We start from the raw sequence: 114632 nt of genomic DNA on the forward strand, positions 1-114632 counted from the left end.
CAATCCATGTTCCGACAGGAGAAACCTGGCAGCGCGCCGGAGAATATCTGGTGCGCAGCCTCGCCGGCGAGCAGACCATCATGCACCGCGAGATCGACTTCTCGCTAGTGGTCCGGGAATCGACGGCGCCGCCCCCTCAATCCTGACGTGAGACCTATCGATGAGTTCCAGTTTTTCCCTTGCCCCCGACTTTCATGCCGTTGTGATCGGCGGCGCCGGCGATATTGGCGCCGCGATCAGCAATCAGTTCTGCGATCTCGGCGCGACCGTGACCGCAACGGCTGCCGACGAGGCCGATCTGGCGCGCACCCTGCTTAAGCCGCGCACCGGGCTCTCGCTTGCGACCCTCGACATCACCAGCGATGAAGCTGTCGCGTCATTCGCGCGGCCGCATAAGCGAGTCGATGCGCTGATCAATTGCGCCGGGATTCTCGCGCGCGACAAGGAATTCGAGATCGAGACCTTCATGAAGGTGATCGACGTCAATCTCACCGGCACGTTCCGGACCTGCATGGCGTTCCATCCGCTGCTCGCGGAAACCAAGGGTTCGATCGTCAACATCGCCTCGATGAATGCGACGCTGGCGCTGCCGCGGATCCCCGCTTATTGCGCCAGCAAGGGCGGCGTCGTGATGCTGACCAAGGCGCTGGCTTTGAAGTGGGCCGAGAACGGGATCCGCGTCAATGCCGTTGCGCCAGGCTACATCGAGACCGCGATCAACGCCGCAGGCCGGACCGATCGCGCGCACTACCAGCGCATTGCCGACCGGACCGCGGTCAAGCGATGGGGGCAGCCGGAAGAGATTGCGGGCGCCGTCGCGTTCCTCTGCATGCCCGCTTCGCAATATGCGACCGGCACGGTGGTTGCGGTGGATGGCGGCTTCCTGGCGGGGTAGCGCGATTCTAGACGCCCAGCGCCTTGCGATTGAACGTGCGCAGGAATCGCAGCGACAGCGTGCGCACATTGGCGACGTTGAGCAGCCACGTCATGGCGACGTAAGCGAGGCCGCCCGTGGCACTGACGATGATGAGCGAGACGAGACCAGTGCCGCTCACCTCCGCGCGTGCGACGAGGATCGCGCCCGCCATCGCCGCGGCAGAGGCCGCAACGCCGGCGAGCCGGTTGACGTCGAACGGCACGGGATGGGCGCGGTACATCAAGACGACGGCGACGACGAAGCCGATCGCCTCGGTCGCGAGCGTCGCCAGCGCCGCGCCGGTGAGGCCGTAGCCTGCGACCAGCGCGAACATCAGCGCCACGCTCACGAGCAACGTCAGGAACGACTGCGCCGCCAGCATGAACGGCCGCTCGGCGAGCTGGAAGCTGATCTGCACGTAGAACTGGTTGGCGATCCCGAAGAGGCGGGCGAGCACCAGCGTCGGCAGCAGCGCCGATACGCCGGCGCGGAAATCGATCCCGACGAGCGTGCCTGCGACCTGGTCGGCCGCGAGCGCCAGCCAGACCGCCACGGGCGCGACCACGACCAGCAGCAATTCGAGACTCTCGGTCAGCCGCTCCCGCGTCGTCTCCCTGTTCTTCTCCGACAGCGTCCGAAACACCAGCGGCACTGTCGCCGCGGCAACACTGGATGCAATCATGACCATGAACTGGCGCGGCAGGTCGGCGGCGACGCCGAAGATGCCGGCGGCGTCCTTGCCGAGGAGATAAGCGACGATGAGGCGGTCGCAGGTCGAGTAGAGTGCGACTGAAAGCCCGGCCAGCGTCAGTGGCAGGCCGTAGCGCGACAGCTGCATGAACTGGCTGGGCTGAAAGCGCGCGATCCTGGTGCGGTCACCGGCGAGATTGAGGATGATACCCGTCAGCGAGCCCAGGCCGAACGCCGCGAGCAGGCCCATGCCACCCCAGCCGAGCCAGATGCCCAGCAGACCGAAGCCGACGCTGGACACGCTCCGCACGATCGAGATCGCGGCGAAGCGATAGGGGCGCAATTTGGCGCGCTCGAACTCCTGGCCGACATCGACCGCGTTCGACATGATCGCGACGAACATGCTGGCAAGCACCAGCTCGACACTGACGTCGCTGCGGAACAGGAACACCAGCGGGGTCGCGGCGCAGAGCGCGACGGCAGTGAGCGCGAAGGCGACGATCGCCGTGCCGCGAAAATCCACCTCCGCCGACATCGCCTGGTAGCGTGACACCGACAGCTTGATCCAGGCGAAGAAGATCGCGCCCAGAATGCCGGCAATGCTGATGCCGACGACATAGACGCCGTATTCCGCCGGCGTCAGCAGGCGCGTGTAGGCGGTGACGGCGAAGAACCCCACCGCCGCAGGCAGAATGTAGGCAACGAGATAAATCGAGAAATGGCGATTCAGCATGCGTGCACGAGACCGGCGGCCTTGAAATCGAGCGGCCGTTAATCAGTTGGACCTTGGCTTGACGATCAAAGGCTTGGCGATCGGACTGCGCCGCAGCATCCCCCAAGAGTGTCACATAAGTCTGCAAATCGGCTGCCGAATGGGGCGGGCCCGCGGGTTTCGCGCGTTAGCGTTAAATTTGCCCTGTCCTTGAACCGGATGGCGCGATCACACAAAAGAAACCATGTTTTCAGGACGTCGCCCGACCCCCTCCAATGCTTGGACGTGACTGACATGGACGTTGCCGAACGTATTAGGGCGAATCCGGCCTCCCTGCCCCATGGCGGCAGCGATGCGTCCCTGGTTCCGACGGCTCCCGCGGACGGGCGCGAGCGGATGACACTCAACCTGTTCTTCGAAGAGCGGGACGACCGCTGGCTTCCGGGCGACCGCCACATCCGACCGCTGCTGCGGCGGATGCTGCTCGGCAAATCCTGGATCAGCGGCCAGCGCCGTGTGTTCCTCAACCTCTGCGCCGGCCTCGACAGGGTGGGTATCCGCTATCGCGTGAACGATTACGGCTATATCCGGAAGCATCCGGACGAGCTCGCCTGCATCATCGGGCGTCCCTTCGTGCTCGATTGGTTCGAATGGAAGAACCCGCTGCTGCTGGGCGTCGCCATGTACAACCATCCGGTGGAAGCACCGGACCGCCTGAAACTGCAAACCAAGACCGTTCTGGTGCCTTGCACCTGGTACGCCGACATGTGCCGGCCCTACTGGCCGCATGTCGAGGTCTGGCCGGTCGGCATAGAGACCGATTTGTGGACGCCGACGCCTGCCGCGCAGAAGAGCGTCGACGTGCTGCTCTATGACAAGGTGCGCTGGGAGCACGACCGCTATCAGACGGAGCTGATCGAACCGATCCGCAAGCATCTCGAAGCAGCCGGTCCCTCCGTCGAAGTGATCCGTTATGGCCATTACAAGGAAGACGACTACAAGGCGGCGCTGGCGCGCTGCCGCAGTATGATCTTCCTCTGCGAGCACGAGAGCCAGGGCATCGCCTGCCAGCAGGCATTGTCGAGCGATGTTCCCGTATTCGCCTGGGATCGCGGCGGCCCGTGGCAGGATCCGGAATATTTCCCGCACAAGGTGACATACGAAGGCGGCGTGTCCTCGGTGCCCTATTTCGACGCACGCTGCGGCAGCTCGTTCACCGGTGCGGACGGTTTCGTCTCCGGCTGGAGCGACTTCTGGTCGCATGTCAGCGCCGGCGATTTCGCACCTCGCGACTATGTGATGGAGAATCTGACGCTCGAGAAGGGCGCACTTCACTATTGCGACATTGCAGAAGCGGCCATACAGCGCCAAAGCCGCTGACGACGTCCGGCAACGGTTAACCCAACACCAGGAAACCCCGACGTCGCCAAGCGACGCTTGGTACGATGGTGCGTTGGTTCCGAAAGGACGCCCCCCACGTGACCAAGCTCGACAGACGCGAATTTCTCCTCGGCAGCGCCGCGACGCTCGCGGCCGGCGCAACGGCGTCCGCGTTGCCTGCGTCAAAACTCGCCCAGCGCCGTCCGGGCTATGGGGCCGCCGCCACGCTGTGGGATCTGCAAGCCGACCCGCGGCTTGGCGAGGCCATCAGCACCTATTGCACGCAGGTCGTGCCGGTGCTCGAGCTGAAATGGCCGATGCTGCGGCCGGACGCGCACACCTTCGCCTTCGAACGCGCCGATGCCATTTTTGATTTCGCCCAGAAGAACGACCTGACGATGCGCGGCCACGCGCTCGCCTGGTACCATGACATTCCGGACTGGACCAAGCAGATCAAGGATTCGAAGGGCGTCGAGCGCGCCTTCGTCGATCACATCTCGACCGTGGTCGCTTATTACAAAGAGAAGCTGACATCGTGGGATGTCGTCAACGAGCCGATCCCTGACAATCCGAAGGGCATCACCGACCGCCGCGACACCTTCTGGACACAACATCTCGGCGATCGCTGGATTCCGCTGGCCTTCCGCACGGCGGCCGCGGCCGACCCCTACGTCAAGCTCGCAATCAACGAATACGACATCGAGTCGGCGAAAGATTCGTTCATCGCCAAGCGCGCCGCCTACCGCAATCTGATCATGGACCTGCTCGACCAGGGTGTCCCGCTTCACGCGGTGGGGCTTCAGTCACATCTACATGCCGAGCTCGATATCGACACCCATGGGCTGGCCGAGTTCGTCACCGAACTGCGGTCGTGGGGCCTGGAGGTGTTCGTCACTGAGCTCGACGTCGACGATCAGAAGCTGACGGGAAGTCCTTCGGAGCGCGATGCCATCGTCGCCAAGCGTGTCGATGATCTCCTGACCGCGATCTCGACCAGCGGCCCGGTGCGTTCGATCCTGACCTGGGGCATCTCGGACCGCTACAGCTGGATCAACGGCACCTTTGCCCGCAAGGACAAGCAGCCGAACCGGCCGCTGCCGCTCGACGGCGAGTTCAAGCCAAAGCCGTTCATGGACGTCATCAGCAAATTCACGAAGGACGTTTGACGGCTAGCGCGTCTTCGGCACTTCGAATGCGGTGGCATCGCCCATATCATCAGGCGACAGGCTCGGCCCGCGCCGGTCGCGCGAGCTCAGCCGGAACACATCGCGGATGTCGTCGATCGAGGTCGACGAATAGGACTGGATGCAGAGCGCGACCTGCTCGGGCGAGGCGGCAGCCATCATCGCTTCGATCGCCTGGCGATCGAGACGGGTGTCGTCCCAGTGCGAGACGGCAATGCTGTCTTCGGTAACCCGATGTCTCGCCAGATATTCCGGCGCGTTCGCGACGAAGTTTCCGTAAAGCAGATACTCGGAGAATTTTTTCTTCCGGCACAACGCCAGCGCCCAGCTCAGGCCTGTCGCCGCGCTGATGGCGTCAGTCATCGCGCGCGCGGTGTCCTTGTCCCAGACCAGCGCGTTTCCGACATAGTCGTCCGCCGGGAACGAGCGCTGCTTGATACCGAGAAGCTGGTCGACGGTGCGGAGCCACAGGCCATGCAAGGGGTGGTCAGCGTCGATCGCCTTGCGCGTGACGAACAGCGGCGTCTTGTCACCGCCGGCATATTGGCCGACGTCGAATTCGCGGAAGAACAGATTGTCCGAGTCCAGGATGCAGACGCGCTGTTCCGGCGCGTTGAGGACGCCGGCGATCTTGAGGATCTGCTGGATGTGCCAGCCGTGCACCGGCGAGGACAACAGCGACAGCCAGACCCGGCGGCGGCTGACGAACTGGAGCGCCGGCGGCAGCGCCCAGAGCCATTTCGGCAGGTAACGCGAGGCTGGCACAATCACGCGCTTGTCGGACCTGAACCGCTCGAACAGCGGCACGTCCTCATCGTTAACGAGAACATAATGCCGCGTGTATCCCGTCAGCCAGGTGTCGATGCTCTCGCCAAGCAGCGAAAAGCGCTCGATATCCTTGGCATAGCTGGCAGTCAGCAGTGCGACGGAATGCATAATGCGTGCTCAAATGGCCATCAGGACGCAGTTTTAGCCGTGCCGGGAGAGGCTGGAAACTCACAATATGAATCAAGGTAAAGCGAAACGATGCCTAACCATCCGCCGGCAGCCCCTGTTCGATCTCGCGAAACCGCAGCGGCGCCAGCGCCGCGGCACGCTGCCACCACTCGGCCACGCGGTCGTCGAGGGTGGTCACGCCGCGGCCCTGGCCGGGAAAGATCCGGATCTGCTGGACCGCCTCGGCCTCGAACCCTTTGCCTTTGCGCGTGATCTTGATGATTGCGCCTTCGCGGTCACGTTGCGTCAGCGGCACCAGCAGGCGGCCGCACGGGCGGAGCGCGTCGAGCCAGAGCGGATGCGGATGCGAGAAGCCGGCATGCACGATGATGACATCGGCCGGCTCGCCGATCTCCGCGCATCCGTCGCCATTGATGACCTCGACATTGCGGTAGGCGCGAAGATAGTTCGTGGCGCGCACCGCAAGCCGCTCGTCGCATTCGATGGCAAGCACGCCGCCCTTGGGGCCAACGATTGTCGACAGGATTGCCGAGAAATAGCCGAGCCCGCAGCCGATCTGCACGACGCGCTGCTTCGGCTTGACGTCGAGCACGTCGATGACATGCGCCCACAGGCTCGGCAGCCCGGTGTCGAGCTTGCGGCGCGCGTCGATTGCGACCAGCACATTGTCATAGAGATGGACGGGATCGGCATCTGGCGTCAGCCGGTAGCCGCGCGCAGCCTCGCTCTTGATGCGCCAGGGGCCTTTGGCAAGAAAATCTTCGCGCGGGACGTCGGCAAGGGCTGCGAGCAGGCGCAGCGACGAGATCCGCTCGCGCTTGGCAATCAGCTCCACATAGCGCGCACGCGCGGCGGCGAGATCGCTCATCTCACGGGATCGGCCTGCGGACGCGCCGGCGCGTCGCCACCGAGCTCGTTGACGAGCTGCATGGCCTGCTTCAGATCCGGCGTCAGGAACCCCTCGTTGAACTTGCCGACGATCGGCAGCAGCAGCAGGCTTGCATGCTCGCGCTTGCCGCTTTCATGCGACAGGCGCGCGAGGCTGACGGCGGTTCTGAGCTCCCAGGACAGCGCACCCTGCTTGCGCGCGGTCTCGAGCGACTGGCCGAACAGATCCTCGGCCTCCTGAACGGAGGCCGGATTGCCGTCCGACAGCGTGATCTCGCCTTGCAGGCGATAGACTTCGGCGAGGTAGGAATGATCGCCGGTGCGCCTTGCGGTCGCGAGCGCACCGTCCAGCGCGCGCAAGGCGGCGTCGCGCATGCCGACCTTGGCATAGGCCTCCGCGAGCAGGCAGCGGAACCAGCAGCCGGCGAGCCAGGAATCCATCGCCTCATATTCATCGAGGCCGAAGCGCATCTGGCTGATGCCCTCGTCGGCCTCGCCGAGCTGGCTCAGCGCCCAGCCGCGCAAGATCGCGGCCTGCTGCTTCCAGTGCAGGAAGTTGTGCTCGGTCGCGATGATCATGGCGCGATTGGCATGGTCGCGCGTGCCCTCGATATCGCGCAAGTGCTGGCAGAGATAGGCGCCGAACACCAGAGCGAAGGCGAGCGAGAATGGATGGCGGATCTTCTCCGCAAGCGCGATCGCCTGCTCGCTGTGCTGGCGCGCCGCATCGGGCCGGCCGAGGAACCACAGGAGATAACCAAGATAGGACAGCGAGACCACGCCGGGATCGGTGCCGTGGCGCTCCATCAGGTCGGAGTGGAGATCGGGGCTGTACAGATTGATACAGCGGTGCAGATGATGCTGCGAGGCGGCGAAGCGCCCGCGATAGAGCATGGTCATCGCGATCGAGCGATGCGCCTCGATCAGATAGCCGGTCTGCTGCGCCGGCTGCGTCCGCTCGTTCAGCCGCTCGCGCTTGGCGAACTTCAACAGCTCGACGCTGAGATCGTGCGCACGGGTCAGATCGGCGCGGATGAAATGGCAGACCCAGAGCCCGCGCGTGGCGGCAAAGGCCTTCTCGTCGTCGTCGAGCTGCTGGCCGAGCTCGAGCGCGCGAATGTAGTTCTCCTCGACCTCCTGCACCGCGTAGCCCTTGGCGGCGATCAGCGCATTGCCGAGCGCGATGCGGATCTCGAGCTCGATCTCGTCGGCGCCCTGCATCCGCGCATTGGCCTGCACGACGCTCAAGCCGCGGCGAAGATGGCCGATCGCCTCCAGATTGGCGCCGCTCTTGGCCGCCTGCTTGCCGGCCTTGAGCCAGAAGCTCGCCGCGCCCTCGCTCTGGCCGGACTCGGTCAGATGGTGGGCGAGAAGCTCCGGCTCACGCTCGGTCTTCTCCGGATACATCTCGGCGAGCACCTGGGCGATGCTGGCATGCAGCTTGCGCCGCTCGCTGTGCAGCAGGCTCGCATGCGCGGCGTTCTGGATCATCACATGCTTGAAGGAATAGAGCGCGTCGGGCGGATGGCCGCGGCGCATCACCAGCCCGGCCTCCTCCAGATGATTGAGCGCTGCCTCGATCTGCTCGGCCGGCGTGTTGGCAACTGCATGCAGGGTCTCATAGGAGAATTCACGGCCGATGGTGGCGCCGATCTGCGCGATCCGCTTGAACGGACCCATCCGGTCCAGGCGAGCCATCAGCGAGTCCGTCAGCGTCGCCGGAATCGCGAGCTGCCGCCACGGGCCCGACAGCACGTAGCGCCCATGCCGCTCGGTCAAGAGATTGGATTCGAGAACCGTCTTGGTCAGCTCCTCCAGGAACAGAGGCACGCCGTCGGTCTTGACGATGATCTCCTCGACCACCTCCTTGGGCAGCTCTCTGCCCGCGACACGCTCGACCAGCGTCGCGCGCAACGGCCGGCTCAGGCGGTTCAGCACCAAAGTTGTGATGTGCGAATGCGCATTCCAGCTTGGCTGGAATTCGGAGCGCGCGGTGATGATGGCGAGGACCGGTCGGTTCTGCACCCGATCGACCAGCAGGTCGACCACTTCCCGGGAGGTCGGATCGATCCAGTGCAGATCCTCGAAGGCCATCACCAGCGGCATCTCGCGCGCGAGGCCCAGGAAGTGGTTGACCAGCGCCGCAACGGTCGCGTCCTTTTGCTGTTGCGGCGACAGGTCGAGCGGCGGATAGCGCTCTCCGGTCGGGATCGACAGCAGCGCGGCAAACAGCGGCGTGACCTGCTCGATGTCGCCATGGGCGGCAGCGATCGCGGTCTCCAGGCTCGCCAACGACTGCGCGGATGGATCTTCGCGGTCGAGGCCGAGGGAGAATTTGAGTTGCTCGGAGAACGGATAGAACGCCGTGGACGTGTAATAGGGTGAGCACTGGAACGAGACCTGTCCGTGGCGATCGCCCGCGACACGTTCGAAGATTTCCTGGATGATGCGCGACTTGCCGATGCCGGGCTCGCCGAACTTGACCACGACCTGGCCGTCGCCGTCCTTGGCCTGCTGCCAGCGCCCCGTCAGGAGCGCGATCTCCTCCTCGCGGTTGACGAGCGGGGTCAGCCGCGTGCCCATCGCCGCGGCAAAGCGGGTTTCCACCCGCGAGGCGCGCACCACGTGCCAGGCCTGCGCCTTTTCCGAGATGCCCTTCAGCGCATGGGCGCCGAGATTGCGGTAATCGAATTTCCCCTTCAGCAGCGATTGCGTCGAGGCGGAGATCACGACGCCGTTGGGCGGCGCCAGCGCTTGCAGGCGCGCCGCGAGATTGACGGTTTCGCCGACCGCGGAGTCGCGCTCCTCGGTGCCCTGGCCGACGAGGTCGCCGACCACGACGAGGCCGGTCGCGATCCCGATGCGGACGGCGGGCGCATGGCTGAGCGCACCGCGCGGCTCGATCGCACGCGCGGTGGACAGCACCCGTACGATCTCGAGCCCGGCGCGCACCGCACGTTCGGCGTCGTCCTCATGCGCGGTCGGATAGCCGAAATAGACCAGAATGCCGTCGCCGACGAAGCGGGCGGCAAAACCTTCGTAGTGCTTGACCACGCGGACGCAGGTCTCGCGGAAGCTCGCGATCATGTCGCGCACGTCTTCGGGGTCGAACTGCGCCGACAACGAGGTGGAATCCACCATGTCGCAAAACATGGTGGTGAGCTGGCGCCGTTCGGCGCCGACCTCAGCCCGGGTTTGCGGGCGCACCGACGCGACCGGCGCCTCCGCCGTTTCAGCCTTAAACAGCGCGGCCATCGCCCGCTGGAGTCGTTTCCGATCGCCGAGCGGCAGTCCGAGCTCGGTCAGGTCAGCCTCGGTCAGGTCCGCCATGACGTCGAGATCGAGGCGGTGCTGCGCGAACAGAGCGGTGTAGTGGCCGAGACCAATGCCTTCGAGCCAGTGCTTCAGCCCGCCTTCCGTCTCCGGCTCTTTCTCCAGCATGGTGATTCTGCCCGACTCTCACTCCGTCGAAGGGCTCTGGGGCCCCTCAACCACAGATTTTGGGGCCCAAACTTCACCTCAGACTGGACGCATTCCCTAACTTCTTGGAAGAATAGCTCAATCAGATCAAAAGGGAATGGCGTTGTCGGAACTTGCATCCGGAGCGGGAGAGGAAAAGGCCGGCTCGGGTCCGGAGACGAAAGTCTTCGCACATATCGGCGGCCTTCTCGACCTCTATGCACAAAAGACGCCGACGGCGCCAGCTTTGCTCGCCCCCGGCCGTCCGCCCCTGAGCTATGCCGGGCTCGGCGCCAGAACCGTGCATCTGGTCCGTACGCTACGCGGGCTCGGCATCGGGCCCACCGACCGGATTGCGGTTGCGCTGCCGCGCGGCGCCGACAGCGCGCTGGCGCTGATCGCGGTCGCCTCGGCCTGCGCCTGCATCCCCGTCAATCCCGACCTGACGGCCGACGAGCTGCAACGCTATTTCAGCGAATTGAAGCTGACGGCGCTCGTCACCCGGGCCGACCTGAACTCGCCGAGCCGCGATGTCGCGAGAGCGCTGGATATCGCGGTGATCGACTTCGTGCCGGGACCGGAGAGCGATCTCGGCGGGTGCGAATTCAAGGGGCCGACGATCGGGCTGGCCTGTACGAGCGGCGTCGCGCGCGGCGAGGATGACGCCTTCATCCTCCTGACGTCGGGCACGGCGGCACGGCCGAAAATGGTGCCGTTGACGCACCGCAATGTATGCCTCTCCGCCTACAACGCCGGCCACGTGCTGTCGCTCAATTCGCACGACCGTCTCCTCAATGCACTGCCACTGTTTCATGCCCATGGGCTGATCTCCGGCCTGTTGACGGCGCTGGCAGCCGGCTCCAGCGTGATCGTGACCGATGGTTTCGACGCGCCGTCCTTCTTCTCCTGGATGCGGGAGCTGCAACCGACCTGGTACACGGCCGTGCCGACCATTCATCGTGCGCTGCTGACGGCTGCGGAAGCCAACCCGGACCGCATCCGCTCGTCATCGCTGCGTGTGATCCGCTCGGCCTCGGCCTCGCTCGCGCCGGCGATCCTCAGCGGGCTGGAGACGACCTTCGGCGTTCCCGTGCTCGAGACCTATGGCATGACGGAAGCGGCCTCGCAGATCGCAGCCAATCCGTTCGAGCTGCGCAAGATCGGCTCGGTCGGCCGCGCCGCGGGCCCCGAGATCGCGATCATGGACGAGACAGGCCGCGAGCTGGCGCCGGGCGATCACGGCGAGATCATGCTGCGCGGACCGAACATGAGCCGCGGATATTATAATGACGAGGCGGCGACGCAGTCCGCATTCCGGAACGGCTGGTTCCGGACCGGCGATCTCGGCTATCTCGATGCCGACGGCTATCTCTTCATCGTCGGCCGCATCAAGGACGTCATCAACCGCGGCGGACAGAAGGTGTCGCCGCTGGAGGTGGAAGAGGTCCTGTTGAGCCATCCGGCGGTATTGGAGGCCGGCGTCTTTGCCGTTCCGCACCCAAAACTCGGCGAGAACGTCGCCGCCGTCGTGGTGCTGCGAGCGAGTTCCGAGGCGGGCTCGGACCAGTTGCGCCAGTTCGCGCGCAAGCGGCTTGCCGCCTATAAGGTGCCGAGCCTGATCCGCAGCGTCGCGGCATTGCCGAAAGGCGCAAGCGGCAAGGTGAAGCGCAACGCGCTGGCCGGGCTGATTGCGGCAACAGATGATGGCGCCGACGCCCAGTTGCCGCGCACGACGCTGGAAACCCAGCTCGCGGAGATCTGGGCCAATCTGCTGGAGCTGCCGCAGGTCGGCGTCGATCAGGACGTCTTTGCGCTCGGTGCGGACTCGCTCGCCGCAACACAGATGCGCTCCCGTCTGCGCGAGCGCTTCAATGTCGATTTCTCGTTCGAGGACATCTTTGATTGCGCCACGGTCGCCGCGCTCGCGGCGCGGCTGGAGACCGCTGCGGCCTATCGTGCGGCGGCGCTGCCGACGTGGCGTCAGGCGACCTCCGAGGGTGATGCGCCGCTGTCGTTCCAGCAGCAGCGGATGTATCTGCTCTCGCGGCTCGATCCGACCCGCTACAACTATAATGTCGTCGAAGTCGCGCTGCTCAGGGGCCTGGTCGACGTCGCCGCGCTTCAGTCAAGCTTGGCTGCAATCTGCGCGCGCCATGAGGCGCTGCGCTCGGTCTTCGTCGAAAGTGCGGGCGAACCGATCCAACAGGTCCTTCTGCCGCCGCCGCGGCTGGCGCGGGTCAAGCTCAAGCCTTGTCCTGCGGACAAGCGGGCCGCGATCGTCAGGCGCGAAGCGCTCAAGCTCGCGCAATACCCGTTCGACCTGGCCAGCGAAGTGCCGGTGAAAGTCACCCTGTTCTCGTTCGACAAATCGAATCATGCACTGGTGGTCAACGTCCATCACCTCGTCACCGATGGCTGGTCGCAGCGGCTGTTCTGGGAGGAGCTGGCAGCCGAATATTCCGCTGCGCGCAAGGCAAACGCCAAAGCGCTGCCGTCGTCCACTTTCCAATATCGCGATTTCGCCCGCTGGCAGCAGAGCTGGGCGCAGACACCAGCGGCCAACGAGCAGCTCGGCTACTGGCGGACGCAGCTCGACGGCGTCACCACGCTGCCGCTGCGGACCGACCGGCCGAGGCCGGAGATCTGGAGCGGCCAGGGCGCCCGTCACTATTTCGAGTTCTCCAAGACCCTGTCGGCCGATGTGAGGGTGCTGAGCCAGGACCAGGGCGTCACCCCGTTCATGACACTGCTTGCGCTGTTCCAGTGCCTACTGTTCCGCCACACCGGGCATGAGGATGTCGCAACCGGCTCGCTGATTGCGAACCGCAACCAGATCGAGAGCGAGCGCCTGATCGGGCTGTTCGCCAACACGCTGGTCCTGCGCAACGATTTCGGCGGCGACCCGACCTTCGGCGAAATGCTGCGGCGGGTGCGCCAAGTCACGCTCGATGCCTATCGCAATCAGGATCTTCCGATCGAGGAGGTTTTGCGTGCATTGCAGATCGTGCGACGGAGCGACGGCAATCCGCTGTTCCGGATCATGTTCATCCTCCAGAACGCATCGATCGAGGCGGCGCGCTTTCCCGGCCTGTCGACGCGCCGGCTGGAGATCGACCCGAAGGTCGCACGTTTCGATATCACGCTCGAGCTGGTCGAGGCCGAGGGCCGCTTCACCGGCTTCTTCGAATACGCCACCGATTTGTTCGACGCGGTGACGATCGCTGGCATGGCGGATCAGTTCAAGACCCTGCTCAAGGCGGTCATCGCCAATCCGGAGCAGCGCATCTCGCGCCTGCCGCTCCTGACCGCGGCCGAGCGCCGGCAGTTGCTGGCGTGCGGCCAGGGACGATCCGCCAATTTCGCGAGCCGCGGCAATCTATGCGAAAGGTTCGAACGCCAGGCGAAGAAGACGCCGAACGCGATCGCGGTGTCGGACGGGGCCGGATCGCTGAGCTATCGCGAGCTGGCGCGACGCAGCCAGGCGATCGCGCGATGGCTCGCGCGCGAGGATGTCGGTACGGAAACGGTGGTCGCGCTGCTTGCGGATCGCGGAACCGATTTGCTCGCGGCAATGATCGCAGTGCAGCGTGTCGGTGCGGCGTTCCTGAACGTCGACCCCGAGCAGCCGCCGGCACGGCTCGCGACCATCCTCGGATCAAGCTGCGCCCGCGTGCTGCTGACGGCGCGTGCGCAGTCGGCCATGGTCGATGCGCTGCTTGAGCCGCTGGTTGAGCGTATCCTGGTGGCCGAGCTCGATGACACGATTGCGCCCGGATCGACCAAGCCCGTCCGCGCGGCGCGGCGCGCGGCCTCAAGCCTTGCCTATCTCATCTACACGTCCGGCTCTTCCGGCGCGCCGAAGGGCGTCATGATCGAGCAACGCGGGCTGTCGAACCATCTGGCGTCGCTCGTCGCCGAGCTCGGCCTCACGCACAATGACGTGGTCGCGCAAACGGCGCCTCAGAGCTTTGTCATCTCGGTCTGGCAGTTCCTCGCCGGACCGATGGTCGGCGCGCGCGTCCATGTCTGTGCCAATGCGATCGCGCAGGATCCGATCCTGCTTGCTCGGGAGATCGAGCGCGAGGGCATCACCGTGCTCGAAATCGTCCCCTCGCTGCTCCGCGTGATCCTCGAACGGATCGACGAGGCGCCGATGCTGCGCGCCTTCTCCACACTGCGCGTGCTGATCTCGACCGGCGAGCCGCTGCCGGTCGACCTCTGCCGCGCCTGGTTCGCCCGTTGTCCAAAAGTACCGCTGATCAATGCCTATGGCGCCTCGGAATGTTCCGACGATGTTTCCCTGCACCGGCTGACCAAGGCGCCGGCCGAGACGACGAACAACGTTCCGGTCGGCGCGGCGCTGCCCAACACCCAGCTCTACGTGCTCGATCCCAATCTGGAACCGCAGCCGGTCGGCGTGGTCGGCGAGCTCTGCATCGGCGGCGCCGGAATCGGCCGCGGCTATGTCAACGATCCCGCACAGAGCCGGCAGCGCTTCATCCCCGATCCCTTCGCGCGCCAGGCAGGCAGCCGGCTGTACCGCACCGGGGACCTCGCCCGCCGCCGCGCCGACGGGACGATCGAATGCCTCGGCCGCGCCGATCACCAGGTCAAGGTCCGCGGCTACCGTGTCGAGCTGAAGGAGATCGAGACTGCGCTGACCGATCACGCGAGCGTGCGAGCCGGCATCGTCGAGCCGCGCCGCGACGCCAATGGCGATGTCCGGCTGATCGCGCATGTCGTCGCCAGGACCGGCAGTCAGACCAGCGCCAGCGAACTGCGCGACTTCCTCAAGGGCCGGTTGCCGGGTTACGCAATTCCGTCGGCGTTCCTGTTCCTGGACCAGCTCCCGCTCAATGCCCACGGCAAGATCGATCGCTCCGCGCTGCTGGCGCCTGCGCAACAGGAAGCCGCCGGAGCGGAGCCTGCCGTGCCGGCACGCCGCTTCACCGAAAAGGTCCTGTCCGATATCTGGACCGACCTGCTGAAGGTCGAGAGCCTCGGTGTCACCGACAATTTCTTCGATCTCGGCGGCCATTCGCTGCTGGCGGGCCAGGCCATGGCGCGCGTCGCCCGCGCGCTCGGCGTGTCGCTGCCGATCAAGACCATCTTCGAGGCGCCGACGGTCGAAGAGCTTGCCCGAAGGGTCGATGAGGCCGTGGTAGCGCAACCGCGCAGGCCGCCGACAAGCATGCCGCGGCTGGCCGATAGCGGGCCTGCCACGCTCTCGATCGCGCAGGACCAGATGATGCGGATCGAGCAGAGCCTGCCCGACCTGCCGCTGTTCAACCTGCCCTTCGCCTTCCAACTCCATGGCCCAATTGATCCACGCACGCTGGCGCAGGCCACCGACGACGTCGTACGCCGCCACGAATCGTTGCGGACGGCGTTCGGCTGGAGCGGTGGCGAGCCGGTCAGCCGGATCGCCGCGCCCAGCACGCTCGGCCCGGTCCTGACCGTCGAGACCATTGGCGACGGACGGCCCCACAACAACAAGCGGCGCAAAGTGCTCGAACTCAGGAAGATCGAGCTCCTGATCAAGCAGGAGACCTATACACCGGTCGACTCGACCCGGGCACCGTTGCTGCGGGCACGGCTGCTGCGGCTTCACGCCGAGGATCACATCCTGCTGCTGACGCTGCATCATGCCATTGCCGACGGCTGGTCGATCGGCGTTTTGTTCGAGGAATTGTCCAACCGTTATGCCGCGTTGGCCGGGCGCCCGTCCGTGCCGCTGCCCAAAATGCCGCTCGCCTTCTCCGACGTCGCCCGCTGGCAGCGCTGGTGGTGCGGCACCGATTCGGCGCGGCGGCAGGCCGCCGAGTGGACGGATGCCTTGCGTGACGCAACGCCTGTGTTCGACGGCCAAGCGAGCCCCGGCGCCTCCACCGGCCATCATCCGGTGAACCTGGAGCGTGAGCTGATCGCGCGGCTCACCGCTTTTGCCAGCCACCACAACGGCACGCCGTTCATGTGTCTTCTCACCGGCCTGAAGGCGCTGCTGCTGGCACGGACCGGACGCACGGACATTTCCGTCGCAACCGCCATGGCCAATCGCAGCCAGCCGGACACCGAGCGGATCGTCGGCCCGTTCGAGAACACGGTGATCGTCCGCAGCCGAATCACGCCGGAGCTGTCGTTCGCGCAAGCCTTGGGCCGGGTGCGCCAGAGCGTGCTCGACGCGCATGCGCGGCAGGAGCTGCCGTTCAACATCCTGGCCGACCATCTGGAACAGGAAGGTATCGATCCTGCCTCGCTGCTCCAGGTCTATTTCACGCTGCAAAATCCGCTGCGCCAGCCACTCGATCTGCCTGACGTCGCGGTGCGATCGGTCGGCAATGTCGCGCGCGAGGGCCAGCCGGTGCTGCCGATCGACCAGACCTGGCTGTCCCTGATGCTGAAGGAGCGCCCGACCGGGATCACCGGTTCCTGCAACTACAAGGGTGAGCTGCTGGACGGTGACATGGTCGGCGCGTGGATGGAGGACCTCGTTGCGCTGCTGGCGGCGGCCGTTGCCCAGCCCCACACGCCGCTCGGCCGGTTGCTGGATCGCAGAGCGGCATGACCGGCCGTTGGTCCGGGCCGAACACGGGTTCACCCGCCAAAGCTGTGAATGATCAAGTTGCATCTTGATTATTTGGCGCTTGCCGCGCAAGATTATTCCCGCGTTTTGATTTGGACGATTATTTTCAACCGGGGGAGTGTTATGGGTTTCATCAAATTTGCTAAGGGCACCTCGCTGAGCGACAAGGACCGCAAGGCCCTGCAAAAGCTGCTCACCGACGAGAAGAAGAAGCTTCAGGCCGCGCTGAAAGAGGTCGACGCCACGCTTATGATCGTGGGCGGCTCGAAGAAGAAGGCCAAGAAGAAAAAGTAAGACTCGTCGGCCGGGACGCCGCACGAATCTTCCGACTTGGTTTTTCGGACCGGGGTTTTTCGACTTGGTTTTTCGAAACTGGGCCGCTCGCTTGTCGAGTTGGGGTCTCGCACAAGCTTGCGCCTGTAAACCGGCCAGCAATCGACAAGAATTTGCCCGGGTGGACCGCTAGAAGCGGTCCGCTCAGTTGCTTTCTGGTCGGTTGATTCTTCCGTCAGCGCCGGATTTGGCCTCCGCCTGACGCCATGGGCCCAATTGATGGCAGACGACGGAATTGAACTGTTTGTCGGACTGATCGAGAGCATCGACACGCCGGGCGCAATCGATGCATGCCGGCGCTTGCTCTCGACCGACGAACGCGCGCGCGCCGATCGCTTCATGTTCGAGCGGCATCAGCGACAGTATATCTTCGCGCATGCCATGTTGCGCCTCGCGCTCTCGCACGCAGCCCCCGATGTCGCGCCCGCCGACTGGTCGTTTTCGGCCGGCCGTCACGGGCGGCCCTTTATCGCGGCGCCCGCAACCGCGACAATGCTGCATTTCAGCCTGTCCCATGCCGACGGCTGCGTGGCCTGCGTTATATCCCGGCACGAGGCCGTCGGCGTCGACGTCGAGACCGTGTCGCGGCGTGTCGCGCCGCTGTCCACCGCGCTTCGCTTCTTTGCGCCGGAAGAGGTCGAGACCTTGCGCGCACTGCCGGATCCGGCTGCGATCGAGCGCTTCTTCGACTATTGGACGCTCAAGGAAGCCTATCTGAAGGCCAGGGGTTTTGGGCTCAATCTGCCGCTCGACGCATTTGCGATGCAGGTGTCGCGGGAGGCGATCGAGATCAGCTTCAAGCCAGATATCGCCGACGATCCGGCCGGATGGCGCTTCTCGCTGTGCTCGCCGTCGCCGTCACACCGGCTGGCGATCGCCGACGGCTCCCGCGCGGCCGGCGGGCTTCCCATCATTCGCAACGCTTGGCCGCTCCAGGAAGCAGCCGAATGACGCCGGCGCGGCTGCGCGTCTTTCCCGCGGTTTCGCGCAACCGCGATCCCAAGACATATGTCGGCGAGCTGATGCGGGTGGCAGAGTTCGCCGACCGCAACGGCTTCGAGGGCATTTTGCTGTTCGAGGGCAATGACGTGTTCGTCGAGCCCTGGGCGATGGCCCAGCACATCATGGCGGAGACGACGCGATCCTCACCGTTGATCGCCGTCAACCCGGTCTACATGCATCCGTTCACGGCGGCGAAGTTCGTCTCCTCCTTTGCGCAGCTCTACGGCCGCAAGGTCTATCTCAACATGATCACGGGGACCGCGGTCAGCGACTTGCAGGGGTTGGGCGACAATCAGTCGCATGCGGACCGCTACGTTCGACTGGGCGAGTTTGTTGCGCTCGTGCGCCAGCTGCTCTCAAGCCCGCGGCCGGTGAATTTTGCGGGCCAATTCTATCGCGCAAGCAATTTGCAGCTGCGGCCGCGCCTTGCGGCCGAAGTGATGCCGGAGTTTTTGATCGCCGGACAGTCGGAGGCGGCGCAGCGGGTGGCGGAGGAGACCGGCTGCATCAAGATGCAGATGCTGCCGCCCGATCTCGATCGCGGCCTCAATGCGCCCGGAATGAATTTTGGCATCTTCGCGCGCGAAAGCGCCGTTGAGGCGCGGCAGGCGGCAAAGGCGCGCTTCCGCGACAATCCCGACGATCGCGAGCTGCTTGCGCTCACCGTGGAGAACTCGGACTCCGTCTGGAAGCGGCGGCTGTATGAAGGGCAAAGCGGCGAGCTTGCGGACAACGGCTACTGGCTGTTGCCATACCTCACCTTCCAGGCCGACTGCCCCTATCTCGTCGGCGGCTATGCCGAGATCGGCGCGAGGCTGAGGGATTTTGCGGCGAAAGGCCTCACCACGATCATGCTCGACGTGGTCGCCGATGAAACCGAGATGCAGCACGTCTGCAAGGCGCTCAAGGCGAGCGGGATGTTTTGAATCTTTGCGAGCGGTGCTCTCTCCGCGTCATGGCCGGGCTTGTCCCGGCCATCCACGCCTTACCACATCGAAGAACGTGGATGCCCGGGACAAGCCCGGGCATGACGACCCTCCCTAGACGCGAATCTCACCGCGCCTCTTCAAATCCCGCGAGCACCGAGGTCAGGTTCGCGCCCAAAATATCCGAGAGATAGCCGCCTTCCTGCACGAACATGGTCGGCAGGCCCATCTTCGCGATCGCTTGGCCGATGCGGCGGAAGCCGGGCGTGGTGACGGCGAGGCCTTTCAGCGGATCGTGCTCGGATGCGTCGAGGCCGAGCGCGATCACGAGCGCGCCGGGCGCAAAGGACTCGATCGCCTTGCGCGCGACGTCCATCGCCTGGATGTAGCCGTCATCGCCGGTGCCGATGGCGAGGGGAATGTTGAGATTGGTGCCGAGGCCAGCGCCCTCGCCGCGCTCATGGGCGTAGCCCCACACGAAGGGATAGTACGCAGCCGGATCGGCGTGGATCGAGATCGTGTAGACATCGGGCCGTGCGTAGAAAATGCCCTGCGTGCCGTTGCCGTGATGGACGTCAACATCGAGGATCACCACGCGCTCGTGCTTGAGCCGCAGATGCGCCGCCGCGATCGCGCTGTTGTTGAGGAAGCAGAAGCCGCCGGCCATGTCGCGATAGGCGTGATGGCCGGGCGGACGGCAGAGCGCGTAGACCGCGTCCTCGCCGTCCATCGCCATCTGCGCCGCGGTAACTGCAACGTCCGTTGCCGCGCAAGCCGCGGCCCAGGTGCCCGGACCGATCGGTGCTGCGGTGTCGGCCGTGTGCCAGCCGAGCTTTCCGACGATATGCGTCGGATAGGTCGCGGCATGACGCACGGGATGGATGTTGCCGATCATCTCCGGACCGGAATCGCCGAGCGCGGTCCAAGCGTCCCAGGCCTCGCTGAGGAACGCGAGATATTCGGGGCTGTGAATCCGCGCTCGCGGGCCCTGCCCGAATTTGATCGGCTCGACCAGTTGATGCTTGCCGTCCTTCAAGCCCTTGAGCAGGCGGTCGGCGCGCTCGGGCTGCTCAGTCGTGCGCTTGACGACACCGCGAACCAGGAAGAATTGCGGATCATGGCTGCGGTGCAGTTCGGTATGGACGGCCTTCACTCAAACACTCCGTGGTCGCATGCTGTCTGGACAGTGCCACAGCTGTCTTGATCGCTGCAGCGGCGAGATGCAAGCAAGAAGAATGCCGCCTTCGCGCCACGGCTCTGCGCCACGAGCAGACCGCCTTTGATGTGCCTAGCAGCGTCCGCGCTGGAGGCAGTGCTCGCGGCCCGGCTGATCGGTGCGGAAGGCCTCGATGAAGCCGCCCTGGCGCTGGGTGACGAAGACGGTCTTGCCGTCGCTGCCGCCGAAGGCGAGGTTGGTCGGCTCCTTCGCCTTCAGCGCGATCTCGCGCTCGACCGCACCACTGGGCTTCATCAGCGCGATCGTGCCCTTGAGAATGCGTGCGATGTAGAGACGGCCGCTGACGTCGGTGCGCAGGCCGTCGATCGTATCGGGCTGGAATGATTTCACGAGCTTTGCATCGGTGAGCGCGTTGCCGTTGACGGCGTAAGACCACACCTGGCCATTGCTGGATTCGCCGACATAGAGCGTCTTGCCGTCGGGGCTGAGATCGATGCCGTTGGTGGTGCCCATCGCGCGCGGCGCCGTCATCACCTGCCCCTGCACCGAGCCATCAGCGGCCTTTGCAACGCGCCAGATGTGGCCTTCGCGGCCCTTCCAGTTCGGATCGCTCGCATAGATCGTGCCGTCGCGGGCAATCGTGATGTCGTTCGGCTGGTTCATCTCGTCCGAGTGAAACCAGACGGCGGGCTCGATCGCGCCTTTCGCGATCGCGAAAATGTTGTGCTTCTTGTAATCAGCGATGAACATGGTGCCGTTGCGATCGAACCGAATCGCGTTACCGACGCTTCCCTCGGGGAGTGCCATGAAGAGCTCCGACGCCGCACCGCCCGCAGGCAGCCTGCCGATGGTGCCGGGCCTGCCGAGATTGACCACGAACAAATTGCCGTCGAGATCTGCCGCGGGCCCCTCGATACCGAACGTATATTCGCTGGCAGGTGTCACCTGCACGCTGTCGAACAGCTTCGTCTCGGTTGCGGCCAGCGGCGTCGCGATGGCGAGCAAAATGCTACTGCACAGGCACCAGAAATTCCTGCCGGATGTAATAGCCATCGTCGTCGCTGCACTCGCCATTCAGATAGGGATCGGCCGGCCGGAAGAATCGGCTGAAGCCGGATTTGTCTACAGCGTTCCTTTGTGTCACGACGACGACCTTGGCGGCCGGTATTTCGCCGCATTCCTTATTCGTCTTGCCAAAAAACTTGCGCTGCGGCGGCCCGGGCTTGATGCGCATCCGCGTTCCCGGAACCATCTTTGCGACGAGCAGGTCCGCGGTATCAAGCAGGCCTTTGTAACCGGGCTCCGTCTTCGGCAGATTTTCGCCGCCAGGCGGCATCAGCTTCTCTGCGCCGATGCCGCGCAGGCGCGTGCGCAGCTTGCCGGAGTCGGGATCGCCCGGATAGATCCAGCCGTCCTGCGACAGCATGAAGCGCAGCGCGGTTGCGTCCTTGTCCGCATCCGATTGTCCCGTCTTCAAGCCGAAATCCGAGTGGCAGCCGAGGCAGTGCTTTTCGACGAGACCTTTGCGCAAGCTGGTGAGCCGGACGCGGTTCTGCGCATCTTTTGCAACGAAGGCCGCAAGCTGGTCGATCAATGCCTGGCTGCGGGTGTCGCAGGGCAAGGGCGGCGATGGATCGCCCGCGGCACGATCGATGCGGATCACCGTCTGGTTCTTGTCCTCGACCAGCCAGATCGCGCCGTCCTCCGCAACCGTCATGCCGACGGGCGCGCCTTGCGGTCGTGCGCCGTTGACGCGGTGCCAGCCGGCGATCAGCTCGTCGAACGGCGCAGCGGGTACCTCGCCGGCATCGGTTTGAAAACTGCGGGTCGAGTCGGCGGTGCAGCTCACATGGTAGCGCACCGGCGCTGGCGTAGGTTTTGGAAAACCGTGGTCGTCGACATCATAGACGAGGACACGGCTGCCGGTCGGACGATAACCATGCAGGCCGACCAGCAGCTTGCCTTCGAGCTCCGGGAATTTGGCGCCGTGATAATAGAGCATCGCGAGCGGCGCGCCGTGCGGCGGCATCAGCGCGAACGGCGGCTTGTAGAGCGCGTTCGCCGTGCAGAGCGATTTGTAGACGCCCGACTGCAGCACGCTTTTGAACTCGGGGCTCGGCGTCGACAGATCAAAGCAATAGGGCCAGCCATAATGCCTGCCCTGTTCGATCGCGTTGATCTCCTCGTTCGGCTTGAAGATGTCGGGCAGATCGCGGCCATTCTCGCCCTGAAGAAAGGCGTAGCCGGCATCGGGGAAATTCGCGTGCAATGCCAGCGCCATCGAATTGCGCAAGCCGCGCGCATACACCGTGTGCGGTGGATCGGGATCGTTCGGCTTCAGCGCCGGGAGGACACCGCCTGAGGGCGGGGTGAACAGCCAGATCGCGGCCATGGCGGAGGCGCCTTCCGCAGGCGCGCAGGGTTTCGTGATCGGCGCGGGCGTGATGCAGTCGTCGCTGTGGGCGCCGACATTGACGAACAGCCGGCCATTTTTGTCGAACACGAATTGCTTGAGCGGATGCGCGCTCTCGCCGAGCTTCGTCCCATCCGGCAGGGTAATCCGACGGCCCGGCATGTGGCGGATGACGGTCTCGACCGTGCTGCGTGGATTGTCCGCGAGCGGATCAAAGCGGAAGATCGTCTCCGCGCTCGAGGCATAGAGCTTCTTGTCAGGGCCGATCACGAGGCCGAACGGATATTCGACCCCGGTCAAAAGCTCCTTGAACCGCTGGCCTTGCGGAGCATGCGGATCGAGCAACAACAGCCGGCCGTCGGTGTGGCCCCAGCCGCCCATGTCGGCGACCACAAACAGGTCACGACCGGGCACCTGGATGATCGAACGCGGAAATTTCAGACGATCCTCCTCGCTGGCGACGAGGCCGGCGCAATATCCCGCCTTCATGTCGATCTGGAGTCTGGGAAACGCGAGATCGCCGCTGCCGCAGCTGTCTGCCCCGATCGCATAGCCGCTTTTCCTGACCGGCTCGGACGATGCCGGCGCGAAGCCCAGCAGCGCTCCGACCAAAACCGCTGCAAAGAAGCGCAGATTTCGGCGTTCGCTCCCGAATGTGAACTGGTTCACGGCGGCCCCCGGACGTCCCGCGAAACTTGTTCCATGCCGCCTGAGCGTCGTCCAGCCATCACCCGCCTGTGATTAAACCTGTAACGACCTTGGCGCCGACCAATCTCCGTAAATTCCCTTACCGGGCTCGACCCGAATGTTTCGCGAAGGCTTCAGGTGGTATCGATTTGCCGTCCCGGTCGCTTTCTACAGGAGGCGCTTATGGTCCAGGTCTATTTCCACTGCTCCAATCCCGAGGGCACGCTGATCGACCGCTACGGTTCCGCCGTGGCCAGCCTGACCGAAGCGCGCGACCGTGCCGCCCAGATCATGCACTCGATGATCCAGACGCCCGGCTCTGAAGATTGGCGCGATTGGGTGATCCATGTCAGCGACGACGACGGCGAGGAGATTTTCGATCTCCCCTTCACCGCCATGCTCGGCAAGCCGCATTGAGGTGATGCCGTGCTGTTCGTTTCATTATTTCGCCAGCCTCTGAACTTCGTCGCCAGCAAATGGCAGAAGCTGGTCCGGATCGCGGGTAACCCCTACCGGCCCGAGCTGCACTACATGCGTGGCCCTGGCCCGAAATGGCACGCCAAGTATCAGGCCAGCCGGTCGAACCGCGGGCTCTGAGCGCAGGCTGCGCCGCCTCCCCTACTTGCCGGTGAACTTCGCCTTGCGCTTCTCGACGAAGGCATTGCGGCCCTCGATGGCGTCGGCACCCTTGCGGACCACGGCCTGAAGCTCGATCTCGCGGCGGAACTGCGCCTCATAGGTCGCATGCTCGCTCTCCTCGACCAGGGCACGGGTCGCGACCAGGGCGCGGGTCGGCCCCTCGGCCAGGCGGCGGGCCAGCGTCAACGCCTCCTCCATCAGCTTCGCATCGTCGACGACCTGCCGGACCAGACCGGTCTCATGGGCGCGTTCGGCCGTGAGCGGCTCGTTCAGCAGCATCAATTCGAGCGCACGCTGCCGGCCGATCAGGCGCGGCAACAGCCAGGTCGAGCCGAGATCCGGCACCAGTGCGATGCGGCTGAACACTTGAATAAAACTTGCCGATCGCGCCGCGACGATCATGTCGCCCGCCATTGCGAGACTGAAGCCGCCGCCGGCCGCGACGCCGTTGACGGCGACGACGACAGGCACGCGGCATTCGCGCAACGCCTTGAACGCCGGCCAATAGAGCCGCATGACGCCGGTCGCAATGTCCTCGCCGAGCGCCTCTGAGGCTTTCAGATTTTGGCCCGAGCAGAAGCCGCGCCCCTCCCCGGTCAGGATCAGCGCGCGAACGTCTTCGTCGCGCGTCATCTCGGCAATCGCGGCGGCGAGCGCGCCGAGCAGGTCGGGCGTCATCGCGTTCAGGCTTGCCGGCTCGTCGAGCGTCAGGATCCCAACGGCGCCATCCCGCGCCTGTTTCACACCTGCCATGCCGCATCTCCCTTTCGATGTTCTGGTTGGACGCAATGTGCCATTGTCCGCAGGCTTCGCCAATCGGGAAGCAGCCACGATCGAGATCTAGACGACATCATGCCTCATCAGTTCAGCCACACCCAGATCATCCGCAAGCCAGCCGTCAAGTCCAAGGGCGGAATTGTCGCAGCGCAGTCGCGGCGCGCGGCCGAGGTGGGGACGGAGGTGCTGGCGGCGGGCGGTGACTGCGTCGACGCGATCGTTGCCACCACATTTGCCCTGAACGTGCTGGAGCCCTGGAACAGCGGCATCGGCGGCGGCGGCGCGATGGTGCTCTACCGCGCCAAGGAAAATCGCTACGAGGTGATCGACTACGGCATGAGCGCGCCGCAAAGCCTGCGCGCCGCCGATTATCCGATCACCGGAGACCGCGTCGCTTCCGACCTGTTCCCGTGGCCCCGGGTGAAGGACGATCGCAACGTTCACGGTCCCGCCGCGATCGCCGTGCCCGGTGTCGTCGCGGGCATGGAGGAGGTGCATCGCCGCCACGCCAGGATGCCGTGGAAAGATCTGGTCGCGCCGGCCGCCGCACTCGCCGGTGAGGGCTTGCTGGTCGACTGGTGGACCACGTCGACGATCGCGGGCTCGGCGGCTGACCTTCGGCGCTATCCCGCGAGCGCGGCAATGTTTTTGAAGGACGGCCTGCCCCCGAGCCCGCCCTGGAGCGTCGAGGCGGAGACGCGGCTGCCGCAGGGCGCGTTGAAGGCGACGCTGTTGCACCTTGCCGAAGCAGGGCCGCGCGACTTCTATCAGGGCGATCTCGCCAAGAGCATCGCCTCCGACATCAGGGCCGATGGCGGCTCGCTGTCGGTCGAGGATCTGGCAGCGTTCCGCAGCCATTTGCGCGAGCCGCTGGCGATCCCCTATCGCGGCGGCAAGGTGCTTGCGACGCCGGAGCTGACAGCCGGGCCGACGCTGGCGCATGCGCTGCGCCTGTTGCAGCAGAATTTGAAGCCGGCAGGTGCGCCGGATGCAGCCGCCTATGCCGAATATGCCGCTGCCCTGCAAGCAGCCTATCGCGAACGGCTCAAGGACATGGGCGATGCCGACGGCAAGCGCTCGCTCGGCGCCGAGTATCTGGCGCCGGCCTGCACCACGCATTTCTCCGTCGTCGACCGCCACGGCAATACCGCCGCGGTGACCCAGACGCTGCTGTCATCCTTTGGCTCGAAATATGTGACGCCGCACACCGGCATTCCCATGAACAACGGCATCATGTGGTTCGACCCGACGCCGGGCACCACAAACTCGCTCGCCCCCGGCAAGCGCTGCCTCACCAACTACACACCGGTCATCGCCGAGACCAAGGACGGCAAGCGCCTCGCGGTCGGCGCCTCCGGTGGCCGCCGCATCCTGCCTTCGGTGATGCAACTCCTGTCCTTTGCGATGGATTTCGGCATGGACCTCGATGCCGCCATCCACCAGCCGCGCATCGACGCCAGCGAAGGCGCGCTCGTGCTCGGCGACACGCGCCTGCCGGCGGACGTTCGCAAGGCGCTCGCCGCGCGCTTCGATTATAAGGAGGCGCCAGTGCAGACCCTGCCGATGAAGTTCGCCTGCCCGAGCGCGGTGATGCGCGACGGCGACGTCAATTCCGGCGCGGTCGAGATTTTTCAGCCTTGGGCCGAGGCCGTGGCGGAGGGCTAGATCCCTAGCCGGTCCCGCACCCGGCCCGCGATCACCGCGCTCGTCACACCCACCGGCCAGAGCGCATGCATCGGGATCGGCTTGATGCCGGTGATGGGCATATCGATCTCTGCCTTGGCGCCGCCGAGCAACCGGCGTGCGAGCTGCGCACCCATCGCAGTTGAGAGCGCGACGCCGCGTCCGTTGCAGCCGAGCGAGATGAGGATACTCTCCGCCGGCTCGTGCACGTGCGGGTAATGGTCCTTGGTGATGGCGAGCCGGCTGTTCCAGCCATGGGTCCAGGCAACGCCCTTGAGCTGCGGCCATAGCCGCTCGGCGTAGCGCATGAGATAGGCGACGTCGGTCGGCGAGCTGATCCAGCGCATCGGGCCGCGGCCGCCCATCAGGAGGCGGTTGTGCTGGTCGATGCGGTAGTAGACGGTGATGTGGCCGCTTTCGTAGAGGACGGGGCGCGTCGGCATGATCGAACGGGCGACCTCGTCGGAGAGCGGCGCAGTCGCGGCAATCGACGAAAATACCGGCACGATGGTGCGGCGGAGCGCGGGCCAGAGATCGTCGGTAAAACCGTTGGTCGCGAGCAATACCTTGTCGGCATGGACCACCGCGCGCGGCGTCTCGATGCGCCAGCGGCGGCCGTCGCTACGCAGTGAGAGCGCCGGCGTTTCACCGTAGACTTTCGCCCCCGCCGAGATCGCGGCGCGCGCGAGGCCGCGGGCGTAGCTGAGCGGATGCAGATCGCCACCGCGCGCATCAAGCATGGCGCCGATATAGCGGTCGGTGCCGGTCATCTCTCGCAACTGCTGGCGGTTCAGGTAGGTGACCGGCATACCGCGGCGGATGCACTGCTGCGCCGTCTTCTCGATCGCGGCGGCGCTGGCCTCATTATAGGCTGCGCGCAGCGTTCCGTTCTGCCTGGCCTCGCACGGGATCTGGTAGCGGCGGATCAAATCGTGCGTGAAATTCGGCGCGCCGTAGGAGAATTCGATCATGCGGCGGCCGAGCTCAGCACCGAAATCGGCCTCGATCTGATCGGGATCGTGCTTCAGGCCGGGATTGGTGTGGCCGCCATTGTTGCCGGATGCGCCCCAGCCGGGCTCCTGCGCCTCCAGCACGAGCGCCTCAACGCCCTGTTCGGCGAGATGCAGCGCGGTAGATAGACCGGTGTAACCGCCGCCGATGATGGCGACGGAAACGATCTTGTCCGTATCGAGCGGAGGCGTTGCGATCGGAGTAACCGCAGTGTCGGCATAGAGGGACGGAGGCAGAGGCAGGCGCGCGTTCATGGCGAAGACCGATCAGAGCGGATGCAGCACGCGGCGCAGAAAATCCTGCGTCCGCGCGTGCTGCGGTTGATTGAGGACCGACTTGGCCGGCCCCTGCTCGACGATGACGCCGCCATCGATGAACAGCACGCGGTCGGCGACATCGCGGGCAAAGCTCATCTCGTGGGTGACGACGACCATGGTCATGCCATCGTCGGCAAGCTTGCGCATCACGCCGAGGACGTCGCCAACGAGCTCGGGATCGAGCGCCGAGGTCGGCTCGTCGAACAGGATCGCCTTGGGCTGCATCGCGAGCGCACGCGCGATCGCGACGCGCTGCTGCTGGCCGCCCGAGAGCTGCGGCGGATGCGCATCGGCCTTCTCGGCAAGGCCCACCTGGGCGAGCAGCATGCGGCCGCGCTCGAGCGCCTGCGCGCGGGGCTCTTTCTTCACAAAGAGCGGTCCTTCCACGACGTTTTCCAGCGCCGTGCGGTGGGGGAACAGATTGAAGCGCTGAAACACCATCGAGACCTGGGTCCGGATCTTCACGATCGAGGGCGCGTCGCGGTCGACTTTCAGTCCTTCGACGCTGATCTCGCCGCGGTCGTAGCTTTCGAGGCCGTTGATACAGCGCAGGATGGTGGACTTGCCGGAGCCGGAGGGGCCGACGATACAGACCACCTCGCCCTTCTCGACGGAGGCCGTGATGCCTTTGAGGACCTCGTTCCGGCCAAAGCTCTTGTGGACGTCGTTGAGCTCGATCATCGCTTGCCGGCCCGCTTTTCGAAGTGACGGACCAGCAGGATCAGCGGAATGCTCATGGTGAGGTACATCAGCGCCACCAACGTGAACACGTTGGTGTTCTTGAAGGTCGAGGACGCGATCAGCTTGCCTTGAAGCGCGAGCTCGGCGACCGTGATGGTCGAGGCCTGCGAGGAATCCTTCAACATCATGATCATCACGTTGCCGTAGGGCGGCAACACGATGCGCACGGCCTGCGGCAGCACCACGCGGCGCATGGTGAGCCACCAGCCCATACCGATGGATTGAGCCGCCTCGATCTGCCCCTTGTCGATCGCCTCGATGCCGGCGCGGAAATTTTCGGCCTGGTAGGCCGAGTAGGCGATACCGAGCCCGAGAATCGCGGCCTGCAGGGCGGAGAGCGTGACACCGAGATCGGGCATCACGAAGTAGAGGTAGAACAACAGCACGATGATCGGGATGCCGCGGATGACGTTGATCAGGCTGCCGCTGAGCATCGACAGCGCCTTGATGCCGGAGACCCGCATCATCGCCCAGACCAGGCCCAGCACCGTCGAGAGCAGCAGCGAGCCGATGGTGACGACGATCGTCAGCGCGACGCCGTTCATCAGGATCGGGAAGAACTCGACGGCGTCGTGCCAGAAGCCTTTCATCGGGCAACCTTCGATCAGCCTCTATTGGTCAGCCCTGCGCCTTCTGACCCCACTTCTCGAGAATCTTGTCGATGGTGCCGTTGGCCTTGAGCTTCGCCAGCGACGCGTTGATCTTGCCGAGCAGCTCGGTCTCGCCCTTGCGCACGCCGATGCCGACCGAGCCGACGGTGACGGGCTTGTAGCTGTCGACGAGCCGCACATCGGCAAAGCCGCCCTGCTTCAGATTGTAGGCAAGGATCGGATAGTCGGCGAAGCCGGCCTTGAGGCGGCCGGTGTTCACGTCGCGCATGATGTCGGGGATGGTGTCATAGGCCTTGACGTCGGCGAACAGGCCGGACTTCTTCAGTGCGTCGACGAAAGCGGTGCCGACCTGGGCGCCGACCGTCTCACCCTTCAGATCCTCCTGCGTGGAGTAAGCCTTGGTGTCGGTCTTCGGCACGACGAGGCCTTCACCATAGGTGTAGATCGGGTCGGAGAAGTCGACGACTTCCTTGCGCGGGGCGGTGATGAACATCGCAGCCGCGATGATGTCGATCTTGCTCGAGGTCAGCGAGGGAATCAGCGCCGAGAACGACATCGGCTCGATCTGCACATTGAGGCCGGCGTCCTTGCCGATCTCGGTGATGAGATCGACCATGATGCCCTGGATGGTGTTGGTCTTGGTGTCGAGGAAGGTGAAGGGAATGCCCGTCGGCGTCGAACCGACTTTCAGCACCTGCTGCGCCGAGGCCGGCGCCACGGTGGCAATCGCGAGCGCCGCGACCGCGGCCTGAACAATACGCTTCAGCGGCATCGTATTCCCCTTTGGGTCCGACCGGTGGCGGCGCTCGCAGATGTCGTTATCACAGACGCTGATCGCAGACATTGCGGGGCAAGCCGTTTCGGCCTATTTTCACCAATATGAAAATTTGGTCACACTTTCGCGGACGTTGCAAGCGGTTTTCATGCACATGAAGAGAGCGGTTTGACGTGAGCGGTGGCAAAAGAATGCGCAAACCGGCCGCCGCAAAGCCGGTCAGGAAGGTGAAGGCCAAAGCGAAGGCTATCACCAACAAGGCCATCATCAAGCCGGCCGAGCCTGCAATGGACGTCGCGGTCGGCCGCCGCATCCGCGATCTCAGGCGTGTCAGGCAGTTCTCGCTCGAAACCGTCGCCGCACGCACGGGGCTTTCGATCGGCTTCCTCAGCCAGATCGAGCGCGGCCTGTCGTCGCCCTCGCTGCGCGTGCTGGCAACGCTCGCTGACGTGCTTGGCGTCGGCATCGCGGCGCTGTTCGGGGCAAGCCCGAGCAGCGATGGCGCATCCGATCAGGTGGTGACGCGCGGATTGCAACGACCCGAGCTCAAACTTTGGCGCACCGGCGTCTCGAAACAATTGCTGAGTCCGGCGAGCGCCGACAACAAGCTGAACCTGTTCCTGGTGCATCTGGAGCCCGGCGGCTCGACGGGCGACGAGCTCTACACCCATGACGGCGAAGAGGCCGGCCTGGTGCTCGAGGGCGAGATGATGCTGACGGTGGACAGCGAGACCTGGTCGCTGAAAACCGGCGACAGCTTTCGCTTTGCGAGCCGAAGGCCGCACCGGTTTTCAAATCCGGCGGATGATTCGAAGGCCGTGGTGCTGTGGGTGAATTGCGTGACGGGGGCGGGGTAGCTTTCCGGCCTCACACCACGAGCACAACTCCAACCCCGTCATTGCGAGCGGGTGGATTCTCACCCGAACCGGTGTTGATACCGATCCACCGTCAGCGCGCCGACATCGATGTCCGGCTTCTTGCCCGACAGCATGTCCGCGAGCACGCGCCCCGAACCGCAGGACATGGTCCAGCCGAGCGTGCCGTGCCCGGTATTGAGGTGGAGGTTGGCGTACCTGGTCGGGCCGATCACGGGCGGGCCGTCCGGCGTCATCGGGCGCAGGCCGCTCCAGAACGTCGCCTCGGCAAGATCGCCGCCGCGCGGGAACAGATCCGTCAGGGAATGATCGAGCGTGGCGCGGCGGGCGTCGTAGAGCTTGGTCGAGAAGCCTGAAATCTCGGCGGTGCCGCCGACGCGGATGCGATTGCCCAGGCGCGTGATCGCGACCTTGTAGCTCTCGTCCATCACGGTGGATTCCGGCGCGCCGGAGGCGTCCTTGATCGGCACCGTGATCGAATAGCCCTTCACGGGATAGACCGGCAGTGAAATGCCGAGCGGCGCGACCAGCCGCGACGACCAGCTTCCGAGCGCAAGCACGTAGCTGTCGGCCTGCAACAGGCCGGCACTGGTCGCCACACCAGTGACACGCGACGCATCCGTCACGATGCCGTTAATGCCGGTGTTGAACATGAAGCGCACACCGAGCGCTTCGGCATGCTTGGCCAGCGCCTGGGTGAACATGTGGCAGTCGCCGGTCTCGTCCTGCGGCAGCCGAAGGCCGCCGACGAATTTCTCCTTCACGCCGGCGAGCGCCGGCTCGACCGCGATGCAGCCCTCGCGGGTCAGCGTCTCGTAAGGCACGCCGTATTGCTTGAGCACGGCGATGTCTTCGCCGGTGCCGTCGAGCTGGGCCTGGTAGCGGAACAGCTGAAGCGTGCCCTGCGAGCGTTCGTCATACTGAATGCCGATGTCGCGGCGCAGATCGCGCAGGCAATCGCGGCTGTATTCCGCGATCGGGATCATGCGGCTCTTGTTGACCGCGTAGCGCGCACTGGTGCAGTTGCGCAGCATTTTTGTGAGCCAGACCCACATCACCGGATCGAGCTTCGGCCGGATCACCAGCGGGCCGTGCTTCATCAGAAGCCATTTGATCGCCTTGACCGGCACGCCGGGGCCGGCCCAGGGCGACGAATAGCCGGGCGATACCTCGCCGGCATTGGCAAAAGACGTCTCCAGCGCCGGCGCAGGCTGACGGTCGACGACCGTCACCTCGTGACCGGCGCGGGCGAGGTAGTAGGCAGTGGTGACACCAATGACACCGCTGCCGAGGATCAGAACTTTCACGCTACCTCAAACTCCCGCGGCATCACGCCCGCCGCTGCAAGAAACACTTTCGCAACGGCGAGAGCAATTATCAGGCCACCCGCTTGATGGCGTCGCCCAGGATCGACACGATGTCGTCGATGTGGCTCTTCTCGACGATGAGCGGCGGCGACAGCGCGAAGCTGTCGCCGCTCATGCGGAAGTACAGCCCGCGACTGAAGCAGTCGACCATGACGTCGTAGCCGCGCGCACCGACCGTGCCGTCGCGCGGCGACAGCTCGACCGCGCCCATCAGGCCGCAATTGCGGATGTCGACGACGTTGGGCAGACCTTTCAACGAGTGCAGCGCATCGCGCCAGTATTCGGCGATCGACGCGCCGCGCGTGAGCAGGCCTTCGTCCTTGTAGATGTCGAGCGTCGCGATACCGGCAGCGCAGGCGGTCGGATGCGCCGAATAGGTGTAACCGTGGAACAGCTCCATCTGATTCTCGGGGCCAACCATCATGCCGTCGTGAATCTTGCGGCTCGCGAACACCGCGCCGCAGGGAATGGTGCCGTTGGTGATGCCCTTGGCGGTCGTCATCAGGTCGGGCGTGACGCCGAAGAAGTCGGCGGCGAACGGCGTGCCGAGGCGGCCGAAGCCGGTGATGACCTCGTCGAAGATCAGCAGGATGCCATGCTTGTCGCAGATCTCGCGCAGGCGGTTGAGATAGCCCTTCGGCGGCGGCAGCACCGCGGTCGAGCCCGGCACCGGCTCGACGATCACGGCGGCGATCGTCTCGGCGCCGTGCAGGGCCACCAGACGCTCGAGATCGTCGGCGAGCTCGGCGCCATGCTCGGGCTGATCCTTGGCGAAGGCGTTGCGGGTGAGATCATGTGTGTGGCGGATGTGATCGACGCCCGGCAGCAGGGTGGCGAAGGCACGGCGGTTGGCGACCATGCCGCCGACCGAGGTACCGCCAAAGCCGACGCCATGATAACCGCGCTCGCGGCCGATCAGGCGGGTGCGGCTCGCCTGGCCGTTGGCGCGGTGATAGGCGAGCGCGATCTTCAGCGCGGTGTCGACCGATTCAGAGCCGGAGTTGGTGAAGAAGATGCGATCGAGGCCCTTCGGCGCGATCTCGGCAAGACGCTCGGCAAAGTCGAAAGCCAGCGGGTGGCCCATCTGGAACGAGGGCGCGAAGTCCAGCGTCATCAGCTGCCGCTCGACCGCAGCCGCGATCTGCTTGCGGCCGTGACCGGCGTTGACGCACCAGAGACCGGCGGAGCCGTCGATTACCTTGCGGCCGTCGACGGTGGTGTAGTGCATGCCCTCGGCCGAGGAGAACAGGCGTGGCGCCTTCTTGAACTGACGGTTGGCTGTGAACGGCATCCAGAACGAATCGGTCTTGATAGTGTTCGGAATCTGATGAAGGGTCACGGGCCACGCTCCTTTGCTGACCGCATAGCAGAGCCACGGCTTCAGAGGCGCAACAAGTCCTTTTCTGGTGATCTGCAAGCCATTGATTCGACTGGGGCTGCTGGTCCATATTTGCGCGATCCGCAACACCTGCAACACGGACTTTGGGCATGAGCGTCGACATCGGTGGACGGCTGCGATTCATCCGGGCCCGCCACAAGCTGTCGCAGCGCGAGCTCGCCAAGCGCGCCGGCGTCACCAATTCGACGATTTCGCTGATCGAATCCAACCAGATGAACCCGTCGGTGGGCGCACTCAAGCGCATCCTCGACGGCATCCCGATGGGGCTCGCCGAATTCTTCGCGCTGGAGCCGGAGAGCCGGCGCAAGATCTTCTACCGCGCGGAGGAGCTGACCGAGGTCGGCAAGAAGCCGATCTCGTACCGCCAGATCGGCGACAATCTGTTCGGTCGCAGCCTGCAGATCCTCAAGGAACGTTACGAACCCGGCAGCGACACCGGACGCGTTCACCTGGTCCATGACGGCGAGGAAGGCGGCATCGTGATCTCCGGCAAGCTCGAAGTCACCGTCGAGGACGAGCGGCGCATCCTCAATCCCGGCGATGCCTATTATTTCGAGAGCCGCCGGCCGCATCGCTTTCGCTGTGTCGGCGGCAAGCCGTGCGAGGTGATCTCGGCGTGTACGCCGCCGACGTTTTGAAGCGCATAGAGGACATCCGGACTCTTACGGAGCCCCGGTGTCTTACGGAGCTTGAGCCATCTCAATTTCCGCGAGCCAGGCCGCTATAGGTTGCGAGCCGCAGCCGAGAGACATTCCGGCGCCGCTTCATAACTGGGCTCGCAGATGAAGATCACGCTCGCCAATGCAGAGGCTGCGCTCGATGAAGTGCAGCGCGACACCGATAAGCTCCATTCGCAGGAGCTGCGAAAGGCTATTTGCGAATACATCGAGACGCAGCGGCAAGCGCTCAAGGCGCTCCGCAGGAAGCTGCATTAGCAGTACACGGCGGAGCGAGAAGACCCGCCCCGCCTTTACCTCAGAGCCCCGTCAGCAGCTCCTCGATCCGGATCGGGAAACGTCGGACGCGCACGCCGGTCGCATGCCAGACGGCATTGGCGACCGCGCCGGCGCTCCCGGTGATGCCGATCTCGCCGACGCCCTTGATGCCGAGCGCATTGACATGCGGGTCGTGCTCCTCGACCGTGATCACGTCGAGCGGCGGCACGTCGGCATTCACCGGGATATGGTACTCGCCGAGATTGGCATTCATGATCCGGCCACTGCGCCGGTCGGTGATGGCCTCCTCGTGCAGCGCAAAGGACAGGCCCCAGATCATGCCGCCGAACAGCTGGCTCTTCACCAGATGCGGATTGACGATGCGCCCGGCCGCGAAGGCACCGACCATGCGAGTGGCCCGGATCTGGCCGAGCTCGGGATCGACCTTCACTTCCGCGAACACCACGCCATGGGCGTGCATCGCGTATTCTTCCATCGCCGCAGGGTTCGGCGCGCCGGTTCCGCTCGCCTCGACCTCGGCGACGCCGGCGCGCGCGAGGATCTCGGCGTAGCTCTCGCCGCGGCTCTCGTCGTCGCGCCGGATCAACCTGCCATCGCGCGCGATCACGCCGGCATTGCCGGCGCCGAACAGCGGCGAACGCTCGTCGTTGGTAGCGAGATCGGCGAGCTTTGCGACCACAGCTGCGCCGGCGCTGTGGATCGCGGCGCCAGCCGTGGCCGTATGCGCCGAGCCGCCGGCGATGCCGGCATCGGGCAGATCGGAGCTGCCGGCTTTGAATTCGACGCGGTCGATATCGAGGCCGAGTTCGTCAGCCGCGATCTGGGCGAGCGCGGTCCAGGCGCCCTGCCCCATGTCATGTGCACCGATTTCCATCGCGCCGGAGCCATCGCGGCGTATCACCGCGCGCGCCTGCGCCTGGAACATCAGCGCCGGGAAGGTCGCAGTACCCACGCCCCAGCCGACCAGCAAACCATTATCGTCGCGCATCTGCCGCGGCTGAAGCGAACGTTTTGACCAGCCAAAGCGGGCCGCGCCCTGCTCGTAACAGGCGCGCAGCGCCTTCGACGAGAACGGTTTTCCCGTGATCGGCTCGACCTCGGCGTAGTTCTTCAGCCGAAAGGCGAGCGGGTCGATGCCGCAGACCCACGCCATCTCGTCGATCGCGCTCTCCAGCGCAATCGAACCGGTCGCTTCGCCCGGAGCGCGCATGAACAGCGGCGTGCCGGTGTTGACCCGCACGGCATCGTGCGAGGTGCGGATCGCCGGGCTCGCATAGAGCGTGTGCGAAGCGTCCGCGGCGGGTTCGTAGAAATCGTCGAACGTGCTCGACACGGTTCTGGCGTGGTGATCGAGCGCGGTCAGACGCCCCTCACCGTCGGCACCGATGCGCAAGCGCTGACGCGTCGGCGCGCGATGGCCGACCGGGCCGTACATCTGCTCACGCCGCAGCACCAGCTTGACCGGCTTGCCGACCAGCTTTGCGGCCATCAGGCCGAGCACGGGAGGACCGGCCATCAGTCCCTTCGAGCCAAAGCCGCCGCCAAGGAACGGGCTGCGAATGTGGATCTTGTCGGGCGCGATGCCGAACAGCTCGGCGATGCGGCCAAGCGAGAGCATCAAGCCCTGGGTCGGCATGTCGACCGAGAGGTTGTCGCCGTCCCAGCTGGCCACGATCGCGTGCGGCTCCATCGCGTTGTGATATTGCGGGGGCGTCTCATAGATCGCGTCGATCTGCTTCTCGGCAGACGCAAGGCCCGCCTCGACATCACCGCGGTGATTTTCCGTGGGATTGCCGACGCCGACGACCGGCGGCACGAAACTGTCGCCGGCATCGAGTCCGATGAGCGCAGGCAACGTCTCATAGCGCGGCGCCAGCAGCACCGCGCCCTCCGTCGCCGCCTCGAGCGTCTCGGCGATTACGACCGCGATCGGCTGGTTGGCGTAGCGGACCTCGTTGCTCTGCAACACCTCCATCCGGAACACGAAGGGATTGGTCTTGATTTCGGGGTCGATCGCGAGTTGAGGCTTGTGATCCGGCGTCATGACATCGACCACGCCGGGATGGCGCTTGGCGGCAGCGACATCGAGCGAGGTGACGCGGCCATGTGCGATGCTGGACACAGCCATCACCGCAAACAGCATGCCGGGTGGATGATTGTCGGCGGCGTAAGTCGCCTGCCCCTTGACCTTGAGCACGCCGTCGCGGCGGGTCAGCGGTTGGCCGATGTTCGAGCCATGACGCAGATGGGCGGGAGCGCTGGTGAGATTGAGCTCAGGCATGGATGGCTCCGGATGTGGAGGCAAAGGGTGAAGCCGGCAGCGCCGGCAGGCGCGCAGGCGTACCGGCTGCGGCCAGCGTCAGCGCGCGCACGACGATGCGGCGCGCGAGCTCGATCTTGAAGGCATTGTCACCGGACGGTTTTGCGTCGGTGAGTGCGCGCCAGGCGGCTTCCTGAAAAGCGTCCGCCGTCGGCGCGGCACCCCTGAGAACGTCTTCCGCTGCGCGGGCGCGCCATGGTTTTGCGGCGACGCCGCCGAGTGCAAGCCGGGCCTCGCTGATCTTGCCGTTCTCAATGCGCAACGCGGCTGCGGCCGCGGCCACCGCAAATGCATAGGAGGTGCGCTCGCGAACCTTGAGATAGCGCGCATGCGCGGCGAAGCCACTGGCCGCGGGAGGCAGACGCACCGCGACGACGAGGTCACCGGCTTCGAGCGCAGACTCGCGCCCGGGCGTGTCACCCGGCAGCCGGTGCAGATCATCGAGCGCGATCTCGCGCCGGCCGCTCTTGCCCTCGATCTCGACGACGGCATCGAGCGCGACCAGCGGCACGCAGAAGTCGGACGGATGCGTCGCGATGCAGCTCTCGCTCCAGCCGAGCACGGCGTGGGTGCGGTTCTCGCCGCCACGGGCGTCGCAGCCGCTGCCGGTCTCGCGCTTGTTGCAGCGGCTCGCGGTGTCGTAGAAATACGCACAGCGCGTCCGTTGCAGGAGATTGCCGCCGACGGTCGCGGCATTGCGCAGTTGCGCGGAGGCACCAGAAAGCAGCGCCTCGGCCACGGCAGGATAGGATTTGGCAAACTCGGCGTCGTGCGCGAGATCGGCATTACTCACGAGCGCGCCGATGCGAACGCTCCCGTCGGCAAGAGTCTCGATTCCGTCGAGACCATCGAGATGCGTGAGATCGACCAGGCGATCCGGCCGGCTGGCGCCGCCCTTCATCAGATCGAGCAGATTGGTGCCGGCGGCGAGATAGACCGCACCCGGCTGGGCTGCGGCAGCGACGGCCTCGGCGACAGTCGCGGGCCTGACATAGTCGAACTGTTTCATGCGGAGCGCCTCTGGCTGGCTTCGTCGGCACCGGCTTGCGCCTCGAGCACGGCATCGACGATGCCGGCATAGGCGCCGCAGCGGCAGAGATTGCCGCTCATGCATTCGCGGATGCGCTCGGGGTCATTGCCGGCCTGACCTTCGCGCATCATGCCGATCGCGCTCATGATCTGGCCGGGCGTGCAGAAGCCGCACTGGAAGCCGTCATGGGCGATGAAGGCAGCCTGGACAGGATGAAGCTGATCGCCGCGCGCGACGCCTTCGATGGTGAGGATGTCGGCGCCGTCATGGCTGATGGCGAGCGCGAGGCAGGAATTGATGCGCTTGCCGTCGACGAGAATGGTGCAGGCCCCGCATTGGCCGCGGTCGCATCCCTTCTTGGTTCCGGTGAGATGGAGGCGCTCACGCAGGAGATCGAGCAGCGTGACGCGCGGATCGTCGAGGACGAAGTCGCGCCGCTCACCGTTCACGGTGAGGCTGATGGAGTGGTTCATACAAGGCTCCGATCAGATATGGACATGAGTCATCGCGCAGCGCGCCATCGCCATGGCCGCCGTCGACATGCGCTGACCAGGCGGAACCGGGCCAACGTCTCAACGAAGATACGGAGGTACCCTCCGCTTAACAAGGGCCGCCGAAAAATATTTGGAATTCGTCAAAAGCCCGTGCGCAGACAACGCGGTGCAGCCAGCCAAGGGTTCAGTGCAAGGGTTCAATCTAACCAATTCGTGATCTACATTGCCGGGATGGACGACCACACCGACCAGATCCGAAAGCCCCGCGCCGATGCCGTGCGCAATCGCGAGCGCGTGCTCGAAGCAGCCAGGGCCGTGTTCAACGCGGGTGGCCCGGAGGCGAGCCTGGAAGCCGTGGCAAAACGCGCCGGTGTCGGCATCGGAACGCTCTATCGACATTTTCCCGCGCGCGAGGACCTCTATGAGGCGGTGTACCGGCGCGAGGTCGAGCAGCTCAGCGTGCTTGCCGAGCAACTGAAGACCGCCAAGGATCCGGTCGACGCGCTGCGGCGCTGGCTACGATCCGCGGTCGAATTCGTTGCCACGAAAAAGGGCATGTCGGCCGCACTGGCGCTGACATTCCAGAGCTCGTCGGAACTCGCGGCGTTCTCGATGGATCGGCTGACCAAGGCGATCGGGACACTGCTCGATCGCGCGGTCGCGGCCGGTCAGATGCGCGCCGATGTCAGTCCGGATGATCTGCTCAGGGCGCTGATCGGCATGTGCTACATGCACGACCAGCCGGGCTGGCAACGCTCGGTGCTGCGCATGCTCGACGTGTTCGTCGACGGTTTGCGCGTTCAGCCTGACGTCAAGGCCAAGGCGCGCACGGCCAAGCCGGCGAAGCCAGCGGTGAAACAAAAGCGATAGTGCGTCCGTATTTCACAGCGGCGTGCTAGGATCAGCATCGCCGGGATCTCAACGCGGAGCCTGACATGCGCATCGCCGCCTTTCTCGTCGCTTTCAGTATCGCTTTCGTCGCGGCCCCGGCACGCGCCGATGATGTCACATCAGCGCAAGGCGTGATCCGCTCCCAGGAGCAGGCCTTCAGCCACGACGATGCGGCAGCCGCCTATTCCTACGCCGCACCGGCGATCAAGCAGATCTTCCCCGCGCCCGACATCTTCATGTCCATGGTGCAGAACGGCTACGCGCCGGTCTATCGCCACAAGAGCTTTGAGTTCGGCGACAGCAAGACCGAAGGCACATCGATCGCGCAGCGTGTCCATATCATCGACGCCAATGGCGAGGCCTGGGAGGCGCTCTACACGCTCGAGCAGCAGGCCGACGGCAGCTACAAGATCACCGGCTGCTCGCTGCTGAAGGCGGGACAGGCGGTTTAGCCTATGCTCCCGCCTCAGGCCACCATCGCCGTGACGGCGCGCAGGACCTCCCCGTCGGCTTCTGCGATACGGTCAAGCACCGAGAAGTGATTGCTGCCGGGGATCTCGCAATAATCGGCGGTCCCGCCGCGCTTGCGCCAGCCGGAGACGAGGTCCGAGGTCCAGTGCTTGAAGCCCTCAGTCTCGTCGCCGCCGACGACGCCGAGTAGCGGCACCAGCTTCGCATCGTTTGGCAAATTCTGAAGGCGCAGGAACGGGCTCACATCTGCTGCCTCATCGACCGACAGCGTGAGATCGCGGTTGATCGAGGTCCTGAGCAGCGGACGCAGATCGAAGGCACCACTGACGCCGACAAGTCCGACGATGCGCCCATGCCCCCGCACGGCCTGATCCAGCACGAGCATTGCCGCCAGTTGGCCGCCGGCGGAGTGACCGGAGACGACGACGCGCGCGGGCCTCAGATGGGCAAGCGACCAGGCGAAAGCGAGGCGGACCTGCTCGACGATTTCATGAACGCGCACCGCCGGCACCAGATCGTAGCTCGGCATCACCACGGTCATGCCAGCGTTTCGATAGTGCTCCGCAATGAAGGAGACGTAGGACTTGTCTAGGGCGCGCCAATAGCCGCCATGGATGAAGAAGAACACCGGCGCGCCGTCACCCGCCGGAAAGACGTCGAGGACGCAGCGCGGTCCGGCGGCATAGCGATTGTCGAGCCGGCAATTGCCCGCCGCACGCAATGCAGCGCTGCGCTGCTGGTGATCGCGATAGATGTCCTCGCGCTCGGGATGGCGCTTGCGAAGCGCGTACTGCGCTTCGAGACCGTCGTCGATCGCTTGCAGGGTTCTGTGCATGATCAAAGTCCGAGATAGGCCGTACGTACGATCGGGTCACGCGCGAGCATCGTGCTTTCCGCCTCGCGCACGATCTCGCCTTCGGCGATGACGTAGCCCCGAGCGGCGCTTTGCAGCGCCATATTGGCGTTCTGCTCGCCAAGCAGGATCGAAATGCCCTGCTGGTTGAGTTTGCGGATGGTGGCGAAGATGTCCTGCACGACGCGCGGCGCCAACCCCATGGACGGCTCGTCGAGCAGCAACAGCCGCGGTCGCGACATTAGGGCACGCCCGATCGCCAGCATCTGCTGCTCGCCGCCGGACAACAGCCCCGCAGGCTGACCTTGCCGCTCGCCAAGCCGCGGAAACATGTCGAAAACCGCGTCCATGTCGGCCCCGACTTGACGGTCACGCCGTGGCCAGAGGCGGCGGAAAGCGCCCATCTCCAGATTCTCGCGCACGGTCATCGGCGCGAAGACGCGACGGCCTTCCGGCACCAGCGTCACGCCGAAATCGAGCCGCGTGGACGCCGGCCGCCCCGCGATATCGTTGCCTTCGACCAGGATACGCCCGCCGCTTGGGCGCAAGAGCCCGGCGATGCAGCGCAATAGCGTCGTCTTGCCGGCGCCGTTCGCCCCGATCAGGCAGACCGACTGGCCCTGTTCGACGCGCAGCGAGATCCTGTGCAGCACGGCGACGTGGCCGTAGCCTGCCGAGAGCGCTTCGACCTCAAGCATGCTCAGTCCCCCCGAGATAGGCCGCCAGCACGTCGGGATGGCGGCGCACGCTGTCGGCATCACCTTCGGCGATCCGCATGCCGTTGTTGAGCACGAGGATGTCGTGCGAGAGCGACATCACCATGCGCATGTTGTGCTCGACCAGCAGCACCGTCATGCCGTCGCGGTTGAGGGTGGAGATTATCTTGCCGATATGCACGGCCTCGGCCTGCGGCAGGCCGGCGGCGGGTTCATCGAGCAGCAGCAGCCGCGGCTCGCTTGCCAGCGCACGCGCGAGCTCCAACACCTTCATCTGTCCGAAGCTGAGATCGCCGGCCAGCACATCGGCCTTGTCGTCGAGTTCGAAGCGCGCCAGCAGCTCCATCGCGACATCCGCCATCGCCCGGTTTTCGGCGCGGAGCGACGGGACGTGCAGCAGCGCACCGATCACCCCGGCACGGCCTTGCATGTGGCGCCCAGTAATGACGTTCTCGAGCACGGTCATGTCGCGGAAGATCTGAAGGTTCTGGAAGGTGCGGGCGATGCCGAGTCGAGCGCGGCGAAAGGTCGGCATTGCGTCGATGCGGATGCCGTCGAAGAAAATCCGACCCGCGGCCGGCCGGGTCACCCCGGCGATCATATTGAACAGCGTGCTCTTGCCGGCGCCGTTCGGGCCGATGACTGCCTTGATCTCGCCGGGGCGGACCTCGAAGCTCAGGTCCGCAACGGCACGCAGGCCCGCGAAGTAGCAATTCAGCGCTTCGGTACGGAGCAGAGGGGCGGTCATGGTCGCCTCCTTGCGAGCCTGCGGCGCAGGGTGGCAGGCAATCCGGCGATTCCAGTCGGCGAAGCGATCAGCACGACGAGCATCGCGAGGCCAAACAGCATCAGCTCGGCGTCTTCGTAGTCGAGCAGGAGCTGCGGCACCGCCGTATAGACCAACGCGCCGAACACCGGTCCCCAGAACAGGCCGCTGCCGCCGATTGCAACCATCACCACCAGCAGAATCGAATTGGAGACGCTGAAAGTCTCCGGCGAAGCGAACTGGTTGACGTGGACGTAGAGGCTTCCGGCGATGCCCGCCATGCCCGCGGAGAGGACGAAGACCAGAAGCTTGGTGTGGAAACTGTCGATACCGACGGCATCCGCACCAAGCTCGTTGGTCGCGACCGCCCGCAAGGCGCGCCCGATCCGCGAGCGCAGCAGGTTGAGGATCGCGAACATGACCAGCAGCGACACAAGCCAGATCAGCGGGAACTGCCGCACATCACTGTTGAGCGCGAAACGGCCGAACGCAAAGGGACGGACGCCGAGCAGACCGTTGGGGCCGCCGGTCACGTCAATCAGCCGGTTGAACATCACGACGAGAATGGCGTTCCATCCGAGCGTCGCCATCGCCAGATAAAGCCCGCGCAGGCGCAACGCCGGAATGCCGATGATCAGCGCGGCGAGCCCGGTGAACAGCGCCGCTGCCGGCAAGCCGATCCACGCGTCGACACCGAGTTTTGCGCTGAGCACGCCGCTCGCATAGGCGCCGAGGCCGAAGAAGCCGGCATGACCGAGTGAGATCTGCCCACCATAACCCATCAGCAGGTTCAAGCTGGCGATCAGAATCAAGTTGATCAGCAGCATGTTGGCGAGCGAGACCAAATACGCATTCGGCGCGACGAACGGCACCGCCAGCAGCGCAAGCCATACGATCGGCAGGAGACGGTGATCTGACAGGCGCGAAACCGTCCCACGCGCGCCACCCGCGAGCGGACGTGGCGCCGCCTCGGCCGGCGCCGGGGCTGCGGATTTTGCGCGCGCCATCGCCATCTTGTCAGACCTTCACGACATCGGCGCGGCCGAGCAGGCCGGAGGGACGCACGAACAGGATCAGGAGCAGCACCGTGAACGCGATCGCATCCTTGAAATCGGACGAGATGTAGAAGCTGCCGAATGCTTCCAGCAGCCCGAGCGCCAACCCGCCAACCACGGCGCCCGACAGGACGCCGACGCCGCCAAGCATTGCCGCGCTAAATCCCTTGAAGCCGAACATGGCGCCCTGATCGTAGGAGGAGAGCGTCAGCGGCGTAATGATGGCGCCGGCCAGTGCGCCCGCGAGCGCGGCAATTGCGAACGAAAGCATCACGGTGGTCTCAACGCGCACCCCGACGATGGCCGCTGCCTCGCGATCGGCAGCCGCCGCGCGCAGCGCCTTGCCCAGCATGCTGCGCTCGAAGAAGAAATGCATGGCAATCAGGAAGAGGATCGTGAGACCGATGATCCACAGCGTCTGTGTCTGCACCGCGATGCCGCCCACGACTAGCGTCGATACCTGGGAGAATCCGGGATAGCCGACCGGCTTCTTGCCAAGAACCAGCATGATGAGGCTACGCGTGCAGATCGCAAGCCCTATGCTGACCAGCGTGATCAGCAGCGTGTTGGGCCGCCGCAGCGGCCAGATCACCAGCCGCTCCGACACGATACCGACAAGGACCGCGAGCACCATTGCGGCGACGCAGGCGAGCCCAATATTGCTGGTCGCGGCGAACAGCAGGGCCGAGATCATGCCGCCCATCACCACCCACTCACCTTGCGCGAAATTCATCGCCCCCGTGCTCTTGAACACGACATTGAAGCCGAGGGCGATCAGCGCATAGATGCTGCCGGTCCCGATGCCGGCGACGAGCAGTTGAAGGACGGAGGTCGACATAACGTCAAAAAGTCCGCATGCGGTTGGATTCGAACATGGGCAGCACGATCCCGAACTCGGCCAGCTTCGCCCGCGTGTTCGCGGCATAGTTCACCAGCGCATCCTCTTCGGCCGCGCGCGGCGCGCCACCGAGCCCAGCGCAGGCGATCAGCGCATCGGCTTCGGCCTCTGCGGCGGCATGTTCCGGCGCGAGCCAAGGGCAGTGATAACCCTTCAGTTCGGTCTCGCGTACATGCGCGACAAGCTCGTCGGCAATCAGCGTCCGATCCTTCGCACTCCAGTACGGCGCGCGCGAGGCGAGATAGAGCCAGCCGAAGGCGGCGTGACGCTCCTTGTCGGCGACGACGCGATCGAGCACGGCGATCACGGTCGGATCGATGGTATTGGCCCGCCAGGTGCGGCAGAGCTCGAGTTCGAGGCCATCCTCGAAGGCCGCAAAGGACGCCACGTAACTGTCGAGATTCTGGCTCGCATCCATCGCGCGCCGGTGTAAATTGCGGTTGAAGGTCGCCTCATAGGCGCGATCGGCCGGCGCCGCGATCCGCCCGCCGAAGGCCTCGGCGAGTCTGTCGAAGCACTCGACATGCCAGGCCTCCTCGGTGTTGCGGACCGTGAGATAGAATTTTGGATCGATCTCGCGGCCGACTTCCATGCAGAAGCGCATCAGGAGCGCCGGGGTCTCGGTGAGGCCTGTGGCCTCGACCCAGAGCCGGCGGCTCCAGGAGCGCCGCGCGGCCTGCCGCGTCGGCTCGTCGTATTGCGCCGGGTCGAGCGCCTTCCAGTCGACGTCGCGCTGCGGATTCCAGCGTCCGGCCTTGCCGGTGTCGTAGAGTTCCCGAATATCCGGAAGCGTGACATTCATCTCGAGCGGAAAACGACGCTCGATCAGAAGTCGCGAAGACGGCAGGCTCGGCTTGACCTCGTGCATCACCCTCTGCACGTCAGATCGTCCCGAGCTTATCGTGATGGAACGGCGGCAGGTTGATGCCGAGCGGCTTCATCTGGTCACGAATGCGTTGCACGGTCGCGACGAACACCGGCTTCTCGACCTCTTCCACCGTGGAGCCGAGCCCGGCCTCGTAAGTGATGCGATCGGCCTCGACCTCGGCGCACGAGGCGGGGTTCTCCGGCGCAAGCCAGCTCGAATGGTAACCGTTGAGCTCGACCTTCTCCATCATGGTGATGACCGAGTTCTCGATCATCTTCTTCTGCTCCGGCGTCAGTGTCTCGCAGATCGCCTCTAGGAAATACCAGCCGAAGGCGCAGTGGCGCGATTCATCGCGCATGATGAAGCGCACGACCTGCCTGGCGACCGGGTCGCGTGTCACGTCGTCCAGATGCTTGAACACGTCGAAGGCAATCTCCTCTGCGGTGCAGACCAACGCTGCGATGATGCCTTCGAGCGGAACGTCGGCGTTGAGCGTCGCGCGGCGTACGCCGTGGGTCGAGACCGACCCCTCGAACAATTGCTGCACCGGTTTCTCGATATAGCCGCCGAGCTTCTCCGCCATGGTGTGGCAGACCTCGGCATGTCGCGCCTCCTCCTGGGAACGGATGGTGAAGAACAGCTGCATATCGGAGGGGCGGTTCTCGACGCCGAAGCGGAGCTGGAGCGACGGGCTCTCCGAGATCGCACCATACTCGCTCCAAGCGCGGCGGCTCCAGTAGAGCCGCGCCGCATAGCGCTGCTCCTCGGTATAGCTCTCCGGCTTGAGCTGATCCCAGGCCACGTCCGTCTTCGGATCCCACTGGTTGCGGGTCGCGGCATGAAACAGCTCGCGAATCCGTGGCAGGTCCGAATTGAAGGTCAGCGGAAAGCGGCTTTCGGGGGCATCGAGCAGGGTCTGCACCATCTCGAAAGCTTGATCTTGCGACATATCGCGCGAGAGCGCCATGGCAGTCTCCTTCCTGTTCAGTCCTATTCGTAATCGGCGAGATTGAAGCGGCCGTCGCGCCAGTTGATCAGCACAATGTCCTTCTTCGACAGGCCCGAATGGCGTTCCGGCGAGAAGTTGAAAACGCCGCTCATGCCCGCGAAATTCTTGATCTGCTCCATGCCCTGCGGCAGCTTGGTGACGTCGCCGCCCACCTTGTTCAGCGCCTCCTTGGCCAGCATCGCCGCGTCGTAGGATTCCGCCGCATAGAGGCTGGCCGCGTGGTTGAAGCGCTCCTGGTAGGAGCGGAACAGGCGGAGAATGCCGACCTTAAGCGGATCGCTGTCGGGCAACTGCTCGCCGACCGGGAATTTCAGGCTCGCAAGCAGCACGGATTTGGCCGCGTCGCCGGCCAGATTCATGTAGTGCGACGAGACGAAGCCGTAGCTGTGGATCAGCGTGCGGCTGTCGAGACCGAGCTGCTGCGCCTGTTTCAGGAACACCACGCCAGCGGGCGTCACGGTCCAGCAGATGATCGCCTCGGCGCCGCTGTCGCGGATGCGGGTGAGCTGCGGCATCATATCGGTGTCGGCCGGGTCGAACGATTCATAGATAAGGTCGAGGTTGCGGCGCGGACCGACCTTCTTCATCTGCGTGACCGCGCCCTGGCCGAAGCCACTGGTGTCGGCGATCAGCGCCACCTTCTTGATGTTCTTCTTGGCGAAATAGTCGGCAATGCGCTCGAGTACGTCTTCGTCGTCGACCGTGCTCTTGAACACGAATTTGCGCTCGGCAACCGGGGTGACGATCGCAAGCGCGCCCTCGCTCGAGATAAAGGGAATGCTGGCGGATTCCGCCATCGGCGCCATCGCAAGCGCAATGCCGCTCATGTTGCCGCCGCTAAGGATAAGCTCGACCTTGTCCTGACTGATCAGACGCCGCGTCGCCGAGATCGCCTTCTGGGTCTGGCTCTCGGCGTCGTAGAAGGTCCAGGCGACCTTGCGGCCGCCGATGCCGCCCGCGGCATTGATCTCGTCGACGGCGAGCTGGAGACCGGCCTTCATGTCCTCGCCGAGAAACGCGGCGGGGCCGGTGACCGAGAGGATCGAGCCGACGCGCAGCGGTTCGTCCGCCGCCCAGCCCGTTCGCGCGCCCGTTGCGGCCAATGCGGTGCCGCCCATGAGTTGCAGGAAATTGCGCCGGTCAAAATTCACGATACCCCTCCACTCAAATTGGGCGCCTCGCGGCTGCCCGTTGCCCGTCGTTCAATCGTCATGCACGCCGCTTTTGTCGATCTCGCTGGCTGGTGCCTTGCCGTCCCGCGACAACGGCACGCTCAGCGAATAACGCACGAGGTCGCCGCGATGGACTGTGTGTCCGGCCAACACCAGACGTCCGCTCGCGTCGCGATAGCGCAGCGTGCGTGTGAGCACCGGTGCGCCGGCGGCAAGATGCAGGTATTCGACCTCCTCGGGACCGGCGATGCCGGCCTCGATGCCGAAGTCGCCACTGCGCAGCTCGACCCGCTGCCAGAGCAGATGCAGCGGAGACGCGAGCGCCGCGCTCTCGTCCCAGTCGGCGACGAGATCAGCCGGCAGATAGCGATAGTCGAGCGCGACCGGAACGCGCGCGGCGGCGCGGGTCCGCTTGATGAAGAGAACGCGCGCGCCGACCTCGACTTCGAGCGCGGCCGCGATCTGATCATCGGCGCCGCATCGTTCGAACATGAGCAGCGTGGGCTGGATCGGTGTGCCGGCGGCTTCCCACTGGCGCATGAAGTCCATGCCGGGCCCGAACCGCTCTTCGAGCTTGCGGACCGCGACAAAGGTGCCGAGCCCGCGGCTTCGGGTGAGCATGCCTTCGCGGACCAGCTCCGAGAGCGCCTGACGCACGGTGTCCCGACTGACGTAGAACATCTCGCACAATTGCTCGTCCGAGAAGAAGCGCCGGTCGGGCTGCTCCCAGCGCAATATTATACCAATAAGCCTTTGTTTTATCTGGGCATATAGCGGGAGAGGCGAAGTGCGGTCGAGCGGCGGATTGGCCCAATCCGCCTCCAGCACCGGCAAGCTGTCGCTCACGTCCTGCATCACACCAACCGTATCGTCGGCTTCATATTGGATGATTGTCTGCCTAAGCAGACATTTAAGCAAGCGTAAATTTAGGCCGATGTCCGCCCAGCGCTGCGTCATTCTGTGGGGGCATGAGAGCGGCGTTATAAGAGAGACTTGGCTTGTTGTGGCTAGTTTTCAGTTCGCATGCGCAACATGTATGCGCGGCGAGTCGTTCAGGCGGATGTCATTGCAATTGACGCGATCGATGCGGATGCGGGTGGGGCGGCTTGTCGCTCTCGCCTATCTGTTCTGCGTCCTCGCGCCGGCCGCCGCACTCGCCTGGGGCAATGGTTCCGCACCGTGCCTTGACGAGACGCTGCTCGCCGACCTCGTGCCGGTGCATCACCAAGTGGCGGCAAGCCACATGCATAGCGACTCCACGCATGACCACGCCGGCATCCACGCGCATCACCAGACCGCGGCGCAGGACGCACCCATCCCGCATCATCATGACGGCAAGGGCAAAGTCGGCCCGTGCTGCGCGATGATGTGCGTGAGTGCGCTGCCGGCCGATCTGCCCAGCGTCGCTACGCCGGTCCAGCCGATCTCCGCCTGCGCGCCCGAGATCGTGGTGAGCCTGCACAGCGAGGCGCCGCCCCGGCTCTACCGCCCTCCCATCGCCTGACCTGACCCCACGATTCGAGGCCGCGCGCGTCGAGCGCGCGTAGGCCTTTGGTCATCTGACAGATCAGGGATTACTCATGTTGACGCTTTCCGGGGCGAGTTCCGCCGCTGCATCCGCGGCGCGTGGACGACACGTTCGATTCTATTGGTCTCTGCTGGTTGCGATTGCGCTTGTCGGCCCGCTGCCGGTAACCGCATCAATCGCCGGTGCCGACCCTGCCGATCCCGCTGCAAAGGTCGCGCGCACCGGCTATCGCTCGGTGATCGCGCCCTATTCGCGCCTGCGGCCGGCAACGCCGGCGTCATGGCGCGAGCGCAACGGCGCCGTCACACCGCAGCCCAAGCAGGACAAGTAGGAGCGCGCCATGGCACAGCATTTTGCGCGGAGCCTGCTCTTGCTCACGGCGCTCAGCGCCTCCGGCTGCGCGGCGTTCTCGCCGGACAGCGGCATGAACGCAGTCTCGGAACTGACAAGCCAAACCATCAAGGAAGATGTTGCCTTCGTCCGCACGGCCGAGGGCGCCGAGGCAGTCGACGCCACCGTACGACGCCTGTTGTCGCGCACGCTAAGCACCGAAACAGCGGTGCAGATCGCCTTGCTCAACAACAAGGGGCTGCAAGCCGCCTATAACGAGCTGGCGCTGGCCGAGACCGACCTGGTCGAGCAAAGCCTGCCGCCAAATCCGGTGTTCTCGATCTCCCGCATCAGCGGCAACGGGGCCAGCGAGATCGAGCGCCAGGTCGTCGGCGATATTTTGGCGTTGGCCACATTGCCGTTCCGCTCCGACATCGCGCGCGAGCGCTTCCACCAGGCGCAATTGCGCGCGGCACTGGCGACACTGCGGCTCGCCGCCGACGTGCGCCGAGCCTATGTCCGGGCCGTCGCCGCCAACGAGATGGTGCTGCTGCTGACGGACGCGAAATCGACGGCGGAATCGACCGCGCAGCTTGCTGTGAAGCTCGGCGAGACCGGATCGATCAACAAGCTCGACCAGGCCCGCGAGCAGGTGTTTTACGCCGAGACCACCGCCGATCTTGCCACCGCACGACAGACGGCAACCAGCGCCCGCGAAAAGCTCGCGCGACTGATGGGGCTGTGGGACGACGGTCTCGACTTCCGCCTACCCAACGCGTTGCCATCACTACCGCGCCGACCGCAGGCATCGCCTTCGATCGAGGCCGACGCGGTCGCCCATCGCATCGATCTGCAGATCGCGCGGCTGGAGCTGACAGCGCTGGCGAAGTCGTCGAACCTCACCGAGGCCACGCGTTTCGTCACGCTGCTTGATCTCGCCGGCATTTCCCGCCGCACCCAGGATCCGGACGGCGCGCCGTTCCGCGAGCGCGGATTCGACGTGCAGTTCCAGATCCCGATCTTCGACGGCGGCGAGGTGCGGGTACGACAGGCAACCGAGACCTACAATTTCGCCTTCAATCGCCTGACCGAGCGCGCCGTCAATGTACGCTCGGAGGCACGCGACGCTTATCGCGCGTACCGGTCGACCTATGACATCGCGAGCCACTACCCGCGCGAGATCCTTCCCTTGCGAAAAATCATCACCGAGGAGATGCAGCTGCGCTTCTCCAGCATGCAGGTCGATATCTTCGCACTCCTCACCGAGGCGCGGCAGCGGCTGGCGTCACTGCGCGGCGCAATCGACGCGAAACAAAACTTCTTCCTCGCCCAGTCCGACCTGCAGACCGCCGTCAATGGCGGTGGCGCGCCTGCAGGCGGCGGCGACAATCCCACCACTATCGCCGCGGCAGCGCCTGCCGATGGCGGCCACTGACATGGAGGCCAGCATGTTTTCCCGCCGAGGATTTTTGGGCACCGCCGCGCTTGTGAGCGCATCGACCGTCGGCGGCCGCGTTCAGGCCGCGTCGATTCCGGAGGCGCCCACCATGGACAAGGCGGTGATGCAGCCGCCGCTGCATCCAACCGCCGGCCCCGACTATCGCCCCGTCGTCACGCTCAACGGCTGGACGCTGCCGTTCCGCATGAACGGCGACTGGAAGGAATTCCACCTCGTCGCCGAGCCGGTGGTGCGCGAATTCGCCGAGGGCATGAACGTCAATCTCTGGGGCTATAACGGCCAGTCACCGGGACCGACCATCGAAGCGGTCGAGGGCGACAAGGTTCGCATCTTCGTCACCAACCGCCTGCCCGAATACACCACCGTACATTGGCACGGCATGATCATTCCAAGCGGCATGGATGGCGTCGGCGGGCTGACTCAGCCGCACATCCAGCCCGGCAAAACCTTCGTCTACGAGTTCGAGATGAAGAAAAGCGGGACCTTCATGTACCACCCGCATTCCGACGAGATGGTGCAGATGGCGATGGGCATGATGGGCATGGTCGTCGTGCATCCGCGCGATCCAAACTTCCGTCCCGTCGACCGCGACTTCGTCTTCGTGATGAGCACCTATCGCGTCGATCCCGGCACCTATTTGCCGAGGGTCAACGAGATGACCGATTTCAACATGTGGACCTGGAATTCGCGGGTGTTTCCCGGCATCGATCCCTTGCCGGTGCGGCTCGGCGACAAGGTGCGCGTGCGCATCGGCAATCTCAGCATGACCAATCATCCGATCCATCTGCACGGCCACAGCTTTGCAGTGACCTGCACCGACGGCGGCTGGATTCCGGAGAGTGCGCAATATCCGGAGACGACGACCGACGTGCCGGTCGGCGCGGTGCGCGTGTTCGACGTGCTCGCCGACAATCCCGGCGACTGGGCGTTCCACTGCCACAAATCGCATCACACCATGAATGCGATGGGGCACGAGGTGCGCACTCTCATCGGCGTACCACGCAAGGATCTGGCGAAAGCCGTCGGCAAGCTCGCGCCCGATGCCATGGCGATGGGCTCGACCGGTATGGCGATGGGCAACATGGAGATGCCCGCACCCGACAACACGCTGCCGATGATGACCGGCACCGGCCAGTTCGGCCCGATCGAGATGGGCGGCATGTTCACCGTGATGAAGATCCGCGAGGATCTCGCGCGCGACGATTACCGCGATCCCGGCCCCTACCAATTCCCGAAAGGCACCGTCGCCTACGAGGTCGCTTCACCTGCAGCGGAGCCGGCGCGGCAGCCGGCTAGGCCGATTCAGCAGATGAAGATGTAACGCAAACGTTTCGATCAACAACTGGAGACGACAATGACAAGAACAATCGGCATCGTCCTGGCGCTGGCCACGCTCTCGATCGCGCCAACGCTCGGGCACGAAGGTCACGACCATCGCGGCTTCTCGGCAGGCGAGCCTGGCGATCCCAAGAAGCCGGCGCGCACCATCGAGATCGCGTTGAGCGAGATGTCCTACGAGCCCTCCAAGATCGAGGTCAAGCGCGGCGAGCAGATCCGCTTCGTGCTGCGCAATGTTGGCAAGGAGGACCACGAATTCCTGCTCGCCACGCCCAAGGAGAATCTCGCCCATGCAGAGGTGATGAAGAAGCACCCGCACATGGAGCATGACGATCCGAACGGGGTGCGGCTCGCGCCGAACAAGACCGCCGAGATCGTCTGGAAGTTCACCAGGGCCGGCACTTTCGAGTTTTCCTGCCTGATTCCCGACCATCGCGACTACGGCATGGTCGGCCACGTCACCGTGAAATGAAGACAATGGAGACAACCATGAACAAGATCATCCGCTTCACCGCAGCGCTCGCGCTGATGCCGGGCCTGACCGTGGCTGCGCTGGCGCAAGACGCCTCGATCAGCGGTGAGGTGAAGAAGATCGACCAGGGTGCCGGCAAGATCACGCTGAAGCACGGTCCGGCCAAGGGCCTCGGCATGGATCAGCCCATGACCATGGTCTACCGCGTCAAGGACCCCGCCATGCTCAAGCAGGTGAAGGTCGGCGACAAGGTGACCTTCGAGGCCGAGGAAGCGGCCTCAGGGTACACCGTGACCAAGATGCAGAAGGCGAAATAGGGTCGCCTGCGCCCGCCGTCACCACCGTCATTCCGGGCTCGCGCCTCGCGCGCCCCGGAATGACGGGCTGAAACGACCCGTTTTGCCTCTTCCCCGCCCCCGTTAACCCTTTGCTAACCATACACCCGGCAAGAATTGCCGGGTGAAGTCGAGTGTCGTCAGCCGCGTAGAACGGGAGCCCCCGTGGACGCCAGTGCGGTGCCTCACTTTCGGAACGGCGGCCCATCGGCCGCCGCGCAGACGTTTGGGGCGCGCGGTCGGCAGTCGCGCGGGGAGGCAGCTACCATGGTCGATGTCACCGCGGGACAGGGCGTAGGCGCGGCAAAGCCCGGCCTCCCCTCCGTCTCCGAGATCGTCAACATCCTCAAGCGCGGCGACATCGCGCTCGCGCTCGGCATCCTCACTATCCTGGTGGTGCTGATCCTGCCGCTGCCCGCGATCGTGCTCGACCTGTTCCTGGCGATCTCGATCACGCTGTCGATTTTGATCCTGATGACGTCGCTGTTCATCCAGGCGCCGCTGGAATTCTCCGCCTTCCCGACCATCCTCCTGATCTCGACCATGCTGCGGCTGTCGCTCAACATGGCCTCGACCCGCCTGATCCTGTCGCACGGGCACGAGGGCACGGATGCCGCCGGTCACGTCATCGAGGCCTTCGGCAGCTTCGTGATGGGCGGCAATTTCGTCATCGGCATCATCGTTTTCGCCATCCTGATCATCGTCAATTTCGTCGTCATCACCAAGGGTTCGGGCCGTATCGCTGAAGTCGCCGCCCGTTTCCACCTCGACGCCATGCCCGGCAAGCAGATGGCGATCGACGCCGATCTCTCCGCAGGCCTGATCGACGAGAAGGTCGCCAAGGAGCGGCGCAAGGCTCTGGAGGACGAAAGCGGCTTCTTCGGCGCCATGGACGGTGCCTCCAAATTCGTCCGCGGCGACGCCATCGCCGGCCTCCTGATCGTCTTCATCAATGTGGTCGGCGGCATGATCATCGGCGTGGCGCAGCAGGGCCTGTCCTTTGCCGACGCCGGCCGCAGCTACACGCTGCTGACCGTCGGTGACGGCCTCGTCACCCAGGTGCCGGCGCTGATCGTCTCGACCGCGGCGGGCCTGCTCGTCTCCAAGGCCGGCGTCTCCGGGGCCGCCGACAAGGCACTGATGAAGCAGTTCTCCGGCTATCCGCAGGCGCTGGCGATGTCGTCGGCGGTCATGCTGGTGCTGGCGGCGCTGCCGGGCATTCCGACCATCCCCTTCTTCCTGCTCGGCGCCGGCGCCGGCGCGCTGGCTTGGTCGGCCCGCAACCGCAATCGCGCGACCGCCAAGGCTGACGCAGCCGCCAAGGCCGCGCCGGCGCCGGGAACGCCTGGCGCGCCGGGAGCGGCTGCGGCCGAGGAGCCGATCTCGGCGGCACTGAAGATCGACGATCTCAAGATCGAGCTCGGCTATGCGCTCTTGCCGCTGGTCAACGGCCCCGACGGCACCGACCGTCTCACCGAGCAGATCAAGGCGTTGCGCCGGTCGCTGGCGATCGAGATGGGGTTCGTGATGCCGGCGGTGCGCATCCTCGACAACGTCCAGCTCGAGGCCAACACCTACATCATCAAGATCAAGGAGGTCGACGCCGGCACCGGCAAGATCTGGCCGAACCAGTTCATGGTCATGGATCCCGGCGGCAGCCAGGTGCAGGTGCCCGGCATCCACACCACCGAGCCGACCTTCGGCCTGCCCGCGACCTGGGTCGATGCCAGCCTCAAGGAGGAAGCCTCGCTCAAGGGCTATACCGTCGTCGACGCCGCGACCGTGCTCTCGACGCACCTCACCGAGCTGCTCAAGGCCAACATGTCGGACCTGCTCTCCTATGGCGAGGTGCAGAAGCTGCTCAAGGAGCTGCCGAAGGAGCAGAGCGAGCTGGTCAAGGACATCGTGCCCGGCCAGGTCACGGTCTCCGGCATCCAGCGCGTGCTGCAATTGCTGCTCGCCGAGCGCATCTCGATCCGCGACCTCTCGACCATCCTCGAAGGCATCGCCGACTCGCTCGCCTTCTCGCGCAATCCCTCCACCATGGTCGAGCACGTCCGCGCCCGGCTCGCCCGCCAGATCTGCGCGCAGAACACCTCCTACAACGGCTACCTGCCGCTGATCGCGCTGTCGGCGCGGTGGGAACAGGCCTTCGCCGAATCCATCGTCGGCCAGGGCGAGGAGCGCAGTCTCGCGATGCAGCCGTCGAAACTGTCGGAGTTCATGACCGCCGTGCGCGACGCGTTCGAGCGCGCGGCCCGCGAAGGCGAGGCGCCGGTGCTGGTCACCTCTGCGGCAATTCGTCCTTTCGTGCGCTCTCTCGTCGAACGGTTCCGCGCCCAGACCACGGTCCTGTCGCAGGCCGAAATCCACCCCAGGGCGCGGCTGAAAACCGTCGGAAGCGTCTGATTTGCCTTAAGAAGCCGTGTGTTTTTCGGCCACAGGCAACAGGTTTTTGAGTTCCTGGCGCCTTGTCGACCAAATGCTGAGAGGGCGCCTTACAGGCACATTACATCATTGAAATAATTGGAAAATTGCACGATCGAGGGTCGCTTTTGATCGCGATCTTTCACGTCCTGTCACGCTCTTGTGATCGCCCCTTGGGAACGAATCCCCCCAATACTAGGTTGTTGGGCACCGGAAGCATGAACCTGCCCGAACAGGGTAGCGACTACTTCGGGTAGATGGCGGCAGGAGCCTTCCATGAACCACTCGATTTACAGCGCAGATCGCTCGACCCACCTGAAGATCGTGGTCGTGGCCCTCGTCGCAGGGATCGCGGTGGCAGGCTTCGGCATCACGGCACGCTCGGGTTCGGATGACGGCCTGACCCAGACCGCCCGCGTCATCAAGGCCGGCAAGCCGGTTGTGATCACCAGCTCGAACGCATCGCTGGTCCGTTAAGGATTTGCGCCAAGGAGATCTAACGAGTTTCAGGAATTCACGCGGCTCTTTACCAGCCCCCCAAAGTCGCCACGTGGATATGTAGACGACCCCAACCCCAAGTCGACTACAGAAAGCGCCCGCCCCCCACGGGCGCTTTCTCATGTCTGGGGTAGCTCGTGTCATTCTCTCCCCTCGTGTCCCGGACGCGCTGCAACGCCTCTTTGCGTTGCTGCGCAGAGCCGGGACCCAGCAGGCCACGCAGACCGCTGATGGGCCCCGGCTCTGCAGCGCATCGCTGAAGGAGCGCTGCGCTGCGTCCGGGGCACGAAACCTTCCATTCAATAGACACACCTTCGCGCCCTCGCGGCTGATCTCGCCCGAGCTTTGCTTCATTGCCTCACCCTCAATTGAAAGAGGGCGCAGGGAAGACCGGGCGCCGGCTGGCACCCGCGGTCCACTGTGCGAGGCAACAATCAGAAGATCTGCACAGCGGCATACAGGTGAAGCCAAACGTCCGGCCTTCCCTGCGCAGTGGTTTGACGGCTTATGTCGTGCTCTCCCCGGGGAGCGATGCACTATTGCCCCCGTCGCCTTGCGGATGGCTGATGCGACGGCCCGGTTGGGCCACACGCATCACCGCAACACTTGGCGCACAGACCCCGGGCGCCAGGACCACACGATTTTGCCGTACGCCGATCACACCGGTCGTATGCGCGACGGCTTCGCTCACGGTTGCCCGCCCTGCAAAACCTCATCGCGCCGATGTGACCTACGCCCACCGCCGTCCGGCCCGCGTTCGTGACGATCGCGATACGCCCCTCTTCCTTGGGCCGGGTTGCGCGACACATACGCGGTTTCCGAATTTCGGTAAAGTGGAATATTTTTGACGGCGCGGGTTGCCCCACCGCTTGGATGTTTTGCCCGTCAGGCAACGCAAGGGCTTGTAGGTGGGGTCGCTGGGTCGGATGCTGACGGTCGACGCGCGGTACGCAAGGTCAGCTACGGGCCCATTTCCAGACGTGCCAGTGAATTAGGTCAGAGATTGCGTTGGCCACGAGACGTGGCCTCGTTCTTACCGCCGGGGAAACCTACGTACCCTCCGGCCGCGCATTGATCATTCTTAAAGTTATGCTGCCGAGCCTAACCCAGCATTAACCTACCCATTCCCGTTGCTTGTGGAACCTCGATTGCACAATCAATCTTCACTCTACCTTAGATCATTTGCCGGTAAACGGTTGGCGGAATGGATGACAACCGATGGCAGAAAGCCGTCGAAGGTCTGAGTTGGACGTATTGGAATGAACGACGGGGATTTCCGGATGCTCCAGAACCTTGCTGGGCCATCAGGGGCAACACCGCCATTGACGTTGGGAACCTACGCGTTTCTGATCTCGCTCCTGAGCATATTCTATATTTCCAACGCCTCCCTCATCTTAAGTCACTACGACCTCGGCTGGCATTTGGCCGCTGGTGACCTGATTAGAAGCGAAGCGCACGTTCCGTTCCAGGACCCTTGGTCATTCACGCTCGGGACCAAGCAGTGGTTCAACCTCTCCTGGTTGTGGGATGTTATCGCCAGCGTGGTTTTTAAGTACGCGGGGTACGGTGGTCTTGTCGGCCTGGTCGTCCTGTGCGGTGCGCTGATTGTTGGCTATCTAACGTGCGCCTGCTTGGCGGCTGGGGCTTCCGCGCTCGCAGCCTGCATCGCGATTTTCATGACATGCCTTTTGTATCCAGCATATCAGGCTGCACCCAATATCTACCTGGCAGCATCTCCGAACGTCGCGACAATGCTGTTCAGCGTCATTTTCTACCGGGAATGTCTGCAGTCCAAGAAATTGTTGCTGTTGCCCTTGCTAATGATCCTCTGGGTCAACTTGCACGGAGGATTTGTACTGGGATTCATGATCCTCGCTGTCTTCGGCGGCGGTGCGCTGCTCCGGCGCGACTGGAACAGGCTCAGAACCATAGCGCTGGCGGGGATCAGCTGCTTCGCCGCGACTTTCGTCAATCCGTTGGGCTGGCACATCTACCAAGGTGTAACGGAGACCTTGGGGCACTTCGTTCAAGCAAACATTGGCGAGTGGCTGCCTTATTCCCACAACATCGAAATTCCAGGTAGCATTCCCGGAATGGCCTACATTCTGGCGTTTGTCGCGCTCGAATTGCGCTATGGGGCATCCACCAAGATCCGCCTCGAATCCCGCATGCTTTCTTGGGTCTTTCTTGTGCTCGGGCTCCACCAATTTCGATACATGTCCTTTTTCTTCATTTTCTCAACTATCCCCGTGGCTTTACACCTCGATTGGATTCTTCCCAAGCAGCTGCAGCAGCGACACGTTCAGCAAGCCCTCATGACTGCGGCGATCGTTGGCGTATGTGTACTGCCTCTGACGCTTCTTCAGATCGCGCCGGCTTTGGCGTTGCCCGAGATGCTATCGGAGCAAGACGCCGAATATTTGCAAACACGTCTCTCGCACGCGCGTGTGCTCAATCACTGGAATGTGGGAGGATACCTGATCCTTCTCACCCATGGATCAGTCCCCCTGTTTGTGGACGGGCGGGCCGCGACCGCCTATCCCGACGAGCTATTGCGAGACTATTTTAGGCTCGTTCGCTGGGAGATCGATGAACGCACCTGGGATGAAGTACTTGAAAAATACCACATCGACGCTGTGTTGTGGCTGAAGGGGCATGAGCAACTGAGGCAGTTCCTCGTCGAAAAGCGCGGTTGGAAGGAGGAGCATACCGGCCTTTACGAGAGTGTATATACAAGGCCGGCTATGGGACGTTGACGAGGAATAGCCAGTCCAGGACATTTCCGCCGCGGGTCGGTCATAGGCGGTCATTTTTCTGATCGTTCGCTTTGTGAGGCGAACTGCGTGCGGGACGAAGTCGGCGCCGTAGGTGGATTATCTTAACTTTCACCGGTCTATCTTTCGCGATTTGAACCCTGGCTGTGTTCGAGGGCGTACATGAACCGGATGCTTGTCGGCTTTGCGGTCCTTGCGATCGGTGCTGTTTCGGTCGGAGCCTCGATCGTCAAAAAACAGGCCTTTGCGGAGTCGCATCGTCGAAGCCGGCAAATCATTCTTTATTACACGCTAAGCCGGATCGATAATCCTATCATCGTTCTGGGCGACAGCATTGTCGAAGCGTCTACCCTGCCGCGCGAGCTCTGCGGCCATGCCATCGTCAACGCTGGCCTGGATGGTGCCTCGACGACGAGCGATTTGGGCGACTGGCTGGTGGATGCGCTCGACGGCAAACCCGCCGCCGCTATCGTGATCGCACTCGGGATCAACGACGCGTTGGGGGCCGCGCGGGACTTGCCGCAGTTCGAGGCGAACTACAGCTCGCTCGTGGCGACGCTTTCCAAGGCGGCGGGCCGTGTGATCATGCTGGGGGTTCCGCCGCTCGATGCTTCTCCTCGTCTTCCCGTCGAGACGCGAACGAAAGCGACGCGGCTCATCGACGGCTATAATTCCGCGCTGCCAGCACTCGCGGTCCGCAGCGGCGCCACCTTTGCGGCCTTGCCGCCGCTGCCGACGCCGCACACGATTGACGGGGTACACCTGAGCGCCGCCGGGTATCAGCTTTGGAATGAAGCCGTTCTGAAGGGAGCATCGGTCTCATGCGGCTCGAAATAAAACCAGCGGCTGCCGCTGTCCGATCGAACAAGCTTCTGGGATTGGAGCTGTTGCGCTTCCTGACGGCTTTTGCCATTTTGTTATTCCACTATCGCCAATTCGCCTTCGTCGGCGACAGGGAAGTGGGTCTTATTCAGGATCGGCTGCCGATCTATTGGCTCTTCGGCCCGCTGTACCATAGCGGCCCGTATGCGGTCCGGGTATTCTGGTGCATTAGCGGCTTCATTTTTTTCTGGAAATATCGCGACGCGGTCGCCGGTCGCCTGCTCGACGGATGGAGATTCTTCGTTCTGCGTTTCTCGCGGCTCTATCCGCTGCACGTCGTGACGCTTCTGTTCGTCGCCGCGCTCCAGCCTCTGTACTTCCAGCTCACCGGATACTTCTTTGTGTACCAGCACAATGATGCCCTCCATTTTCTTCTTCAGTTGTTGATGGCGAGCAACGCCACGACCCAGGAAGCCCTGAGTTTCAATGGACCGATTTGGTCGATATCAGTCGAAGTGCTGGTCTATTTCTTTTTCTTCGTGATGTTGCTGGCGACCCGGTCGTGGCTGCTCAATCTGGTGGTCATCGCCATCAGCCTGATGATTCCCGGACAAATCGCAGACTGTTTCGCCTTCTTTTATGCGGGCGGACTGGCGGCGATGGCGCGGCAACTGGTTACGTCTCGGACAATTCATCCTTTGGCGGTCGAAGGCGCAAGCTGGCTCGCTGCCAGCGTGTTGCTGTTATGCGGATACTGGTTCACGAATGGCCATTTGGAATCGATAGGCCTTCCGGTGATGCTGATCTCCACCCCCGTGCTGCTGTACAGCCTTTCTCGAGAGGTGATTTTGCCGGCCCGTCTGCGGCAGGTTGTCGAGACTGTCGGCAACATGACGTATTCAAGCTATCTGCTGCAATTCCCAATTCAGTTGACGATGATGCTGGGCTTTTCGTTGATCCGGGCACCAGTTCCCCTCTATGGCAACGCCTTCTTCGCACTCTTCGTCGGCACGACGCTGCTTGCCTCGTATTTGACTTACCGTTATTTCGAAGAGCCGGCACAGCGGCTGGTCCGCGACGCTTTGTTGCAACCGCGCGCCGCCGGGGCATTTATCGCTTCCCCATGAGAATGAAGCAGCGTGCGTGCGCACGCTGGGCTTCATGAATGGATGATGGCATTCCCCGCCGGTTCACGGGCAACAGGCTCTAATGGCGACGTCCGCTCAGGGTCGCAGGCGGCAATGTATGACAGTCTGGCTGATGTCAGCCGTCCTGCTGAAAGCCGACATCAAGAAGGCTTGAGGTCGTTCGACAATGGGGCCACCTACAGACATCTCATGCTGACATCTCCCGCCAGGAGGCATTTCAGCCCGTTGTGGTGCGCGGTGCTTTCTCCGCACTCTGTCGCATCATGTCGCTTGGTTGATGGATGTCCGGGCCGGGCCCCGCCCTGGACAAAATCCCGGCTCACGCCTCGCGCAGTTCCGACGGCGTCGTGCCAAAACGCTTGCGGAAGGCGCGGTTGAAATAGGACAAATCCGAAAAGCCCGAGGAATGCGCGATGTCGCTGATCTTGCGCGCCCTGGCGCGGGGATCGCCGAGCAGTTTTCGCGCAAGCAACAGACGCTGCTCCAGCACGAATTCGGTGAAGGTCGTGCCGGCCTGCTCGAACAGCCGCTGCGCCTGGCGCGGGCTGAGGCCCGAGCGCGTCGCGACCTCCGACAGGCAGAGATCGTTGCGGCCGAGCGCCGCCATCACGTCGGCGCGTATCAGATCGAGACGTGCGGCCGCATGACCCCGGCCGCGCGCCAGCGCCGCGTGCTCGGCATCGGTGCCGAGCAGAAGGCCGACGAGATCGACCATGTGCTGCGCGGTCAGGCGCTGGCCGACCGCGTCGAGATGCGGCGCATGATTGGCGGCGAGCGCGTGGTAGCGGAAGATGGTCTCGGCGACCGCGCCGTCGCAAAGCACCTGCGACAGCTTCTCCTCGGCACGCGGATTGATGTCGAGCAGCGCGCGGCGCGGCATGCGGATCGTCGTGAAGCGGTCTTCACTGGTGTGACCGACGCTGCCGGTGATGCTCATGTCGGCAAGCACCATCTGCGCTGGCGCCAGTTCGACGCTGTGGCCGTTCTGCCGGATACCGACCAGGCCGGCATGTGCGGCGATCAGGACGAGATCGTCGCTGCCGTCAGCAAGGCTGCTTTGCGTGCGCGAGTATCGCGCCGAAGCCCCTTCGGGAATGGCCAGCACGATATTGTCGACAACGCTGATCTGGAGGCGGCAATCGATGCTGTCGCCGTGGCTCGGCCCGATATCGAGGCCACATGACCCCAGGGCCCTGTCGCGCCAATGTTCGAAGGCCGGCCCCTGCGGAAGGCCCGAATACTGGTGAATGAAGATGCCCGGCGGCCTGGCTGCGTCCATCTGATTTCCTGCCCCTCTCCGGCACCACGATCGGCGGCGCCGACTGCAAATTCCGGGGATTTGACGCGGCAATTTGTGGGGAGGTTCAAATCGGGGGCGGATTTGGCCGGGCTTGTCGGATTGCGACGGCGGAATGGACAATAGCGACAAGGGATGCGCCTTTTGTAACCCGGATGGAGCGAAAGCCTAATCCGGGACCCATGCGCGTGATGGCTGACGGACCCGGATCGCGCTGCGCTCGATCCGGCCTACGGAACTATTTCTTCGCGGGAACCTGCGGCTGCGTCGGCGGCACAGTCTCGATCAGCTTGCCGGAAAACACCGGCGCCGATGTCGGTTGGCCGTTAGGCGAGCCGCCCGCCTGCTCGACGGTGACGGCATAGGTCGCGCCGTTGACGACGTCGGCATCGAAGCCGGCGAGCACCGGGCGCGCGGTGAAGTCGCCACTGCCGATCACGCCAAGCGAGCGCGGGCGCGGCAGCTTGTCGGAGATCAGCCACAGCTCAAAACTCTTGCCGGGCTCCGGCGTCGCGCCGACCTTGCGCACGGTGAAGTTCTTGGTCGCGCCATCGATGGTGAGGATGAAGGCGGGGCCGCCGCTCTGGCCCTGCAACAGCGCGACATATTGCGCCGGCGAGGACAGCGGCGCGGCCGGTGTCTTCACCTCGACGGTCTGGACGCGCGGCGCCGGGCGCAGCGCGCCGGGCAGTGCATCGGGCGAGAATATCTGAAGCGACAGCGTCATCAGCAGCGCGGCCGCGAGCGCACCCACGGCGGCGGCAATGTTGCGCCAGCGCTTCACGCGGCTTTCGAGATAGATCACGTTGGTGTCGTCGACGATCGGCACCTGTTGAATCGTCGCGACACCCGGATCGGGCGCGTGCGTCTGCGGAATGAACTGCGGTGCGATGTCCGGAATGGTATCGGAGTCGGATTGCGGTGGCTCCGGCGGCGGCACGTCCAACGACGGAAGCTCTGGCGATAAAGGCTCCGGCGAGGACGCCACCGGCGGCGGCGGCACGTCCGACGGCGCCGGCGGTTCGTGCATGGCCGGCGGCACCTGCGAATCCTGCGATGACGCCGCCTGCGCGATCTCGCGTCTGATGTTCTCCCATACGATCGGCCGCGGCTCGATCGTGCCGACCATCTGATTGAGGACGCCGAGCTGGAATTCCCAGGCCTGCACGACCGCCGCGAACTCCTGGTCCACCGCCATCATGGTCACGACCTGCGCACGCTCGTCGGCATCGAGTGTACCGAGCGCATATTCCGCGGCGAGCGCGATATGGTCCTCCGTGTAGGCCATCAATTGCAGTCCAAAACCATCCTCATCGTCGAAGCCCTCATAGTCCAAGACACTCCCGGATATCCAACATGCTGCGTCGCAGCCACGTCTTCACCGTGTTGACGGGCGCGGCGAATTTTTCCGCCAATTGCTCGCGGCTCCAGCCGTTGTAATAGGCGAGAAGCACGAGCCTTTGACGGTCCGGCTCGAGCCGACCGATACATTCCAGGAGCCGCTTCAACTCCTCGGACATCTCCCTGCGCGCCAGGGGATCGGGACTGTCTGCGGCGACTTCCATCGCCTGGGGCTCCTCCTCGATGGAAGCCTCCGTTTTCTTTCGCACGATGTCGATCGCGCGATTGCGCGCGATCGACGCCATCCACGTGATCGGCGACGACAGCGTCGGATTGAACTGGCCCGCGCTGTTCCAGATCTTGACGTAGGTCTCCTGAATGACCTCCTCTGCGAGATCCTGTCGGCGCAAGATACGGAGCACGACGCCATAGAGTTTCGCGCGCGTGGCACCATAGAGGCGCTCGAACGCGGCCTGGTCGCGCTTCGCCACCGCCTCAATCAGCCCGACCAGCTCCGCTGGCGTCAGCATTCAGCCCCCCAACACGCAGGCTCCCGTCGCATCCCGCGCGGACCCCGGCACTGCGCTACCATAGCGCGCGGTAAAGCCCGCCACCAAGGGGGCGGCACGCCACACTGTGGACAGGAAACGCAAAAACCCGGACCTTGCGGGTCCGGGCTCGCAAATTCTCAGGCGGTTTGACCCGCTGGCCGCGTCGTCAGGCGACGGCGCCGATGCGGGAGCGCATCAGGCCGATGCTGTCGAGGTCGGCCTGCTCGCGGGCGTTTTCCTCGGCGCGCTCGCGGGCCTGGTCGCGCTCGTCCAGGAGCTCGACCTTCTTCAATTCCTCGAAGGCCTCCCCGAGGGCAGCCTTGGCCTCCTCGAGCTGGCCCTTGAGCTCGTCGGCCGAGCGGGTCAGGTTCTCGCGGCGCTGGATGGCGGCCTTGGCATAGGTCGGATAGGCGAAATGCGAGGGATCGTTGATCCCGGCGCGGTCCTGCTCGGTCTGGATCTCGCGCTCAAGATCGGTCGACATCCGCTGGAAGTCGGCAATCATGGACTCGATCTGGGCGACCCTGCGGCGCTTCTCGTCGACCTGAAACTTCTTCAGGCGAATGAGGGTATCACGTGACTTCATCGACTCGTACTCCCCAGAAGTCCCCTAGCTGCAAGATATACACACATTGGGACGACACCGGTCTCCCCACAGGCCCAACGGGGCCAAGACCGGCTCTGCTACTCTGTGAGATCGGATGATGACGGGACAAAGTTAGCGTTCCGTTTCCAAATTGCCGAGGATTTGCGCCAACTGGCGATAGCCGTCGGCCAGCGACGCACTTTCCTCCTTGCGCTGGCGCAGGAACGCCTCCAGCGGCTCATGCAGGCGGATCGCCTCGTCGACCTCGGGGCTGGAGCCGGCCCGGTAGGCCCCGAGCCGGATCAATTCCTCCATGTCGGCATAGGTCGCCATCACCGCCCGCGCCTTCTGGATGGTCGGCCAGAACTGCGGATCGGCCGATTTCGGCATGGTGCGGGAAACCGATTTGAGGATGTTGATGGCGGGGTAGCGGCCGCGCTCGGCGATCTGACGCTGCATCACGATATGGCCGTCGAGGATGCCGCGGACGGCGTCCGCGATCGGTTCGTTGTGGTCGTCGCCATCGACCAGCACGGTGAAGATCGCGGTGATCGCGCCCTCGCCGAGGCCGGGACCGGCGCGCTCCAGAAGCTTGGGCAGCTCGGTGAAGACGGTCGGCGTGTAGCCCTTGGCTGTCGGCGGCTCGCCGGCGGACAGCCCGATCTCGCGCTGGGCCATGGCAAAGCGCGTCACCGAGTCCATCAGGCAGAGCACGTCCTGGTCCTCGTCGCGAAAATATTCGGCGACCGCGAGCGTCAGATAGGCGGCCTGCCGCCGCATCAGCGCCGGCTCGTCGGAGGTTGCGACCACCACGACGGAGCGTGCCAGCCCCTCCTCGCCGAGATCGTCCTGCAAGAACTCCTGCACCTCGCGGCCGCGTTCGCCGATCAGGCCGATGACGCTGATATCGGCATCGACGTTGCGCGCCAGCATCGAGAGCAGCACCGATTTGCCGACGCCGGAGCCTGCAAAGATGCCCATGCGCTGGCCGCGGCAGCAGGTGAGGAAGGTGTTCATCGCGCGCACGCCGAGATCGAGCGGCGCCCCGACGCGCTTGCGCGAATGCGCCGGCGGCGGCGAATTGCGGAACGGCATCGGGGACGCGCCTTGCGGCAACGGCCCCTTGCCGTCGATCGGCTCGCCCAGCGCATTGACGACACGGCCGAGCCACGCCGCCGACGGCCGCACTTGATTGGCGGCGTTGGCGATGACCGCCTTGCAGCCGCGGCGCACGCCATCGAGCCCGGCGAACGGCATCACGACGGCATTGCTGCCGGAGAAGCCGATCACCTCGCAGGGGATGGAACGGTTGGCACCGGTCTCGATCACGAGCCGCGCGCCGACCGACATCGCGTGGATCGGACCGGCCACCTCGACCATCAGGCCGCGCACGCCGACCACGCGGCCATAAATGTTGACGCCGTCGATATCGCCGATCTGTTCGGCAAGAGCTTTCATACAAGAGCTTTCATACCAGCGCCTTCATAAAGGGGCCTTCATAAGGGGTCGCACCGCGCTGATCCGGGCCTTCACGGGGAAACTCTTAAGTTTCGCCATATTTCTGAACGGAGCTTAACCTCGTGTTTACCCGCATCATTAATCATTGCGTCACTGTCTTTGTGACTGAGCGTGACCCCCCTTCAGAAGAAGGCTGAGTCGCGGGAGTCGGTTAGGCCCGTCTCTTAAAGTGGAACTTGAACGGAAACGGGTAACGAAAGCTGCTTCGCGCGCAAGACCTTAGGGCGATTCGTCAAAAATTGCACCGGGGGGACTTGCGTTCCAGAATCAGAGTTTGTTAACCATCTGTCGTCAGGATCCGAATCAGTTGTTCAAAGGCGTTTTGTTGAGTGCCGCGAATGCGGCCGACCTGACGCCCAGGAGCGGCGACTATGGGGAACTGGCATGCGCGTTTTGCTGATTGAAGATGACAGCGCCGTCGCGCAGTCGATCGAGCTGATGCTGAAGTCTGAGAGCTTCAACGTCTACACGACCGATTTGGGGGAAGAAGGCGTCGATCTCGGTAAATTATACGATTACGACATTATCCTTCTCGACCTCAACCTGCCCGACATGTCCGGCTACGACGTGCTCAAGCAGCTTCGGGTCTCCAAAATCAAGACACCGATCCTGATCCTCTCCGGCCTCGCCGGCATCGAGGACAAGGTCAAGGGTCTCGGCGTCGGCGCCGACGACTACATGACGAAACCCTTCCACAAGGACGAGCTGGTTGCCCGCATCCACGCGATCGTGCGCCGCTCCAAGGGTCACGCCCAGTCGGTCATCCAGACCGGCGACCTCGTCGTCAACCTCGACACCAAGACGGTCGAAGTCGGCGGCCAGCGCGTGCATCTGACCGGCAAGGAATACCAGATGCTGGAGCTGCTCTCGCTCCGCAAGGGTACCACCCTCACCAAGGAAATGTTCCTGAACCACCTCTATGGCGGCATGGACGAGCCCGAGCTGAAGATCATCGACGTCTTCATCTGCAAGCTCCGCAAGAAGCTCGCGAATGCCTCCGAGGGCCGCAACTTCATCGAGACCGTCTGGGGCCGCGGCTACGTGCTGCGCGAGCCGCACGACGCCGAAGAGCGCATCCCCGCCTGATCATGGGTCAAGTCGCGAGCCCAAGGGCTCGCTCCTCCCAGCCTGGACCCCGCCGCAAATGGCGGGGTTTTGTTTTTTGGGGCATCGCCGACCGTGATGTCCGGATCGCTCAGGCGCCGGCGAGCACCGGCGTGGCCAGAACCGGCCGCCTGACCGGGCACCGCGCGGCCGCCTCCCGCAAATGGCCGATCACCGCGTAGCCGATCACGAATCCGAACCCGAAGGTCGGCAGCACGAAAGTGAGCTCGAACATCCACGGCGAGACGCCCTCGACAATCTCCATCACCGGCATATGGATGATTTGGTGGATCGCCATCACCACCCACAGCATCACGGTCATTCCGCCGCCAAAGACAAGGCCGTCCCTCAACCGCCTTGTCAGCCTCGACCGCTTGTCCCAGGTCGAATCCTGCACCAGCAGAGCCGTCATCGTCCCTATGCCCCAGGGAAAGATCAACAACGGCAGCTCGCGCAGCACCACGTCGGCGAAGGGACGGTCCGGAAACTGGCCGAGATCGAACACCGCCTGCACCGGAAAAAAGATCAGCGCACTGACGAGCCCCACCGACAGGATGAATCCGACCGGGAGCCGGCCGAAGATGTTCTCGTTCGCGAACGCGTAATGGCGCTTGAAATAGTAGATCAGCAGGAAGTTGACGATGATCTGAAGCGGGGTCGTGACCAGCGTCCGCAGCGCTGCGGCGGATTGATCTCCGGGCATACGAACGACTGTCCAGGATGCGAGCAGCCACAGCAGGCACCAGCCGGAGGCGAAGGCGGCGACGACCAGCACGAACTTCAGGATGCCGGGCGAGGCCGGATCCAGCGCGAACCCGATCTCTCCCAATCTGCGCTTGCTGCGGGCAAGCGTCCACTCGCCGGCGAGGGCCGCGCGCGCAGCAAACAGCAGAAGGTTGTTGAGCAGCGAATCCATGTCCTTGCGCAGATCCTCCAGCATGCTGCCGGCTGCCGTCTGGGCGGCGAGCTGAAGCTGGCTGACGGTGCTGTGGCGGGTTGAGAGGGAATCGAGGGCCTGCCAGTCGTTCGGCTCGACCTCGCTGTCCTCCATGATCGCGCCGTAGATCTCGCCGCTGCTCTTGAGCACCCGGACCGTGCGGAAGCACAGCGCATCGTAGACGGATTGCAGTTCGGCGTGGACATCGGCGTTGCGTTCCATGAAGCTCTCGCGCCGTTCGGCGCAGCGATCGAGATGCAGCATCAGCGCCGAGATCTTGAGAAATCGCGCCTGGATCGCGGTCGACTGCACGGCGCGGAAGTCGTCGATCTGGTAACCGATCCTGGACAGCTTGCGCTGCAGGATCGGCATGTCGTCGGGACGAACCTGAAACGGCGATGCGGCCAGCGCGTCGCGCAGCGAAAGCGCGCTGACGGGAATGCCGGCCAGTGCCTGGCACAGGCCTCGCCACCACCTCGGAAAGAAGGGAATTTTCCAGGCCAGGACCACGAGCCAGATCGCGGCGAGCGGCGACAGCTTGTGCGAGAGCAGCCAATAGGTGAACAGAAAGGGCGAGGCGAAGGTGGCGATGCCGAACAGGAACAAAGGCCTCGTCGTGAACGAGCGCGTCCCCTTCAACGTGTGAAACCTGAACCAGTAGAACAGGGCGACGAGAAGCGGCCCGCCGAAGGAGCCAAAGACCGTGTTCAAGAATCCGACGACATTTTCGAGCGTCACGATGAATTCCTATCACTAGGGTTCGCTGTCGAAAGTCACACGATCTGGGCGACGATCTTGGCTTTGTGGACCAGGAGGTCGAGGTTGTCGGGCGCCAGCGCAATCGCGCTGTCCATGTCGCTCTGGGCTTTTGCCAGGTCCTTGACCTGCGCCTGGGCGTTGGCCCGCGACACGAAATATTTCGGCTCGTTCTCGTTCAGCGTGATGGCGGTGCCGAACGACTTGATCGCCTCCTCCACATAGCCGCGCTTGTCGTCGGTGCCAGCCGCCGTCATGCTGACGATGCCCTTGTTCCAATAGAACTCGGCGTTGTCAGGCTTGAGCTTGATCGCTTCCGTGATGTCGTTGAGCGCGTTCTCGTAGAGGCCCATGGTCACGTTCAAATTGGCCCTGCGCACGAAATATTCCGGCTTCGTCGGATCAAGCTTGAGCATGTAGGCGAAGCTGGCGGCGGCCCTCGCGAACAGCTTCTGCTTGTGCTGAAGCGTGCCGAGATCGTAATAGACCTTGGCAAGCCGGACCGAGAGCTCGTTGTCGTCGGCGAGCAGGCTGTGCAGTTCCTGTCCCCGCCGGGTCAGATCCTCCAGCGTTTCGATCGTTGCCGGCGCGACGGTGAGCGCGTCCATGAATTCGTCACGCGCACGCAGCAGCGCCTCCCTCGACGGATTGCCGCCGGCGGCGCGACCTGCGATCGGTGGCGACGCCTGGACGACATCGAAGATCTTGCCGTCGGACGAACGCATGTAGAGAACGGGAATTCCCCATTCCACCCGGGATTTCTGCTGGATGAATTTGCGCGCGAGCGTCACCGCGTCATCGATCGGACGGTTGCCGGCCAGCGCGGCGTAAAATCCTTCCGACATCGAGATCGCGGCGCTGTCGGTAATGGGAAACTGCATCGCCACCACGGCAGGCAGCCATCCCGTCTTCATCAGGCCGATCGCCGGATTCCCGAAGCGATCGCCGACATTGATCCTCGCGCTCTCGCAGCAATTGAGGACGATCAGGCGCAGGCTCCTGCGCGCCTCCGTCAGCATGGTCGCGAGGTCGGAGGCGAACTTCTTCACCGGCTTGCCATCCTCGTCGACCATGACGACGAAACCACGTTCGTCGAAGCTGTCGGCTGCGAATCCCGGCAAGGCTTCGTCGACGCCGCCGTGGCCGATGAAATGGAAAATGTGCCACTCGCCTTCGAGCAGCTTCTTCATCAGGTCTTTCCCGGTTCCGCCGGGGACCCATTGGAAGTCGACGCGACCGTCATGCTGGAGCGTGTCGATGCCCTTGTTGATGCGGTCGCGCTCCCTGACGACGTCGAGCTTCGGCCAGTCGCTGGTGGCCGGATCGGCGATCATGCCGAGAATGCGCAACGGTCCCTTGACCCCCATGCGGCCGACGCCGCCCGCGGTGTCGAGGTGCCGCACGACAGGACGCGTCAGGCTGACGAAACCCTGCACGTCGCTCTCGTCGAAGAGATATTCCCACGGCAGCCCGGCGAGCTCCGCCGCCTCGATCCGCAGCTTGATCCTCAGATCCTGTGCCGCGCCCTTGCTGCGGTCGTAGACCTGCTGAATCAATGGAACCTCGGTGAAGACGCTTCGGAACACCCCTCGCCCGAAATCCCGCAACACCTGCTCGCCGCGCGTCTTCGGACCCTGGAAATTCTTCTCGTCGATCTCCAGAACGGCACTTTCCAGCTCGCCTCGCAGCTTGGCCAATTCGCCCGGCGCGCTGAACCAGAACTTCACCTGGCTCCTCGGCGCCTCGCCGCCCGGCGACTTGACCACCCGGCCGTAATATTGCTGAGGCCCGCCGCCCGCCGGCAGATAGGAGCCGATCTCGAGCTCGAAATCTTCGTATTCGGCAAGGGGCATTTTGAGCCTCACTCAACAACATCTCTACCTGAACGAACAATCCTTCAAATTGGCGAGGCCTGCGGCCGCATGGCGCGCGACCGGACGAGACGCATCGCCCCCGGTCAGATCGTCCCCACCTGATCGTGCATGCGCCGGAGAGCTGATCTCATCGAGCGCGCATCTCATGTGCGTGCTCCTCCAGGACGACGGCAACATCAATGCACCAGACTATCACATGCAACCTCGGGGCGCATTTGTGAAGCATGTCTCACGCGACCCGAAAATTTGTGCAGTGCCCGGGCACCATCGTGCGCCGGTTTCCTTTCTGGGGATCGAACCTGCCAGCCCGATGCGGCGACTAAGCGATCGTGCCAGAATTCGCGGCCGCCAACGTCGGACGTCACCATGATCCTGCAATCGCTCGCCGGCCTTCCCGCCTTTCTGGTCTATTTCTGCACCGGACTGATCGCGATAGTAGCGTACCTCTTCGTCTACACGCGGATCACGCCGCACAACGAGTTCCAGCTGATCCGCGATAACGACCCGGCGGCCGCGATTGCGCTCGGCCTCAGCCTGCTCGGCTTCGTGGCGCCGCTGTTCAGCGCGATCGCGCATTCGGTCAATGTGCTGGATTGCCTGATCTGGGCCTTCATCGCCCTGATCGTGCAGGTCGCCGTATTCTACATCGTCAAGATCCCGGTGCCGAACCTGTCGGGTCGGATCGCCGCAGGCGAGCTTGCACCCGCAATCTGGCTCGGCCTGTCCTCGCTCGCCGCAGGCCTCCTGAACGCCGCCTGCATGATCTACTGACATGGCAGCGAAGTGATATGGCCAACAAGCCTCCCACCAAGGATTTCGGCAAGCGCAGGCCGGCGCCGCCGCCGTCGACGCCGCGGGAGCCGGTGAAGCGCTCCGGCCATGTCGCGCTGCTGGTGATGGGCACGATCGCGGTCGGTACCACCGCCTACATGCTGATGCCCCGACGGAATTGCGATCCCCCGCCTCCCGGGGCGGCCGCGACGGCGCAGCAGCCAGGCACCAATTGCGGCAGCAGCGGCTCATCGAGCAGCAGCGGCTCGCATTGGTCGTCGCGATCGAGCTTCTTCAGCAGCGATTCCTCGAGCCATTCCTCGTCGGGGACATCCGATTCAGGCGGCGTCACTCGCGGCGGCTTCGGCTCCTTCGGCCACGGCTTCTCGGGCGGCGAATGAGGCGCGGGTTTGTGAATTCAATGCCGCATGTCGGTCTGCTCTAAGTGACGTCGCGGGAGGAAGCGACATGAAACGTTCGCGAAGGGTCATGCTCACCCTGATGGGCACTGCCGCGGTCAGCGCGGTGTCGACGGGACTTGCGAAGGCCGCACGACCGTGCGGGTCCGGCCTCGAAGCCGTCCCTGGCATCGACGGCAAGCGCTATTGCCGGCCCACCATCGGTGGTTTCGGCGGCACGCTGCATAACATGCACGGTCATGGGCACGGTGGCCATGGCGGCCACGGCGGCGGCTGATCCATGCAACGCATCATCTGTCCCGAGCGCGATGACTGGCAACAGACCGCCGAGCAATGCGGCTTTGCCTTTCATACCATCGACGGCGAGCGCTATTGGGACGAGCGCGCCTATTACGCCTTCACGCTCGACGAGATCGAGCGCGGCATCGAGACGCCGACCGGCGAGATCGACGCGATGTGCATCGAGCTCGCCGGCCGCGTGATCGGCGACGAGCAGCATTTGCGGCGCTTGAAGATCCCGGAAGCGTTCTGGGATCTGATCGCCGAGAGCTGGGAGCACGATGACCGCAGCCTCTATGGCCGGCTCGACCTCAGATTCGACGGCGCGGCGCCCGCAAAGCTGCTCGAGTACAACGCCGACACGCCGACCTCGATCTTCGAGGCCGCGGTGTTTCAATGGACCTGGCTCGAACAGGCGATCGAACGACACATCATCCCGGCTCGCGCCGACCAGTTCAACTCCATCCATGAGCGGCTGATCGAAGCGTGGAAGAGGATTGCCACCGGCCACCACCTGCACCTCACCGGCACCACCGGCAATGACGAGGATGCCGGCACGCTCGCCTACCTCGAGGACACCGCGCGCCAGGCGGGACTATCGACCACGCTGCTCGACATCGAGGAGATCGGCTGGCGCGATGCGGGCGGTTTCGTCGATCTCGACGACCGCGACATGAAGCTCGTCTTCAAGCTCTACCCCTGGGAATGGATGTTCCACGACGCCTTCGGCGCGAAGCTCAAGGAGGCGCCGACGCGCTGGATCGAGCCGCCATGGAAGGCGGTGCTCTCCAACAAGGGCATCCTGCCGCTGCTCTGGGAGATGTTTCCGAATCATCCCAACCTGCTGCCGGCGTTCTTCGAGGACGATCCGCGCGCAGCCGGGCTCGGCACGTCCTATGTGCGCAAGCCGCTGCTGTCACGCGAAGGCGCCAATGTCACGCTGGTTTCGGCCGGCATTTCGCTCGACGAGCACACCGGCCCCTACGGCGCCGAAGGCTTTATTCGCCAGGCGCTCTCGCCGCTGCCGAATTTTTCAGGCTTCTATCCGGTGGTGGGCAGCTGGCTGGTGAATCACGAACCGTGCGGATTGTCCATCCGCGAGGACGAGAGCCCGATCACCGGCAACAGCTCGCGGTTTCTGCCGCATGCGATTTTGTGAGAGGTTTACCGCGCTGCTGCGACCTTCAGCGATTGCGGCATCAGTCCACCCATCGGACGGCCGGAGCGCGCCGGGTTGAGCTGGTAGAGCCCGCGACGGTCGGCGATCGGACGGAATGCATCGGTGATGCCGACGACGGATTCGGCCGCACCCAGCAGCAGCGTGCCATCGGCTTCCAGGCCCTTCGCCATGCGCTCGAAGATCACGGCTTTGGTGTCCTGGTCGAAATAGATCAGCACGTTGCGGCAGAAGATCACGTCGAACGTGCCGAGATGGGAGAAGTCCTGCAACAGATTGAGCTGGCGGAACTGCACCATCGCGCGGACATCGGCATTGAGCTGCCATGTCTCGCCGGATTGCGAGAAGTATTTCATCAAGAGCTGGATCGGCAGGCCGCGCTGCACCTCGAACTGGCTGTAGAGGCCGGCCTTGGATTTCTCCAGGACTTCCTGCGACAGGTCGGTGGCGACGATCTCGATGCGCCAGCCGGCGAGCGAGGCGCCCAACTCCTTCAAGCACATCGCGATCGAATAGGGCTCCTGCCCGGTCGAGGAGGCCGCCGACCAGATCCGCAGCGACTTGCGCGCGGCGCGCGCCTGGATCAGGCCGGGCATGATGGTGCCGCGCAGATGATCGAACGGGATCTTGTCGCGAAAGAAGAAGGTCTCGTTGGTGGTCATGGCCTCGACCACATCGGTCGCAAGCCTTCCATCGCCATTTCTGATCTTCAGGACGAGATCGGGGATGCCCGGCAGGCTCGCCTTGCGGGCGAGCGGCAGCAACCGGCTCTCGACCAGATATTGCTTGTCGGCAGAGAGATCGAGACCGGAGCGCTCTTTCAGGAACTTGCGCAGATACTCATAGTCCACAGGCGTCACGAGCGGTCTCCCGCGAACAGGCGATTGACCTTGGCACCGATCTGGTTGAGCGGCAGGATCGCGGAGCAGATGCCGGCATTGGCAGCGGCGCCGGGCATGCCCCACACCACGCTCGTCGCTTCGTCCTGCGCGATCACACTACCGCCGGCGGCGACGATGTCCTTGCCGCCGCGCATGCCGTCGGAGCCCATGCCGGTCAGGATCACGGAGAGGACGTTGCCGTGCCAGATGTCGATGGCGGAGGTGAAGAGGGGATCGACCGCGGGCTTGCAGAAATTGACGGCGGGGCCGTCGTCGAGCGCAATCGCAACGTCAGCGCCGTTGCGCACGACGCGCATGTGCTTGCCGCCTGGCGCGAGGTAGATGCGTCCCGGCTTGACGAGTTCGCCGTCGACCGCCTCGGCTGCCGGCTTGCGGCTGGAACGTGCGAGATGTTCGGCGAGAATGGTGGTGAAGGTCGGCGGCATGTGCTGGGTGATCAGCACCGGGAAACGGTCGATCACCGGGCCAAGCTCGGTGACGAGCGCCATCAGCGCCTGCGGGCCGCCGGTCGAGGAGCCGATCAAGAGCACCTTCGGAGCCTGGGTCGAGAACGGGCGCGTGGACAGCGCCCCCGCCGACGGCGCATGCACGAGCGGGGCCGTTGCAGCCGCGGTGGGCCGCGCGACAGCCGGTGCACGTGCGGCCGGCGCGGGGCTCGCGGGCGCCAGCGGCGGGCTCGCGATCGCAGGCTTGCGGCGCAGCCGTGCGCCGAGGTGACGAATCTTCTGGATCAAGTCGTGGTGGAAGATGTCAGCGGCGGATGCTTCGCGCGTCGATTCCGGCTTCGGAATGTAGTCGGCGGCACCGAGCGAGAGCGCCTTGAAGCTGATCTCCGCGTTGCGGCGGGTCAGCGTCGAAGCCATGATGATGACGAGGTCGCGCTTCTTCGCCAGCAGTTGTGGCAGCGCCGAGAGGCCGTCGAGCTCGGGCATTTCGATGTCGAGCACGGCGACGTCGGGGTTGATGCGTTCGAGCTGGTTGACCGCCTCGAGCCCGGTGCGCAAGGAGGCAGCGACCTCCATGTCGTGCTCGGCACCGATCCAGCGCGAGATCAGACCGCGAATGACGACGGAGTCGTCGACGATCATCACCCGCAGCGGCCCGGCCTCACGCGACGGGCTCGTGGTCGAATTGCCTGCGAACGCAACACTCATTACTCACCAACTCAGGCTGAAACGGTTCAGTTGAAACAATCGCCGAAGGATCCGTTCCGCCTCCGGGTGTTCGCTCAGATAAGTCCGACTTCCTGGAACTTCGCCGTCACGATGTCCTTGTCGAACGGCTTCATGATGTACTCGTTGGCGCCGGCATGCAGCGCACGCGCGATATGCGCGACGTCGTTCTCGGTGGTGCAGAACACCACCTTGGGCTGGTCACCGCCGGGCATGCGGCGCAGATGGCCGAGGAACTCGTAGCCGTCCATGATCGGCATGTTCCAGTCGAGCAGCACCGCGTCCGGAAGTCCGCGCTTGCAGGCCTCCAACGCCTTCTCACCGTCCTCGGCTTCGAGAATCTGGAAGTCGAGGCCTTCCAGGATCCGGCGCGCAACCTTGCGGATGACGCTGGAATCATCAACGACGAGACAAGTGCGCATGTGAACCTCCTATCCCCTGTCCGGGGACACTTCCAATTGCAGGTACGTCGGCGGCGATGCCGCCGTATCAGGCCGCCATCATCTCGGGCGCGAGTTCGAGGACGCGATCGACGTCGAGGACGACCATGAGCTGTCCGTCGAGGCGGTGGACGCCGCCGGCAAGCTTGGCCATGCGGGGATCGAGGTTGACGGGGTTTTCTTCCTTGCCGTCCTCGGCAAGCCGGAGCACCTCGCCGATCTGGTCGATCAGGAGGCCATAGGATTCACCGCGCAGGTCGACGCCGACCGCCATCGCCGTCTTGCCATCCTCGGGCTTGGGCAGGCCGAGGCGGGCGCGCATGTCGACCACGGTGACGATGCGGCCGCGCAGGTTCAACACGCCGGCGATCTCGCGCGAGGACAGGGGAACGCGGGTGACGCGCTCCGGCATGAACACGTCCTGGACGCGGGAGATCGGCAGGCCGAACAGCTGACCGCCGATCATCGCGGTGACGTATTCGACCATGGCGCCTTCGCCAATTTGCGTCTTCTTGCTCATCTCGTGTCTCCTGATCCCGCCGTTTACGCCGCCGCCCGGCTCAGCTCGGAGGCGCCGGCCGCGCCCGCGGTCTGCTCCTTCAGCGCCGCGATCAGGCCGGGCCGGTCGAACTTGGCGACATAATCGTGGAAGCCGGCCTGCCGGCCGCGCTCGATCGCCGCCGGCGACACCAGCGCGGAGAGGCCGATGATCGGCATCGCGCCGAGATTGCTGTCGGAGCGGATAACTTCCGCGAACTCGAACCCGTTCATGTCGGGCATCTCGATGTCGGTCAGGACCACGTCGAAGGTCTGGGCACGCAAGGCAGCCAGGCCTTCCTGCGCGGTCGGCGCGGTGCGGACCCGGTAGCCGGCGGCCTTGAGCACCGGGGCCAGCATGTTGCGGAAGAACGCGCTGTCGTCGACCAAGAGCACCGACTGCGAGTGCATCGACGGCTTCATCTCCTTGCGGGTGAACCAGTCGGCGAACGCCATCGGCAGGAAGTGACCGACGTCGATCACCTCGGTGGCCTGGCCCTTGATCACGGCCGAGCCCAGAATGCCCTGGCTGGAGCCGCCGACCTCGATGTTGAGCCGTTCCTCGACGATGTCGATGATCTCGTCGACGACGAGGCCCATGGAGCGGCCGTCATCGGCGAACACCAGGATCGGTTGCGCCCCCTGGCTTGCGATGGTGACGCCTTCCATGGCCACCAGCGGCATCAGCTGCTCGCGGTACTGCACCATGTAGCGGCCGTTACTGAACTCGATCTTGTCGGCCGGGAGCTCTTCCAGGCGGGTGACGAGCCCGAGCGGGACCGCCTTGGGCTGGGACGAGCCGGCGCGGAACACCAGGAGCGAGGTGGTCTGCTCGCCCGAGCCGATGTGGTGCGCGCCGTTCTCGTCGGCCATGTCATGGGCGGAAGAGCCGGCGGCGCCGAGCGCCTTGGCAATGCCGTTGGGGTCGATGATCATGATGACCGCGCCATCGCCCAGAATGGTGTTGCCGGAGAACATGTCGATGTGACGCAGCTTGGTCGACATCGGCTTGACCACGATTTCTTCGGTGTGGAACACGCCATCGACGACGATGCCAAAGGTCTGGCTGCCGACTTGCGTCACCACGATGAAGCCGTTCTCGGGATCGGAGGCCGCGCCGTCGTCGATCTTCAGGAGCTTCTTGAGGTGGATCAGCGGCAAGAGCTTGTTGCGCAACCGCAGGACAGCCGTGTCCTTGATGCGCTCGATGCGGTGCTCCGAGTTGGCACGGGCCCGCACCAGCTCGACCACCGAGAGCTGCGGGATGGCAAAGCGGTCGCCGGCGGCTTCCACGATCAGCGCGGAGACGATTGCCAAGGTCAGCGGGATCTTGATGGTGACGGAAGAACCTTCACCGGCCACCGACTTGATGTCGATGGTGCCGCCGATCTGGTCGATATTGGTGCGCACCACGTCCATGCCGACGCCGCGGCCGGAGACCGAGGTGATGGCGGCCGCGGTCGAGAAGCCGGGCGCGAAGATGAACTTGTGGATCTGCGCTTCCGACATCTTCTCGAGCTCGGCCTCGCTGACGAGACCTGAGGAGACTGCCTTGGCCTTGATCTTCTCGGTGTTGAGGCCTCTTCCGTTGTCGGCGATGCAGATGATGATGTGGCCGCCTTCGTGATAGGCGGACAGGCGAATGGTGCCCTGCTCGCCCTTGCCGCCGGCGAGACGCTCGGCGGGGGTCTCCAGGCCATGATCGGCGGAGTTGCGCACCATGTGGGTGAGCGGGTCCTTGATCAGATCGAGCACCTGGCGGTCGAGCTCGGTGTCGGCGCCGTGCATCTCCAGCTCGATCTGCTTGCCGAGTTCGCTCGACAGATCCCGGACGATGCGGGGCAGCTTCTGCCAGGCGTTGCCGATCGGCTGCATGCGCGTCTTCATGACGCCTTCCTGCAGCTCGGCGGTGACGTTGGAGAGGCGCTGCAACGGCACCTTGAACTCGGTGTCCTCGTTGCGGCGGGAGATCTCCAGCAGCTGGTTGCGGGTCAAGACCAGCTCGGAGACCATGGTCATCAGGTGCTCCAGCGTATCCACGTTGACGCGGATCGACTGGTTGGCGATGCGGTCGCCTTCAACGACGCTCTCATCGGCCATCGACTTCTTCGGCGCGGGCTTCTCCTTGGGCGCCTTCTCCTTGGCAGCAGGGGCCGGGGCTTCAGCAGCCGGCGCGGGCTCGGCCTTGACCTCGGCCTTGACCTCGGCCTTGGCAACAGGAGCCGGTGCGGGGGCTTCGATCGCGGTCTCGCGGAAGGCGCGCTCGAGCTCGTCGAGCGAGACTTCGCCCGGACGCAAGGGGCGCTCCAGGGTCTGGTCGATCAGCGAGCCCGTGGTCATGTCTTTGGCGGGAGCGGGCGCTGCGGCGACCGGCGCTTCCGGCACCAGCGGCGGCGCCTCAACGACGGGAGCGGCAACAGGAGCAGCGCCTGCCGCCATTGCGGCCATGCCCTGCTCGACCATTGCCTCTAATTTGTCGATGAGATCGCGGTCGGTGCCCTCGGGCTCGGCCTCGGTCGCCTCCAGCCCTGCCAAAATCTCCTTGATGCGGTCGATCGAGGACAGGATCACCGTCACGGCCTGTCCGGTCACCGGCATGCCGTCGCGGAATTTGCCCATCAGCGTCTCGCCGGCATGCGCCAGCGCTTCAAGCCGCGGCAACCCGAGGAAGCCGCACGTACCCTTGATGGTGTGGACCAGGCGGAAGATGTTATCCAGGATCTTGGCGTTGTTCGGCTCCTGCTCGAACTTCACCAGCTGATTGTCGACGGTGTCCAGGCTCTCGCTGGTCTCCGTCAAAAACTCCCGCAACAGATCATCCATGAAAACAGGCCTTCATACAGGGAGGGCGCGCACGATGTGTGATGCGCCATTCAGAATGGGGCCAGCTTCACCGCAAACCGTTTAATATTGGTTGAGTATGTGCAAAAGAACGGAACCAACAAAGAGATAAGGCGCTCCGGACAAGCCGAAGCGCCTCGTAAAGAATAGATTAACTGTCTTGAGAACGGCGGCGCGTTTACGAAGCGGTAACGATGATGGCTTCGCCTTCAGGCTTGAGCGTCACCGTGAGTCCGCAGGCCTGCGCCAGGAGCCGGGTATAATAGGGCTGGATTGCATGCGCGTCCGCAGCCGGTCCACGCGCGCCGCTCAGGAGCTCGGAGATGTTCTGCGGCAGGCGCGCATTGTGTCCGGTCGCGGTGATGCGGAAGCTCATGGTCTCGCCCTCGCCGATCGGATCGATCGTCAGCATGCCGCCGCGCGGGATCGTGTGCTGGGCAACGACCAGCATGTTGAGCAGCAGCTTGACGCGATTCTTCGGCAGCAGCAGCCGCGGCAAATTCCAGGTGATCGAGCACTTGCCGTCCTCGATATGGCCGCGCGCCATGGTCTGCGCATCGCCGAGGTCGATCTGTGCGCCGGAGGAGCCGGCCGCGCCGAAAGCGAGGCGACAGAATTGCAGCCGCGCGGATGCCGTCTTGGCGCTCTTGCGGATCAGATCGAGCGCGAACTCGCGGTCCTCGGGCTTGGGATCGTCGTCGAGCACCTCGAGACCATTGACGATCGCGCCGACCGGGCTGATGAGATCATGGCAGACCCGCGAGCACAGGAGTGCGGCGAGTTCGAGCATATCGGGAGCGGAAGCGGTACCGGGTGACGGAGCGTCAGACATAAAGGGTTCCTGGAATTGCGCGGCGGACGCGACGAATCATGGATGCTTGACCGATGCTGCGTGTTCTATCATTCGCCAGCCTGTGGCAGCTAGCTTGCGATGGGTTCGAAGCGGCCATAAAGCCCCCGTCGAATCAATCGGCGCGAATCAACTGGGAGAGGCGAGACTTTCTTATGACAGGAACTTGCCGATGAATGAGGCATGCAGGTGAGGATCATCGACGGCGAGGCCGCATCCCGGCTGATGGAGCCGCTGACCGCGCTGGTGGTGCAGGCGGGCGAGGCGATCCTCGCGGTCAACCGCGCGGCGATGCGGGTCGACGGCAAGCACGATGGCTCGCCGGTCACCGAGGCCGACCTCGCCGCCGACCGAATCATCGCAGACGGCCTGGCCCGGCTTGCCGGCGACGTGCCGTCACTCTCGGAAGAGCGGACCCACCTCGCCTCGCCGCCGTTTCAGGGCAGCTTCTTCCTGATCGATCCGCTCGACGGCACCAAGGAGTTCGTCGCCGGCCGCGACGAGTTCACCGTCAACCTTGCCCTCGTCACCCGCGGCGTGCCGCTGCTCGGCATCGTCGCCGCACCCGCGCTCGGGCTGCTCTGGCGCGGCATTGTCGGCCGCGGCGCCGAGCGCCTGACGCTTGTCGGCCCTGCCAGCGGCATCGTCGAGCCAATCCACACCCGCAGGCTGCCCGGGCCCGGCGAGCCCTGGATCGCTGCGGTGAGCCGCTCGCACGGCGACGAGACGAGCGAGGCATTCATCGAGGACCGGCCCAATGCGGTACGAAAGATGTGCGGCTCGGCGGTCAAATTCGGCCGGATCGCCGAGGGTAGCGCCGACATCTATCCCCGCTTCGGGCCGACCTGCGAATGGGATGTCGGGGCCGGCTGCGCGGTCGTGACCGCGGCCGGCGGCAGGGTCACCGACGGCCACGGCGGCGAGCTTCGATTCGGCGAGCGCAGCGACACCGGCTTCATCGTTCCGGCGTTCATCGCCTGGGGCGACCCGCAGGCGGCAAAACTCTGAGGCAAGCCTTACTGACTGAGCTTGTCCTGGAGCGCCGGCCAGCGCTTGCCCACTTCGTACAGGAAGCGCTCGGGATCGGCGGCGAAGGCGTCGCGGTTGTCTTCCCGGCTGAACAGATAGAGCCGCTGGGCTGCGATCACGAAGAAGCGGGGATTGCCGGCGATGACGACGCCGCGGGCGATATCGGCCGGATCATAGCCGCCGAACTGCGGCCCGTAGACCTCGGGATGGGCCAGGAACGAGGCCCGGTTGCCCTCGTTGCGGAAGCGCCAGACCGCGCCCCAGAGGTTGGCCTCGAACTCGGCCGTCCCCTGCATGGGAGCGCCATCGACGAAATAGGCCACGGGGTCGAAGCCTTCGATGGCGACGCCGGAGAAGCGATTGACCACGATCCGCTCGGTGGTGGCCGCCTGCGCCGGCAACCCCGGGCATGCGAGGCAAATGCCCGCCAGCAGGCAGACCAGACGGCCGATCAAGGCAATTCCGGGGCGCAAAGGGCTATCTTCCTGCCGTTGTGCCGTCATAGTTGCTGCGGATAACATCCGAGTCGAGGGGACATCCGGCGCAACCTAGAGCCGTGCCTGTTGGCGTCAGGTTAAGGAAGCGGACCGGATTCGATACCAGGGGTTTTTTATGACTTTCGCATCACGCCTTGCCGCGATCGCGCTTGCCGCGCTGGTCGGCTGGATCGTGCCGGCCTCCGCCCAGACGGCGGCACCGCCGCCTGACCTGCCGCCGCCACAGCGGACCCCGACGCCCAATACCTATGGGCCGGACGAGCTCGTCACCGCCGGCCACCGCTTCTTCGGCAACGTCTCGCGCGGGCTCGCCTCGATCATCGAGAAGGCGGTCAGCCAATGGGGCCTGCCGAACGGCTACATCCTCGGCGAGGAAGGCTCCGGCGCCTTCGTCGCCGGCCTGCGCTACGGCGAAGGCACGCTCTACACCAAGAACGCCGGCGACCTGCGCGTCTACTGGCAGGGTCCCTCGCTCGGCTTCGACTGGGGCGGCGACGGCGCCCGCACCATGACGCTGGTCTATAACCTGCCCGCCACCAACGCGATCTACCAGCGCTTCGCCGGCCTCGACGGCTCGGCCTACATCATCGGCGGCTTCGGCATGACCGCGCTCACCGCCAACAACATCGTGCTGGTGCCGATCCGCTCCGGCCTCGGCTTGCGGCTGGGCGCCAATATCGGCTACCTCAAATACACCCCGCGGGCGACCTGGAACCCGTTCTAGGACGGGCTTCCCCGATCCGGTTCCGGATTCACGTTAACGACAGGGCAGGGCTGGCTTTTTGCCGGCCCGCCATGCATTGTCGTTGGTAAATTTTTCCTTAGCTCTCGGAGTTTTGGCCCATGGTCGAACCGATCATGTACCTGGCGATCGGTTTCCTGCTTTCGATGCTGTGCGGGCTGGCCATCGTGCCGCTGGTGCATAGTCGCGCGGTGCGCCTGACCACCCGCCGGCTCGAGGCCGCCACGCCGCTGTCGATGGCCGAGATCCAGGCCGACAAGGACCAGCTCCGCGCCGAATTCGCCATGTCGGCGCGAAGGCTCGAGATGAGCGTCGACCAGCTCAAGAACAAGACCACGAGCCAGCTCGCCGAGCTCGGCAAGAAGAGCGACGCCATCAACCGCATGAAGATCGAGCTCGGCGAGAAGAACGCCACGATCTTCGCGCTCGAGGCGCGCGAGAAGGCGGTGAAGGAGCAGCTGCGCGCCACCGAGGAGGAATTCAACACCAAGACCGCATCCTTGCGCGAGGCCGAGATTGCGCTGAGCAACAAGCAGGGCGAGCTGGCAAAAATCAATTCCGAGCTGTCCGACCGCTCGCTGATGGCGGAGAGCCGCCAGGTCGAGCTGGTCGCGGTGCGCGCCCAGATCGAGGAATTGAAGAATCGCGTCGGCGACGCCGAGAAGGAGTTTGCCGCGACGCAGGCGCGGCTGACGCAGGAGCGTTCGGACTCCGAGACCGCCACGCGCGAGCTCGGCGACGCCCGCGGCCGCGTCGAGAATCTGAGCCAGCGCGTCACCGAGCTCGACCGCCAGCTGATCGTGCAGGTGAAAGAAGCCGAGATGCTGTCCGGCCGCGTCGCCGATCTCGAAGGCCGTCTCGCCACGCAGGGCAAGCTGCTCGCCGAGCGCGACTACGAGAACAACCAGCTGCGCCAGACCAGTGAGGCCTCGGACCGCACCATCAAGGAGCTGCGCGGCGAGATCGCCGCGTTGAGCGGCGGCAAATCCTCGGCCGCCTTCGAGGCGCTGCGCAGCGAGAAGACCGCGCTGGAAGAGCAGCTGCGCACCGCGCGCGACGAGCGCGCGAAACTCCAGCGCGACATCAACGCGATCCAGCAGCAGGCGGAGAGCTCCTGGGCGACCGAGCGCATGGAGAATGCGCTGTTGCGCGAGCGCATCAACGACATCGCCGCCGAGGTCGCAAAGCTCGCGATGCAGCTCGAAGGCCCGAACTCGCCGATCGAGGCGCTGCTCGCGGCCGAAGCCGGCCAGGCCCCGAAGCCGGCGCCGCGCCCGGCCAATGACACCGCGACCAATGGCGCCGCGACCCTCCCCGAGGGCGGCGGAACGCTCGCCGAGCGCATCCGCGCGCTCCAGGCCCATGCCTCCCGTGCCCGCCAGCAGGGCGCGTAAGCGGGCAAAACGCCGTTCCCTGGAGAATTGCGGGATCGACGGAATGTTTTCGGGCCGGTTCAGGCTCTTGGGGCGCCTGAAAACTTGACAGCTTTGGCCCGCACTTCTAAATCGCGGGCTCCAATGTGCCGGCCGACTGCCAAGTCCGGCCGCCTGCACGATGGTCCCGGGCGCATAGCTCAGCGGGAGAGCGTTCCCTTCACACGGGAGAGGTCCAAGGTTCGATCCCTTGTGCGCCCACCATCCGTCTTCCTGAACCACAGCGGTTGCGACACCTTGGCGGCCTTCGGGGCCGCCTGATCAAAAAGTCGAAAACAACCCCATGCACAGTAGCCGGCGCGAGCCGGATCAATAGGATGCGCTTTTTCCGAAGCGAATTTGACTCGTCGGGCAAAACAGGAGCATAATGCCATCATTCGGGACGCTGAAGTCGACCCCCGGCTAATCGTCACTCTGGTCGCTTGTCCGCCGGCGCAACCGTCGCTCGATGACTTCCCCCAGCGGGCGATCGGGCGATTTTCGAAATGCCGTAAGCTTCTTCATCCGACCCTTGCGCAGCGCTTGCGACTGCGCTTCGTCGGCAGCCTCGTCCACAACGCGCCCCTTTGCGCCGATCAAAGCCTGCCGCACGGAACGGCGCTCGTCCTGATGCGAGAGTTGTTTGCTACGCGGAATGTTCTTTCGGCTGCTTTTCTGATTCTCTCCATAGGTGTTGCGTCGGTCGTGTTCGTAGCTCAGCCGCTTCTTTTCTTCGGGAGTTTTGACCTTGCTCACAGATGGCCTCCAAATTCGAACGCGCCCATTCCTACCCGATCGACAGTATCTCGATCTCCTGCGTGCCCGCGCCCACGACGTCACCCACCGCCTTCCCCATCAGCGACCGCGCCACCGGCGAGACGAATGAAATCGAGCCGGCCTTTGGATCGGCTTCGTCCTCGCCGACGATGCGATAGGTCTGCACGCGGCCATCGGCGCGGCTGAACGTCACCGTAGAGCCGAAGGCGACAACATCCGTGGACGCCGGATTGGGGACGAGCTGAGCCGTGCGCAGCCGTTCGGTGAGATAGCGGACGTCGCGCAAGGGGACTGCCGACTGCCGGCGCTTTTCGTTGACGTCCTCGATGGCCTGCGCGGCCTCATGGGCCTCGCGCGCCTGTTGCAGCTGCGACTGCAACGACTGGAGGCCGGCTTCCGTCACGAGGTTCGGATGCGGCGAGATCGGACGATCCGGCAACAACGTCTCGGACGCGGTTTCGGCACTCTCTTCCTTGGTGAAGGCGACGCTCAATGCAAGATCCTGTCGAACTGTTTCGCGTGACGACGCACCACACCTATATATCAAGCTCGACAAAGCGGCGCAGCTTGAAGACGAGATCGGGCATGGCTTGGCGGAACCGCGTGGCGTTCCGGAACGTGGTCGAGAACGGCGCGAAGGTGATCATCGCGTTCCAGTGCCGATAGCCATAGACCGTCACCGAGGCGCCGGATGCCGGAAAGTCCTCGATCTTGCGCAACTCGCCGAGCACGAGATCGGCGATCGCTTCCGCCGGCAGCCGCCGTTTGCCATCCGGCGTCAGCGATTGCGTGACCGGCTCGACCGGCTTCGCGGCAGCCGGCGCGGCATTGGACGCATCCTGAGGCTTCGGCGACGCCGCCGCCGGTTCCGGCTTGCTTGTCGGCGCTGCCTGTACGAATTCGGCGAGCAGAGGTGGCTCAACGGCATCTGCGCGCTTGCCGCCTCCCAGGATGCTGCCGATCATCGCGACCAGGCCGGCATCCTTTGCGTCGTCACTCATGACTCACCCCCCGGGCTTTGGCCTAGTCTAACGCGCGATGAGATCGGGGCAAATCGTCATCGCGCTTAAGGTTATTGTTCGAGCATGATCTCCGCGCACGGGCGGCTTGCGGTCCGATCACAATGGGGGTTTGCAGCCAAGCGCAGAAACCTATTCGAACGCGCTGCGAGCAGCCGCCCAAGGCGCGCGCAAGGTGAGGCCGTGCCAATAAGCCGCGAGCAGAATCGCCGCGCAGCATAGGGCGTTCAAGGCGAAGCAGGCTGCCAACCAGTAATCGGAGCGATTGACGATCGCGTATGCGACAGTCGAGACGTTGGCAACGAAGAACAGCCCCCACGTCGTTCCGGAGATCGCCGAGGCTCCGTGTCGGTGGGTGAAGGCTTTATAGATCTGCGGAACGTAGGCGACGACCCGGATTGCGTTACACGCCGCAAACATCGTCATGGTGATATCCTCGACATGCATCATTTGATCTCCACTGCCGCTCCGATCTTGTCGGCGCACCCATGCGACCGGGCAATCCGCACGACCACCCGACAGCCAGGCCTCAAAAGCCAGCTATTCAGCCCTCATCCTGGAATCACGCACGATGCGCTGGTACTCGTCACGCTGGCGATGGAGAAATGTCGCGAAATCCGCACCACACAGCACAGCCGGATGGAGCTCCAGTGCGGCAAGCCGCGCCTCCATGTCGGGCGCCTGCATCACTGCCCTCAGCCAGGTTTCGAGCTGCGCGATCCTGTCCTGAGCGGTCCGGGCCGGCACCACGATGCCGAACCAGACGTTTTCTTCCTCGTAGTCCGCAAAGCCCAACTCGGCGATTGTCGGAATGTCCGGCGCAGAGCTGGCCCGCATTCGCGACGCGATGGCCAGGGCCCTCAGCTGCCCCGATCGGATCTGCTCCATCGCGGACGGGTAGTTTGCAAACACGGAGGTGACATGGCCGCCCAGCAACGCAGTGACGGCGGGAGCAGCACCGGTGAAAGGGACCTCGATCATCTCGATGTTCGCCGCACGCTTGAGCTTCTCAAAGCCGACATGCTGGCTCGTGCCGGGACCCTGGAAGGCCATCGTCAGCTCAGCAGGCCGGGCGCGCGCCGCACTGACGAGATCAGGCAATGAGCGATAGGGCGACGTGCTGTTCACCGCGATGACGTTCGGAGACTGGGTGAGCAGGCACACCGGCTCGAAACTCGTCAGCGGGTCATAGTTCAGCGCTTTCAGGGCCGGATTGATCACAAAGGAATTTGCCACGAGGAGCAGTGTTTTTCCGTCCGGCACCGCCCGCGAGACGGCGTCCGTTGCAATGGCCGTACCCGCCCCCGCGTGGTTTTCGACGACTGTCGTGAGCCCATTTGCGCGGCCGATCTGCTCCGCCACCAAGCGTGCGAGCGTGTCCGCGCCGCCGCCCGGCGGAAAAGGAACGACAATCCTGACCGTCTGCGCGCGGGCGGTCGGTCCCGCAAAAGCAACAGGCAACGCGACGGCCGTCATGAGTGCGGCGCGGGCAGCGATACCCAGAAATCGTTGATGCAAGAGATGCACAGAACTCTCCTCTCACTCGCTTCTGTTCGAGAAGGGTAGCCGGGAAGGGCATAGCGGGATAATAATATGATTTGATATCGATATAGCGGCTTTGCTATGGAGCGAAAATGCATCCCAACGACCGCATCGGACGCGAGCTCAAGCTGCAGAACCTGCACGTGTTCATGACCGTGGTCGAGACGGGCAGCATGAGCGGCGCAGCGAAGCGGCTCAACACCGTTCAGCCTGCGGTCTCGCGGTCCGTTGCGGAGCTGGAGCGCGCATTTGGCGTGCGCCTGCTCGACCGTCATCGCCAGGGTGTCACGCCCACGGAATACGGCCGCGCCCTGCTCGATTGCAGCATGGCTGCATTCGATGATCTTCGTCGCGGGGTGCGCGACATCGAATCGCTGGCCGACCCCGACGCCGGAGAGGTCCGGATCGGATGCAGCCCGCTCCTCGCAGCAACCTATGTACCGACCGTCGTCGATCGGATCTCTCGCCGAAAGCCGCGCATCGTCATCGAATTGATTACCGGCTACAACGAGGCGCTCCAGGGCGAGTTGCGCGAGCGGAAGATCGACCTCTGGATCGCGCGAGCGTTCGGCCGTGTCCGGGATGCGCGGCTCAATCACGAACATCTGTTCGACGACCACTACGCCGTCGTCGTCGGCTCGCGAAGCCCCTGGATCCGCCGACGCAAGGTCGCGCTCGCCGATCTCGTCGACGAGGCATGGACGCTGCCTCCGCTGGACAGCATGATCGGATCACATCTTGCGGAGGTTTTTCGCGCTAGCGGCCTCGAGCGGCCCCGCACGACTCTTGTCACGCTCGCGCCCGAGACTAGGTTTGGGCTGGTGGCAACCGGCCGCTTCATCACGATGATGCCGGTCTCGGCCTTGCGATTTCCGGTTCAGAGACACGAGCTCCGGGCGCTTCCAATCGAACTGCCGCTCGCGGCCGTGCCTGTCAATATAGTGACCCTCAAGCATCGTCTGTTGAACCCGACTGCTCACCTTTTCATTGAGCACGCCCGCGAGGTTGCCAAGCCATTGGTAGGAGCAATCAGATAGACGCGGCGATCATATCTCCGCTTGCGTACTCATGAGTCCGCGCCCCAGGCCGCCACAAGGCGCGTCAGTCGGATCCGTCACTTCTTCTCGAACGGAACGTATTGCTGATACTCCTTCGGCACGGAGCTGCGATAGCGTTCAGGAACGGTGTTGGTATCCATCGAATGTTGCAGCTCCTGCTGCGACATCGCCTTCGGCATCTTCTTCGCCGGCTTCTTCTCGGCGCTCTTCTTCTTCGCGCCGGTCGACGGGTTGGTCGTGTCGGTGGTTGCGCCCGGCGTGGTCGTGGCCGTCGGCGTGGAGGTTGCAGCCGGCGGTGTCGTCGCGGCCGGCGTGGACGTCGCAGCGGGCGGCGTGCTGTCCGCGGCCGGCGCGCTCTGCGCCTGCACGAGCGATGTTTGCATGATCAGCGCCAGTGCTGCGGTTGCAGCCAGCCAATATGTTTTTTGCATCTTAAATCTCCAAAATGCCTGATCTTCAATGAGACAAGCGTAGTCCCGCGGGATCGGCGCGTGCAAGTCCGTTGACGATAGGCTGAAACCCGCCGTCGAATTGTGGCCGAGATCACATAGCCCGCGGCGGCTTGCTTCATCATACACGCATGTCGGACGCACCGCTGACTGCGAACACCAAGACGGGCACGACAACGTGTCGGCCGCGGCCCGGAACAGGCGGGCCCGGCCGGGGTTCCACATTCATTGTTCTCGAAGGAGACTGACATGCGTCGCACCATCCTCACTCTCGCATCGCTTGCCGCGCTGACCGTCGCGGCATTTCCGGCGGCCCAGGCTCACGCCGGCAACGACAGATACTGCCTGCAAGGCCGCATCTGGGGTTATCCCGGCAATTGCCAGTTCGCGAGCTATCAGCAATGTCTGGCGACGGCCTCCGGCACGTCGGCCTATTGCGGCGTCAATCCGCGCTACGCGTTCTCGCAGCCGCGCGACTATTGATGCCGTGGCGGCGTGCCGCCAGGCTGTGCGGAAACGCCGGCGCCTCGTTCAGCGCGGCGCCGGTCACCCGCCCAGATCGCGCATGATCCATCGCGCGGTCGTACAGCGAGGTTTAAGGGGGCATTCCCCGCAATCTCGCGACAAACAGAAGACACTTGTGGGTGCGACCGAGGAGTGCAGACAGCGTTTGATGCTGGACCTGAGAGCGTTCCGAACGTCGACGCGAGGTCGTCAATCCTGATGTGTCTTGCGGCGCGGCTTGTTGACAATGATAACCTGGGCGATAGATGATCCGATCCAGAGCGCTATGGGGCGCCACCGGTCCGCGGCAAGGGAGCTGGCTCCCGCCCATATTGAAATGATCTGATCGTTTCACGCCCCTTCTTCCGGCCTGTTTCAGCGGACGCCAGGCGATACGGAAGGAAGGTCGTCATGAGCCGCAAGCTTACTGCACGTTCGACTCTCGAGATCCTCAAGAAAGAAGCCAAGCGCTGGCTGAAGGCGCTACGGGCTGGCGATGCGGGGGCGCATCGCCGACTGCTCGCGGCCACGCCAGCGGCCCCCGCCGAGCCGGGCCTGCGCGACGTCCAGCTCGCCCTGGCACACGAGCACGGCCTGCCCGGGTGGGCGGCGCTCTGTCAGGCGCTGGAGGACAACCGGCGCACTCATGCCGAAAGAGTTGAACTCGTCTTGCGTTCGGCCGACTGGGCGGGCGACCGTGCCAGCGCCGCGCGCCTCCTGGCCCGTTGGCCGGAGATTGGCCAGGACAGCCTCTACGCCGCAGCGGCCACCGGCAACCTGGCGGAGGTCGAGCGGCGGTTGGCTGCCGATCCCGCCGCCGCCAACCGCAAGGGTGGTCCGCTGTGTCGCGAACCCTTGCTCTATCTGGCCTATTCGAATCTGCCCGGCGAGGCGTCCAGCTTAGAGATCGCGCGGCGGCTGTTGGACCACGGTGCTGATCCCAACGCCCGCTGGATTGGACCCTGGGGCGAGCCAGCCTTCACCGCTGTGACAGGCCCGATCGGCCAGGGCGAAGGCGACCAGCCGCCGCATCCGCAGGCGAAGGATCTCGTCGCCCTGCTGATCGAGCGCGGCGCCGACCCCTTTGACCCGCAGGCGCTCTACAACACCTCCATCACCCGCGACGACACCGACTGGCTGGATTTTCTCTGGGCCCAGTCGGAGTGGCATGGGCGGCTTGACGCATGGCGCGTGGTTCCTGAGGCCGTCATCGGAGGCAGCGTCCCGCTGAACGCGCTCGACTACCTGCTCGGCAACGCAACGGCCTTCAACCACATCAGGCGGGCGGAATGGCTGCTGGCGAATGGCGCCGACCCAAACAGCCTGAATTCCTATTCCAGACGCCCCCAGCGTGAGGAGGCGTTGATCCACGGCCACGCCGAGATGGCGAAGCTGCTCGAACACTTTGGCGCCGAAACGACGACGCTGGAGGGACCATCCGCCTTTCGCGCCGCATGCATGCGCCTCGACCGCGAGGCGGCGCGCGCGCTCGCGACGAGTCGACCTGCGTGTCTCCATGAGCCGGAGCCGATGCTGACGTCGGCCCGCGCGGGTCGGGCCGACGTCGTGGCTCTGCTGCTGGAACTGGGCGTGGACGTCGACGTTGCCGACGAAATCCAGCAACGCGGGCTGCAAGTCGCCGTCGCGGGCGGGTCGCTGGAGGTGGTCAAGCTGCTGGTCGCCCATGGTGCCGATATCGACCGTCCCACGACGAGTATTGGCGGCGGCGCGATGGGATATGCAGCCCATTTCGATCGGCGCGAAATCGCGACCTTTCTGGCGCCACTGAGCCGCGATGTGCACAACCTGACCTATCTCGGCTTCAAAGGTCGGCTCGCCGAGCTGTTCGCAACCGATCCCAGCCTCGTCAACGTCCGCCATGACCGAATGGGATGCACGCCGCTCTTCGTGTTACCGGCCAACGACGAGGACGCGATGGAGATGGCTACCTTCCTGCTCGATCACGGCGCGGACCCGAATATCCGGGACTCGATGGACGGTCTGACGGCTGAAGAAGGTTTGAGGAAGCACGGGCTGATTGAGCTCGCCGATTTCCTGCACAGCCGACACGCCAAAGGCAACGGCGGGACATGAGCTGATAACGCGACCAACCTTTTGGGTGGCGATCGATCACTCAGCAACCAACGATCGCACACGATTGCCGCATTGGGCAAGATTTCGCACTGCCCGGCTTCACGCCGCCACAATTTTTACGCGAACACGATATTCGTGACGACAAGCGCTTCGCCGATTAGGTCGGCGAAGCTGACATTCACGCAAAGCAGCCGACATCGATGACGAGAATGTTATTCGACGCGGCTGGGGGAAAAATTTGCAAAGCGCATCCGTAGCTTGTTTGCGCCTCCTGCTTCCGGAACAGCATCAACGCCGCGCGACGTGTGATCTGGCGCCTTGTGGCGCCGGAATGCGCGATCTAGCCTCGCCTGCATATTTTATGACGAACAACTTTAGCTTTAGTCGTTTCCCATCGTAACTTTTCAAGGAGGTCATTTATGAGCAGTCGTCACGCCGTTACTCCGCGCGGTCTCAACGCGACGCGTTCGCCGCTTTCGCAAGGCCGCTTCGGCCGCATGTTCCGCAATCTGACGCCGGCGAAATTCGGTCCCAACGACGCCGACAACATCGCCAGTCTCTCGGCACTGGCCGACAAGATGGTCGGCGATTTCGACCCGCCCAAGGACGGCCCTGATGCCGAGGAGAGCGGGATTCCGGCGCTCTACACCTATTTCGGCCAGTTCATCGATCACGACATCACCTTCGACCCCGTCAGCCTGCTGACGAAACAGCAGGACCCCGACGGGCTCGTCGATTTCCGCACGCCGGCGCTCGATCTGGACAACCTCTATGGGCGCGGTCCGGGCGACCAGCCTTACATGTACGACAACACCGGCAAGTTCCTGCTCGGCGAAACCTTGACCGGCAGCGGCGTGTCCAACGCCAGCGACCTGCCGCGCTTCAAGGGCCGCGCGCTGATCGGCGACCCCCGCAACGACGAGAACAGCATCGTCTCGCAGTTTCAGGGGCTGATGCTGCGCTTCCACAACCGCATGGTCGACGACAATGAAGGCCTCTCCTTCCAGGACGTGCAACAGCGGGTCCGCTTCCACTATCAGTATGTCGTGCTGAACGACTTCCTGCCGCGGATCGTCCACGCCAGCGTGCTGAACGATCTCAGGACCGCCGGCCGCTACGACCACAGCAAGCTCGCCTATTATCACTGGAAGACGTTCCCCTACATGCCGGTCGAGTTTTCGGTTGCGGCCTACCGGCTCGGGCACTCGATGATCCGCCCCGGCTACCGGCTGAACGATGCCGACAACATGCTGTTGCAGATCTTCCCCGATCCCAACAACCCCGACAACAATGCGCTGACCGGCTTCCGTTCCATGGGTCCGGGCCGCGCCATCGACTGGGGCCGCTTCATCGACATCGACACCCGCGCCTATGGCGTCGAGGACGACTCCACCAATCCGGACAACAAGCGGCGGCTCCAGTTCGCCTATCGCATCGACACGTCGCTGGTCGATCCGCTGCGCAAGCTGCCGCCGGAGGTCGCCTCCAATCCGTCATCGCTCGCGCTTCGCAACCTCGAACGCAGCTGGCGGCTTGGCCTGCCGTCGGGCCAGGCGGTCGCCAAGGCGATGCACCTGACGCCGCTGACCGACGAGCAGATCATCGTCGGCCGGGCCGTCGACAATCCCGAAACGGGCGATCCGCAAGTCCCGATCGCGTCGATCGCGAACGGCGCGTTCAAGGGCAATTGCCCGCTCTGGACCTACATCCTCGCCGAGGCGCGTCAATTCCAGACCGCGGTGCCGATCCCGGTGTCAGGCGCGGCGATTGCGATCAACACGCCGCAGCTCGGCCCGGTCGGCGGCCGCATCGTGGCCGAGGTCTTCCTCGGCATGATGTTCGGCGACACCTCCTCCGTGCTGTCGCTCGATCCGCAATGGGCGCCGGTGACGGGCTCGGATTTCCAGCTCAGGGATCTCGTGGCCTATGCGCTGGGCCAGGGCGATCCGCTGCATTGAGCCGCGACGGATGATGACACGGAAGCCGCCCGCATCACGCGGGCGGCTCTGTCGACTGACGCCTCGCTTTCCCCGGTCTCATTGCTAAAAAAGAGGCGCGGGCGCTCACGCGCAAGGCGGGCAATCATCGGTACGGGCGCACGTCCCGTGCGAAACAAGCATTAGGGTTACAACACGAGGAGGAAGAATTCTGCATGACACGCGTCGTCATCCACCGGCCAGGGAACAAAGGCGCCGTTACAACGCAAATCGATCCGGATACCGGACTGGACATCGAATTGGTCGAATGGACCTTCAGTGCCACTGTGGATGGCCGTCCTGGTCTCGTATCCGCATTCTTCGCACCGACCGTTTCGGAAAACAGCGTTACAAGACACTTGGTGCAACAGCTCATCGAAAATCCGAACGACCTCGAGCCAATCACCTCGACGACCACGGGGGGAGACGATGGTAACGGTGACGGCGATGGCCCAGGCGGAGGCGGCGCCGGCAGCGGCACAGGTGGCGGCGAAACCGGTGACTCCGGCAGCAGCAGCTCTGGAAGCGGCTCGTCGAGCAGTGGCGATAGCGGAAGCGGTGACAGCGGCAGTAGCGGCGGCGGATCCGCAGGCAGTGGCGCCTCCGGCGGCGGAAATGGTGACTCCGGGAGCAGCGGAGGCGGCGGCGGTTCATCCGGAGGCGAAGGCGGAGGTGACGACGGTGGCGCAGATGGAGGTGTCGCAGGTGGAGGTGCCGCAGGTGGAGGTGACGCAGGCGGAGGTGACGCAGGCGGAGGTGACGCAGGCGGAGGCGACGCAGGCGGAGGTGATGCAGGCGGAGGTGATGGAGGAGACGGAGGCGACGGCGGCGAGGGCGGAGATGGGGGCAGTAGCGGCGGTGAAGCGGGCGGCGCAGGTAGCGGGCCCCACGGCCCGCCGGTCGAATGAATGAAGACCACGCGTTAAAGCATGATCCGGAAAAGTGCGTAGCGGTTTTCCGAAAAGATCATGCTCAAACAACAACCTAAAGCGCGATGACGATTCATCCCAATCTCATCGCGCTTTAGTGCGCGGTTCCTAGACCGATCTCCTTCAACCGCGTCGCGAACCAGAGCGAGAGCGGGCGGTCGACGATGCCGCCGACATAGACCTCGGACATCGTCACATTGTGCTTGGCCAGCACCAGCAGCACGCCGATCCAATAGGCGAACCAGATATGCGGATCGGTCAGCGCCATCAGCTTGTGCTGGTCGTGCTCGACCGGCGTGTGGTTGCTCGCCTTGCGGATCTCGACCGTGAGCAGATTGTTCGGGATCTCGCGCTGATGCACGACGACGTCGGGATAGATCGACTTGCCGAGATGATCGTCGGTCGAGATGATGGTGCCGTGCGGCAGATGCAGCGTCCGCTCGCCGAGCCGGTCGTAATTGCAGTCGACCGTCCAGCCGGAAAACTGCCGCTCGAGATAGACGGCGAAGCGATGCGTGATCGCGCGCTCGCCGAGGTCTTTCTCGAACAAAAATCCCTCGTGGGCGTAGAACTCCCGGAGCGCCGCAATCACCTTGTTCAGCTCGGTCTGCATCCTGGCGTCCACACCTTAGGTGTCGTCCCGGCGAAGGCCGGGACCCATACCGCGAGGTCTATCGGGTTTCGCGCGGTGCACGTACCGGACTCCGGGTCTTCGCCAAACTTCTCCTTGTGGTTATGGGTCCCGGCCTTCGCCGGGACGACGTGGGGAGAGAGCTTAGCCAAACAGATACCCTACATCTGCACTTCGATCAGCCGCGGACCGGGCTCGGCGACGGCCTCAGTCAGCGCCTTGTTGAACTCGTCGGCGTTGGTGACGGCGCGGCCGGGCACGCCCATGCCCTTGGCCAGCGCGACGAAATCGAGCGTGGGACGATCGAGCCGCAGCATGTCGTTGGCGCGCTGGCCGGGCTCGCCGGCGCCGACATTGTCGAACTCGCCGCGCAGGATCTGGTAGATGCGGTTGGCGAACACGATGGTGACGATGTTGAGGTTTTCGCGCGCCTGCGTCCACAGCGACTGGATCGTGTACATCGCGCTGCCGTCGCCGACCATGGTGATCACCTTGCGGTCAGGGCAGGCGATCGCAGCACCGATCGACAGCGGCGTCGAGAAGCCGATCGAGCCGCCCATGTTCTGGAGCCAGTCGTGCGGGGCGGCCGCCGCGGTTGGCGGGAAGAAGCCGCGGCCGGTGGTGAGGGATTCGTCGACCATGATGGCGTTCTCGGGGATCGCGCACGCAATCGCCTGCGCGATCGAGGCGAAGGTGAGCGCGCCGGTCGGCTTGACCAGCTCAGCCAACGCCTGCGGCTTGACGTCCCTGGCGCTGGCCTTGACGGCACCGGCGAGCGCTTCGAGCGCGGCGACCGAGTTCTCGCCCCAGGAGGTCATGCGATGCACGTCGCAGCCCTCGGGCTTGAGCATGCTCGGCTTGTTCGGATAGGCGAAGAACGCCACGGGATCGTCGGACTCGACCAGCACGATGTGACGGAACTTTGCCAGCATCGGCAGCGCGTTCTCGATCACGTAATGGATGCGGTCGATCGAGAAGCGGCCGCGGCCGCGCGCCATCTTCGGACGGAAGGTCGGACCCATCACCGTGCAGCCGGTCTTGGCGGCGATGCGCTCGGCCAGCGCCAGGCCCTTCTCGCTCAGCGCACTGCCGGTCATCAGCAGCAGCGTGCCTTCGCCGTCGCCGTGAAGGATCTTCGCGGCCTGCTCGACCCCCTGCGGCGAGTAGCTGGCGCGCTGCTGCTCGGCCGGCACCTCGGCGATGCCGTCGGCCTCGTTCCAGGCGGTGTCGGCGGGCAGAATGAGGGTCGCGATCTGCGGCGGGGCGCTCTTGGCAGCCGCAATCGCCGCAGCGCCGTCGGCGGCGACCGATTTGGAATCCGGCGAGGTCCGGACCCAGGACGACATCGGCCGGGCCAGGCCCTCGATGTCGGAGGTCAGCGGCGCGTTGTAGCCGATGTGGTAGACGGCGTGCTGGCCGACGATGTTGACGATGCCGGAATTGGCCTTCTTGGCGTTGTGCAGATTGGCCAGGCCGTTGGCCAGCCCAGGGCCGAGATGCAGCAGCGTCGAGGCAGGCAGGCCCTTCATGCGAAAATAGCCGTCGGCGGCACCCGTCACCACGCCTTCGAACAGGCCGAGCACGCAGCGCATGCCGGGCACGCGGTCGAGCGCTGCGACAAAATGCATCTCGGAGGTGCCGGGGTTGGTGAAGCAGACGTCGACCCCACCCTTGACCATCGTCCGCACCAGGCTTTCCGCACCGTTCATTCGTCTGCTCCCGCAACCGGCCATTTCCGATGTTCCATCTGATCAATCATTGTTCGCGGCCCCCGTCAAAGCAAGAGCGGGCATGGCGGCCCTGCCCCGTGCGGCCACCGGTGGGTTTGGCTAATTCTTTCCGGCAAATTGGCGCGGTTGCCGATTTGGTAACGCCAATCGTTAAGCGTGGCTTATTCGTAAAGGACCTGCCTCACGGGGCCGTGGCTTGCGAAATGCCCGCGAATATGGCCTCTGGCGGTCGTTGAGAAGATTTTTCGCTGGGGGATTCAATGATCCGGTTTTTTGCCGCACCGATTGCCGTCATCGCACTGCTGACGGCCATGGCCGGCGGCGCCTTCGCCGAGGAGTTCGACTCCCGCGACATCATGGGCGGCGGCCCGAACTTCTTCCGCGGCGGCGCGAGCCCGATCCCCCGCACCACTGTCATGTATAACGGCAATTACGCCCCCGGCACGATCGTGGTGAACACCGCCGAGCGCCGGCTCTATCTGGTGCTCCAGAACGGCCAGGCGCTGCGCTACGGCATCGGCGTCGGCCGCGACGGCTTCCGCTGGGGCGGCGTGCACAGGATCACCGCCAAGAAGGAATGGCCGGAGTGGACGCCGCCGTCGCAGATGATCGCGCGCCGGCCGGACCTGCCGCGCCACATGAAGGGCGGCATCGAGAACCCGCTCGGCGCGCGCGCGATGTATCTGGGTTCGACGCTCTACCGCATCCACGGCTCAAACGAGCCGGAGACGATCGGCCAGGCGGTCTCCTCGGGCTGCTTCCGCATGACCAATGACGACGTCACTGACCTCTACGGCCGTGTCTCGGTCGGCACCACCGTGGTGGTGCTCAACAACTGATCGATCGGTCGCGGCGGGAACCCGCGTGGCGCGCGAATTTGCGGACTTGTGTGCGCGACGCGAATACGGCAGCGTTGCGTGACGATGAGCGCATTGGTCCCGCCCTCGGCTGCCCTTCGCTTCGCCCTGCTGGCGTTTGCAGCGCTCACATGTGTGCCTAACACCGCTACCAAGGCGACCGCCGGCGAGCTGCCGGCGATCGCCGCGCGCCAGCGCGTCGAGAAGAAGAGCTTTACCGATGCCGAAATCGTCGACGGCTTCCTGAAGACCGCCTTCGGCGCCGAATACCACCTCGCCGGCCGCGTCGACCGCATCCGCAAATTCGACGGGCCCGTGCGCGTGTTCGCCGAAACCGACCGCGCCGACCGCAAGGCGCAGCTCGCAAAAGTCGTCGCCGATATCGGCACCCGCGTGCAGCATCTCGACATCGCCATGACCGATTCGAGCGAGGCGGCGAACGTGCGGGTCAAGCTCGTGCGCGACCGCGACCTCTACCGCACCATCACGAGCTTCTACGGCGCCGAGAAGGCGCGCGACATCCGCACCTCGCTCGATCCGCAATGCCTGTCCGGCTTCCGCAAGAACGACAATTTCGAGATCGAGCATTCCGACGTCATCCTCACCGTCGACGTCAGCGACTTCACCTTCCTCGACTGCGCCTATGAGGAGCTGCTGCAATCGCTTGGGCCCATCAACGACACCGCGAGCGTGCCGTGGACCATGTTCAACGACAACGTCTCGATGGGCTATTTCGACGTCTACGACCAGTACATCCTCAACCTGCTCTACGATCCCCGCGTCAAGGCCGGCATGACCGTGCTGGAGGTGAGATCGGTGCTGCCAGACGTGCTCAGCGACGTGCGCACCTGGGTGAAGCGGGTGAATGATCTGAGAGAGTGAGGCGCCTCTCCCCCCTTACGCTTAAGAATTTTTTCAGAAGCCCGCCATGACTTCCATCCGGTTCGGGCGCAGGCTCCGCCGCGATCCGACTGCGAAGGTGCGGCTCCGACCCGCGGTCCACACGGTCGTGACATCAGTGACAATCCGACACAGACAAGGACACGTGTGATGACACTCGCACTCAACGATATCGCACCGGATTTCGAGGCGGAGACGACTGAAGGCAAGATCCGTTTCCACGACTGGATCGGCGATTCCTGGACGGTGCTGTTCTCGCATCCGAAGGATTTCACGCCGGTCTGCACCACCGAGCTCGGCTACATGGCGAAGATCAAGCCCGAGTTCGACAAGCGCAACGTCAAGATCATCGGCCTGTCGGTCGATCCGATCGACCGCCACGCCGGCTGGGCCGCCGACATCGCCGAGACGCAAGGCACCGCGCCGAACTTCCCGATGATCGGCGACACCGATTTCAACGTCTCGAAGCTGTACGGCATGCTGCCGGCCGCGATCTCCGGCGATCCGCTGAAGCGCACCGCGGCCGACAACCAGACCGTCCGCAACGTGTTCGTGATCGGGCCGGACAAGAAGGTGAAGCTGATCCTGATCTATCCGATGACCACGGGCCGCAATTTCGACGAGGTGCTGCGCGTGATCGACTCGCTCCAGATGACCGCCAGGCACAAGGTGGCGACGCCGGTGAACTGGAAGAACGGCGAGGACGTCATCATCGCCGGCTCCGTCTCCGACGACGACGCCAGGAAGCAGTATCCGGAAGGCTGGAAGTCGCCAAAGCCCTACATTCGCATCGTGCCGCAGCCGCGCTAGAGCCGGCTGCCACGCGACACGGGGCGGCTCTTCCCGAGGCCGGCCCGGATGATCTCGGCGGATCGCCCTACTGCACGAGGTCGGCGACGGTGGTGGCGGCCTTCAGCCCGGTGCCGGTCAGGACCGCGACCGTGGTCTCGCTGGCCTTGATGGCGCCGCTGGCGGCGAGCTTTTCCAGCGCGGCCGCAGCGCTCGCGCTGGTGGGCTCGGCGAACAGGCCCTGCCGCGCCAGGCGGCGCAGGGCCGCGACGATCTCGTCCTCGGTGAGCGCAATTGTGCCGCCGCCGCTTTCGCGGAGCGCAGCGATGATCTCGCGCAGGCGCAGCGGATTCTTGATCGCGGTGCCCTCGGCAATCGTCTTGGTCACCTCGCGGGCGACGGGCGTATCGACACCGGCCTTGAAGCTCGCGTCGATCGGCGAACAGTTTTGTGGCTGCGCCGCGAACAGGCGCGGCAGCTTTGCGATCTGGCCGGCCTTCAACAACTCGCGGAAGCCGAAGGCACAGCCCAAGAGGCTGCTGCCGGCACCGACGGGAACGATGACGTTGTCGGGCGCGCGAAAGCCGAGATCTTCCCAGATCTCATAAGCGAGCGATTTGGTGCCTTCGAGAAAGAACGGCTGCCAGTTGTGACTGGCGTAGAAGGTCTGGCTCGATTGACGGATGGCCTCGGCCTCCGACTCCTCGCGCGGGCCCTCGACGAGCTGAACGGTGGCGCCGTAAGCACGCACCTGTGCGATCTTGGCCGGCGATGTCGATGCGGGCGCAAGAATCTTCACGCGCATGCCGCCGGCGGCTCCGAGGCCCGCCATCGACGAGCCGCCATTGCCGGAACTATCCTCCAGAATGGCGTCGACGCCGATCTGGCGCAGGAACGACAGCATCACGGCCGAGCCGCGGTCCTTGAAGCTGCCGGTCGGGTTGAACCATTCGAGCTTGAACAACGGCCGCAGATCACCCCAGTCCTGCTGCACGAGTGGCGTGCAGCCCTCGCCGAGCGTGATCGGCCTTTCGATTGCGACCGGCAGCGCCGCCCGATAGCGCCAGAGCGAGCGGGTACGGCCGTCGATATCCGCACGCGAGATCCCCGCCCCCGGCGTCACCAGCAGCGGCGTGCGCTCGTCCGAGCACCAGCGCGGCTGATCGAGCGGATAGAGCCGTCCGTTGCGGGGATCAATATAATTGGCGGCGGGCATGGCGGTCTCCTGAAAGCCGGCCTACGACATGTCTGAATTCAGGCACGTTGTCCACGCCGCCCGAATCAGATTAAAATATCTATATATTTCAATATCTTATGCAAAATTAAGAGCCGGACATCAACGTCTTTTGCGCGGCTGCGGCGCCGCATTCAAGAGAGCCGCAAGAGTACCTATATTCAACTCCTAGGAGACGAACGGTCCTGCCCGTGCAACACGATTAACTTGTCTGTCGTGGCTGGCCGCTACAATATGATGGATTGAGCTTGCGTCGCCGGTGGTCCGCATCGGCAACACAAGCGAGCCAGGCCCGTCCGAGCGGCGGGCCGTTGGCTTTTTGGGAGCCTGGACATGAGCCGCGCGAACCGTACCGACCACATCCGCCTGACCTCCCATCCGGAGCCGGGCCGGAAGGCCGCCTTTCCGATCCACTGGGGCGCTGCGGATGCGCGCGCCCGCGGGCCGATCATCGGCACGGTGTCACGCGCGGGGGATCGCAACGTGATCGGCAGCCATGGCGGCTCCTATGCGATGTACCGCGCGCTCGCCGTCTCCGCCGGCGCGCTCGATCCGATTCGTAGGCCCGATCTCACCAACACCTTTCCGGCGGCGACCATCGGGCCGTTCGAGCAATGGCGCGATCCCGCAAAAATCGTCGCGCTCGATCCCTGGGGGCATCTCGTTGCGGAGAATTTCGGCAAGGACATCGCCGAGGGCGTCGACATCCGTCCGAGCATCGCGGTGACGCGGGCGCGGCTCGATTTGCCGGAGATCCGCGAGGCGCTCGCGGCCAAGCGACTTCGTGCCGACGGCGAGGTCGTGCACGCCAATGGCAGCGTCTCGGTGGTGAAGATCGCGATCGATCCGGTCTGGTATCTGCCGGGCCTCGCCGAGCGCTTCGAGACCAACGAGACCGAGCTGCGCCGGACGCTGTTCGAGCAGACCGCCGGCATGTTCCCCGAGCTCGTGACCCGGCCGGACATGAAGGTGTTCCTGCCGCCGATCGGCGGCACCACGGTCTATATGTTCGGCGATGTGACAAAACTGCCGGACCATCGCACCAAGATCACCTGCCGCGTGCATGACGAATGCAACGGCTCCGACGTGTTCGGCTCCGACATCTGCACCTGCCGGCCCTACCTGATCCACGGCATCGAGGAATCCGCGCGCGGCGCCCAGGAGGGCGGGCTCGGGCTCGTCATCTACAACCGCAAGGAAGGCCGCGCGCTCGGCGAAGTGACAAAGTTCCTGGTCTACAACGCGCGGAAGCGCCAGGAGGATGGCGATGCGGCCGCCGCCTATTTCGAGCGGACCGAGTGCGTCGCCGGTGTCCAGGACGCGCGCTTCCAGCAATTGATGCCGGACACCATCCACTGGCTCGGCCTGAAGCGCATCGACCGCTTCCTGTCGATGAGCGACATGAAATACGACGCGCTGACCTCGCAGGGCATCGACATCGTCGAGCGCGTGCCGATCCCGCTCGAGCTCATCCCCGCCGACGCCCATGTCGAGATCGCCGCCAAGAAGGCCGCCGGCTACTACACCACCGACATCGCGCCGGAGAAGGACGTCAACGGCGTGGTCGGGCGTTCGCTGGAAAAATACTGACACGCAATGGCCGACGCTCTGGAACTGCAAGCACGCGCGCTGCTCACCGCAAAGGCGGTTCGCGCGCGGGCCGGCGAGATGCTCGCAATCGGACTGAGCGGCGGGCTGACGCATTTCACCATCGATCTCGATCGCATGCATGGCGTTGCCGACGCCGTGCTGGCTGTCACGCGAAAAGCCTATCCGACGCTCGACATTCCCTTCCACGCGCGGTGGCGGCATTTTGTGCTCGGCGGCGTCGACCGCTGGGCGCGGCTCGCGGACGCCGCATCATGGCCGGATCGTGCGGCACGCGCACGCGCGGAGTTCGACCTTGCCATCGTCAGCGTGCTGCTGGACGCCGGGGCCGGGGCGACATGGCGCTATCGTGACGCGGTGACGGGCGAGAGCATCGGTCGGTCCGAGGGGCTTGCGATTGCGAGCCTCGATATGTTCGCGCGCGGGCTGTTTTCCGGCGATGCCCGCGCGCCGTTCAGGGCCGATGCGGACGTGCTCGCAAAGCTGCCGCTTGCCGCGCTGACGTCGGCGTTTCAAGTGAGCGACGCCAATCCGCTGCTCGGCCTCGAGGGCCGTACCGATCTGCTGCGCCGTCTCGGCAAGCAAGTCGCCGAGCGTCCGGAGGTTTTCGGCACACGCGACACGCCGCGTCCGGGCGGGCTGTTCGATCACATCGCGGCACAGGCGGCGGGCGGCACCATTCCCGCCCCCGCCATCCTGGCCGCGGTGCTGAACCAGCTCGGGCCGATCTGGCCGTCGCGGCTTGAACTCGCCGGCGTCCCGCTCGGCGATTGCTGGCGTCATTCCGCGATCAAGGCAGACGACGGAACGTCGGGCCTCGTGCCCCTGCACAAACTGTCGCAATGGCTGAGCTATTCGCTGATCGAGCCGCTCCAGCGCGCGGGCCTCAAGGTGACCGACATCGACGGCCTCACCGGGCTCGCCGAATACCGCAATGGCGGCCTGTTCGTCGATCACGAGGTGCTGCGCCTGCGCGATGCCGCCGATACAGATCGCGCGCATGCGGTGGACTCGCTGCTCGTCGTCGAGTGGCGCGCGCTCACCGTCGCGTTGCTGGACCGCCTGGCAGAGCTGGTTCGCGCCAAGCTCGGCCGCACGCCCGAAACGTTGCCGCTCGCCAGCATCCTGGAAGGCGGCACCTGGGCCGCCGGCCGCGCCATTGCGTTTGCGCGCCGTCCCGACGGTTCGCCGCCGCTCAAGGTGATCAGCGACGGCACGGTTTTCTAAACCCTCTCCCCCTGTGGGAGAGGGTGGCTTCGCGAAAGCGAAGCCGGGTGAGGGGTATGTCTCCGCGGGCACATCTCTCACTGGAGTTTGCTGAAACAGACCCCTCATCCGGCGCTTCGCGCCACCTTCTCCCACAGGGGGAGAAGGGAAGAAGCAAGAGCATCCGATCATGGAAGGCGTCACGATCGTCGATCATCCGCTGGTCCAGCACAAGCTGACGCTGGTGCGGGACAAATCCATCTCGACAAAGTCGTTCCGCGAGCTGATCAAGGAGATCGGCATGCTCTTGTGCTACGAGGTGACGCGCGACCTGCCGCTCGCCGACACCGTGATCGAGACGCCGCTGGCGACGATGCATTCGGCCAAGATCGCCGGCAAGAAGCTGGTGTTTGTGCCGATGCTGCGCGCCGGCACCACCTTTGTCGACGGCATGATGGATCTGGTGCCGACCGCACGCGTCGCCCATATCGGGCTCTATCGCGAGCCGCACAGCTTTGCGGCGGTCGAATATTTCTTCAAATCGCCGTCCGATCTCGGCGAGCGTCTCGCCATCGTGGTGACGCCGGTGGTCGCGACCGCCAACACGGCCGTGGCCGCCGTCGACCGGCTGAAGGAGCGCGGCGCCAAGGACATCCGCCTTGCCTGCCTGATTGCGGCGCCTCAGGGATTGGAACGCCTGCGCGGATTGCACCCGGACGTTCCGATCTGGACAGCGGCGGTCGACGAAGGTCTCGACGAGAACGGCTTTATCCTGCCGGGCCTCGGCGACGCCGGCGATCGCGCCTATGGGACGAGATAGATCAAATCTTCCCGCTGCCGCAAATTCCCTTCAGCGCTTTCCACTCCGCATCCGTCAGGAGCGGCGGACCGCTTGCGGGACGGTCCTCCCTGGTCATCCGGGCGAGGCGATCCTCGGTGAGCGGGTGGCTTGACAGGATATTGGCAAAACCGCTGCCGCCTTCCTTGCCGGTGATGCGAAACATCAGTTCGGCCGCGGGCTTCGGCGAGCGGCCGAGCGCGTGCATCGTCTCGATCGCAAAGGTGTCGGCATTGGTCTCGGCCTCGCGCGAATAGGAGGCTTCGACCACGCTGCGCGAGGCGAAGATCACGGCGGACGAGCCGGTGACGTCGCCGAACAACAGCCCGATCAGGAACGAGGTGCCGCCGTTGTAGATCAGGCCGCGCATGTTGTCGTGATGCTTGAGATGGCCGAGCTCGTGGGCGAGGATGCCGGCGAGCTCGTCGGGATTTTCGGCCTTGTCGATCAGGCCATTCAAGACATAGACCTTGCCGCCCGGCAGTGCGAAGGCGTTCGGTATCGAGGACGGCAGCACGCCTGATGTCATGCTGTCGTCGTCGAGGCCGGCGGCGTCGCGCAGACGGTTGACCAGCTTGGAAAAGGCCACCTGCCCGGCCGGATCGCTGCAAGATCCGCGGCCGAAGATGGTTTTCACCTGAACTTCCGACGCATCGCCGATCCGCCGCTCGATCGGCTTCGGCACCAGCGGCGCGAGGCGGTCGGCAGCGAGCGGCAACCCGAACAGCACGACGCAGACGATCGAGACGGCGGCCGCAACCGACCAGCCGACGATTTTTGCGACCCCGCGACGCGTGGTCAGGTGCTCGTCGAGCCGCAAGCAGCGCGCGATAATCTCCGACGCAAGCGCCGCATCACGAATCTCGAGCCGCGCCAGCGACGGCGCGGCGGTCGAGGTCAGACGCAAGATGCCGGCCGGACTGTCGGCGCGGCGGATGTCCGGGTAGGCCCAGCGAACCGGCGCGCCGCCCTCTTCGCAGATCTCGAGCACGTCACCGAGTGTCAGCGTGACTTGCCGCCTGCGGCTCGACACGCCGTCGAAGAATATCGTCGGCTTGACCGACTGCACTGCAGACTCGGTGGACAACTCGCTCACGGCCTAGAATCCCGCAACATCGAGCCCGTCGGCAAAGCCCTCGCCGAGCGCGCTGGCGAGCTCGCCGCTGCCGCGGACGTCGGCTGCGGCGCCGATGTCATGCACCTCGACGGTTTCCAGCACCTTCACCCAGAGATCGCGCTGGAGATAGACCCGCATGATGATGTTGACCGCAAGCGCAACCGCGAAATAGCCGATCACCATCATCACCAGCATCGGGATGCTCTTGGCGTGACCGCCAGGGCCCATGATCTGCTCGACCGGAAGGCCGCTCAGCTTGACCGCGAGCGCCATGGCCCCGGCAATGTAGAAACCGAAGATCGTGCTCAGCAGCAACCACCAGCCAACCACCTTCCAGTACAGGCCGTAGAACGCGTTGTGCGGCAAGGTCGACGACAGGCTGACGCCGCCGACGCGGATGCCATTGAGCCACCAGCGCCATTCGCGCGCCTTGAATTCGGCGTAGAGGAACGGCGCGAGCGGAAAGATCACCACCGCGATCGGGCTCAGCAGCCACAGCCACCAGCCGCGCTTGAAGAACTCCCAGCCATCGCCTTCGAAATCGCCTTGCAGATCGCCGAAGTGCGTGTGCCGCATCTTGTAGCGTTCGAGCGAGGCCTCGCGCCAGGGCAGCGCCAGGCCGAGCGTCAGGAAGGTGAGCAGGCCCCACAGCATGGCACGGAGCGAATAGATCCAGCCGGAGCCGTCCATCCAGAACCGCACGCCACGCCAGACCGTGCGGGTCAGGCGATAGCGTCGCGCGCGAAAAATCGCGAACTGGCCGAAGGCGTAGAAAGAGATGAACAGCGGCGTCGAGGCAAAGCCCTGCCAGCGTTCGAACTCGATGCCGACCAGGAAATAAGCGAGATAGATCGGCACCAGGATCGCGAGCGCGACCAGGAAGCCGATCAGGAGCTCCTTAGCCCGACCGGTATATTCGGCGGCGTCGCCGTCGATCGATGTGTTCGACCACAAATGCCGGCGGATGTCGGTGACGAGCCAGAACCGGTAGAAGCCGAAGGTGACGAGCTCGAGCGCGGCGCCCTTGGTGACCATCCTGCGGAACTCGGAGCGATCGCCGGAGAAGTCGACCCGCGAGGGCGGCAGTGGCGGCGGGACGGGTTCGGAGCCGAGCGGGGCCCATTGCATATCGTTCACGGCGTCAACCTCGGGATGCGGACCTGGTCCGCTCAAACTATAGATCAGAGTTTTGTCGATCCCCAAGATCGGCGGGTTCGATTTTACCCTGGTTTCGATCGATTTCTCGCATGATTCCGCAGCCAGGAGCGTGCGCGGGGTCACGTTGACACTAAAGCGCGATGAGATGGATCGTCATCGCGCTTTAGGTTGTTGTTTAGGCATGATCTTTTCGGAAAACCGCTGCGCACTTTTCCGGATCATGCCGCAGCGTGACGGTCAATCAACCCTCTCGCAAAGGTTGGATGTGGCAAAACTCTCCCTTGCCCCGACGCAGACAACGGGCTGTAATTGCAAATCAAATACCGCAGAGCAGAATTCAAGAAAATCGCGCGGTTCACGCCAGGGAGAGCGGTCATGCATGGGACCATCGAGAGCACGGCGAAGTGCGAAGCATTGCGCGAGCGCGCGTCGTCATTGCCGCTTGAGCAGTTCGATCCGGGCGACCCCGAATTGTTCAGAACCGATACGTTCTGGCCCTATTTCGATCGCCTGCGCCGGGAAGATCCGGTGCACTACTGCAAGGACTCGATGTTCGGGCCGTATTGGTCGGTGACGCGCTACAACGACATCATGGAGATCGAGACCAATCATTCGGTATTCTCCTCGGCCTCCTCGCTCGGCGGCATCACCATCCGCGACGTCGATCCGGATTTGCGCCGCGAAAGCTTCATCTCGATGGACCCGCCGCGGCATGCCGCACAGCGCAAGACCGTGGCGCCGATGTTCACGCCGACGCATCTGGACAATCTCGCGCTCAACATCCGCAAGCGCTCGGCCGAGTGCCTGGACAACCTGCCGCGCGGGGAGGTGTTCGACTGGGTCGACGAGGTGTCGATCGAGCTCACCACGCAAATGCTCGCGGTGCTGTTCGACTTCCCCTGGGAGGATCGCCGCAAGCTGACGCGCTGGTCGGATATCGCCACCACCATTCCCGGCCCCGACGGCCTTGTCGCCACCGACGACGAACGGATGGCGGAGCTCGCGGAATGCGCGGCCTACTTCTCGCGGCTCTGGAAGGAGCGCGCCGAGCAGCCGCCGAAGAGCGACCTGCTCTCGATGATGGTGCATGGCGCCGCCACGCGCGACATGGACGCCAGGAACTTTCTCGGCAATCTCATCCTTTTGATCGTCGGCGGCAACGATACCACCCGCAACACCATGTCGGGCTCGATCTACGCGCTGAGCCAGCACCCCGAACAATATCGCAAGCTGCGCGACAACCCCGCGCTGCTCGACAGCTTCGTGCCGGAGGTGATCCGCTGGCAGACGCCGCTGGCGCATATGCGCCGCACCGCACTCGCCGATTTCGAGTTCCGCGGCAAGCAGATCAAGAAGGGTGACAAGGTCGTGATGTGGTACGTCTCGGGCAACCGCGACGAGCAGGCGATCGAGAAGCCCTACGATTTCATCATCGACCGCGCCCGCCCGCGCACCCATCTCTCCTTCGGCTTCGGCATTCACCGCTGCGTCGGCCTGCGGCTTGCCGAACTCCAGCTGAAGATTATCTGGGAAGAGATCCTCAAGCGGTTCGATCATATCGACGTGGTCGGCGAACCGAAGCGGGTGTATTCGAGTTTCGTAAAGGGTCTTGAAACCTTGCCCGTGAAGATTGCGGCGTGACGCGTGAGAACTCCCTCTCCCCGCACGCGGGGAGAGGCGAAAGGAAGACACAACTGGAGCCACGACCATGAACATCCAAGCGCCGGTTAAAGTGGACAAGGTCGAACGCATGCGCCGGGCGCGCGAGGAAGCCTATGCGACCCCGCTCGCGCAATTCCACCCCGGCGCGCCCAGGCTGTTCCAGGACGATACGCTGTGGCCGTGGTTCGAGCGGCTGCGCAAGGAAGAGCCGGTGCATTACTGCACCAACGCGCCGATCGAACCGTATTGGTCGGTGGTGAAATACAACGACATCATGCATGTCGACACCAATCACGGCCTGTTCTCCTCGGACTCGACGCTCGGCGGCATCTCGATCCGCGACGTGCCGCCCGGTTACGACTGGCCGAGCTTCATCGCCATGGACCAACCGCAGCATTCGGCGCAGCGCAAGACCGTCTCGCCGATGTTCACGCCGACGCATCTGGACGAGCTCGCCAAGCTGATCCGCGAGCGCTCCCAGACCGTGCTCGACAATCTGCCGCGCAACGAGACCTTCAACTTCGTCGAGCGCGTCTCGATCGAGCTGACGACGCAGATGCTCGCCACGCTTTTCGACTTTCCCTGGGAGGAGCGGCGCAAGCTGACGCGCTGGTCCGACGTTTCAACCGCGCTGCCCAAGAGCGGCATCGTCGAATCCGCCGAGCAACGCCGCCGCGAGATGGACGAGTGCTACGCCTACATGTCCAAGCTGTGGAACGAGCGCGTCAACTCGGCGCCGCGCAACGATCTGCTGTCGCTGATGGCCCATAGCGACGCCACGCGCTTCATGGATCCCGACAATCTGATGGGCAACATCATCCTGCTCATCGTCGGTGGCAACGACACCACACGCAACACCATGACCGGCTCGGTGCTGGCGCTGAACGAGAACCCCGAGCAGTACGACAAGCTGCGCGCCAACCCTGATCTGATCGACACCATGGTGCCGGAGGTGATCCGCTGGCAGACCCCGCTCGCGCATATGCGCCGTACCGCGCTCCAGGACACCGAGATCGGCGGCAAAGCGATCAAGAAGGGCGACCGCGTCGTGATGTGGTACGTCTCCGGCAACCGCGACGAGGAGATGATCGACCGCCCCGATGAGTTCATCATCGATCGCCCGCGGCCGCGCACGCATCTGTCCTTCGGCTTCGGCATCCACCGCTGCGTCGGCATGCGGCTGGCCGAGCTGCAACTGCGGATCGTCTGGGAGGAGATGCTGAAGCGGTTCGACCGCATCGAGGTGGTCGGCGAGCCGAAGCGGATCTATTCGAGCTTCATCAAGGGATATGAGACGCTGCCGGTGCGGATTCCGGGGTAGGCTCGGCGACGGTAGCCCGGATGGAGCGAAGCGTAATCCGGGGCCGCAGCAAAGACTCCCGGATTGCGCTTCGCTCCATCCGGGCTACGACGAGCAGCTATAAAATTCCGGCATGACAGCTCGCACAACATGCGAAGGGCCGACTGCGGCCTTCTGTCCTAAACCGCGCTGAACGCACTTAACTCAGCCTGATGTCCCACACGCCTTCCTTGCGGCAGGCGGCGACCTCGTCGCGCAACAGCGCGGTGATGGCGAGCGAGGCCGTCGAGGCCGGGCGGTCGATCGGAGAGGCGAAAATGAGCTCGCGTGTCATCGGCTTGGAAACGACAGCGGTTTCCAGCCGCCCGTCCGCGACCTCGCCGTGGACCGACGAAGGTGGCAATAGCGCAAAGCCGAGGCCCTCCTCGACCAGGCTCGTCAGCACGCGGAACGAATCTGCCTCCAGCTGGACGTTGAGCTTGATCTTGCGCTGGGCGGCGGCGTGCTCGATCAACGCACGCAGGCCGTGCGAATGACTGGGCAACACCAGCCGCTGCCGCAGCAGCCAGCCGACATCGACGCTCTTCTTGCGTGCAAGGCCGCAGCCGCGCGGGCCGACCGCGACGATGTTGTCGCGGCCGAGGCTCTCGACGTTGAGATGCAGATCGGCCGAGCGGCCGTAGAGAATGGCGAGGTCCATCTCGCCGCGATGCAGCCATTCGACCAGATGACCGCTGTAGCTCTCGACGATGCGCAGCGAGATGCCGGGAAACATTTCGACGCAGCGCCGCGCAAAGCGCGCCGACAGCACGCAGCTCACGGTCGGAACCAGGCCGAGCACGACCTGGCCCGACGGCGGCCCCTTGGCCGACTGGATGTCGTCGCGGATCTGGTCGATCTGCCGCACGATGCCGGAGGTGCGTGCGAGCAGAAGCCGACCGGCCTCGGTCAGCACCATGCCGCGGCCATTGCGCGTGAACAGCTCGACGCGCAGCTCGTGCTCCAGAAGCTTGATCTGCCTGGAGAGCGCCGGCTGCGCCACGCGCAGCGTATCGGACGCCTTCGACAGGCTGCCGAGCTCCGCCACGCAACTGAAGGTCCTGAGCTGCCGGAAATCCATGCTTGCCAATCCTGGAAGGCTACTCCATACGCTATAGCAAATGAGCATAGGGGGCTGGCGTTGTTTTCACAACGCCGGAGGATCGGCCGGCGTTATCTTAACTGCCGTACCAGACGGGAAACGCCATGAGTGAAGACCACGAGGATCACGCCGACATCCGCGACGCCGTCGCCAAGCTCTGTGCGCAGTTTCCCGGCGAATATTGGCGCAAGCTCGATCGCGAAATGGCCTATCCCAAGGCGTTCGTCGACGCGCTGACGGAGGCCGGCTATCTCTCGGTGCTGATCCCCGAGGAATATGGCGGCGCGGGCTTGAAGCTCTCGGCCGCGGCAGCGATCCTTGAAGAGATCCAGCGCGCCGGCTGCAATGGCGGCGGCTGCCATGCCCAGATGTACACGATGGGCACCGTGCTGCGGCACGGCAACGACGAGCAGAAGGCAAAGTATTTGCCGAAGGTCGCGAGCGGCGAATTGCGGCTTCAGGCCTTCGGCGTCACCGAGCCGACCAGCGGCACCGACACCTCCTCGCTGAAGACCTTCGCGCGCAAGGACGGCAATGCCGGCTACATCGTCAACGGCCAGAAGATCTGGACCAGCCGCGCCGAGCATTCCGACCTGATGATCCTGCTGGCACGCACCACGCCGAAGGATGAGGTGAAGAAGCGCACCGATGGCCTCTCCGTGTTCATCGTCGACATGCGCGAGGTCAAGGACAAGGGCCTCGAGATCCGCCCGATCCGCACCATGATGAATCATGCCACCACCGAAGTGTTCTTTACCGACATGAAGGTGCCGGCGGAGAATCTGATCGGCGAGGAAGGCAAGGGCTTTCGCTACATCCTCTCCGGCATGAATGCCGAGCGCATTCTGATCGCGGCCGAGTGCATCGGCGACGCCAAATGGTTCATCGCCAAGGCGACCAACTATGCCAAGGAGCGCGCGGTGTTCGGCCGGCCGATCGGGCAAAATCAAGGCATCCAGTTCCCGATCGCCAAGGCCTATGCCGCGATGCGCGCGGCCGAGCTGATGGTGAAGGAAGCGACCCGCAAATACGAGGCCGGGCTCGACTGCGGCGCGGAGGCCAACATGGCGAAGATGCTGGCGGCTGATGCGTCCTGGGAAGCGGCGAACGCCTGCATCCAGACCCATGGCGGCTTCGGCTTCGCCGAGGAATATGACGTCGAGCGCAAATTCCGCGAGACGCGGCTCTACCAGGTGGCGCCGATCTCGACCAATCTGGTGCTGTCCTTTGTCGCCGAGCATGTGCTCGGCCTGCCCCGCTCGTACTGAGGCAGCAATCATGGGAGCGTTGGACGGGATCAGGGTGATTGCGGTCGAGCAGGCGGTGGCGGCGCCGTTCTGCTCGTCGCGGCTGGCGGATGCCGGCGCGGAAGTGATCAAGATCGAACGGCCCGAAGGCGACTTCGCCCGCGGCTATGACGCAGCCGCCAAGGGCCAGAGCAGTTATTTCGTCTGGCTCAACCGTGGCAAGCAATCGGCGGTGGTCGATCTCGCCACCAAGGAAGGCCGCGCCGAGCTGGAAAAGCTGATCGCGAGCGCCGATGTGCTGGTTCAGAACTTGAAGCCGGGCTCGATGGACAAGCTCGGCTTCTCGCGCGAGCGGCTGTTGAAGGACTATCCAAGGCTGATCTCGTGCACGATCACCGGCTATGGCGACGAGGGCCCCTACGCCCACCGCAAGGCCTATGATCTCCTGATCCAGGCCGAGAGCGGCCTTGCCTCGATCACCGGCAATCCCGACGGCGCCTCGCGTGTCGGCATGTCCATCGTCGACGTCGCGACCGGCGCGACCGCGCATGCGGCGATTCTGGAGGCGCTGATCGCGCGCGGCCGCACCGGCAAGGGTGCCGATATCCGCATCTCCATGTTCGACGTGATGGCGGACTGGTGCACCGTGCCGCTGCTCAACGCGGAGGCCGGCAATCCGCCGAAGCGCATGGGGCTGCGCCACCCCTCGATCGCGCCCTATGGCGTGTTCACCTCGAAGGATGGCAAGGACATCCTGATCTCGATCCAGAGCGAGCGCGAGTGGAAAACGCTTTGCGCCGAGGTGCTGGACCAGCCTGACCTCCCCAAGGATCCCCGCGTCGCCAACGGCGTCGAGCGCGTGCGCAACCGCGATTTCACCGACAGGACGGTGGCAGAGGCCTTCGGCAGCATGACGCGCGACGAGCTGTTGAAGCGGCTGTCGGAGGCCGACATCGCCTTTGCCGAGGTCAACGCCATGGCCGACCTCAGCCACCATCCGCATCTGCGGCGCATCGAGGTGGAAACGCCGAACGGCCGCGTCAGCTATCCGGCGCCGGCACCAATCATCGTCGGCGAGACGCGCGCCTATGGCGCGGTGCCCGCCATCGGCGAGAAACCTGCCAGGAAGTCATAACAAGAGCGAGGCGTCATGACCGGGAAGCTCGACATCGATCATTTGCGGCAATGGATCGGCCGCAGCACGGAGGCCACCGACATCGTCACCGCGCAGCTCGTCAAGGGCCTGCGCGCGACGCTGTTCCAGGAGGTCGGCGAGCCCAAAGCGGGCGATGCCGCACCCTTCACCGTGCATTGGTGCCTGGCGCAGCCGGTGTTTCCGATGTCGATGCTCGGCCCCGACGGCCATCCGACCCGCGGCGGCTTCCTGCCGCCGGTGCCGCTGCCGCGCCGGATGTGGGCCGGTGGCGAGATCGAGTTCTTGCAGCCCTTGCGCGTCGGCGACGAATCGACGCGAACCTCGCGCATCGCCGACGTGCAGGTGAAATCAGGCTCGACCGGCACGCTGTGCTTCGTCTCGGTCGAGCACAGCATCTCGTGCCCGCGCGGCGTCGCCATCCGCGAGCGGCAGGACATCGTCTATCGCGAGATGACGGGCAGCGCGCCGACGAACGCGAAGGCCCCGCCCCCGCCACCCGAGGCGCAGCACCGCGAGACGCACGTCTCCGATCCCGTGCTGCTGTTCCGCTATTCCGCTTTGACCTTCAACGGCCACCGCATTCACTATGACCGGGATTACGTCACCAAGGTCGAGGGCTATCCCGGCCTGATCTTCCACGGGCCGTTGCAGGCGGCGCTCATCATCGAGATGGCAGCAAAACTGCGCGGCGGCAAGCCGCCGAAGAAGTTTACATACCGCGGTTTGCAGCCGCTGTTCGAGGGCACGGAGTTTTCCATCAACGCCAATGACTCCGGCGAGAGCATGGAGCTGTGGACCGCGAACGCGGAAGGGCAGCCGACGATGAAGGGGACGGCGGTGTGGTGATATACTCCTGCTAGACCCTCACCCTGAGGAGCGCGCCCCTTCGCGCGCGTCTCGAAGGGCGAGGCCACCAGCCGGGCCTTCATCCTTCGAGACGCGCGAAGACGCGCTCCTCAGGATGAGGAATAGAGAGGGACGGAAACCATGGCCAAGAACGGCAAGACCGGCAGCAAGTCCGTCACCGTCAAGCAGGCGACGCTCGACCTGCTGCGCTCGTTCGGAATCAGACGCGTGTTCGGCAATCCCGGCTCGACCGAGCTGCCGTTCCTGAGCGACTGGCCCGACGACATCGACTACGTGCTGGCGTTGCAGGAAGCCTCCGCCGTCGGCATGGCCGATGGCTACGCCCAGGCGACGCGCAATGCCGGCTTCGTCAATCTGCATTCGGCGGCCGGCGTCGGCAACGCGCTCGGCAACATCTACACCGCGCATCGCAACCAGACGCCGCTGGTGATCACCGCGGGCCAGCAGGCGCGTTCGATCCTGCCGTTGCAGGCGTTCCTCTACGCCGAGCGCGCCTCGGAATTCCCGCGACCCTATGTAAAGTACAGCATCGAGCCGGCGCGACCCGAGGACGTGCCCGCCGCGATTGCGCGCGCCTATTACACCGCGATGCAGCCGCCTTGCGGGCCGACCTTCGTTTCGATCCCGATCGACGACTGGGCGCATGCGACAGCTCCAGTCGAGGCGCGCAAGGTCAGCCGCGAGATCGGGCCTGAGCCTGAGGCGATGAAAGCACTGGTCGCCGCGCTCGGCTCGGCGAAGCACCCTGCCCTCGTGGTCGGCCCCGGCGTCGATCGCGCCGGCGCGGTCGATCTGATGGTGCGCGTAGCAGAGAAGGCCAAGGCGAGCGTCTGGGTCAGCCCGTTCTCCGCGCGCTGCTCGTTCCCCGAGCGCCATCCGCAATTCGCGGGCTTTTTGCACGCGTCGCCCGCGCAGCTCTCTGACGCGCTACGCGAGCACGATCTTGTCGTCGTGATCGGCGCGCCGGTGTTCACCTTCCATGTCGAGGGCCATGCCGCGATCTTCGACGGCGGCGCGACGATTTTCCAGATCACCGACGATCCGGATGCGGCGGCAGTGACGCCCGTCGGCACCAGCATCATCGCGACGATGAAGCCGGCGCTCGCAGCGTTGCTCGACCTGCTGCCGGAGAGCAAACGTGCGACGCCAAAGGGCCGCACCCTGCCGCCGGCGCCGCAAGCCGCGGACCCCCTGCCGGTCGAATTCCTGCTGCATTCGCTGTCGCAGGCGATGCCCGATGGCGCATCGCTGGTCGAGGAAGTGCCTTCGCACCGGCCGGCGATGCAAAAGTTCATGCCGATGCGCGGCCAGGACAGCTTTTACACCATGGCGAGCGGCGGCCTCGGCTACTCCCTGCCGGCCGCGGTCGGCATGGCGCTGGGCAAGCCGAAGCAGCGCACAGTGTGCCTGATCGGCGACGGCTCGGCGATGTATTCGATCCAGGCGCTGTGGACCGCCGCGCAGCGCAAGCTGCCGCTGACCGTCGTCGTCATCAACAATGCCGGCTACGGCGCGATGCGCTCGTTCAGCCAGGTGATGCAGGTGCGGAACGTGCCCGGGCTGGAGCTGCCGGGGATCGATTTCGTCAAGCTCGCCGAAGCCATGGGCTGCCATGCGGTGCGGGTCAGCAAGGCGGCAGAGCTCGGCGAGGCGCTGAAGCACGGGATGGCGCATGAGGG

General features: G+C 64.5%; 104 protein-coding genes and 1 tRNA gene (2 of these 105 only partly in view). 53 read left to right on the forward strand and 52 right to left on the reverse strand.

The genetic code is table 11. The features are described from left to right. Together IC761_RS28510 and IC761_RS28515 are read left to right on the forward strand one after the other, a co-directional pair. Positions 1-146 carry the end of a LacI family DNA-binding transcriptional regulator gene (locus tag IC761_RS28510; RefSeq protein WP_195800000.1) on the forward strand. The gene continues 889 nt to the left of window position 1, outside the view, so 146 of the gene's 1035 nt are visible here — the last part of the coding sequence; the start codon falls outside the window, past its left edge; its stop codon occupies positions 144-146. A gap of 14 nt (positions 147-160) precedes the next feature. Beyond that, positions 161-895, forward strand: a complete 735-nt coding sequence (locus tag IC761_RS28515; protein WP_195800001.1) for an SDR family NAD(P)-dependent oxidoreductase — start codon at positions 161-163, stop codon at positions 893-895. Positions 896-902: 7 nt separating this feature from the next. Here IC761_RS28515 and IC761_RS28520 read toward each other — a convergent pair whose 3' ends face one another. Next, on the reverse strand, positions 903-2339 hold the full coding sequence (locus tag IC761_RS28520; protein ID WP_195800002.1) for a lipopolysaccharide biosynthesis protein: 1437 nt from the start codon (positions 2337-2339) through the stop codon (positions 903-905). Between the two features lie 273 nt (positions 2340-2612). Here IC761_RS28520 and IC761_RS28525 point away from each other — a divergent pair, with 273 nt between their 5' ends. After that, positions 2613-3698 carry a glycosyltransferase family protein gene (locus IC761_RS28525; protein ID WP_195800003.1) on the forward strand — a complete coding sequence of 362 codons (1086 nt, stop codon included), beginning with the start codon at positions 2613-2615 and terminating at the stop codon, positions 3696-3698. A 98-nt stretch (positions 3699-3796) separates the two neighbouring features. Further along, the gene (locus IC761_RS28530) at positions 3797-4864 is read left to right on the forward strand and encodes an endo-1,4-beta-xylanase (RefSeq protein ID WP_195800004.1); all 1068 of its coding nucleotides are present in this window, start codon (positions 3797-3799) and stop codon (positions 4862-4864) included. Positions 4865-4867: 3 nt separating this feature from the next. Here IC761_RS28530 and IC761_RS28535 read toward each other — a convergent pair whose 3' ends face one another. The 3 genes from IC761_RS28535 to IC761_RS28545 all read right to left on the reverse strand — a co-directional run bounded on the left by IC761_RS28535 (position 4868) and on the right by IC761_RS28545 (position 10168). Then, complete coding sequence (locus IC761_RS28535; protein ID WP_195800005.1) at positions 4868-5818, reverse strand: DUF6492 family protein; 951 nt, start codon at positions 5816-5818, stop codon at positions 4868-4870. 94 nt (positions 5819-5912) lie between these two features. Further along, positions 5913-6707 carry a protein-L-isoaspartate O-methyltransferase family protein gene (locus IC761_RS28540; protein WP_195800006.1) on the reverse strand — a complete coding sequence of 265 codons (795 nt, stop codon included), beginning with the start codon at positions 6705-6707 and terminating at the stop codon, positions 5913-5915. After that, positions 6704-10168: an ATP-binding protein gene (locus IC761_RS28545; RefSeq protein WP_195800007.1), complete on the reverse strand. Its 3465-nt coding sequence runs from the start codon at positions 10166-10168 to the stop codon at positions 6704-6706. Before IC761_RS28545 ends, IC761_RS28540 begins: the two co-directional genes overlap by 4 nt. 136 nt (positions 10169-10304) lie before the next feature. On the opposite strand from IC761_RS28545, the gene IC761_RS28550 reads away from it, so the two are divergent. The 4 genes from IC761_RS28550 to IC761_RS28565 all read left to right on the forward strand — a co-directional run bounded on the left by IC761_RS28550 (position 10305) and on the right by IC761_RS28565 (position 19030). Further along, positions 10305-16751 (forward strand): non-ribosomal peptide synthetase, encoded by a 6447-nt coding sequence (locus IC761_RS28550; protein ID WP_195800008.1) that lies wholly within the window; start codon positions 10305-10307, stop codon positions 16749-16751. A 48-nt stretch (positions 16752-16799) separates the two neighbouring features. After that, positions 16800-17063, forward strand: coding sequence for a hypothetical protein (locus IC761_RS28555; protein WP_195804894.1), 264 nt, complete (start codon positions 16800-16802; stop codon positions 17061-17063). Positions 17064-17321: 258 nt separating this feature from the next. Continuing rightward, positions 17322-18053 carry a 4'-phosphopantetheinyl transferase family protein gene (locus tag IC761_RS28560; RefSeq protein WP_195800009.1) on the forward strand — a complete coding sequence of 244 codons (732 nt, stop codon included), beginning with the start codon at positions 17322-17324 and terminating at the stop codon, positions 18051-18053. Beyond that, positions 18050-19030 carry an LLM class flavin-dependent oxidoreductase gene (locus IC761_RS28565; RefSeq protein WP_195800010.1) on the forward strand — a complete coding sequence of 327 codons (981 nt, stop codon included), beginning with the start codon at positions 18050-18052 and terminating at the stop codon, positions 19028-19030. The genes IC761_RS28560 and IC761_RS28565 overlap by 4 nt, the downstream gene beginning before the upstream one ends. 127 nt (positions 19031-19157) lie before the next feature. On the opposite strand, the gene IC761_RS28570 is transcribed toward IC761_RS28565, so the two are convergent. From IC761_RS28570 to IC761_RS28580, 3 genes are all read right to left on the reverse strand, one after another. Further along, positions 19158-20183 carry a histone deacetylase family protein gene (locus IC761_RS28570; protein WP_195800011.1) on the reverse strand — a complete coding sequence of 342 codons (1026 nt, stop codon included), beginning with the start codon at positions 20181-20183 and terminating at the stop codon, positions 19158-19160. A gap of 135 nt (positions 20184-20318) precedes the next feature. Next, positions 20319-21260 carry an SMP-30/gluconolactonase/LRE family protein gene (locus IC761_RS28575; protein WP_195800012.1) on the reverse strand — a complete coding sequence of 314 codons (942 nt, stop codon included), beginning with the start codon at positions 21258-21260 and terminating at the stop codon, positions 20319-20321. Further along, positions 21217-23289 carry a PQQ-dependent sugar dehydrogenase gene (locus IC761_RS28580; RefSeq protein WP_195800013.1) on the reverse strand — a complete coding sequence of 691 codons (2073 nt, stop codon included), beginning with the start codon at positions 23287-23289 and terminating at the stop codon, positions 21217-21219. The genes IC761_RS28575 and IC761_RS28580 overlap by 44 nt, the downstream gene beginning before the upstream one ends. A 201-nt stretch (positions 23290-23490) precedes the next feature. Between IC761_RS28580 and IC761_RS28585 the strand changes: the two genes are divergently transcribed. Beyond that, positions 23491-23724 carry a DUF6894 family protein gene (locus IC761_RS28585; RefSeq protein ID WP_195800014.1) on the forward strand — a complete coding sequence of 78 codons (234 nt, stop codon included), beginning with the start codon at positions 23491-23493 and terminating at the stop codon, positions 23722-23724. A gap of 9 nt (positions 23725-23733) precedes the next feature. Next, positions 23734-23904: a hypothetical protein gene (locus IC761_RS28590; RefSeq protein ID WP_195800015.1), complete on the forward strand. Its 171-nt coding sequence runs from the start codon at positions 23734-23736 to the stop codon at positions 23902-23904. A gap of 21 nt (positions 23905-23925) precedes the next feature. On the opposite strand, the gene IC761_RS28595 is transcribed toward IC761_RS28590, so the two are convergent. After that, positions 23926-24699: an enoyl-CoA hydratase-related protein gene (locus IC761_RS28595; protein WP_195800016.1), complete on the reverse strand. Its 774-nt coding sequence runs from the start codon at positions 24697-24699 to the stop codon at positions 23926-23928. Positions 24700-24798: 99 nt separating this feature from the next. On the opposite strand from IC761_RS28595, the gene IC761_RS28600 reads away from it, so the two are divergent. Continuing rightward, positions 24799-26388, forward strand: a complete 1590-nt coding sequence (locus IC761_RS28600; protein ID WP_195800017.1) for a gamma-glutamyltransferase family protein — start codon at positions 24799-24801, stop codon at positions 26386-26388. Here the strand turns inward: IC761_RS28600 and IC761_RS28605 are convergent. From IC761_RS28605 to IC761_RS28620, 4 genes are read right to left on the reverse strand one after another with little or no spacing between them, the layout of a single operon-like run. Then, entirely contained in the window at positions 26385-27671 is a 1287-nt protein-coding gene (locus IC761_RS28605) for an NAD(P)/FAD-dependent oxidoreductase (RefSeq protein ID WP_195800018.1), read from the reverse strand. The genes IC761_RS28600 and IC761_RS28605 overlap by 4 nt on opposite strands. Positions 27672-27683: 12 nt before the next feature. Further along, positions 27684-28415, reverse strand: a complete 732-nt coding sequence (locus IC761_RS28610) for an amino acid ABC transporter ATP-binding protein (protein ID WP_195800019.1) — start codon at positions 28413-28415, stop codon at positions 27684-27686. Next, positions 28412-29065, reverse strand: a complete 654-nt coding sequence (locus tag IC761_RS28615) for an amino acid ABC transporter permease (protein WP_195800020.1) — start codon at positions 29063-29065, stop codon at positions 28412-28414. Before IC761_RS28615 ends, IC761_RS28610 begins: the two co-directional genes overlap by 4 nt. Positions 29066-29093: 28 nt before the next feature. Next, complete coding sequence (locus IC761_RS28620) at positions 29094-29858, reverse strand: ABC transporter substrate-binding protein (RefSeq protein ID WP_195800021.1); 765 nt, start codon at positions 29856-29858, stop codon at positions 29094-29096. A gap of 194 nt (positions 29859-30052) precedes the next feature. Here IC761_RS28620 and IC761_RS28625 point away from each other — a divergent pair, with 194 nt between their 5' ends. Beyond that, a complete protein-coding gene (locus IC761_RS28625; protein ID WP_195800022.1) occupies positions 30053-30718 on the forward strand; it encodes a helix-turn-helix domain-containing protein in 666 nt (221 codons plus the stop codon). A gap of 59 nt (positions 30719-30777) precedes the next feature. Here IC761_RS28625 and IC761_RS28630 read toward each other — a convergent pair whose 3' ends face one another. Beyond that, positions 30778-32043 carry a D-amino acid dehydrogenase gene (locus IC761_RS28630; RefSeq protein WP_195800023.1) on the reverse strand — a complete coding sequence of 422 codons (1266 nt, stop codon included), beginning with the start codon at positions 32041-32043 and terminating at the stop codon, positions 30778-30780. Positions 32044-32113: 70 nt separating this feature from the next. Then, complete coding sequence (gene aptA, locus IC761_RS28635) at positions 32114-33442, reverse strand: omega-aminotransferase AptA (RefSeq protein ID WP_195800024.1); 1329 nt, start codon at positions 33440-33442, stop codon at positions 32114-32116. Between the two features lie 149 nt (positions 33443-33591). On the opposite strand from aptA, the gene IC761_RS28640 reads away from it, so the two are divergent. Together IC761_RS28640 and IC761_RS28645 are read left to right on the forward strand one after the other, a co-directional pair. Next, positions 33592-34140, forward strand: a complete 549-nt coding sequence (locus IC761_RS28640) for a cupin domain-containing protein (RefSeq protein WP_008561958.1) — start codon at positions 33592-33594, stop codon at positions 34138-34140. Between the two features lie 144 nt (positions 34141-34284). After that, positions 34285-34437, forward strand: a complete 153-nt coding sequence (locus IC761_RS28645) for a hypothetical protein (protein ID WP_195800025.1) — start codon at positions 34285-34287, stop codon at positions 34435-34437. Between the two features lie 40 nt (positions 34438-34477). On the opposite strand, the gene IC761_RS28650 is transcribed toward IC761_RS28645, so the two are convergent. The 3 genes from IC761_RS28650 to IC761_RS28660 are packed head-to-tail and all read right to left on the reverse strand — an operon-like array spanning position 34478 to position 38281. Beyond that, a complete protein-coding gene (locus IC761_RS28650) occupies positions 34478-36739 on the reverse strand; it encodes a xanthine dehydrogenase family protein molybdopterin-binding subunit (RefSeq protein WP_195800026.1) in 2262 nt (753 codons plus the stop codon). Further along, the gene (locus IC761_RS28655) at positions 36732-37787 is read right to left on the reverse strand and encodes an FAD binding domain-containing protein (RefSeq protein WP_195800027.1); all 1056 of its coding nucleotides are present in this window, start codon (positions 37785-37787) and stop codon (positions 36732-36734) included. The genes IC761_RS28650 and IC761_RS28655 overlap by 8 nt, the downstream gene beginning before the upstream one ends. Then, complete coding sequence (locus IC761_RS28660; RefSeq protein ID WP_195800028.1) at positions 37784-38281, reverse strand: (2Fe-2S)-binding protein; 498 nt, start codon at positions 38279-38281, stop codon at positions 37784-37786. The genes IC761_RS28655 and IC761_RS28660 overlap by 4 nt, the downstream gene beginning before the upstream one ends. A gap of 252 nt (positions 38282-38533) precedes the next feature. On the opposite strand from IC761_RS28660, the gene IC761_RS28665 reads away from it, so the two are divergent. Further along, a complete protein-coding gene (locus IC761_RS28665) occupies positions 38534-39172 on the forward strand; it encodes a TetR/AcrR family transcriptional regulator (protein WP_195804795.1) in 639 nt (212 codons plus the stop codon). A gap of 65 nt (positions 39173-39237) precedes the next feature. After that, the gene (locus IC761_RS28670; protein WP_195800029.1) at positions 39238-39645 is read left to right on the forward strand and encodes a DUF4864 domain-containing protein; all 408 of its coding nucleotides are present in this window, start codon (positions 39238-39240) and stop codon (positions 39643-39645) included. Positions 39646-39659: 14 nt separating this feature from the next. Here IC761_RS28670 and IC761_RS28675 read toward each other — a convergent pair whose 3' ends face one another. The 9 genes from IC761_RS28675 to IC761_RS28715 are packed head-to-tail and all read right to left on the reverse strand — an operon-like array spanning position 39660 to position 47958. Further along, positions 39660-40499 (reverse strand): alpha/beta hydrolase, encoded by an 840-nt coding sequence (locus tag IC761_RS28675; protein ID WP_195800030.1) that lies wholly within the window; start codon positions 40497-40499, stop codon positions 39660-39662. 2 nt (positions 40500-40501) lie between these two features. Beyond that, on the reverse strand, positions 40502-41215 hold the full coding sequence (locus IC761_RS28680) for an ABC transporter ATP-binding protein (RefSeq protein ID WP_195800031.1): 714 nt from the start codon (positions 41213-41215) through the stop codon (positions 40502-40504). Then, a complete protein-coding gene (locus tag IC761_RS28685; RefSeq protein WP_195800032.1) occupies positions 41208-41981 on the reverse strand; it encodes an ABC transporter ATP-binding protein in 774 nt (257 codons plus the stop codon). The genes IC761_RS28680 and IC761_RS28685 overlap by 8 nt, the downstream gene beginning before the upstream one ends. Then, positions 41978-43006, reverse strand: coding sequence for a branched-chain amino acid ABC transporter permease (locus IC761_RS28690; RefSeq protein ID WP_195800033.1), 1029 nt, complete (start codon positions 43004-43006; stop codon positions 41978-41980). The genes IC761_RS28685 and IC761_RS28690 overlap by 4 nt, the downstream gene beginning before the upstream one ends. 10 nt (positions 43007-43016) lie before the next feature. Then, a complete protein-coding gene (locus IC761_RS28695) occupies positions 43017-43892 on the reverse strand; it encodes a branched-chain amino acid ABC transporter permease (protein WP_195800034.1) in 876 nt (291 codons plus the stop codon). A gap of 4 nt (positions 43893-43896) precedes the next feature. Further along, positions 43897-44832, reverse strand: coding sequence for a ferritin family protein (locus IC761_RS28700; protein ID WP_195800035.1), 936 nt, complete (start codon positions 44830-44832; stop codon positions 43897-43899). A gap of 1 nt (position 44833) precedes the next feature. Next, positions 44834-45787, reverse strand: a complete 954-nt coding sequence (locus tag IC761_RS28705) for a ferritin-like domain-containing protein (RefSeq protein ID WP_195800036.1) — start codon at positions 45785-45787, stop codon at positions 44834-44836. A gap of 23 nt (positions 45788-45810) precedes the next feature. Further along, a complete protein-coding gene (locus tag IC761_RS28710; protein WP_195800037.1) occupies positions 45811-46980 on the reverse strand; it encodes an ABC transporter substrate-binding protein in 1170 nt (389 codons plus the stop codon). A 51-nt stretch (positions 46981-47031) separates the two neighbouring features. Then, the gene (locus IC761_RS28715) at positions 47032-47958 is read right to left on the reverse strand and encodes a GntR family transcriptional regulator (protein WP_195800038.1); all 927 of its coding nucleotides are present in this window, start codon (positions 47956-47958) and stop codon (positions 47032-47034) included. 127 nt (positions 47959-48085) lie between these two features. On the opposite strand from IC761_RS28715, the gene IC761_RS28720 reads away from it, so the two are divergent. The 11 genes from IC761_RS28720 to IC761_RS28770 all read left to right on the forward strand — a co-directional run bounded on the left by IC761_RS28720 (position 48086) and on the right by IC761_RS28770 (position 60111). Then, complete coding sequence (locus IC761_RS28720) at positions 48086-48505, forward strand: hypothetical protein (protein ID WP_438265058.1); 420 nt, start codon at positions 48086-48088, stop codon at positions 48503-48505. Positions 48506-48581: 76 nt separating this feature from the next. After that, complete coding sequence (locus IC761_RS28725) at positions 48582-48860, forward strand: hypothetical protein (protein ID WP_195800040.1); 279 nt, start codon at positions 48582-48584, stop codon at positions 48858-48860. 9 nt (positions 48861-48869) lie between these two features. After that, positions 48870-50294, forward strand: a complete 1425-nt coding sequence (locus tag IC761_RS28730) for a TolC family protein (protein WP_195800041.1) — start codon at positions 48870-48872, stop codon at positions 50292-50294. Between the two features lie 13 nt (positions 50295-50307). Further along, a complete protein-coding gene (locus IC761_RS28735; RefSeq protein ID WP_195800042.1) occupies positions 50308-51639 on the forward strand; it encodes a copper oxidase in 1332 nt (443 codons plus the stop codon). Between the two features lie 33 nt (positions 51640-51672). Continuing rightward, positions 51673-52128, forward strand: a complete 456-nt coding sequence (locus IC761_RS28740) for a cupredoxin domain-containing protein (RefSeq protein WP_195800043.1) — start codon at positions 51673-51675, stop codon at positions 52126-52128. A 17-nt stretch (positions 52129-52145) separates the two neighbouring features. Continuing rightward, a complete protein-coding gene (locus IC761_RS28745; protein ID WP_195800044.1) occupies positions 52146-52445 on the forward strand; it encodes a copper-binding protein in 300 nt (99 codons plus the stop codon). Between the two features lie 285 nt (positions 52446-52730). Further along, entirely contained in the window at positions 52731-54872 is a 2142-nt protein-coding gene (flhA, locus tag IC761_RS28750) for a flagellar biosynthesis protein FlhA (protein ID WP_195800045.1), read from the forward strand. Positions 54873-55166: 294 nt separating this feature from the next. Then, complete coding sequence (locus tag IC761_RS28755) at positions 55167-55367, forward strand: hypothetical protein (protein WP_045002842.1); 201 nt, start codon at positions 55167-55169, stop codon at positions 55365-55367. Between the two features lie 1280 nt (positions 55368-56647). Beyond that, positions 56648-58144, forward strand: coding sequence for a hypothetical protein (locus IC761_RS28760; protein ID WP_195800046.1), 1497 nt, complete (start codon positions 56648-56650; stop codon positions 58142-58144). Positions 58145-58324: 180 nt separating this feature from the next. Then, positions 58325-58999 (forward strand): SGNH/GDSL hydrolase family protein, encoded by a 675-nt coding sequence (locus IC761_RS28765; RefSeq protein ID WP_195800047.1) that lies wholly within the window; start codon positions 58325-58327, stop codon positions 58997-58999. After that, a complete protein-coding gene (locus IC761_RS28770; protein WP_195800048.1) occupies positions 58984-60111 on the forward strand; it encodes an acyltransferase family protein in 1128 nt (375 codons plus the stop codon). Before IC761_RS28765 ends, IC761_RS28770 begins: the two co-directional genes overlap by 16 nt. 340 nt (positions 60112-60451) lie before the next feature. Here the strand turns inward: IC761_RS28770 and IC761_RS28775 are convergent, their stop codons facing one another. The 5 genes from IC761_RS28775 to fliI form a co-directional block, all read right to left on the reverse strand. Further along, positions 60452-61411, reverse strand: a complete 960-nt coding sequence (locus tag IC761_RS28775) for a helix-turn-helix transcriptional regulator (protein ID WP_195800049.1) — start codon at positions 61409-61411, stop codon at positions 60452-60454. 256 nt (positions 61412-61667) lie between these two features. Then, positions 61668-62717: an anti-sigma factor gene (locus tag IC761_RS28780; RefSeq protein ID WP_195804796.1), complete on the reverse strand. Its 1050-nt coding sequence runs from the start codon at positions 62715-62717 to the stop codon at positions 61668-61670. 37 nt (positions 62718-62754) lie between these two features. Then, positions 62755-63300 (reverse strand): sigma-70 family RNA polymerase sigma factor, encoded by a 546-nt coding sequence (locus IC761_RS28785; protein WP_195800050.1) that lies wholly within the window; start codon positions 63298-63300, stop codon positions 62755-62757. A gap of 187 nt (positions 63301-63487) precedes the next feature. Further along, a complete protein-coding gene (gene fliJ / locus IC761_RS28790) occupies positions 63488-63907 on the reverse strand; it encodes a flagellar export protein FliJ (RefSeq protein ID WP_195800051.1) in 420 nt (139 codons plus the stop codon). A 132-nt stretch (positions 63908-64039) separates the two neighbouring features. Beyond that, positions 64040-65365 (reverse strand): flagellar protein export ATPase FliI, encoded by a 1326-nt coding sequence (gene fliI, locus IC761_RS28795; RefSeq protein WP_195800052.1) that lies wholly within the window; start codon positions 65363-65365, stop codon positions 64040-64042. Positions 65366-65809: 444 nt separating this feature from the next. Here fliI and ctrA point away from each other — a divergent pair, with 444 nt between their 5' ends. Beyond that, positions 65810-66511, forward strand: a complete 702-nt coding sequence (gene ctrA, locus IC761_RS28800; RefSeq protein WP_195800053.1) for a response regulator transcription factor CtrA — start codon at positions 65810-65812, stop codon at positions 66509-66511. Positions 66512-66620: 109 nt separating this feature from the next. Here ctrA and IC761_RS28805 read toward each other — a convergent pair whose 3' ends face one another. Continuing rightward, positions 66621-68204, reverse strand: a complete 1584-nt coding sequence (locus tag IC761_RS28805; protein ID WP_195800054.1) for a hypothetical protein — start codon at positions 68202-68204, stop codon at positions 66621-66623. A gap of 35 nt (positions 68205-68239) precedes the next feature. Continuing rightward, the gene (locus IC761_RS28810; RefSeq protein ID WP_195800055.1) at positions 68240-70075 is read right to left on the reverse strand and encodes a CHAT domain-containing tetratricopeptide repeat protein; all 1836 of its coding nucleotides are present in this window, start codon (positions 70073-70075) and stop codon (positions 68240-68242) included. Between the two features lie 387 nt (positions 70076-70462). On the opposite strand from IC761_RS28810, the gene IC761_RS28815 reads away from it, so the two are divergent. From IC761_RS28815 to IC761_RS28830, 4 genes are all read left to right on the forward strand, one after another. Beyond that, entirely contained in the window at positions 70463-70867 is a 405-nt protein-coding gene (locus tag IC761_RS28815; protein WP_195800056.1) for a DUF350 domain-containing protein, read from the forward strand. Between the two features lie 17 nt (positions 70868-70884). Then, positions 70885-71268 carry a hypothetical protein gene (locus IC761_RS28820; RefSeq protein ID WP_195800057.1) on the forward strand — a complete coding sequence of 128 codons (384 nt, stop codon included), beginning with the start codon at positions 70885-70887 and terminating at the stop codon, positions 71266-71268. Between the two features lie 67 nt (positions 71269-71335). Then, entirely contained in the window at positions 71336-71563 is a 228-nt protein-coding gene (locus tag IC761_RS28825) for a hypothetical protein (protein WP_195800058.1), read from the forward strand. A gap of 3 nt (positions 71564-71566) precedes the next feature. Beyond that, positions 71567-72724, forward strand: coding sequence for a glutathionylspermidine synthase family protein (locus IC761_RS28830; protein WP_195800059.1), 1158 nt, complete (start codon positions 71567-71569; stop codon positions 72722-72724). A gap of 5 nt (positions 72725-72729) precedes the next feature. Here IC761_RS28830 and IC761_RS28835 read toward each other — a convergent pair whose 3' ends face one another. The 6 genes from IC761_RS28835 to chpT all read right to left on the reverse strand — a co-directional run bounded on the left by IC761_RS28835 (position 72730) and on the right by chpT (position 79466). Then, a complete protein-coding gene (locus tag IC761_RS28835; protein ID WP_195800060.1) occupies positions 72730-73602 on the reverse strand; it encodes a CheR family methyltransferase in 873 nt (290 codons plus the stop codon). Further along, the gene (locus IC761_RS28840; protein WP_195800061.1) at positions 73599-74798 is read right to left on the reverse strand and encodes a protein-glutamate methylesterase/protein-glutamine glutaminase; all 1200 of its coding nucleotides are present in this window, start codon (positions 74796-74798) and stop codon (positions 73599-73601) included. The genes IC761_RS28835 and IC761_RS28840 overlap by 4 nt, the downstream gene beginning before the upstream one ends. Before the next feature lie 74 nt (positions 74799-74872). Further along, a complete protein-coding gene (locus IC761_RS28845; protein ID WP_008138864.1) occupies positions 74873-75238 on the reverse strand; it encodes a response regulator in 366 nt (121 codons plus the stop codon). A 67-nt stretch (positions 75239-75305) separates the two neighbouring features. After that, positions 75306-75776: a chemotaxis protein CheW gene (locus tag IC761_RS28850; RefSeq protein ID WP_195800062.1), complete on the reverse strand. Its 471-nt coding sequence runs from the start codon at positions 75774-75776 to the stop codon at positions 75306-75308. Between the two features lie 23 nt (positions 75777-75799). Further along, positions 75800-78616: a hybrid sensor histidine kinase/response regulator gene (locus IC761_RS28855; RefSeq protein ID WP_195800063.1), complete on the reverse strand. Its 2817-nt coding sequence runs from the start codon at positions 78614-78616 to the stop codon at positions 75800-75802. A gap of 196 nt (positions 78617-78812) precedes the next feature. Next, positions 78813-79466: a histidine phosphotransferase ChpT gene (chpT, locus tag IC761_RS28860; protein ID WP_195800064.1), complete on the reverse strand. Its 654-nt coding sequence runs from the start codon at positions 79464-79466 to the stop codon at positions 78813-78815. 201 nt (positions 79467-79667) lie between these two features. Here chpT and IC761_RS28865 point away from each other — a divergent pair, with 201 nt between their 5' ends. Then, the gene (locus IC761_RS28865) at positions 79668-80492 is read left to right on the forward strand and encodes a 3'(2'),5'-bisphosphate nucleotidase CysQ family protein (RefSeq protein ID WP_195800065.1); all 825 of its coding nucleotides are present in this window, start codon (positions 79668-79670) and stop codon (positions 80490-80492) included. Positions 80493-80500: 8 nt separating this feature from the next. Here IC761_RS28865 and IC761_RS28870 read toward each other — a convergent pair whose 3' ends face one another. Continuing rightward, positions 80501-80986 (reverse strand): YHS domain-containing (seleno)protein, encoded by a 486-nt coding sequence (locus IC761_RS28870; RefSeq protein WP_195800066.1) that lies wholly within the window; start codon positions 80984-80986, stop codon positions 80501-80503. 139 nt (positions 80987-81125) lie between these two features. Here IC761_RS28870 and IC761_RS28875 point away from each other — a divergent pair, with 139 nt between their 5' ends. The 3 genes from IC761_RS28875 (at position 81126) to IC761_RS28885 (ending at position 83389) form a co-directional block, all read left to right on the forward strand. After that, positions 81126-81734, forward strand: coding sequence for a DUF1134 domain-containing protein (locus IC761_RS28875; protein WP_195800067.1), 609 nt, complete (start codon positions 81126-81128; stop codon positions 81732-81734). A gap of 119 nt (positions 81735-81853) precedes the next feature. Continuing rightward, positions 81854-83146 (forward strand): coiled-coil domain-containing protein, encoded by a 1293-nt coding sequence (locus tag IC761_RS28880; RefSeq protein ID WP_195800068.1) that lies wholly within the window; start codon positions 81854-81856, stop codon positions 83144-83146. Between the two features lie 168 nt (positions 83147-83314). Next, positions 83315-83389: transfer RNA gene (locus IC761_RS28885), tRNA-Val, on the forward strand. A gap of 198 nt (positions 83390-83587) precedes the next feature. Here IC761_RS28885 and IC761_RS28890 read toward each other — a convergent pair. The 5 genes from IC761_RS28890 to IC761_RS28910 form a co-directional block, all read right to left on the reverse strand. After that, positions 83588-83920: a hypothetical protein gene (locus tag IC761_RS28890; RefSeq protein ID WP_195800069.1), complete on the reverse strand. Its 333-nt coding sequence runs from the start codon at positions 83918-83920 to the stop codon at positions 83588-83590. A 31-nt stretch (positions 83921-83951) separates the two neighbouring features. Continuing rightward, positions 83952-84434, reverse strand: coding sequence for a transcription elongation factor GreA (gene greA, locus IC761_RS28895; RefSeq protein ID WP_195800070.1), 483 nt, complete (start codon positions 84432-84434; stop codon positions 83952-83954). 43 nt (positions 84435-84477) lie between these two features. Next, complete coding sequence (locus IC761_RS28900) at positions 84478-84942, reverse strand: hypothetical protein (protein ID WP_195800071.1); 465 nt, start codon at positions 84940-84942, stop codon at positions 84478-84480. 150 nt (positions 84943-85092) lie between these two features. Next, complete coding sequence (locus tag IC761_RS28905) at positions 85093-85410, reverse strand: PQ-loop domain-containing transporter (RefSeq protein ID WP_195800072.1); 318 nt, start codon at positions 85408-85410, stop codon at positions 85093-85095. 90 nt (positions 85411-85500) lie between these two features. Beyond that, positions 85501-86487, reverse strand: a complete 987-nt coding sequence (locus tag IC761_RS28910) for a Bug family tripartite tricarboxylate transporter substrate binding protein (protein ID WP_195800073.1) — start codon at positions 86485-86487, stop codon at positions 85501-85503. Positions 86488-86594: 107 nt separating this feature from the next. Here IC761_RS28910 and IC761_RS28915 point away from each other — a divergent pair, with 107 nt between their 5' ends. Continuing rightward, entirely contained in the window at positions 86595-87539 is a 945-nt protein-coding gene (locus IC761_RS28915; protein ID WP_195800074.1) for a LysR family transcriptional regulator, read from the forward strand. A 77-nt stretch (positions 87540-87616) separates the two neighbouring features. On the opposite strand, the gene IC761_RS28920 is transcribed toward IC761_RS28915, so the two are convergent. Then, a complete protein-coding gene (locus tag IC761_RS28920; protein ID WP_195800075.1) occupies positions 87617-87991 on the reverse strand; it encodes a hypothetical protein in 375 nt (124 codons plus the stop codon). Positions 87992-88258: 267 nt separating this feature from the next. Between IC761_RS28920 and IC761_RS28925 the strand changes: the two genes are divergently transcribed. The 4 genes from IC761_RS28925 (at position 88259) to IC761_RS28940 (ending at position 93495) form a co-directional block, all read left to right on the forward strand. Further along, positions 88259-88492, forward strand: a complete 234-nt coding sequence (locus IC761_RS28925) for a DUF3551 domain-containing protein (RefSeq protein WP_195800076.1) — start codon at positions 88259-88261, stop codon at positions 88490-88492. Positions 88493-88924: 432 nt separating this feature from the next. After that, positions 88925-90607, forward strand: coding sequence for an ankyrin repeat domain-containing protein (locus tag IC761_RS28930; protein WP_195800077.1), 1683 nt, complete (start codon positions 88925-88927; stop codon positions 90605-90607). A 419-nt stretch (positions 90608-91026) separates the two neighbouring features. Continuing rightward, positions 91027-92565: a peroxidase family protein gene (locus IC761_RS28935; protein WP_195800078.1), complete on the forward strand. Its 1539-nt coding sequence runs from the start codon at positions 91027-91029 to the stop codon at positions 92563-92565. A gap of 447 nt (positions 92566-93012) precedes the next feature. Continuing rightward, positions 93013-93495 (forward strand): hypothetical protein, encoded by a 483-nt coding sequence (locus IC761_RS28940; RefSeq protein ID WP_195800079.1) that lies wholly within the window; start codon positions 93013-93015, stop codon positions 93493-93495. Positions 93496-93606: 111 nt separating this feature from the next. Here the strand turns inward: IC761_RS28940 and IC761_RS28945 are convergent, their stop codons facing one another. Both IC761_RS28945 and IC761_RS28950 read right to left on the reverse strand, forming a co-directional pair. After that, positions 93607-94125: a hypothetical protein gene (locus tag IC761_RS28945; protein WP_195800080.1), complete on the reverse strand. Its 519-nt coding sequence runs from the start codon at positions 94123-94125 to the stop codon at positions 93607-93609. Positions 94126-94304: 179 nt separating this feature from the next. Continuing rightward, entirely contained in the window at positions 94305-95852 is a 1548-nt protein-coding gene (locus IC761_RS28950) for an acetolactate synthase large subunit (RefSeq protein WP_195800081.1), read from the reverse strand. A gap of 281 nt (positions 95853-96133) precedes the next feature. On the opposite strand from IC761_RS28950, the gene IC761_RS28955 reads away from it, so the two are divergent. From IC761_RS28955 to IC761_RS28965, 3 genes are all read left to right on the forward strand, one after another. Continuing rightward, entirely contained in the window at positions 96134-96712 is a 579-nt protein-coding gene (locus IC761_RS28955) for a L,D-transpeptidase (RefSeq protein WP_195800082.1), read from the forward strand. 84 nt (positions 96713-96796) lie between these two features. Continuing rightward, entirely contained in the window at positions 96797-97612 is an 816-nt protein-coding gene (locus IC761_RS28960) for a DUF2927 domain-containing protein (protein ID WP_195800083.1), read from the forward strand. Positions 97613-97780: 168 nt separating this feature from the next. Next, positions 97781-98440: a peroxiredoxin gene (locus IC761_RS28965; RefSeq protein ID WP_195800084.1), complete on the forward strand. Its 660-nt coding sequence runs from the start codon at positions 97781-97783 to the stop codon at positions 98438-98440. A 67-nt stretch (positions 98441-98507) separates the two neighbouring features. Here the strand turns inward: IC761_RS28965 and IC761_RS28970 are convergent, their stop codons facing one another. After that, positions 98508-99635, reverse strand: coding sequence for a threonine synthase (locus tag IC761_RS28970; protein WP_195800085.1), 1128 nt, complete (start codon positions 99633-99635; stop codon positions 98508-98510). A 351-nt stretch (positions 99636-99986) separates the two neighbouring features. On the opposite strand from IC761_RS28970, the gene IC761_RS28975 reads away from it, so the two are divergent. The 3 genes from IC761_RS28975 (at position 99987) to upp (ending at position 103287) form a co-directional block, all read left to right on the forward strand. Then, positions 99987-101243 (forward strand): GTP cyclohydrolase II, encoded by a 1257-nt coding sequence (locus IC761_RS28975; protein WP_195800086.1) that lies wholly within the window; start codon positions 99987-99989, stop codon positions 101241-101243. A gap of 6 nt (positions 101244-101249) precedes the next feature. Beyond that, on the forward strand, positions 101250-102488 hold the full coding sequence (locus IC761_RS28980) for a URC4/urg3 family protein (RefSeq protein WP_195800087.1): 1239 nt from the start codon (positions 101250-101252) through the stop codon (positions 102486-102488). A 169-nt stretch (positions 102489-102657) separates the two neighbouring features. Then, the gene (gene upp, locus IC761_RS28985) at positions 102658-103287 is read left to right on the forward strand and encodes a uracil phosphoribosyltransferase (protein ID WP_195800088.1); all 630 of its coding nucleotides are present in this window, start codon (positions 102658-102660) and stop codon (positions 103285-103287) included. A 1-nt stretch (position 103288) separates the two neighbouring features. On the opposite strand, the gene IC761_RS28990 is transcribed toward upp, so the two are convergent. Next, the gene (locus IC761_RS28990; RefSeq protein WP_195800089.1) at positions 103289-104401 is read right to left on the reverse strand and encodes a M48 family metallopeptidase; all 1113 of its coding nucleotides are present in this window, start codon (positions 104399-104401) and stop codon (positions 103289-103291) included. 3 nt (positions 104402-104404) lie between these two features. Continuing rightward, a complete protein-coding gene (locus tag IC761_RS28995; RefSeq protein WP_195804797.1) occupies positions 104405-105550 on the reverse strand; it encodes a DUF898 family protein in 1146 nt (381 codons plus the stop codon). Positions 105551-105955: 405 nt separating this feature from the next. Between IC761_RS28995 and IC761_RS29000 the strand changes: the two genes are divergently transcribed. Both IC761_RS29000 and IC761_RS29005 read left to right on the forward strand, forming a co-directional pair. Continuing rightward, on the forward strand, positions 105956-107221 hold the full coding sequence (locus tag IC761_RS29000) for a cytochrome P450 (protein WP_195800090.1): 1266 nt from the start codon (positions 105956-105958) through the stop codon (positions 107219-107221). 67 nt (positions 107222-107288) lie between these two features. Continuing rightward, positions 107289-108563 carry a cytochrome P450 gene (locus tag IC761_RS29005; RefSeq protein WP_195800091.1) on the forward strand — a complete coding sequence of 425 codons (1275 nt, stop codon included), beginning with the start codon at positions 107289-107291 and terminating at the stop codon, positions 108561-108563. A gap of 178 nt (positions 108564-108741) precedes the next feature. Here IC761_RS29005 and IC761_RS29010 read toward each other — a convergent pair whose 3' ends face one another. Next, positions 108742-109662 (reverse strand): LysR substrate-binding domain-containing protein, encoded by a 921-nt coding sequence (locus tag IC761_RS29010; RefSeq protein ID WP_195800092.1) that lies wholly within the window; start codon positions 109660-109662, stop codon positions 108742-108744. 125 nt (positions 109663-109787) lie between these two features. On the opposite strand from IC761_RS29010, the gene IC761_RS29015 reads away from it, so the two are divergent. From IC761_RS29015 to mdlC, 4 genes are all read left to right on the forward strand, one after another. Next, a complete protein-coding gene (locus IC761_RS29015; RefSeq protein WP_195800093.1) occupies positions 109788-110951 on the forward strand; it encodes an acyl-CoA dehydrogenase family protein in 1164 nt (387 codons plus the stop codon). A 10-nt stretch (positions 110952-110961) separates the two neighbouring features. Then, positions 110962-112065, forward strand: a complete 1104-nt coding sequence (locus IC761_RS29020) for a CaiB/BaiF CoA transferase family protein (RefSeq protein WP_195800094.1) — start codon at positions 110962-110964, stop codon at positions 112063-112065. Positions 112066-112080: 15 nt separating this feature from the next. Beyond that, a complete protein-coding gene (locus tag IC761_RS29025) occupies positions 112081-112932 on the forward strand; it encodes an HTD2 family dehydratase (protein WP_195800095.1) in 852 nt (283 codons plus the stop codon). A gap of 141 nt (positions 112933-113073) precedes the next feature. Then, a protein-coding gene (gene mdlC / locus IC761_RS29030) for a benzoylformate decarboxylase (RefSeq protein WP_195800096.1) crosses the window boundary here: on the forward strand, positions 113074-114632 show its 5' portion. It continues 64 nt past the right edge of the window; only the first 1559 of its 1623 coding nucleotides appear in the window; the start codon lies at positions 113074-113076; its stop codon lies beyond the right edge, outside the window.

The sequence above is a fragment of the Bradyrhizobium commune genome (genome assembly GCF_015624505.1).
In the GTDB taxonomy this organism is placed as follows: domain Bacteria; phylum Pseudomonadota; class Alphaproteobacteria; order Rhizobiales; family Xanthobacteraceae; genus Bradyrhizobium; species Bradyrhizobium commune.

Excerpts from the sequence above, each read along its gene's own strand:
- IC761_RS28925 (WP_195800076.1), top strand. The coding sequence starts at position 88,259 with ATGCGTCGCACCATCCTCACTCTCGCATCGCTTGCCGCGCTGACCGTC.
- IC761_RS28905 (WP_195800072.1), bottom strand. The coding sequence starts at position 85,410 with ATGATGCATGTCGAGGATATCACCATGACGATGTTTGCGGCGTGTAAC.
- IC761_RS28520 (WP_195800002.1), bottom strand. The coding sequence starts at position 2,339 with ATGCTGAATCGCCATTTCTCGATTTATCTCGTTGCCTACATTCTGCCT.
- IC761_RS28550 (WP_195800008.1), top strand. The coding sequence starts at position 10,305 with ATGGCGTTGTCGGAACTTGCATCCGGAGCGGGAGAGGAAAAGGCCGGC.
- IC761_RS28670 (WP_195800029.1), top strand. The coding sequence starts at position 39,238 with ATGCGCATCGCCGCCTTTCTCGTCGCTTTCAGTATCGCTTTCGTCGCG.
- IC761_RS28955 (WP_195800082.1), top strand. The coding sequence starts at position 96,134 with ATGATCCGGTTTTTTGCCGCACCGATTGCCGTCATCGCACTGCTGACG.
- IC761_RS28970 (WP_195800085.1), bottom strand. The coding sequence starts at position 99,635 with ATGCCCGCCGCCAATTATATTGATCCCCGCAACGGACGGCTCTATCCG.
- IC761_RS28975 (WP_195800086.1), top strand. The coding sequence starts at position 99,987 with ATGAGCCGCGCGAACCGTACCGACCACATCCGCCTGACCTCCCATCCG.
- IC761_RS28840 (WP_195800061.1), bottom strand. The coding sequence starts at position 74,798 with ATGAGTGTTGCGTTCGCAGGCAATTCGACCACGAGCCCGTCGCGTGAG.
- IC761_RS28610 (WP_195800019.1), bottom strand. The coding sequence starts at position 28,415 with ATGATCGAGCTCAACGACGTCCACAAGAGCTTTGGCCGGAACGAGGTC.
- IC761_RS28950 (WP_195800081.1), bottom strand. The coding sequence starts at position 95,852 with ATGAACGGTGCGGAAAGCCTGGTGCGGACGATGGTCAAGGGTGGGGTC.
- IC761_RS28845 (WP_008138864.1), bottom strand. The coding sequence starts at position 75,238 with ATGCGCACTTGTCTCGTCGTTGATGATTCCAGCGTCATCCGCAAGGTT.
- IC761_RS28755 (WP_045002842.1), top strand. The coding sequence starts at position 55,167 with ATGAACCACTCGATTTACAGCGCAGATCGCTCGACCCACCTGAAGATC.
- IC761_RS28555 (WP_195804894.1), top strand. The coding sequence starts at position 16,800 with ATGATCAAGTTGCATCTTGATTATTTGGCGCTTGCCGCGCAAGATTAT.
- IC761_RS28880 (WP_195800068.1), top strand. The coding sequence starts at position 81,854 with ATGGTCGAACCGATCATGTACCTGGCGATCGGTTTCCTGCTTTCGATG.
- IC761_RS28980 (WP_195800087.1), top strand. The coding sequence starts at position 101,250 with ATGGCCGACGCTCTGGAACTGCAAGCACGCGCGCTGCTCACCGCAAAG.
- IC761_RS28660 (WP_195800028.1), bottom strand. The coding sequence starts at position 38,281 with ATGAACCACTCCATCAGCCTCACCGTGAACGGTGAGCGGCGCGACTTC.
- IC761_RS28620 (WP_195800021.1), bottom strand. The coding sequence starts at position 29,858 with ATGCCGCTGAAGCGTATTGTTCAGGCCGCGGTCGCGGCGCTCGCGATT.
- upp (WP_195800088.1), top strand. The coding sequence starts at position 102,658 with ATGGAAGGCGTCACGATCGTCGATCATCCGCTGGTCCAGCACAAGCTG.
- IC761_RS28545 (WP_195800007.1), bottom strand. The coding sequence starts at position 10,168 with ATGCTGGAGAAAGAGCCGGAGACGGAAGGCGGGCTGAAGCACTGGCTC.
- IC761_RS28645 (WP_195800025.1), top strand. The coding sequence starts at position 34,285 with ATGAAGATCACGCTCGCCAATGCAGAGGCTGCGCTCGATGAAGTGCAG.
- IC761_RS28650 (WP_195800026.1), bottom strand. The coding sequence starts at position 36,739 with ATGCCTGAGCTCAATCTCACCAGCGCTCCCGCCCATCTGCGTCATGGC.
- IC761_RS29000 (WP_195800090.1), top strand. The coding sequence starts at position 105,956 with ATGCATGGGACCATCGAGAGCACGGCGAAGTGCGAAGCATTGCGCGAG.
- IC761_RS28535 (WP_195800005.1), bottom strand. The coding sequence starts at position 5,818 with ATGCATTCCGTCGCACTGCTGACTGCCAGCTATGCCAAGGATATCGAG.
- IC761_RS28760 (WP_195800046.1), top strand. The coding sequence starts at position 56,648 with ATGAACGACGGGGATTTCCGGATGCTCCAGAACCTTGCTGGGCCATCA.
- IC761_RS28665 (WP_195804795.1), top strand. The coding sequence starts at position 38,534 with ATGGACGACCACACCGACCAGATCCGAAAGCCCCGCGCCGATGCCGTG.
- IC761_RS28920 (WP_195800075.1), bottom strand. The coding sequence starts at position 87,991 with ATGCAAAAAACATATTGGCTGGCTGCAACCGCAGCACTGGCGCTGATC.
- IC761_RS28690 (WP_195800033.1), bottom strand. The coding sequence starts at position 43,006 with ATGGCGCGCGCAAAATCCGCAGCCCCGGCGCCGGCCGAGGCGGCGCCA.
- IC761_RS28540 (WP_195800006.1), bottom strand. The coding sequence starts at position 6,707 with ATGAGCGATCTCGCCGCCGCGCGTGCGCGCTATGTGGAGCTGATTGCC.
- IC761_RS28820 (WP_195800057.1), top strand. The coding sequence starts at position 70,885 with ATGGCCAACAAGCCTCCCACCAAGGATTTCGGCAAGCGCAGGCCGGCG.
- IC761_RS28810 (WP_195800055.1), bottom strand. The coding sequence starts at position 70,075 with ATGCCCCTTGCCGAATACGAAGATTTCGAGCTCGAGATCGGCTCCTAT.
- IC761_RS28825 (WP_195800058.1), top strand. The coding sequence starts at position 71,336 with ATGAAACGTTCGCGAAGGGTCATGCTCACCCTGATGGGCACTGCCGCG.
- IC761_RS28785 (WP_195800050.1), bottom strand. The coding sequence starts at position 63,300 with ATGCTGACGCCAGCGGAGCTGGTCGGGCTGATTGAGGCGGTGGCGAAG.
- IC761_RS28935 (WP_195800078.1), top strand. The coding sequence starts at position 91,027 with ATGAGCAGTCGTCACGCCGTTACTCCGCGCGGTCTCAACGCGACGCGT.
- IC761_RS28585 (WP_195800014.1), top strand. The coding sequence starts at position 23,491 with ATGGTCCAGGTCTATTTCCACTGCTCCAATCCCGAGGGCACGCTGATC.
- IC761_RS28940 (WP_195800079.1), top strand. The coding sequence starts at position 93,013 with ATGGTAACGGTGACGGCGATGGCCCAGGCGGAGGCGGCGCCGGCAGCG.
- IC761_RS28730 (WP_195800041.1), top strand. The coding sequence starts at position 48,870 with ATGGCACAGCATTTTGCGCGGAGCCTGCTCTTGCTCACGGCGCTCAGC.
- IC761_RS28640 (WP_008561958.1), top strand. The coding sequence starts at position 33,592 with ATGAGCGTCGACATCGGTGGACGGCTGCGATTCATCCGGGCCCGCCAC.
- IC761_RS28595 (WP_195800016.1), bottom strand. The coding sequence starts at position 24,699 with ATGGCAGGTGTGAAACAGGCGCGGGATGGCGCCGTTGGGATCCTGACG.
- IC761_RS28685 (WP_195800032.1), bottom strand. The coding sequence starts at position 41,981 with ATGACCGCCCCTCTGCTCCGTACCGAAGCGCTGAATTGCTACTTCGCG.
- IC761_RS28900 (WP_195800071.1), bottom strand. The coding sequence starts at position 84,942 with ATGAGTGACGACGCAAAGGATGCCGGCCTGGTCGCGATGATCGGCAGC.
- IC761_RS28605 (WP_195800018.1), bottom strand. The coding sequence starts at position 27,671 with ATGAACGCGCGCCTGCCTCTGCCTCCGTCCCTCTATGCCGACACTGCG.
- IC761_RS28680 (WP_195800031.1), bottom strand. The coding sequence starts at position 41,215 with ATGCTTGAGGTCGAAGCGCTCTCGGCAGGCTACGGCCACGTCGCCGTG.
- IC761_RS28745 (WP_195800044.1), top strand. The coding sequence starts at position 52,146 with ATGAACAAGATCATCCGCTTCACCGCAGCGCTCGCGCTGATGCCGGGC.
- IC761_RS28865 (WP_195800065.1), top strand. The coding sequence starts at position 79,668 with ATGCAGGTGAGGATCATCGACGGCGAGGCCGCATCCCGGCTGATGGAG.
- IC761_RS28765 (WP_195800047.1), top strand. The coding sequence starts at position 58,325 with ATGAACCGGATGCTTGTCGGCTTTGCGGTCCTTGCGATCGGTGCTGTT.
- IC761_RS28995 (WP_195804797.1), bottom strand. The coding sequence starts at position 105,550 with ATGCAATGGGCCCCGCTCGGCTCCGAACCCGTCCCGCCGCCACTGCCG.
- IC761_RS29010 (WP_195800092.1), bottom strand. The coding sequence starts at position 109,662 with ATGGATTTCCGGCAGCTCAGGACCTTCAGTTGCGTGGCGGAGCTCGGC.
- IC761_RS28705 (WP_195800036.1), bottom strand. The coding sequence starts at position 45,787 with ATGGCGCTCTCGCGCGATATGTCGCAAGATCAAGCTTTCGAGATGGTG.
- IC761_RS28875 (WP_195800067.1), top strand. The coding sequence starts at position 81,126 with ATGACTTTCGCATCACGCCTTGCCGCGATCGCGCTTGCCGCGCTGGTC.
- IC761_RS28695 (WP_195800034.1), bottom strand. The coding sequence starts at position 43,892 with ATGTCGACCTCCGTCCTTCAACTGCTCGTCGCCGGCATCGGGACCGGC.
- fliI (WP_195800052.1), bottom strand. The coding sequence starts at position 65,365 with ATGAAAGCTCTTGCCGAACAGATCGGCGATATCGACGGCGTCAACATT.
- IC761_RS28725 (WP_195800040.1), top strand. The coding sequence starts at position 48,582 with ATGTTGACGCTTTCCGGGGCGAGTTCCGCCGCTGCATCCGCGGCGCGT.
- IC761_RS28560 (WP_195800009.1), top strand. The coding sequence starts at position 17,322 with ATGGCAGACGACGGAATTGAACTGTTTGTCGGACTGATCGAGAGCATC.
- IC761_RS28715 (WP_195800038.1), bottom strand. The coding sequence starts at position 47,958 with ATGACGCAGCGCTGGGCGGACATCGGCCTAAATTTACGCTTGCTTAAA.
- IC761_RS28655 (WP_195800027.1), bottom strand. The coding sequence starts at position 37,787 with ATGAAACAGTTCGACTATGTCAGGCCCGCGACTGTCGCCGAGGCCGTC.
- IC761_RS28525 (WP_195800003.1), top strand. The coding sequence starts at position 2,613 with ATGGACGTTGCCGAACGTATTAGGGCGAATCCGGCCTCCCTGCCCCAT.
- IC761_RS28945 (WP_195800080.1), bottom strand. The coding sequence starts at position 94,125 with ATGCAGACCGAGCTGAACAAGGTGATTGCGGCGCTCCGGGAGTTCTAC.
- IC761_RS28850 (WP_195800062.1), bottom strand. The coding sequence starts at position 75,776 with ATGAGCAAGAAGACGCAAATTGGCGAAGGCGCCATGGTCGAATACGTC.
- fliJ (WP_195800051.1), bottom strand. The coding sequence starts at position 63,907 with ATGAAGTCACGTGATACCCTCATTCGCCTGAAGAAGTTTCAGGTCGAC.
- IC761_RS28740 (WP_195800043.1), top strand. The coding sequence starts at position 51,673 with ATGACAAGAACAATCGGCATCGTCCTGGCGCTGGCCACGCTCTCGATC.
- IC761_RS28735 (WP_195800042.1), top strand. The coding sequence starts at position 50,308 with ATGTTTTCCCGCCGAGGATTTTTGGGCACCGCCGCGCTTGTGAGCGCA.
- IC761_RS28780 (WP_195804796.1), bottom strand. The coding sequence starts at position 62,717 with ATGGCCTACACGGAGGACCATATCGCGCTCGCCGCGGAATATGCGCTC.
- IC761_RS28930 (WP_195800077.1), top strand. The coding sequence starts at position 88,925 with ATGAGCCGCAAGCTTACTGCACGTTCGACTCTCGAGATCCTCAAGAAA.
- IC761_RS28720 (WP_438265058.1), top strand. The coding sequence starts at position 48,086 with ATGCGGATGCGGGTGGGGCGGCTTGTCGCTCTCGCCTATCTGTTCTGC.
- ctrA (WP_195800053.1), top strand. The coding sequence starts at position 65,810 with ATGCGCGTTTTGCTGATTGAAGATGACAGCGCCGTCGCGCAGTCGATC.
- IC761_RS28565 (WP_195800010.1), top strand. The coding sequence starts at position 18,050 with ATGACGCCGGCGCGGCTGCGCGTCTTTCCCGCGGTTTCGCGCAACCGC.
- IC761_RS28625 (WP_195800022.1), top strand. The coding sequence starts at position 30,053 with ATGCGCAAACCGGCCGCCGCAAAGCCGGTCAGGAAGGTGAAGGCCAAA.
- IC761_RS28600 (WP_195800017.1), top strand. The coding sequence starts at position 24,799 with ATGCCTCATCAGTTCAGCCACACCCAGATCATCCGCAAGCCAGCCGTC.
- IC761_RS28815 (WP_195800056.1), top strand. The coding sequence starts at position 70,463 with ATGATCCTGCAATCGCTCGCCGGCCTTCCCGCCTTTCTGGTCTATTTC.
- IC761_RS29025 (WP_195800095.1), top strand. The coding sequence starts at position 112,081 with ATGACCGGGAAGCTCGACATCGATCATTTGCGGCAATGGATCGGCCGC.
- IC761_RS28960 (WP_195800083.1), top strand. The coding sequence starts at position 96,797 with ATGAGCGCATTGGTCCCGCCCTCGGCTGCCCTTCGCTTCGCCCTGCTG.
- IC761_RS29005 (WP_195800091.1), top strand. The coding sequence starts at position 107,289 with ATGAACATCCAAGCGCCGGTTAAAGTGGACAAGGTCGAACGCATGCGC.
- chpT (WP_195800064.1), bottom strand. The coding sequence starts at position 79,466 with ATGTCTGACGCTCCGTCACCCGGTACCGCTTCCGCTCCCGATATGCTC.
- IC761_RS28675 (WP_195800030.1), bottom strand. The coding sequence starts at position 40,499 with ATGCACAGAACCCTGCAAGCGATCGACGACGGTCTCGAAGCGCAGTAC.
- IC761_RS28515 (WP_195800001.1), top strand. The coding sequence starts at position 161 with ATGAGTTCCAGTTTTTCCCTTGCCCCCGACTTTCATGCCGTTGTGATC.
- IC761_RS28965 (WP_195800084.1), top strand. The coding sequence starts at position 97,781 with ATGACACTCGCACTCAACGATATCGCACCGGATTTCGAGGCGGAGACG.
- IC761_RS28770 (WP_195800048.1), top strand. The coding sequence starts at position 58,984 with ATGCGGCTCGAAATAAAACCAGCGGCTGCCGCTGTCCGATCGAACAAG.
- IC761_RS29020 (WP_195800094.1), top strand. The coding sequence starts at position 110,962 with ATGGGAGCGTTGGACGGGATCAGGGTGATTGCGGTCGAGCAGGCGGTG.
- IC761_RS28830 (WP_195800059.1), top strand. The coding sequence starts at position 71,567 with ATGCAACGCATCATCTGTCCCGAGCGCGATGACTGGCAACAGACCGCC.
- IC761_RS28615 (WP_195800020.1), bottom strand. The coding sequence starts at position 29,065 with ATGAAAGGCTTCTGGCACGACGCCGTCGAGTTCTTCCCGATCCTGATG.
- IC761_RS29015 (WP_195800093.1), top strand. The coding sequence starts at position 109,788 with ATGAGTGAAGACCACGAGGATCACGCCGACATCCGCGACGCCGTCGCC.
- IC761_RS28775 (WP_195800049.1), bottom strand. The coding sequence starts at position 61,411 with ATGGACGCAGCCAGGCCGCCGGGCATCTTCATTCACCAGTATTCGGGC.
- flhA (WP_195800045.1), top strand. The coding sequence starts at position 52,731 with ATGGTCGATGTCACCGCGGGACAGGGCGTAGGCGCGGCAAAGCCCGGC.
- IC761_RS28915 (WP_195800074.1), top strand. The coding sequence starts at position 86,595 with ATGCATCCCAACGACCGCATCGGACGCGAGCTCAAGCTGCAGAACCTG.
- IC761_RS28855 (WP_195800063.1), bottom strand. The coding sequence starts at position 78,616 with ATGGATGATCTGTTGCGGGAGTTTTTGACGGAGACCAGCGAGAGCCTG.
- IC761_RS28575 (WP_195800012.1), bottom strand. The coding sequence starts at position 21,260 with ATGGCTATTACATCCGGCAGGAATTTCTGGTGCCTGTGCAGTAGCATT.